This is a genomic window from Gimesia chilikensis (assembly GCF_007744075.1).
GTDB classification, from domain to species: Bacteria; Planctomycetota; Planctomycetia; order Planctomycetales; family Planctomycetaceae; genus Gimesia; species Gimesia chilikensis_A.
In genome coordinates, this window is record NZ_CP036266.1 from 1,993,084 (window position 1) to 2,108,426 (window position 115,343).

Here is a 115,343-nt window from a genome sequence, read left to right on the forward strand (position 1 = left end):
GAACAGGGTGAAGTCGTTGTTGATGTCAAGTTTATCGAAGAATCAGTCTATTCTCCTGCAGATGGTCGATCTGCTATTGAACCGATCATCGGCAAACATACTGAAAAACAAGTACTTCTGGAATTCAGTGTGTCGGATACCGGCATCGGTATTGCACCGGAAGATCAAGAGCGGATCTTTGCTCCATTTGCTCAAGCGGATGCTTCTACAACCAGGCATTATTCAGGAACTGGCTTGGGACTGGCAATTTGTCACGAACTAATCAGCCTCATGAAAGGCCAGATGAAACTGAAAAGTGATCTGGGAAAAGGTAGCCGGTTTTCATTTCAGGTCGTATTCCCGGTTGCTGATCCGGAAGAAATAGAATTCCCAGGAGAGAAGTCGCGCGTATCTGAGTTAAAAGATCTTCCCGTACTGGTGGTAGACGACAACCAGACGAATCGTCTTATTTTAGAGGAAATGCTGTCTAACTGGTCAATGTCTCCCACCCCTGTAGAATCCGCGAAAGAAGCATTACAACATCTCAACTCAATCCAGGAAACTGAGACAGAATATCCTCTGGTAATCGTTGATGCGCTGATGCCCGAAACCGATGGTTTTATGCTGCTTGAGAAAGCTCGGGAAGAGGGGTTGCTTGATACGGCCACTATTTTGATGCTTTCATCAGCAGATCATCAGATATTCGGAGAGCGGTGTCAGGGGCTCGATATCTCGGCATTTCTGGAAAAGCCAATTTCCCAGTCTGATTTACTAGATGCCATTATGACCGCATTAAAAGGACCACAACTCGAGAGAAATGGTGTTGTGCAGATTAGCGAGACCAAACAGTCACTGCGTATCCTGGTAGCGGAAGATACACCAGCTAACCAGAAAGTAATTACAGCAATTCTGAAGAAGAGGGGGCACCAGTGTGTCATCGCCAATAACGGGCGCGAGGCTGTGGAATGGGTGCGCAATGATACCTTCGACGTCGTATTAATGGATGTGCAGATGCCAACCATGGATGGTCTGCAGGCGACAAGAATGATTCGCGAATATGAAGAGGATGCCGATGAGCATATCCCCATTATCGCGATGACTGCTTATGCCATGCGGGGGGATCGTGATAAGTGTATCTCTGCGGGGATGGATAATTATATCTCGAAGCCGATTGATGCCCCCAAGCTCATCAGGCTGCTGGAGCGACTGGCATCAAAATACCCGCGCCAGTCTAATCTAAACTCGGCGATTACCAGAGAAGAATCAGGCCCTCCCGCTGAGCCATCAGGCAGGAAATCGGAACAAACTCTAGCTGATTCCGCAGGTATCGTTTCAACTCAGCCTGTAATGGATATGAAGGCTGCGCTGGACCGTGTGGGGAATGATCCCGATCTACTCAACTCGATGGTCGGATATTTTTTTGAGGATGCACCTGGCTTGGTTCAAGTGATTTCTAAGCAGAATCAATCAGGAGATGCTGATGAAGTCGCGCGTGCAGCACATAGTCTCAAAGGGCTCTGCGCCAACTTCAACGCAGATGCGGCAGTAGGGGCTGCGAAGGTGATCGAAGAGATGGGACTGCAAGGAGATTTGCAGGGGGTTCCCGATGCAATTCCTGCCTTGGAATTGGAAATTGACCGTCTCACCAGCGAATTGACAAAATGGCGATCAGAACTCTGATCTCACTTGTCAGATTATCGGGTTAACTCTCATGCTCCCTCATTGATCGCTGAGCTGGCATTCTGTTCGCTGATCGTCCACGCTGAGCCCCACCATTTGTCGTAACTCCATGTTACGCCCCGGTTAGAGACCTCTTGATCTGTTTTGGTATGAGAAGTGCATATTAGATACTGAAAAAGATCACCTGATTTTCAGGCCCCATTCAGAAAGGATCAATTCAATGTCTACTAATGTCGAACACCAGGTTGCACCAAATCAATCAGTCGTCGCGGATGTTCTCCGGATTATTCTCGCAGTTCTTCTGCCACCGGTCGGTGTATTATTGCAAGTCGGGTTGGGAATGCATTTTTGGTTGAATATCGTTCTCACATTATGTGGTTACATCCCCGGGCTCGTGCATGCAATCTGGGTTATCGCCCGTAAATAAGTTCCCATACTCAATCAGCTGCTTCATTTTCGCTTATTAGATGAGGAATTATGTTTGCCATTGTTTCACTGATCGTAATCGTGGTGGTTTCAATCATCGTTGTCAGAGTGGCAACGGTTGCGTTATCACTGACCGGGCTCTCAAACCAGTTGGCGCGCTTCCAGGCCAGATCTGCATTTACCAGTACCGGATTTACGACCAGTGAAACTGAAAAAGTAATGCGACACCCGGTTCGCCGAAAAATCATTATGACGTTAATGATTTTGGGAAACGCGGGAATCGTTACAGCAATTTCTTCTTTGATTGTCTCCTTCGTCGGTGCTGAATCCAGCGGTGGACTATGGCTTCGAATCGCCTTGCTCGCTGTCGGTCTCTCGGCACTTTGGGTACTGTCTTATAGCGACTGGGTTGACCACCGTATGTCTGAATTTATTCAACGCGCGCTACAGCGATGGACTGATCTGGAAATTCGAGACTACGCCGGTCTGTTACACCTGACCGGGGAATACATCGTCGTGGAACTGAATGTGAACGCGAGCGACTGGCTGGCCGAGTCGAGTTTAAACGAGTTGAAGCTTAATGATGAAGGTGTTCTTGTTCTCGGGATTGAAAAAGAGGATGCGTCATATATAGGTGCACCGCGCGGCGATACGCAACTGGAAGTAAACGATCAGGTGTTGTTGTATGGCAAGGCAAGCGTCTTGAAAAACCTGGATGAGCGTCGGCGCGGTGCTGCCGGGAACTGGGAACACCATAAAGCCGTGGATGACCAGAAACGTTCTGAGGAACAGGAAGCTGTTGTCTCATAATCCTTCAATTATTGTTTAGCAGTAATGCTATGGTTTATTGATCAGCCTGGTAAATAGAAAGCAGGCCTGATTGATGTAGAAGTGCAAACTCCTGATTGTGATTTCCTGGGATAACGGCAATGGGATCTGTATTTTTGAGAGTTAGATCGTTAATGAGTTGCAATTGTCTTTGCTGAGTCTGATAGATCTCCAGAGCATTACTGCCTGCAACGATCAGGTTTCCATTTCGTTGAAAAGCAGTACAGGGATTATCCAGTCCTTCTCCGAAGTTGAATGTCGTATCTGAGCCAAATCCGTCCCAGATTACGGTTCCTCCCTGGTCAAATACCAGCGCGATTCGAATTTGAGTATTCGGATAAGACGCGGTCATCGAGCGAATTCGTCGATGAAAATTATCAAATTCTGCCCCCTGAGGATCAACAATTCCCAGATATGGGCCTACCCCGATAAACAGCTTGTTTCGTCTTTCAAGACAGGGGATCGGAAACTGAATCGCTCCTTCCTCAAGCTCGAGATCCCGGGGAAGCGGAATTGAATGACTGGAGATCAGATGATTTTCCCTATTATAGGTACTCGTCAGCAGGAGATCTCTTTGAATGGCCAGGTTCCAGGAGATTCCATCTAGTGAACCTGCAGTTGCCCCCAGAATAATATGCGGCAATCCGTTGAAATCACCCGCAGTCAATCTGCAGGGAAAGTGGTCCGACTCAGACAAAACCTGGGATTGAAACTGATCGCGGGCTGTGAGGACTCTTACATAAAGTTGATGTTCCGGTGAAGTGGTTTTAGGAATCAAGAGGATGGGGAAATCGTGAGTTTCACCTGGATTCAGTGACCAACTCAGGCGGGAGGGGACGTGAGAACCGTCCCACAAGCAGCGTTCCAGAACCAGTTGAGAGGTCTGAGGATTTACTCCTGCAGCGTAGATTGTTTCACCAATGGTAATTGCAGTCTGCCATTCAACGTCACTGGAAAGTTCAATCGTTCTAATCAGCTGGACTGATTTCCCAGGGCTTTTACGTTTAACAGGTTTACGCGCGGTATTTTTCTGTTGAAGATACCGTCCGGTATCTCGCTGCAAGAGTTTGTCTGAGGGAACCAGTTTACCGAGTTCCGTAACCAGAGCCTTTCGTTGAGTCAGGTCCGCATGATTCAGGCTTCGTGAGATCAGGATTCTCGCTTTTTCTTCAGCATGTCCAGTCACAACTCGATCAGGATACGTGGAACGCGTTTGCGCCAGAAATTCAATCAGAGGGAGTCGACCACTGAGGGGCAGATTGGTTTCCGATAGTTCATTGATTTTCTCTTGAGCCTCCTGATGTAAGCCATGTCTGGAATAAATTTCAAATAAATGATCGAGGCAGAGTCTGGCCTGCGATGAATGGGGCCAGCCCGATTCCAGTTCTGCGATTGCCTCATCAGTGGCTTTGATTTTATCTTCTAAAATACGAGCAGCCTGAGTCGGGAGTTGCTGCTGATGCAGTTGATTTGCTGCCCGGCGGTATGCTTCGATCGCTTTCTCTTCCTGGTCTAATTTTCGATGCAAATCGCCTACGGTTTCAAATTCTTTAAGTTCTTCATACTCGGTGATTGCTTCAGCCCAGAGACCACCTTCAACGAGGCATTCGGCAGCAGAGCGAGGTTGGTTAAGCTTGTCTTTGTAAAGAACGGCAGCCTCGCGCCACTGGCGACCAGATTTGAGTGTTTGTGCGGCAGCACTATAATCCCCCAGCAAGTGGGCATAGATGTAAGCTGCCCGTCTATAACGTCCAAGTTGGACTTCCCGGGTTGCTAATTCCCGATAGCGGTTCATTAATTCCAGTTGAGTTTCATAAGGAATATCCCAGAAATCAGCGGCTCCTCCCGATCCCATACTGGTGAAATCAACATTCATGTCACGCCTGGAGAGGGTGTCTCCGGGCGGGGCAACACCCCGGTGACCGGGATCGCCGCCCATAGGTAGTGCATATTTAAGACCTTCATCCGGATTGTTACCCAGCAGATTGAGCAGGCGTTTAATTTCTCTATTGCGTTTAGACTGATCCGGCCTGAACGCAGAAAACAGCTGTTTTCCAGCCCAGTTTTCCAGATGATTAATCCAGTTAGGGGCACCATGATTGCGGGTAGGTACCTTGCTCGTAAATGAAAGGATCGCCTTGGCAAACAGAGCATGCGGAAGCTTGAGTGGATTCGGAAGATTGTTGAATACAGATTCATCTGGATTTTTAGGGAGCTTCTTCAGGGAATCCTGGTCCGAACCAATCTCTTTTTCTTCCTCTTCAAATAACGTATCCAGACTAGGAAACTGAATCAGGGAGATCGTATGCAGCTGTGATGAGATTGCTATTCCAGGAACTGCATAATCCCAGTTGGAATCCCGTGAAATAGAGGGCTGAAAAAAATCCGCAACCGATAATTCATCCTGCTGCTCACAAGCGACGAGACCCGCTGCCGGATGCCAGATCCAGGTATAAGGGGAGCGCAGCAGGGTTTCCAGTTCCTGTAGCGAAACTGCTGGTCGAAGCGAAGCTTCAACCGGTAGATAAAGACGTGAAGCGATCTGCCCATAGGGTACTCCCTGTCGCGACCGAACCTGCTGATCCGAAACGGCCAGTAGACCACATGGCCTCCGGCTCTGATTTGACTCAGGAATCAAATACAGCTTGAGCGACATCTGGGCGACTTCCCATTGGCTGATCTCATCGATCCATACTTCGGGACGGTTACCCGGCAGAAACCAGGCTGTCGTGTCTCTAACAGGTTTTGGATGATATTGTAACTGGACGGTAGCCGTGTTCATGTCAGGTGCTCCCCGAATTTCTTGATCGCTGCATCAAAGATCGGTTGGGGACTGCTACATTCGTTTTCACTACAGAAATATGCATCGCCCCAGAAACGTCCATCATTGCACCAGCCTGATGTTCTACCCTCTACCAGGCAGAGAGAAACTTCAGGAATATTGATGTCTGCACTTTTAAGATGCAGCATGCCTCGAGAATCCAGGAAAGCCTGTGAACCATCATCCCAGGTAGCGACAGATAAATGACATCCCAGATCCCGGTTATGTTTGACCTGTTTAAAAGTTTTCAGTCGTCGTTGATCACTGGATGAGATTCGGGAACCCTGCAGCATGATATACTTTAAGTCCGGTTGATACGAAATCCGTAATGTTGACTGTTTTGTCGTTTTCAAAACCAGCTCACCTGATTCTGTCACCAGGATTCCCATAAACTTTTTGCGGATGTTTCGGCCGGAATTTTTCCAGTGCGCCGGCTGATCTATCCATTTCTGAATGTCTGGCCGCGCAGGTTTCAATTCGGCCTGCATGCTATATAGATTAAGGACACATCTGTCCCAGCTGAAAGTATTGTCCAGTTTGATCGCAACAATCTGCCCATCGGTGGAAATATCCTCGCTTGAGATTGATTCGACTTTGACAGAATCCATGACCGGAATGGTTTTCAGTTCTTCACGGGCGGGAAAATAGATTTTACCTCCCTTCCACAGGATACAGACTGGTCCAATATCAGGGTCACGTTCAAAAATGGTGACCACATCGCTGGGATTGACTGTTCCGAGGTTGAATTCGGTCATCACGGGCTGTCCCCGAGATATATCAAAGGAGAGCGCGAGCCACTGGCTCCGATCAATTGTGCGGAAAAAACGATCGCAGGCCAGAATCAAATCTGAAGAATAATGCGAGGAACCGACGCGTTCGCCTGTAGCAGGATCAATGGCGATAATGGTATTGAACGTTTCATTGACCAGAAACAGGAAGCCGTGATGGGCGCAGATCGCGGTGAATTCCATCTGCTTCAGTTCAATGGGAGTATGTGTGACGCTTTTCTGTTCCAAGTCTATGTGTACCAGTTGAAGTTCTGAATTCTGAAGATCACCTGTGAGCAGCGAAATTCTTCCCTGATCAGGAATCCCTGTTTTCCAGCAGATATTCCTGCCATTTAACTGGGGGATTCCAAATGCCAGCAACTGGGCTCCCGTATGTGATTTGGGCCAGTACAACAGAAGACCGGAATCTGTAACACCAATTTGTCCATAGCCGGGAACCCACCAGGTGACCTGTTTGTTCTGCTGGAATGAGTACGCGAGATTCAATGGAAAAGGATGAGTGGCAAAGATGGCCGGTAAACCTTCAAAACCCTCCTGTCTTACGAGGGGGGCAATCGATGTAGAAGCCGTGTCAAACAGGCTTTCAAGATCGAGTTCCAGATCACATATGATTTTATTACCCCGTAAGCTTTTCTCGATCAACTGGAAGTGACCATCCCGTTTAACAGTGGCGATGTGCAGAATATCGAGTTCTACAGTTCGTAGCGCAGTCTGAAATTCCGGGTCATGCCAGACGTCCTCAGTGATTAATAGCACCGGTTCCGGATCGGATTCTAGTTCTTCGAGTTGCTTAAGAAAATCAGGTAAAGCGAACGCCGGATGCAGATGACTATCCAGGGCTTGCAGGAGCTCTTCAAGACCTTCGCGAGATGCCAGATCTACAGTTTCGAGTCGTTTCTGAAATGCCCGGAACGCTCTGAATTCAGTCTGTTGATCGGTAGAAGCAGCCAGGGCCATCGCGACTGCAGCCAGATAGACACGCGGAATGCCCCAGGTACGAATTCCGCAGTCGATGAGTAAAGTCCTGCACCGTTGCGGTGGATGTGGCGATGCTTCCCTGCGCAGATAGAGGGCTTCATTCACTGCGATCCGCACAGTTAAAGTTAAGTCATCATTGGCGAGTTCGCTGAGCAGTAAGCGATCAAGGGGCCCACGATTGCAGATATCAGAAACACCACCATGTGCCAGGTCTTCCGGCTCTGCAACTGGCCGAGGAATGGAGACTGCCGCTAATAGGTTCTGAGCCAGCCTGGCCAGGCCACTGTGTTCCCGATCTTCTTTCAATTCAGCGATGAGTTGTCGGACCTGATCCGCAAAGGGGATGTCCAGTGCATCCGGGAGAGGCAATTCATCCAGCCCGGTTGTCTCGCGCAGCCTTAATTTTTCCGTATCAAGCTGTGCCAGTCCGTTGAGGAAATGACTGACTTCCTTGAGCGTCAATCGCTGGGAGAGTTTGCCTTGAATACTCTCCAATATCGGGTCAAAGATGACCTCTTCCAGTCCTGAGGAGACTTCGTCGACGATGGCTCGTGCCAGTTCGGGAGACGTCCTTTGGCTTGAGAAATCAAAAACGCATTCAGCAATCAGTGCTTTACCCTGTGGCCGGGAACGCAGTTCACCAGGCAATTCCTGAACTTTTTTCAGACCTGATTCCAGGATTCCCTGTGTGGATGAGAGCGCTTCTGTTCTGGAAACGACAGGGGAAAGCGAGGCGAAATCTTTGACCTGTGCTTCAAGCCGTTCCAGGTCATGAATCGGATCTCGCATCCCCGCCAACAGAATTAATAACAGGTCGAATGGAGGTAGCCCCTGCGGAGCAAGGTGCGAAAGAATTTCCTCCAGTTCCTGTCGAAACAGGATTGTACTTCCATCCTGCCAGGCAATCACTTCTCCTGCATCAGTCCACTTCCAGAATGCGTCCCGGGAAGGGATCAGGTATTTGCGAATATCTTTACTGAAGTCACTCATGAAGATAAGTATTCCCACTCACACTGGATCAGAGGACGAAGTGTTATCGAACCGCTGAAGTGTCAATCTGACAGAGGAGCGTGTTATTGGAGTGAACTGGTCCGCGCGAATTAACTCGCGTGACTGATCCGCGTGAAGTAAAACAACATCACCCGGATTAAGCTTGAACAGTGACTGCAGAACATCTGCATCCACCTGCGGAGACCATACCCAGCCCGCTGCAACAGCGATCCCCTTTTGTTCACAGAAAAAAGATCCTTCAATTGAGGGCAGGGGAGAACCCCGAATAATGGTTCTTTGCTGACTGTCGACTGCGTATTGCAATGGTTTCAAACGGATCTGCGAATCGCAATCGATCAGTTTTTTTAAATTGACAAGCGTTGTCAGCAATACGTTCGCCTTCAGATTCTGTTGACTGCGCACCAGCTCAAACGAGAGACGGTCATCTGTCTTTCCAGCCAGGGCGGGAGCCTGCAGTTGTACGGTTAACCATTCCGGAAGTGGCAGCCATTCCGTTTCAGGCAGATAACCCAGGGGGACATGGCGACCGGCGGGAATGAGTTGCGCGTCTTTTTGCAGATCAAAAAGTTCACTGTCGGGAATTGATCGCAGTGTTCGTGTGAGATTCTCATCCAGCGTTGAACCACGGAGCCAGATTTCCTGGTCCAGGGCGCTAGCCTGAATCTGTTTCTCCAGCCGGAGTGAGCTCAGCGATTTCAATTGCTCTGCAGGGAGACGCAGTACCCAATGTGTTGTCATTGATCTGTCCGAAATGAACTGATTTTGATCGAATCGCCGACTTAATCTGAGAGCGAATGCAGTCGCTCACGCAGTTTATCGATTTTTTCAGTAAGAAACGTTTTTTGTTGATCCGATTCTACCCACTGACAACGCGAGGCAAGAAGAGTAACCTGATCCTGTAACTGAGCTCGTTCGATCTCTGTGAGACTTTCGTCATCACAGCGTTGTTCCAGTTGCTCGATATCGCGAACCAGTAATTCGGGGTCGGGGACGTCTGCGGAACGTGAACGGGGATGTCCTGACTGTTTTTCCGTTTCATCTGCCTGGTCAATGGCATCATTCACCAACGAGGCCAGGATTTCAATCTGCTCTTCCGTGTGCCAGATGGAACGCAGAATCCAGAAATCGGTACGGTTAACTTTCAATCTACCGGATAGAATCGCACTGGCAGCCAGCAGACGCTGCAGTTTCACAGCGCGACGGTCCGAGACATCAATTCCTGCTTTCCGCATACGATGAATCAACGCGACATAATCAGACTGGACCTGACTGAAGTTTGCCTGCGCGAGGCTGTTTTGCAAGCTGCGAATCTCATCAATGGACATGGTCCCCTGTGTCTGTTCACGCTTGACGTCCATTTTCCAGCCAGCCGTCAATACCTGTGACAACTGATCGGGTTCGACATTATCACAACGCACGCGGACCAGAAAGCGGTCAAACAACGCGCTCAGTGCACTATCCTCGGGCAGGTGATTACTGGCTCCGACTACCATCAGGGTCGGCAGTGCCCTCGTTTCACGTCCCCTTCGGAAGATACGTTCATTGAGTACCATCAACAGGCTGTTCAGAATCGCGCTATTGGCATTGAGCAGTTCATCCAGGAATACAAAAGTGGCCTCCGGCAACATCCCCTCAGTATTCGTGATCAGTTCACCTTCACGGAGTTTGCGAATATCAAAAGGTCCGAAAATCTCGTTGGGTTCGGTAAATCGAGTGAGGAGATAGTCAAAGATATTGCCTTCAATCCGTCGAGACAAATCCTGCACTAGCGCACTTTTAGCAGTTCCGGGGGGGCCCAGCAAAAAGAGGTTCTCACGTGCTACCAGGCAGATGCCGAGCAGATCAATGATTTCATCTTTACCCACAAATGTCTGTTTCATGGGTGATAGAATCGTATCTTTCAGCTTTTGGCTGAGTGCCAACTCTTCAGACTGCGGCTCAGTTGTCTGGTCCATCTTGCTGTTTTATTTCATGTTGGATGTGTTTGTGGATATTGGGCGCAAGTTCAGGATACATTCCCCAGGATGCCTCGACAAGTGTTCTGACGCGTGGGGCAGCCAGGCGTGAGCCATCGTTTCTTGCCAGGATGCGGTCGCAATAAAGTCGGAGCAGTCCGGGACAATTAACGAAACCCTCAATCGGGAACGGTACAGCAATCTCTTTTATTCCGACAGACGATAAAGGCCAGCGGTTCGCCCAGTCATTCAGATGTTTCAGTAGCGGGTCATTTTCCATCATTGATTTTGAAAGGCGAAACAGATCAGGCAGAAATCGAAATACCAGATCGACTGCATAATGTGACTCAGGCGTATCAGGGAAATTTTGTATCTCGTTTAATTCTTCATCGAGTTGCTGAGGGGGCGCATTGCGCAGAACGACAAATTGACAGGCACGATAAAACAAAACTGCGGCTCGTTCAGCCAGGGTGATATCGAGGGAGGGAATCTCTCGAGGCAATTCCAGTCGATATAGCTTCTCAAAATTTCTGATGACTTCCCTTGCATCCAGGAGTTCGTCTTCCTGAAGTGATTCGATTTCTGGAACCAGAACATGTCCATCATCAAACAGTGATTCGAGAAATATCGGAAAGGAAGACATAGGAGAAGATCTGCCTGTCGTCAGGATGCGATATCAGTATACCGGATTGAAAATGTAAGACTCATCTTAAAATAGACAATGCAGAGATGGATGTATAGTGAGAAGTTCGAGGAATCATTTACGAGCCGAATCAGACACGTTACTTGCTCTGAATTGTGATATTTGAACTTTGCTGATACAGATTCCACTCTGGTTTTCTATAATAACTGGACACCAGATAAACCAATCAGGATCAGACTTATCTTGACAGAACAACAAGGTTTAACGAAGATCCACCTCAATGAAATACTATTAAAATAGTAGTATTTTGATATTCATGAAGACTCACACGGAACCGCGATTGTAAGCGCGTCAGAAATTCAGAGGGATTATGAATTTACAGATTCGGCAACGCGAGCCGGAATTGATGGATCAGCCGGGACTTAGTGATGCTGAGCATGGTAGTGCACTTACTGGCTTAAGTCGCGTGAACTGGTTCAGCCGCAGTAGTTCCATCTTCTGGGGGCCTCTGTCAAAGCTGGCTCAGACAATTGATCAGAGACCCGTGAAGATCCTGGATATTGCCAGCGGAGGGGGCGATGTCAGTATCGATCTGGCGATGCGCGCTCGACAGACGGGACTGGACATCGAAATCTCCGGGTGTGACATCAGTGAATATGCCGTCAAACATGCGACCGAAAGGGCTCAACAGAAAGGGTTGGAGAAGATTCATTTTTTCCAGAGTGATATTTTCCAGGAACCTGCAGAACGTAAATACGATCTTGTGATGTGTTCGCTATTTCTGCATCATCTCGATGAACCCCAGGCGGTACAACTGATGCAATGGATGTCAGAATCAACCAGGCATTTATTGCTGATAAATGATCTGCGCAGGACCCGACTGGGGTACTGGCTGGCCTGGTGTGGCTGCCGTTTATTAACGCGTTCGCCAATTGTACACACTGATGGTCCTGTTTCCGTCGCGGCGGCATTTTCAATTGACGAGACAGAACAGTTGGCCCGACAGGCAGGCTTAAACCAGATTCAAGTATCCCGACACTGGCCTCAAAGATTTCTGCTGGAGTGGAGTCGGGTATGACTGCGCTTAAGTCAATCAGTATCGCGGATGCGAGCAGGCAAGAGTGGGATATACTTGTCATTGGTGCCGGACCTGCGGGCACTGTAGCGGCTCATCAGGCAGCCAGGTCAGGACTCAAAACACTTCTCGTCGAAAAAAAAGTGTTTCCACGTTACAAAGTCTGTGGCGGTTGTCTCAATCAGAGAGCTGTGAATGCGTTACAGGAAGCAGGGTTGGCAGCAGCCCTCGATGAACTCGATGCCGTTCACTTGGATCAGTTTGAAATGCGTTACCAGGGACGGGCATTAAAGATTCCCCTGCCCGGAGGAATGGCAGTCTCCCGTTCTGCATTGGACCTTCAGCTGGTTCGAATGGCTCAGCAGTCAGGAGTCAGTTTTCTTGCTGAGACGAAGGCACTGGTATGTAACGAAGCAATTTCTGGTTTCACTCGCAAAATTGATTTATATCAGCAGGGAGCATTATGTGGAGTGGCCCGGGCGCGAGCTGTATTAGCAGCAGATGGTCTTGGTCATCCCAGCCTGAAACAATGTGGGGAGTTCGAAAGTAAGATTTCTCACGATTCTCGAATTGGTGCAGGAGTCATCTTGCCCGGTGATCAAATCTCAGATTATCCTGCGGGCACGATTCATATGGCAATTCACAGGCACGGCTATGTGGGGCTGGCACGTGTCGAAGCGAATCAACTGAACGTGGCTTCTGCCATCGATCGTGAATTTATTAAACATCAGCAGAGTCCAAATGCCGCAGTGATCAGCATCATGGAAGAATCAGGGTTTTCTGTTCCTCCGGTGATGAGAAGTATGAATCTCAAAGGGACGATTCCCTTGACCAGGAAAACGGTGAGGCCTGCCTCCCATCGGCTGTTACTGGTGGGGGATGCTGCCGGATATCTGGAGCCATTTACGGGTGAAGGGATGTCAAATGCGATATCGGAAGGGGTTGCTGCTGTGCGTATCGCGTCGAACGGATTGCAAGACTGGGATCAATCTCTTGAACAGCAGTGGTTGCACACGCATCAGACTTTGACAGAGGGACGCTCACACTGGTGCCGCTATCTGTCTCAGCTTTTACGCTCTCCAACAGCAATCAACGTTGGACTGCGGTTGTTTCGCTGGTTTCCCAATATGGCCCGGCCCATCGTTGCCAGCTTAAATCATTAAATCGCAATTGTAGCGAGATCGAGTATTACAGATGAGTTTTGAAATTCTTGGAATCGGAACAGTCAATCCAGTGCATTCAATCGAGCAGATTGAAGCCGCCACACATGCGGAGGCACTCAGCTGTTCGGCGGAATCAACAGAACAGCAGCGACGGTTACTGCCAGTTCTGTATCGAAGAGCCGGTGTTAAAACACGACACAGTGTCGTGCTGGAGAGCAGCACCAATGGTGAGATGGCACGACAGAGTTTCTATCCTCCCGCAGAATCAGAGTCTGATCAGGGGCCAACGACATCACAGCGGATGCAGGCATATGAATCGAATGCAGCTTCCTTGGCCGTTTCAGCAGTGGAAGCAGCGTTGCAGGATAGTCAGGTAGCCCCTGGTGAGATTACCCAGCTGATCACAGTTTCGTGCAGTGGATTCAGCGCTCCCGGTTTTGATATTGCGCTGGTTAGAGAATTGGGCTTGCCAGCAGATGTGGCCCGTACACACGTCGGATTTATGGGCTGTCATGGTGCCTTAAACGGGTTGCGGATTGCCAAGGCTTTTACTGACAATGACCCCCAGGCAAGAGTTCTGGTCTGTGCGGTTGAATTGTGCAGCCTGCATCAGCAGTACGGCTGGTGTCCGGATAAAATTGTAGCGAATGCGTTGTTTGCGGATGGTGCTGCGGCCGTTGTGGGAAAACAGGCTTCTGGAGAGGTTGTTGATCATTGGCAGCTGATCGCATCCGGATCAACGATCGTACCGGACTCCGAAGAGATGATGAGCTGGCGCATTGGCGACAATGGTTTTGAGATGACACTCTCCCCTCGCATCCCGGATCTGATCCATCAAAATTTGCGACCCTGGCTCAAGCAATGGTTACTGCAGCAGGGAATGAGCATTGAAGATGTGGGGAGTTGGGCGATCCATCCCGGGGGCCCTCGCATTCTGAGTGCGGTCGCGGAAACAGTTGGTTTTGAGGAATCTCTGCTAAGTCCTTCCCGAGAAGTTCTGGCACGTTATGGAAACATGTCTTCTCCTACCGTGCTGTTTATTCTCAAAAAACTCCAGGCAGAACAGGCACGCTTACCCTGTGTCATGCTGGGCTTTGGTCCTGGGCTGACCATTGAAGCCGCTTTGATTAATGATTGTGATCTGTCTCAGGCTTAAGCTCAAAGCATCGTCCCAGAGGGCTTAAAAGTAGAGCCGGCAGGACGATCAGATCGCCCAGCAGGGCCATCATTAACAGTCCCGCCATCATCCAGGCAAATCGGGATGTAGGTACAAAACTACTCAGTGCGAACACAAGCAGTCCGAGGCCGCAGATCAGTGATGTCTGAATCATCGCCTTTCCGCAATGTCGATAAGCATAGAGCACTGATTCCCGGGACGAATGTCCCTCATCCAAATGGCGGCGGAAGAAGGTCAGATAGTGCAGGGTATCATCGACGGCGATACCGAGTGCCACACTGGCTGTCATTACAGATCCGATATCGACAGCGACGGACAACCAGCCCAGTAGTCCGAAGATCATCAACGGTGGAAACACGTTGGAGACCATGGATACTAAGCCCGCAGCAAGTCCGCCTTGTACGATCGTCATGACAACCGCAATGATCAAAAATGCAAACAGAAAGCTTTTAAACAGATCCTGCATTAACTGCCGTTGAATTTCGTGAACCAGAGGCATGATACCGGTCTGTTGTGTTGTTACGCCTGCAGGAATCGTTTCAAACTTATTCATCAGAGCTGATTCTACGTGTGTCCCGATCTGCTCCAGGCACGCATTATAGTCCACATCGTTGAGTGCGCTGACATACGCGGTAATTCGGAACAGATGCTTGCCGTCGATTTCTTTCAGATATCCTGCGTTCATAAACTGAGGTTTGAAACGTGTCAGTGCTTCATTGAGCTGGTATTGAAATAATTCGTCCGAAAGATTCTCTGGGCGATGAAATCGGGGGGCAAATGACATGGTCGAAATCGTGCGATTGACCATGCTGGTCTTACGCAGGCTGCGTTCGATATCCCAGACCATCAGTAACTGTTCACGAAACGTCAGGTCCACGTCAGGAGAGCAGGTCAAAACCACTTCGATCGGGACGAGTGAGCCAACATGATCTTCCAGCCAGCCATAGTCATTCAGTATTTTGCTGTTCTCAGAAAATAGTGTTTCGATACGCACGGAAGCAGAGATTCGGGAAATTCCCAGACTGGCTGCCAGCATCGCGAGCAGAGCCAGACAGACAATCACGGTATGGTTTCTTTTTAAAATTGTTGTCAGAAAGTACCAGATGTCGTGTCGATCTTCCTGGATGACTTCAGTTTCATTTGTCGATTTCGCAGGCCGTTTGAGAGGCCAGACAGTGAAGACTCCCGGAATCAGGCTTAACAGCAGTCCTGTAGTAATCAGCACACCACAGGCGGCGTAACCGCCGAACAGTCGAATCGGTGTCAGTCCGCTGACGAGCAGAGAAGCCAGTCCAATTGCAGTCGTCCCTGCAGAGAGCAGACAGGGCAGCCAGCCAACCTGAAAAGCATACGCAGCAGGATTGGTAATCTGCGGGTCTTTGACTGCATCAAAGTAATAGTTGACCAGATGAATTCCACCCGCGACTGCGAGTACCTGAATTAACGGTGGTAGCACGATCAACAGGGCCGTGATACTTTCTCCACTGTAATGAATCAATGCCAGTGTAATACCCTGGGCCAGAAGCGAAAGACCAAAGACGAGCAGTGCCGCGCGGATCGAACGCAGGCAGATCCAGCAGATTAACAGAACCATCAAGGTTGAGGGGAGGACGAACCTGTCCATGGAATCTTTGCTGGCCAGGTCAATTTCCAATCCATCTATGATGGGACCTGCCAGATAACATTCTTCTGCTGAAACCTGACAATGAGTTTTCAGGGCAGATTGGATTTCGCTCACCAGCTCTTTTCGTTTGAGTAGACCGGCTGGCGTGAAATTTACAACAATACAGGTTGTTTTATGGTCATTTCCAATGAAAGTTCCATCGAGTCGATGGTGGACTTCCCGGTCATTCAAACGCATGGCAGGAGTGCTTAAAGAGAGATAAATCTCTCTGCCGGAGATCACGCGTTCAAAATACCATTGTCCGGAATTATCCTTAAAAACAGCATTTGTGCGCAGCGCGGAAACAAACTGATCCAGATCCGGATTGTCCAGCTTACAATCTTTCCAGCTGACGATTACGGTATCTGCATTGCCGAACTGTTCCCGGAAACGATCATAGTCTGCCCGGGCAGGGAAAGTTCCATCGACCCAGTCCAGTGGGGAATTGACTTTGGTCTGAAGTGCCTGAAAAGCCCCGTAGCCGACGAATGGCAGTAGAATCAGCAGGTAGATCACCAGTAACCAGAATCGTTTACGATGAATCAACATGACGCTGATGCTTTAAGAATGGGAGAATGTGAAGCAGAGGAGTCGAAGAAGAATCGATTGCTCAGGTTGTCTGGAGGGGAGTTTTTTCAAGTGATTTTACAGGTGTAACTTTCGTCTTTCGCTTTCCCAGGGGACCAAAAAAGATGAAGGGATAGCCGGGAACTCTGGATTGATAGTCCCGATAGGGTTTTCCAATATAGAAACTGAGACGTTCATCTTTCAGATAACTTCCGATGAATATATAAGCCGTCCAGATTCCTGTCAGAACCGCGCGATCCAGTGTCATTAAAGGTGTGAACCAGAGTAAGCCCATGAAGCTCAGGTAAACCGGATGCCGCAGGCAGCAGTAGAGACTCCGTGGTTGAAAATCCCTTCTGGGGAGTGGCTGTTTTCTCAGCCAGTACCACCATTGAGTGAGACCGGTCTGATAGCCCAGACCAGTCAGGTTGAGACTGTAGAGCAGCGTAAGCCACGATCCATAAAAGCCGGCTGTCATCAGCCAGCCTCCCCAACCTGACAGATTCCAGATTTCTACGGGGCTGCTGCGCCAACAGAATGCTGTTAACAGAATTCCCACACAGGTTTGCACGCAGAACAGACTACCATAGAACTGCGAAGGAAGCCTGCGCGTGATAGCAGTGCGTATGCCGGGGTAAAGCAACAGACTGTGTCCGACCGCGAACTGGATTGCCAGCAGTGCATCAATTGCCAGAGACCCAATTGCGTGGTGACTGAAGTCTTCTTTCAGAAACCAGAACAGGTACCAGACTGTGATCAGGAACAGCAACTGTGTTGCGATCCCGAATACAATACCTACGAAACGTCGCATCCTTGCTTCCTCGAGGTCGTTATTTGATTATTTCATTTCTGGTTTGCTGGCAATGAAGCATCCATACTGCATTGCACCGGTCTCGTATGCCTTGAGAATGGTTTCGAACCGATCCAGAAACATAACTGTATTTTGATCGATGAGTTTCGCCAGCCAGCGAACTTTTGTTTTTTTGACCCGTTGATGACAGATTTCCCAGGTCTGGCTGACGCGATTGGTCCAGTTGTGGAAATTATGAAATTCCAGACCAGACTGCTCAATCCAGGTTTGATAATCAGCGGCGGTCCCCAGTGAAGGGCAGAAGAAACCTTCACAGACATCGTAGACGTTTTGTTTTGCATCATCGGTATCAAGTTGATCGCCAGCCAGCCAGGCACAGATAATCATGCGTCCTCCAGGCCTAAGCCAGGAGGCTGCTTTCTGGAAAAAGGCTGGTTTATCAAACAAGTGTTCTGTGCACTCGATGCTCCAGATGACATCAAAAGATTCCGCAGGAAATTCTGCTGTCTCAGCATCCTGGCAGAGGAAGCGGGTGCGACTGGACTGTCCGCGAAAAAACGCTTCCAGGCTGGCCCAGCGTCTTTGAACAGGACTGAGTGTGATCCCCGTGACGTTACACTTGAATGCCTGAGACAGAAACATGGATGAGCCTCCCATGCCACAGCCGACATCAAGCAGGTCCTGACCATCCTGAATCTGTATCAGTTCAGCCATCGTTTCCGTCAACTGTTGTTGCGCCTTGGCAGGTGCGCGATATCTGTCCTGAAGATTCTCCGAATTCGCAAGTTCTTCATCCCATAGTCCGTGATGAATATGGCGTCCCCAGAGCAGACGATAGAACAATGTTGACAAGTTGTAGTGACTGCGAATCACTTCCTTCTCTACTGTGGGGCAACTAATCATTCTGTCTTACCGTATTAACTGTGTTGTCGCGAAAGAAAATTAAGGATTAATGTTATCTGGCCACGTCAATTTCACCATATATTTTTAATTGATCTGTAACGCCGACTGCCCCAAAAGCCTTACTGAAGGGAGTGATTCCATAGTGCGACTGTAAAATGGAGAAGTTGCCTCGCAGGTGATAGGAGTCTTTTTTCTCTGTCACTTCTGCGACAATGTTCATTTTTCGTGCCACTCCGTGCAATGTGAACTTACCGCTTAGCTGGTAGAGCGGTTTGCCGGAACTTGATTTCTGTTGCAGCGGAAGTGCCGAATTGACTTCGAATGTGGCTGTCGGATATTTCTGCACATTAAGCACTGCACTCCCTAGCATATTGGCATTCACATCTTTCTGGGTCGATGCAGATGTGGTACCGCTTAAGCCGATATATTGCCTTGCTTGAGCAGTATCTGCCCGCCAGGTTGTCATATCGAAAATAATTTCACCCGCATTGCTGCGGACTCCGAGGTTCAAGGAACCCGATTTAATTTTACCTTCCACGGCATGCTCATGTCCAAAACCGGTTTTTCCCACATATGTGTAAACGCGGCTGGAAGATGTATCGATACTACCTGTTGGAACCGGGGACTGTGAGACTGAGTTTCGTGACAGGTGCTGGATTACCCCTGTCAGGACTTCTCCCTGAGAACTGCGAGCGGAAATGATCCAGATCAGGCAACAGCTCAAGCTAATGGAAATCAACCACTTCTGTTTTTTATCGAGAATTGTCATCAGTCAATCCTTGTCTGTGTACTTATGTCAGTAGTGCAGAGAGGCGGATGTCTTACCAAAGCCTCCAATTTGCGGCGAAAAGTAACAACTATTGATATAGTAGTAAAGGCCGGTTTGGAAAATTCATAAAGACCCTCGCTGAAATTCTCTGATTGATGTTTGGGTGGGGAGCCGGAAGACTGGTTTTAACTGAGCTTTAGAGTCGTTAAACTCTGTTCAGAAAATAAACTGACTTTCTTCTGTAATGGGTTAATCTGTGAAAGACTATCGGCTGACGCCTTATGAACTGGAACTGATGGATGTGATCTGGGATCTCGGAGAGGCCAGCGTCCAGGATGTTTGTGATGCATTACCACGGGATCTGGCCTATACAACCGTGATGACGACCCTCAGTCTTCTGGTACAAAAAAAGAAAGTCTTGAAAAGAGTCAAAAACGGCCGTGCTTATATCTATCAACCCGTGGTCTCGCGAGAAGAAGTCTCACGCTCGATGCTCGGCCAGATCAAGCAGGTGTTGCTGAAAAACTCGCTGCCGAGCCTCATGTTAAATCTTCTGGAAGAAGAGAATATTTCAGCAGACGATATCAGCGCTCTCAAAGAGGCAATCAGGAAACTGGAAAATCAGTAGCCTGCCCCTTGCTGATGATATCTCATCAACAGGTTGATCAAGCTTACTCGCTGCCTTAATGAGAGTGGGGCTGCACAAAGTGAGAAAAGTAATTCATCTGTGTGCCTTATCCAGGTCGAGAGTACTGTCTACGGATTTTCTCTCGCTATCTCATTCATAACCCAATTTACTTTTGAATGGTTAACAGACAACCTGGATATCGCATGACCAGGCATGATGGCGATTCTTGAAAATATATGCACGATATTGCGTCTGAACTGCAAAGAGTTGCATGGAATCGTTGTCTCATACTGCTCACCTCCGAACTCTATAGCTGGAAGAATCGCAGTCAGCTAAATGAATTTGTATGTTTTTATTACTGATATTTCAGGCTCTCACTGAATCTTTCCATCTTCAGTGAAAGAATTTTTGCTGCGCCGGTATGCCTCTTGCAAGTAGAGGCAGTTAATGTCAGATCGGGAAGACTGACATGCTTTCGAATTTCAATTATCGGTATCAAATACTAATAGATAGATCTGAATCGGGTAGTCTCTCGATGGTGTGCCCTGACCATCTGAGAGCGTTTTTAAACAGGGTATGTGTAAGGCGAAGCAGCTACCCGTTTTCAGGAGACAAATAAAATGGATTCCACATCATTGTCAAATACCTGTCAGTGCGTGAAAGAATCACTGAACCATGGAAATATGGAATTTGTGGAAACACTGCGCTGCGAGCAACAGTTACTGGAGGAAGCTTTAGGCAGGGGCGACACTTCTGCCATTACAAGCCCTGAAGAATACAAACAGAGTTATATCGAGCAGTTAGGGGCTCTGGGAGAAATTCCACCACAAACTCCTCGTGCCGCTGTTTTAGCCTGCTCTGATGCTCGTGTCCCTGTTCTGGATATTTTTAATCAACGTCCCAATGAGGTTTATGAAATCCAGTTAGCAGGAAATGTGGCTTCTGCGGAATGTCTGGGGAGTCTGGCGCACGCAGTTGAAAATCTACCGACACTTGAGGGAGTTGTTGTGCTGGGGCATACAGGTTGCGATGCTGTAACTGTAGCCGTAGATCAGTTTCTTTCTCCACGACCGGAAATCACAGCAGCAGACAGCTCAATCCGATCCCTTGTCAATTCCATCATGCCGTCCATCGAAATTGCTGCATCAGCACTGGGGAAGAAGACGCGGTTTCTTTCTGGAAGTGTGCCCCGTTTCACGCTTGACCGAAATAAGCTGATCAAAACCGTCGTATTTGTGAATGCGGCGGCGATGGCCTGGAAAATTCAGGAATTTGTCAACAGGCTGCAACGTGTTGTCCCGGTCTGGTATGGCATCTACGATCTGGCATCCTGTCGAATTCTGCATGTGGACCTGGAACGTCGCGATGGCTCCCTGCTGTTCGGTTTGGGAAATGCTCCCGGTGTGATTGACCTCGACGATGTCGCCAGCAGTATGGCTCAGTATCTCTCAAAAATGGATAACTTCGATGCTGCCAGGTTCTCAACAAAATCACTCGGGCCGCAGGAAAAATCTACCTGGGATACCCTTTCGATGAGGGAGCGAACTGCAAAAACATAAAACGATGTGATGTTAGAATACGGCTGAAAAACTTCACCAATGAATGAGTGGACTGTAAGCCGGACGACTCTCCATTTCGTTCATTTTATGCCTCAGCCACTCATTCATTTAAAACCATGTTGTTGTAAAGACCATTGAGTAAATAAGAAGAATCAGAGAATGATTCTGGTTCAATTATGTTTCTACTTGCGGAGTAAAACAGTTGGAAGATTATGGTCGTCGAAAAACTGTTTTGTTTCGCAAGATAAGAGGAGTCGTGTTCCGTCGTGCTGGTTCCTGAGTTAATCAGTTGCGCATTACCAATGCCCACGCAAGTGGGGGGTTCAGTCTTGTTCCTCGACTGGATATTTCGTAGTTTGCCGGTCACCTTCATGTGCTTACTTTGGCGGGTAGCTAGCATGATGGGTGGCTGGCGACTACGTGCTTAATCCGGGAGTCTGAACTTCGCGGCGGACACGTTCCTGTTATCTCAAGAAAAGCAGCCCTGTAGATTACTTACAGGGCTGCTTTTTCTATTTCTGCAGATGTTTTTAAACTCTGCCCTGAGACCAGATAATAATACCCAGACGTTGTCCACTCTTTTTAAATCAGACCGAGAGGACGGGACTTCCGCAGTATCGAGAATTCAATACGACGACTAGAAATACGTTTACATTTACTAGTGGATGGTAATCGGGATGCAGTGTTAGTCCAGAGGAGTAGCTTGTGAGCAAGCTAAATCAATGCGTTCGAAGAAATGAATCGCTAATGAGCCTAAGACATCAGAGGTAACATTTTATTCAAGCGATATGAATCAGAAAAAGAGCTGGTTCAAGATAAACCAGCTCGAGAAGAAATACTCTGTGTGAGTGAAGCAGCTCTCAGTGATTCAGGCTGTGGTTGTGATACTCTGGAGAAGCAGGAATATTCAGAAATCAACCTGTGCACGAAGGGCAAAGATATCTGCATTCGAATTATCCACGACAGGTCCGTAAACGGCTGGACTGCTGTGAAGGAATGAATGAATATAGTTGAATTGAAATTTTGTGAACTGGTTCAGATACCAGTTCAGGCCCAATGTTAAATCGGTCATTCGACCACCCTGGATTGATTTGTCATTCAAGTCAATATACGACCAGCGTCCTGCAATTTCCCACGCGCCACAGCCTCCATCGCGATTGAACGGATTGAGTGGTTTGACACGTCCAAAAACACCCCCCTTGCGGTTATAAGCCCGAGATTCTCCCGTCAGGAAATAGCCGAAATGAGCGTACGCTCCAGAAAAGGTGTCGACCTCGCCATTTCTCTGTTGCACGATGGAATACAAGACTTCTGATTGTGCATAAAATGACCCGATTGCATATGCGAGTTCAGCATCGAACAGGTGATAGTCCTGGGCAGAAATCAAACCTGTGTCGACAAAGGGAGGCACGGCGCTCGGAACTCCAACCGGAACATTGGATCCGCCAGCCTCTGTCACGAAGACTTCGGGCTGGTTACGGTATTGAATCAGATTATTGGCTGGGTTGGCATAACTGTAGTCTGCCCCGATATGGACCAGCCCGTTTCCATCCCCATTGTCAACGAGGAGATGGGTCAGCCGAGTGGCGAGTCCATAACCGCCGCTGTCACCGATATTCCCACCATAAGGGCCCGTGGGATATCGGAATCCTGAAATGGCGTAGGTTGACCGTTCGTCTTCTGTATTTCCGAAGTACATGGCACCAATCTGTCGGAATGGTAGAAAGGCGAAAGGGAGTGCGCGTTCCAGGAATGTCAGCTCTTTTACACTGGTTAATGCATCCATACCTATCGGTTGACGGTATTGACCGACGCGTACTGTATTTCCCCCCAGGACGTCTCGCACTTCCAGCCAGACATCCATGAATGAAGGGCGACCGGGAAAGGCGAAGTCCATTTCAAGCATGTAGCCTATATTTTCCCAGGCATCCCCAGTCGCAGCCAGACGGGCACGACGAAAATCAGCTCCGTTTTGAACATCTCCCACAGCCTGTATGTTTTTACTGTCCTGGCTGAACCAGACAGCATCTGCCTGGAAGAAGCCAGTGAGTCTGACTGTTGGGAAATCCTGCGGAGCATTTGAGTCTCCGAACAGGTAGGGAGGCAGATCAGAATCGTATTCATCCGGAGTTTCCATCATGGGATCCGTTGCGGGCGGCGCGAGATTCTGAACTGTCATGATCTGCTGCGACTTTAACTCATCGATCTGTCGCTGAAGATCTTGAAGCTGAGATGTGAGGTTTTCATTTGTCCCCTGTATCTCAGGCAACTCAGCTTGAGTGGAGGAGACAAAAAAAACAAGCAGGCCAGCTATCGCGACGATCCATTTTGAGAGGCAACGGGAGATTTGTGTAGGTTGTTTGTCCGCGATTTTTTGCATTGCAGAAGAGGATTTTGTCCCTGAATTGTGATTCCTGATCATGGCTGAGATTCCAATAGGGGCCATTCGATGTTGTGGATAATTTACCGCCTGGCATCAATCAAGACGGTTCACTATCTGATTTGGATTGCGATTTGCATTCCATTGATTTTAAAGACGGCAGGATATGTAAACTTTTCCTTTTTTATCGGTTTGGCCCTGAGCGAGGCTGAATTTTTCCTGCAAAATTTCGATTCTGCAGTTTTTGATTAAAGATATGCTGCAATGTCCTGCAGGGTGTCTGCAATAAGCTGCACATGAAAGGGTGGGTTAAGACGAGGGATGAATTTAATTGAGAAATATCATAAACTGAATATAATGCCTTGTGAGCAAAATGATTGCGTTAAATCCATCGAGCAGCAAATGCTTCTGCCTTCCCTCCTCGGTGCACCTATGAGTATGACCTGTCTTGTTTCAGTCCATTCCGGATGCTTTAGTCTGGATATTTAGCCGGGGGCCGGAGTTCAACGGATGTTTCATGTTTACGAAACGCGGGTCAGCCGCGGTTTTCAACTGGCAATCGGGGGGCTCGCTTTACTGAGCCTTACCGGTCTGGTGGTGACGCTCTGGATTCTGGTCGATTTCCATCACGAGCAGGAAATCGTTGCTAAAATCATTCGTCATCTGCCCGACAGCGATCTGGCTGTTGCCCGGGAACTGGCGGGGGAACTGCGATTTCAGTCGCAATTATCGATTCTGTTGTTTCTCAACATTATTGTGACCGCCATTGCTCTAGTTCTGTTGGTGCGAGCTTATCTCAACAGTGAGCGATCTCTCCGTGAAGTCAAAGTGATGGCCAGTGATGTTCTGGCTAGTATGGATCAGGGAGTACTGACGACGGACCGAGATGAGATCATCACAAGTATTAATCCCCGCGGACGCGAATTATTGAGCCTGGAAGAACCTGTCATTGGTCGCCCACTCTCGGATGTGGGGGTCGAACATACGCTGTTATGCGTGATCTGCAGTCACGTGAATGCCCATCATTCGCCAGTTCGTGACTGTGATTACACGATTAATCGTGATGGTCATGAACAGACTCTCAGGGCGGGCTGTAGTTTGTTGCGGAATGAACGCCAGGAAGAACTAGGGACCGTGCTCCATGTTCGTGACGTGACGGAACGCGCTTTAATGGAACAACGCTTACGTCGCATGGAGCGCTATGCAGGTCTGGGCTCTCTTGCAACCGGGCTGCAGCATGAAATCAAAAATCCACTGAGTGCGCTATCACTCCATGTTCAACTTCTTGAAGAGGCATTAGAGAGTCAGAATCGATCTGACGAAATCGATGAAATGCTGGAAGTCATTCAAACCGAAGTCAAGCGACTGACTTCAGTACTCGAAGGGTTTCGTGATTATGCTTCGATGTCAGAACCAGGACGATCCCGTGTTGATTTGACCGCATTAATCAATAAACTGGTCCGCTTCATCAGACCACAGGCTGAGCAGCAGAAAGTGAAAGTAGAGGTGAAGCTGCCGCAGGAAAAGCCTCCAGAGATCATGGCTGATTCCGTTCACATCGATCAGGTACTTTTGAATCTGGCACTCAATGCTATACAGGCGATGCCGGGAGGCGGGGTACTGACCATCGGTCTGAATCAGGAGGGGGACTGGTTGCGAATCAGCATTACCGATACCGGGAAAGGAATCCCTGCCGAACTACGTGAGCGAATATTTGATCCTTATTTCACGACGCGGCACGAAGGGACCGGCATGGGACTTGCACTATGTGAGAAGATTGTACGACAACACGATGGAACAATCGATTTCAACACGGGGCCGAGTGGTACCTCGTTCTCAGTTTTATTGCCAGCAAGTGGGACAGCATGAATACAGACGGTTTCGGAATTTTAATCATTGATGATGAGCCCAACATTCGCTCCGGGCTTGCAAAGGGGCTGGCGAAAGAGGCAGATGTTCTGGAGACAGCCCAGGATGCTGAGGAAGGCCTCGCTAAATTTCGAGAGGGGACTTATCAACTGGTCATCGCCGATGTGCGTTTACCGGGTGAAATGGATGGGCTGGAACTGATTGAACAGATCCTCCGCAGCAGTCCCCAGACAACAACCATCGTGATCACCGCCCATGGTACCGTGGAGACGGCAGTCAAATCGATGCGGCTGGGGGCATTTGATTTTATCACCAAACCGCTGGATCTCGATTTGATTCGACATCAGGTCCGTAAGGCCCGCGAACATTACCGACTGCAGATTGAAAACCGCGAATTGCGTAATCGTCTGGTTAACGCTGGAGAAGTTTCCAACATCATTGGTAACTGTGCAGCCATGCATGATGTGTTCCAGCAGATTCGCCAAGTGGCCGCCACTGATGCTACAATTCTAATTCAGGGAGAAAGTGGTACTGGAAAAGAGTTGATTGCCAGGGCCGTCCATGATTTGAGCAATCGGAGTAGTGGCCCATTCGTGGCTGTCAATCTGGGAGCAATGCCGGAAACGCTACTAGAGAGTGAACTCTTCGGTCATGAAAAAGGATCTTTCAGTGGAGCGACGCGACAGAAGCCCGGATGTTTTGAACAGGCACAGGGCGGTTCCCTGTTCCTGGATGAAGTGACAGAAATGCCTGCCAAAAGTCAGGTCGATCTGCTCCGCGTGCTGGAAACTCAACAATATATGAGAGTAGGTGGTGAAGAGGTTCTCACCAGTGATGCCCGCATTATTTCAGCCACGAACAAAGCTGTCGAGCCTTTGATCGAAGATGGAACCTTCCGTGAGGATCTGTTTTATCGCCTGAATGTTATTCCCATTCATATCCCCGCACTGCGTGAGCGTCGCGATGATATTCCTTTGTTGATTGAGCATTTTCTGACACATTTCTGCCAGCGGCATAATCGACCGTTGAAGACTGTTTCACCAGAGGCCATGCGCATATTCGTGACTGCCCGCTGGCCCGGTAATGTGCGCCAGTTACGAAACGTTATCGAACGGCTGGTAGTTACACTACCGGCAGATTTGATTGAAGCTCCTGATCTGCCTGTGGAGTTGAGTCCTACTACTGCCTCTGACTCCGCGCATGTGAAGACACTGGCAGAGGTAACTGAGGACGCTGAAAAAGAAGCGATCACGACGGCACTCGCAGCCTGCGATTATCATCGTGAAAAGACGGCCAAGCTGCTGGGGGTCAGTGTGCGTACGCTGCACTACAAAATGAGTCGTTACGGTCTGCATTAAAAACGCGTTTATCAACGATCTTGATTGAGCTGAATCCCCGTTGGCGGGAGCCAGCCTCTGTCAGGTTTCAGGCCAGAATCTCTGTGATAACTCGGGGTTCGTTACCGACACCAGTCAGGCGTTCTTTCAGTCCATTGCGTTCGATGAAAAGCTCTTCATGATTCAGACCAAGCAGGTGCAGCATCGTGGCGTGCCAGTCTGGAACACTGACCCGGTTTTCCACGGCGGCGAATCCCAGATCATCGGTTTCACCTAGAATCAGGCCCCGTTTCACACCACCCCCTGCCATCCAGGTGCAGAGCGCGTTTTTATTATGATCGCGGCCTGATTTGCGTGCATCTTTATCGGGGGACAATTGAGCTATGGGGAGCCGACCCATTTCTCCCCCCCACATCACCAGAGTCTCATCCAGGAGTCCGCGCTGCTTGAGATCCTGCAGAAGTGCTGCAACTGGTTTATCTGTTCTCCGGCAGGCTGATTTCAAGCTGGAGGCGATCGCATTATGTGAGTCCCAGATCTGGCTATTAATAAACAGCTGAATAAAACGAACGCCACGTTCGGTAAGCCGCCGTGCAATCAGGCAGCGACGCCCGTAAGATTCCGTAACCGGTTGATCAATCCCGTACATTCTCTGTGTCTCAGCCGTTTCCTGGGAAAGATCAAGTGCATCGGAGGCGGCAATCTGCATGCGGGCAGCCAGGGCATAGGTTGAAAGTCGTGCTTCGAGTTGATGCTGGTGCTGGTGTCGGCGCTGGTGAATCTGGTCCAGGCGCGAAATCAGATTGCGTTCCAATTCTGAAACTGCCGGTGGGCGCTCAAATTCCGGTTTCAGATTCAAGACAGGTGAACCGGTTGCACGAAAACGGGTTCCCTGGTGTTGTGCAGGCAGGAAGCCTGCCTGCCAGTTTTCGATACCGTTGACGGGCAGTCCCAGTGGATCATCCAGTACAACATAAGCGGGCAGGTTATGGTTCTCACTTCCCAGTCCATAGGAGACCCAGGCACCCAGGGCAGGGTGACCAGTGAATTCGCTGCCTGACTGAATTTTGTAAAGTGCCGGCTCATGAGTCAGATTGGTCGTATACATCGAACGAATCATCGTGATTTCATCGACCTGTTTCGCCAGGTGAGGCATAACATCAGAGACCCACATTCCCGATTCACCGTGCTGGGCGAATTGGAACGGACTTTTCATTAATGCTCCCGCACGTTCCGGAAATTCGACCTCGCCTGCGATCTGTTTGAAGTGTTCTTTGCCGTGCAGTTTGTCGAGCATCGGTTTGGGGTCAAACAGGTCCATCTGGCTGGGACCGCCATTCATAAACAGATGAATGACAGATTTGGCCCGAGGTCTGTGGTGAGGGCCGGATAATATTGGATGTTTTTTTGTTTCTGAAGCTGTAGACTCAGCATACAGGTCCTGCTGCAGGAGCCAGGTTAACGCAGCGCCCTGGAGTCCCGTTGCGACTTGCTCAAAAAAACTGCGTCTGTTTACATGATTTTCGCTCAGGTGTTCCTGTTTCATGTCTGACATTCGTTCTCTGAAATATTCAGTTTGAGGCTTTCTGATTCAATCGATGTATTGGAATTCAGCCAGATTGAATATCGCGTGACAGTAACTGCTCAATGCTTTTTGAACGCTGTTTGAGGAGCTCTGCTTATTATTCAGTTGTGTATTCCACTTTTCTTCCAGCAACTGAAGCGTTTCCAGGCCGATCCTGGTTTCCTCAGGATCTGGTTCTCGGCCCAGTGCTCTCAGGTAGATTTGCTGGATCTGTTGCTCCCTGTCGTCACCAACAGTGTTTTGAATATTTCCAGCTAAGTAGACCGCAAGCTGGTGGATCATCTCGTTATTCATGAGATGCAATGCCTGAGGAGCCACCAGCGATTCCCCACGCTGAATACAGTTAGGTCCCATTTGAGGGAAATCAAAGTTTTCCAGTAAGGTGGGGATTTTGGTGCGACGCTGTAAAACGTAGATACTTCTGCGCCATCCAGCTTTACCCCGCCGGGATGTCACCAGACCATCGGCGCGTGCCTCAACCGGATCAGCTGGTCCGAACGGGGTTTCGTCCAACTGGCCGCAGATTGCCAGAAGGGAATCACGGAGAACCTCCGCTTCCATTCGTTTGAGTGGCATTCGGGACAGAAGGCTTCCCGTAGGGTCGAGTCGGGCTGCTTCGTCGGAAATGTCAGAAGACTGCCGATAAGTACTGGAGGTGACCATCAGCTTGTGAATGGCCTTCATACTCCAGTTCTGGCGAACGAATTCGGTTGCCAGCCAGTCAAGGAGTTCCGGGTGAGACGGGCGCTCTCCTGCACGGCCAAAGTTTCCAGGTGTATTGACAATACCCCGTCCAAAATGATGTAGCCAGATTCGATTGACAATCACCCGTGCTGTCAGGGGGTGATCGGGTTGAGTCAGCCAGCGGGCGAAGAGCAGTCGACGACCGATGGGCTTTCCATCAGGAGATACTTGATCAAATTTAATTGATTCATCCGCACTGGTTAAGACAGCAGGGACACCTGGTTCGACCGGTCGACCCGGCGTGAGATAGTTTCCTCGTTTATAGATATAGGTGGGCGATGGGGACTCTCGGGACCAGAGGGCGCGAATCCGAGGGGCTGGCCAGTGTTGGTCCTTCAGGTCGGCGATCTGTTTTTTAACTTCTGTACTTTTCTGTTGATAGTCTGGTTTAGTCGGATCCAACTGGGTAAGTTTTTTTTGTAGTAGCCCCTGTTGTCGAGACAGCTTGCGTTCGTGTTCCTGATATTTCTGATGTTCTTCCTGGCTGACATGAGACAGGGTACGAGGGCCCTGTGATTTTAACCAGTCATGTTCGTCATAGGCCGCCTTGAAAATAGCTGTCAGGCGGTAATAGTCGCTTTGCGGAATCGGGTCAAACTTATGCGAGTGGCAGCGGGCGCATTTGATGGTCAACCCCATGACGGCTGAACCCAGGATCTGAATTTCATCTGAGATGACTTCAAGTCGATCCGGTACGAAATTGGTGATGTTGGCGAAGGTTCTGTCGGGAGCTGTTCGCAAAAAACCGGTGGCTACCAGGCAGTCATAAACTTCGGGGGTGATATTTCCGGACTGGTAATCGACAAGTTCGTCGCCGGCAATCTGTTCCTGCAGGAATCGTGAATAGGGTTTATCCTCATTCAATGCGCGGATCACGTAGTCACGATAGCGATACATGTGAGGACGCAGCTTGTCTTCATTTTGCGCACCTTCCGAATCTGCATATCCGACGACATCCAGCCAGTGTCTGGCCCAGCGCTCACCATAACGGGGGGATGCCAGCAGGCGGTCAACCAGGTTTTCATAGGACTGGGGATCTTCATCGTTTAAAAACTGGTCGATTTCTTCCGGAGTGGGTGGCAGCCCAGTTAAATCAATCGACAGACGACGGATCAGCGTGCGTTTGTCTGCTGGAGGAGCTAATGTAAGCCCCTTGTCCTCGAGCTTTTTTATAATGAATGCATCAATGGGATTCTGCACTCGGTGCTGCTGTTTGACATGAGGGGGCTCAACTCGAATCGGAGGCTGAAAAGACCAGAATTGGCGATCATCTTCGCTGACGAGAGTCTCTGATTCCGTCATCTCAGAATCATTAACCTCGGGGAGCCCCAGCTGAATCCACTGGGAGAGTCGTTCCAGCTCATTCGCCTCCATCGGTTTGACACTGACGGAGACCAGTTTCCGCCTGGGAGGCATCTCGGCAGCTTTAATGCGTTGAATCAGCAGGCTCGCTTCTGGATTCCCCGAAACGACTACCGGGCCAGATTTGCCTCCCTTCATAATGGACTGCCTGGTCCTCAGGTCCAGGCCCGCCTCCTGGCGGCGGCCTCCGTGGCAGGCAACACAGCGGAGATGGAGCAGAGGGATGATATCATGTTGTGTTACCGCTGGTATGGCTTTGACGGACTCCCTGAAATGGGCTCCTGTCTGAATCCATGCGCGAATTGTCTCGCGTTCTGTTGCGCTGAGACGGTCTTTTTCTTCCGGAGGCATTTCATCAGCCTCGATCATCTGGAATAACAGGCTTTCATCAACAGCGCCTCCTTGCAGGATACGTCCAGATTCGCTGCCTTTAAGAATTCCCCGGGGAGTGCTGAGATCCAGTCCCGCTTTTTTTTCGCTGGGACCATGACAGCGCACGCATTTATTATTCAGAATGGTGCGAACACGGTTTTCGTAGAGGATCGGGGAATCAGGTTCTGCTGCATGAGAGAGAATGGGAGTGCTGACCAGAAACAGCAACATCAATCCCGTTGAGATGGCTGTTGGTCGAGAAGGCATGCAGGATATTTTGATCAGCGGCAGAGAGGGCATGTCGAGATGCTCCAAAAATCTATGAACGCTGCAGTAAGACTATAGTGTATTTTTGCTCATTTAAGAGACAAATACAAGTCCCAGATGAACGCAGCAGACAGACTGCCATAGCAGATGGCACAGACAATCAGGGCACCACGCCGCCAGATGGGGGGCCTAAGTTGTTGTGGCAGGAGTTTTGTGTTGATAATCAGGATCTGAATCGCCGCAACAGCCAGGACAGGACCTGCTACAGCGCCCAGGATTTTAAACAGGGAAATAGCGTGTCCCCAGTGTACGGCAAACAAACCCCAGACTGTGGCAATCATCAGAAACAGATAATAGAGCCGACTGACATTCATCTTACGACGTTCCCGCAACTGGGGGCTGGCTACCCAGACGATATCCGTTACCGTTCGAATGAGCACATCGGTGTTACTAAGGTGAGTTGACATCAGCACCCAGAATCCGTTCAACAGGGCCAACCACCAGAAACCCGTCCAGAGTTGTTCTGCCATGAAACGTGCCTGAAATGCTCCCGCAGCCAGATGCTCCATATTAGTGTTTTCCGGAATGACTGCGGTTGCGAGATTCACATTCAGTAACATGCCGACCAGGCAACCCAGCCCCCAGAGCCAGACCTGGTCTGCGGAGACGTATTTCCACCAGGAGCGCCAGTGATTCAGGTTTTCCTCAGTGAGGGGAAATACTTTTCCGACTGGCGAGAGCTGCATTTCACTGTGGCTGAAAGCACTTGTAATCGATCCAACTTTGGCGCCCATGCCGAAGCCTTTATCGCGATACCAGTTGGTTATTACCAGATTACCGATGCCCCCGGAGCCAGCTGTTGCTGCAAACGTGGCTAAAAGAAGCGGATCCAGGTTGGCAGGGAGTGAGCCAAACTGGACAAATCCAGAGAGTGTTTTTAACCAGTGTGACAAGGGAACAAACAGCAGGTTGACGGTAATCAGAAAGGAAAAGATGAAGGTAATCATCACCCAGGAAAAGTACTCCAGCATCCGCTCAATTGTTTTTCCTGAGAGTAGAATAGCTACCGTAATCGCAATTACCAGGTAAGTCAGCAGATGAAGTGACGTCGCATCTCCGTCACCCGCTATCCGACCCGCAAATGTCGCGAAGAGGACTGAGGCGCATCCGGCTGCCAGAGCCGGCACTCCCAGTTGCGCTACGGTAGCAAAGATGTAGCCACTCGCCCAGAACTTAGATCCGGGACGTAAACGCATAATACCTACCAGAATGGGTTCTCCGGTATAGAGTGTGTAACGAATTGCCTCCAGATTAAATAAAAGCTGAAGAGCAATCGCGACTGTTGCAATCCAGAGAATACTCATACCGTATTTGACAGTAATCGTAGGACCAATCAGCCACTCGCCACCACCAATGGAACCAGCGAGCAGGATGGCCCCCGGGCCGATCGTACGAAACAGATTGCGAATCGAAAAAGGAGGTGGGGCTGGTAGATCCTCTTCGCTCCAAGGAGCGAGATCGCCAGTGATCCTTGCAGATTGAGGACTAATGTTGTTGCTCATTTCAGTCTCGCTGATACCCTCAGTGCTTTGTTTCCGTGTTTTCAATATGGCATGACTCTAACATATTGTTAAACATCAGCAAGATTTTATTTGATTCCTGTGTGGCGCGGAGTCTCAATTTGAAGTTCGCGCCTGGTTGTCGGTCTTGTGATTTGCCATAATGATCACAGGCAAAGAATTGTCTTTTGAGTCAGTTAATAAAACAGGGCATCAGTTTTATGAAACATTCGATTATTGTTGCAGGTGTTTGTGGGCTCTTGTTCGGTGCGGGACTCTTTGCAGCCGAACCCCAAACGAAGTCGATAAATCAAATCGAGCGTATGGAAAAGATTGCCGATCTGGCGCTGATTCCTCCTGCTTTGAATACGTCTCCACTACCTGAATATGGCTACGATAAGCTCGATTACGGCATGACGATTGGGATTGAACGTACCCCGGGAGGGCGTCTCTGGGCCTGCTGGGTAGCTGGTGGGGATAGCCCCAAGGCGTTTTTTGTGCTGGCCACAAGTGATGATGATGGAGAGACCTGGTCACAACCCCGTTTGGTCCTCGATTCACATTCAACTGATTTACCCATGGATCGCAGTATTCTAGTAGGAAATCTCTGGACCGATCCTGAAGGACGTTTGTGGCTGATATTTGATCAGTCAATGCATATGTATGACGGGAGAGCTGGGGTCTGGGCCACCGTTTGTGATAACCCTGATGCAGACGTACCGGTCTGGTCTGAGCCGCGTCGTATCTGGCATGGGGTCACACTGAATAAACCAACGGTACTCTCTAATGGAGAATGGATGCTGCCGATTTCCCTCGATCAGCGGGAAGGGTTCGGTCCTTTCAAGGGATGTTTTAAAGAACTGGATCCTGTGCGAGGTGCAAATGTGTTTGTATCCACTGATAAAGGGGTAACCTGGAAACGCAGGGGAGCCGCCCGGTTTCCCAATCCGGACTGGCACGAACACATGATCGTTGAACGTAAAGACGGTACTCTCTGGATGCTGGCCCGGACCAGTAAAGGTATTATGCAGACAACATCCCGGGATGGTGGACTAACCTGGGCGAAGCCTTCATTACCTCCCCAGATTAAACAGCCGAATGCCCGCTTTCACATCCGCCGGTTAACCTCGGGGCGACTACTGTTAATCAAGCATGGTGATAAAATTGATGCCCACAAAGGCCGGGTTCAATTAAGTGCCTGGTTATCAGAGGATGACGGCATGGCCTGGCAAGGGGGGCTGGTACTGGATGAGCGGAAGGGAATATCTTATCCCGATGGATTTCAGGCACCGAATGGAACAATTTATATTTCGTATGATCGGAACCGGTCCACTGATGGAGAAATATTGCTGGCCCGCTTTACTGAGCAGGATATCATGGCTCGCAAACTGATCGGGCCGAAATCCCGACTCAAGATGCTGATTAGCCGGGCGACTCCTTCCGGAAAGTCAAAAGCTGACTAACCCAGTTGGCTGGTGGTTGCAAACTCAAAATTCCTGAGCCGCTCCAGTCTAAATCTGAAAATCCGTTCGACATCGCCTTGCACAAACAGGCGATTGATGAGAGCACCTCCATAAACGGAGTATGTCACATGGTCCCTGGCCAGCGTACCATCGGTCTGTTCTTCAAATGTGTGTAGATGCCTCCACAGGCGATAGGGGCCCTTCAGTTGTGTATCGACAAACCGGACTCCGGGGACCCATTCAGTGATTTCTGTCCTCCAGCGAAGCGGGATTCCGTGCAGCTTGAGTTGATAGTCAATTAAGGCACCAGCCTGCATCTCAATCGGCCCCGGGGTGATGATTTTGAAATTCAGCCAGGGAGGGGTAATCGTCTCGAGATTCTCAGGTTGCGCAAAGAAGTCGAAAACATCCTTGATGGGGCAGGGGATGAAGATCTCAGTTTCCAGTTCATAATTCCCCGAGGGATTTCTTCTGATATTCAGCATGTCTGTAGTGATCCTGCCAGGCTTGTCGACGTGAAGACAAAAAATGATGTTTCAGGGATTGAAATACGCCGTCAGCCGACTATCAAACTGACAGTAAAATACCTAAGCATACATAGTGATTATTGTCCTGAGTGGTAAAAAGAGTAGGGTTCTATTATCAGATTTGTTGAATCCCCCTTCTGGAAATGCTGAACTCACATAATATTCCTGGCACACTGTGATTTAAAAATTGGAAGAAGTTATGTCTGTTACTGTTGGCGATGCACAAAACTATGTGATACTGGGGGCCACTGGATCCGTGGGATCTGAACTCAGCCGACGTCTGGTTAAAGCAGGGCATAAAGTGATGCTGGGAGGGCGTGATCAGGAGAAACTGAACCGATTATCCACGGAACTGGATTCTCCTGCATACAAAATCGATGCCGCTCAGCCGCAGACTATTGATGAATGCCTGAAACAGGCAGAAGCGAATCATGGAAGTGTCGACGGCGTTGTGAACTGTATTGGTTCTGTGTTGTTGAAACCCGCTCACTTGACCTCAGATGAAGAATGGGCTCAAACGCTTTCCGTGAATCTGACATCCGCTTTCATAACCGTTCGGAGTGCTGCTCAGGTCATGCGTAAGAATGGTGGCTCGGTTGTTTTGATCTCATCTGCTGCAGCCAGAGCTGGAATCGCAAACCATGAAGCCATTGCTGCTGCCAAAGCTGGGGTTGCCGGTTTAACCCTGTCAGCAGCCGCCACCTATGCCAGTCGAGGGATACGAGTCAATGCTGTGGCTCCCGGTCTGGTCAAATCGAATATGACTCGTCATTTGTGGGAATCAGAAGCTGCGGAAGCGACTTCGATTTCGATGCATGCCCTGGATCGACTGGGGGAGCCAGCTGATGTCGCTTCACTGATAGAATGGCTGGTGAATCCGGAGAACAGTTGGATGACGGGTCAGATTCTGGGAATCGATGGTGGGTTGGCTTCTGTGATTCCACGACCGCGACAGAAGAGTGGTTGAAAAAAATGCCTGACAAGAATTTCGGTTTCTGTCAGGCATTTTATATTTTTAGAGTTTGTCAATAGACTTAAGGAGCCAGCTGATGTTCGCCATCTGCAAAGTCCTGGTGGCAGGCGTTGCAGTTTTTCAGCATGGCTTCGTAATGCTTGCGGGCAACTTTGAAGTCTCTGGCTTTCGCTGCTTTGTAAAGCAGTCCGCCTTCCTTACGAACATTCACGCTGTGAGTATTCCAACTGGTGCCGTTATCTTTCGGCTCATGCAGAAGCAATAAATTCCCACCTTCAGCCAGGATGAGGGCATCTGATTTGATGGATTTCCAGGCCTTGCGGTTTTCAGGTTCTGTCGCGATGGAGTGCTTCAGCCGTTTGTAGGTCGGCTGGAAGACATATTCCATGAATTCGTGCATATCGGGTTCAACGGGCACACCCGCTTGCGATTTCTTTGAATCTGGTCCCGCGAGAGACTGTGTTGACTGTGACCATACCAGGGCTGTTCCCAACCCCAATAGAACGATAGATCCGAACAACGATTTTCGATTAATTCTATGCATTTGATTCTCTCTAAATTTAAATGAAACGATATATCAGATTGGATATTACATTTCCTGCAGGCTTAACCTGTCAGGATGAAAAAATTACAGCTGACTCTGAGTAAGGCGATGTTAGATCAATTGAACATTCAGTTGCAGAAAGAGGGGACAGCCGATTTCTGAAAGGTGATGAATCGGGATTGATGTAGTCTGACTTACTGCATGGTCATCTACGTTACAAAGGATTCGCCTTAGAGAGTACGATTCGAGTTGATTTTCTTGATTGAGTGGTTTCTTACAAGCAGCTTCATTTTCTTCCACTACTGGAAATGCATTAATTAAACCTGAAATGGGCAGTGGCAGGGATGAATGGGAGTGCCAACTTCTGAGAAGAGGGGGAGAGTGGTCGCATGCATGGTAAAGTCGTAGATGGGTGGCGAGCTCAATTTCAGCCATCCCCTGGTGTGAATGCCCACCCGGGAGGGGAAAACAAATGGAAAGCAGAATCAATGCAATTATCAAAATTCTGCTGGGGACGTAGGTCATACAAATCGCCTGATGGGTCTCGGTAAATCGTTCGAGTTTATTTCTCAGATGACATTTTCGTCAGCTTAAATTCTAATTATCCCTGTCGCTGATCACAACTGATTCCCGTCTGCACTTCGTGAGATTCAATTAGTCAAGACGGGGCTGACAGGTTCCTTCCGCCGTTCTTTGCTCAGCAAAGACTGGTGTACTGTATTGACGGCATGGTATAATCAGGATGATTTGGTAGGATTAATGTAGTGTTTAATTCGACCTTTGGAGAATATTGATTTTCTTAAGAACAGCATCAGGAGGCAGATCAATGGCAATCAACGAAAGTCAACTCACAGACTGGATTTCTCAGCTCGATAGCTCTGATGGAGAGATCAGACAGTCAGCGCGTCATCAACTGGTTCAAGCAGGATCAGATGCGGTCCCGGCTTTGATCAATGCATTGGATCATTCTTCCGAGACTATGCGCTGGGAAGCAGCCAAAGCACTGGGAGAAATCAGAGACCCTGCTGCTGTCGAACCATTGATCGAGATTCTGGCAGACGACGACAGTGTGCGGTTTGTTGCTGCTTCTGCTCTAATTGGAATGAGTAACGATTCTGTGCCTGCCCTCTTACGTGCCCTGATTAATGAACCAGCCCGGTTCCGGGATGGTGGTTGTTTCGTGTTACATCATCTGGCATCAGATGACGAAAAACTACGTGAGCCGTTGACCCCTGTGGTTGAAGCGCTGATGTCGCTTGATTCGTCTCTGCTGGTTCCAGTTGAATCCGAAAAGGCTCTTTCAAAGCTTAAATAGCTTGTTCGATTTATCAATTCCCGCACCTTCATTTCAGAAGGTCTGCCTGTGAAATGTTCTTTCTGCAGAAAGAAACGGTCAGAACAGGATCTGCTAACCCCCAGGATGCAGATCCTGGCGACGGTTTGCTTTCTGTTTTTCTTAACTGCAAAACCCGGGCAGGCGAACGATCCAAATCCTTTTTTACCAGCCGGTGTGGAAGATCGTGGTTGGCCTGATGTTCGGGGCGCTGATTTTGATGCGCATTCTCCGGAAATAAATCTGGCGGACAGCTGGCCTGAAGAGGGACCTCCAGTTCTGTGGGTTAAAGAACTGGGACAGGGATATTCTGCTTTCGTCGCCCAGGGGAATCACGTTTATACCCAGGCCCAGACTTTACAGGGACAATACGTGTATTGTCTGGAAGCTAAAACGGGAATAACGATCTGGCAGTACCGTTATGACTGGCCCTATGAACTGGCTGGCGTTTATCCCGGACCAAGGGCGACCCCCACGCTGGCCGCTGGAAAGGTCCTCTTTGCGGCCCCCAGTGGACTTATCGGCTGTCTGGATGCTGATGATGGGAAACTGATCTGGTCCAGAAATGTACTGGAAGAGTTTCACGGTTCAGGGGGCGACGGATTTGGTTATGCCTGTTCGCCGACAGTCGTGGATCAATTGGTCATCTTACCAGTGGGCGGGCCAGACGCCAGCCTGGTAGCTCTGAATCTCAACGATGGGAAGACCGTCTGGCAGGCAGGCAATCGACCTGCCAGTTACTGTCCAGCATTTCCGATTGAACACAAGGGGCAAAAACTGGTGGTGGGTTATCTGGAGAACGCCCTGGTTATCCATGATCTGCAGACAGGAGAGCTGCTGCTCGAGCATGAGTTATCCGAAGGATATGACGAGCACTCAGCCTGGCCCCTTTATCGAGAACCGTATCTCTGGCTCGCTGCTCCTTTTCGTTCTGGCTCTCAATTATTGGAACTGCCGGATCAGTTTCCACACTCAGAACCGTTGAAAATAGTCTGGCGTTCTCGTGTGATGTCCAATGATGTGTTATCGAGTGTGCTGGTGGATGGAAGGATTTACGGTTTTGATATATTTGATCAACAGTCAAAAACACAGCGTCCTTCTCGAGGTAAGTTTCGTTGTATTGATTTTTTGACAGGTAAAGAATTATGGGAGCAGGGATCTGGACGCCCCGAACGATCGAATAATGACATCTCTGACGAGCTGGGACAATCCGGCATCATTGTCGCTGATGGAAAACTGATTCTCCTTAATGAACGCGGCAAGTTGATCCTGCTTCGTCAGAATCCCGAGCAATGTGAAATTCTGGCTCGATGTTCGGTTCTTTCAGGAGAATTAACCTGGACGCCCCCGGTGCTGCACTGTGGTTGCGTATTTATTCGAAATCAATCCCGGGCCGCCTGTGTTTATATCGGGGATCCTGATCTGTTACCGACTGATCAGGCCACATTCAATCTGGCTGATATTCCGCAGGAAGCTTACTACGACTGGGCGGGACAGATCCTGTCCGTGGAACCAGAGTACGCTTTCGATTTGCCTTCGACAGAATGGCTTATTAGCTGGTACTGCTGGTCTCTCGGTTTACTGATCGTCAGCCTGGTGCTGGCTGCAGTTCCACTCTGGTGGATACCGGCTCAATATCGAAGGCGGGTGTGGATCCGCTCATACCGTATCATGGCATTTCTAGCCGGGGCACTCGGAACCACCTGGATCAGTCTCTGGTATCAGGATTTTATTTTCACGTGGCCGTTGTGTCTCTATATCGCGACCGAACCTGTGCTGGAGTCTGTCCAGTTTCGCAGGGAAGGTCAACGGGCTGCCTTCTGGCGAGATTATGGGCCACTTATCGGTTTACTTGGGGTATTTACTTTCTACTTTTTAATCTGCCGTCGGCTGAGCCTCGTCTTCGAATGGGCGTTTCTGGCGGGACCTATCGGGGCGTTACCTGCAGGTTGCTCGGAATGGTATTTAAAAGCTCAGACACCGCTGCAGGTGTGCTTCGTTTTGCTATTGAAACTGATTACATTTACCTGTTTTTATGCTAGTGGAGTTGTCGTCCTCTGGCTGCGTTATTGATCTCTAAAAGGAGATTCATATTACTACACTCCATTTAGATTAGCGCTTTAATCAGCAGACAGGCGAACGGCTTATTTGCAAAACAGAAACCTGATGAATTCCTGTAAGTCTTGATTTCTAAGATGCTTACGTCCAGGGAGGATGTGATGCGATTGGTTAGTCGCTATTTCACCCGGGGAGAATTGTTGTGACAGAATCCATTGTAGATGAGCGGGGTAATATTCCGTCAGACAGCCTGTTTTCAAAACAAAGGTTGTTGCCTACAATATACTTAGGCCGATACAGTAAGCAATCAGCTTAGGCATTGCATCAGGCAAGAGCCTCTGTTTTCAGGTTGGGGCAGCGGTTAAAACTTTCTCAGCCTGGCAGAGCTGTATCGGGGGAGAGGAAGGGCAGTTTCATGTACGCTTCCGAACAACAGATTCCCGTCACACCGCCAGACGATCAGCGTTCGTTCACAGCTGAGCCACCTTCTTTCTGGCGATCATTGCTCTTAAAGAACACCCTGTTTGTGGCCATCGTAGTGGTGCTCACTGCCGGTATTCTGGGGCATCTTGCTTATATTTTTGCCCGCGATATTCTGCACGATAATATCCGCGTCCGGCTTCAACTGGTCGTCAGTGATCGGGCTGCGTTATTTGAAGGTTATGTACGACAGCAGTTGGATCGGGCTGCGTTGATTACCAGTCGGACTCACCTGAGGGAGCTGATACAAGACTTCGAACAGGGAACTCTCGATGAAGATGCTTTCCAGTCTGAATCAAAGCGGATACTCGAAGACACTATTTCGGGGAGTACCTCCGAATTTCGAGATCTCTGGATTGTGAATCCGGAAGGGACTGTGATCACTGCGACGAGTGACAATTATCTCAATCAGACCTTTGCCGATGATCCTGGATTTCTGAAAGCGAAAGAACATCCCCAGCTGGATTATCCACAGAAAGTGGATGGTAAGTATGTGACTTACCTCATGGCTCCCATGAAGAGTGAAGCGGGGGATCTGATCGGCGTTTTAATGGTCTGGCTCGATGTTACTCCTCTGGAGCGGATTCTGACGAATCGGACGGGGTTGCAGGACACGGGGGCACTTCTGGTCGCGACCAGAGAGGGAGATCAGGTACGATATTTATTGACTCCGGAAGACAGTACGCAACGATCAGTACAGCTCAAAGAAGTACCTGCAATGGAGAAAGCGCTGAATGGGGAAAGCGGATCCGAGGTTATGCATTACAGTGGCGATGAGGTGCTTGTTTCTTACCGTCCTGTAGATTATCAGCCTAATAGTGATGATGCTCCCTGGGGAATGGTAGCCAAAATAGATTTGACAGAAGCTTACGCTCCCGTAACACATTTACGTCAACTGTTACTGGGACTGCAGTTTGGGCTCGTTTTTTTCGGAATGGTGGTCTCTTTTCTGGTTGCCCGGAGAGTGACCCGGCCGGTATTGGGACTGGCCGATACTGCATCGAAAATTGCTCGTGGAAATCTGGATGTCCGGGTGCCGATCACTTCGACAGATGAAGTGGGGATGCTGGGGGCTGCGTTTAATCATATGACTGCAGAGCTGGCAGCCTCACGGGATCAACTGGAGGAACGGATCGAACAGCGAACTGCTGAGTTGAACGCGTCACAAAAGAAATTGCGTCGCCAGACTCAAATCCTGCAGTCAATTCTGGACAGTATGGGGGACGGTGTGATCGTTGCGGATCAGGATGGGAATTCCGTCTTCTGGAACCCGGCTGCAGAGCAGATTGTTGGCATCGGACCGCAGAATGTAGATCCTTCCAAGTGGTCACAGATTTATGGGTGTTACCTTGCAGACGGAGTTTCGATGTGTCCTTCCGAGGATCTGCCTCTGGCGCGGGCCATGCGGGGAGAGTCACTCGATGATTCGATTCTCTTTCTTAAGAATCCCGATATTCCTGACGGAACCTGGATCAGTGTGACTGCACGTCCTTTGAAAAATGATCGTGGTGATCTGCGTGGTGGCGTGATCGTGATGCACGATATTACGGAAGCGAAAGCCACACAGGAAGAACTGGAATCACGCGATAAGAAAAACCGGGCCATACTGGCGACGACGCACGAAGCGTTCGTCGGTATCGATGAGAACAGTCGCATTTGTGACTGGAATGAACAGGCGGAAGCGACTTTTGGATGGACTCAACAGGAGGTGATTGGACAGTCGCTGGTGGAGACCATCATTCCAGAACGCTATCGATTGCAACATATGCAGGGGATCGAAAAATTTCTTGCATCAGGTGAAGGCCCTGTTCTTAACAAGCGTCTGGAGCTCTCGGCTCTGCACCAGGATGGCCATGAATTTCCTGTGGAACTGACGATCACTCCCGTGCGGCAGGGGGACAATTTTCTGTTTGCGGCCTTTGTGCATGATATCACGGAAGTCAAGCGGGCCGAGGAAGAACTCAAAGGAGCTAAAGAAGCTGCCGAGGCTGCCAGCCAGGCAAAAAGTGCTTTTCTGGCAACGATGAGTCACGAAATCCGAACTCCCATGAATGCCGTAATTGGCATGACCGAATTACTGCTCGATACCGATCTGAACCCCACCCAGCGGGAATACATGACCATGGTGCAGGAATCGGGGGAATCTCTACTGGCAGTCATCAATGATATTCTGGATTTCTCCAAAATTGAAGCAGGCCGATTCGACCTGGAGCAGGCCGCATTCCACCTGAGGGAAAATCTGGGAGATACCATGAAATCGCTGGCTGTTCGCGCGCATCACAAACGCCTGGAACTGGCATTTCATCTGGCGCCGGAAGTTCCTGATACCATCGTTGGTGACCGTTACCGCTTACGACAGATCATTGTCAATCTCGTCGGAAATGCCATCAAATTTACGGATGAGGGAGAAGTAGTCGTAGATGTAAATGTCGAATCTCAATCAGAGAGAGACGTTCTGTTGCACTTCGTCGTGCGTGATACGGGGATCGGAATTCCCAAAAGCAAACAGAAACAAATCTTTCAGGCCTTCGAGCAGGTTGATGAATCGATGGCCCGTCGGTTCAGCGGTACTGGACTCGGCCTGGCGATTGCTTCCCGCCTGATCAATTTAATGGGGGGAAGAATCTGGGTCATCAGTGAAGTCGATCAGGGGAGTGCATTTCATTTTACGGCTCATTTTGAACTGACGCAGGAAGAAGTCCCCGCCAGTGAGCCATTGGTCAAAGCCGACCTGGATGGCCTGCGCGTGCTGGTTGTTGATGATAACCTCACCAACTGTCAGATTCTGGAAGAAATGCTCTCTAACTGGAAGATGCAACCCCAGACCGTCACGCGTGGGAAAGATGCACTGGAAGCGATGCATGCCCGTGTGAGGGGGGGTGAACCTTTCGATCTTGTACTGGTGGACGCGAATATGCCAACGATGGATGGGTTCTCGCTGGCGAAAGCGATCAAACAGGATAAGGAACTGGGAAGTGCAGTCATTATGATGATTACTTCCAGTGACCGAAGAGGGGAGATCTCCCGCTGCAAGAAACTCGGAATTGCAGCGCACCTGATTAAGCCTCTCAAGCAGTCGGAACTGTTTAACTCGATTGCAGAGACATTGGGAATTAACGGGGTAGATCATCATTCGACGCGATTGAAAACGGCTGAACTGGGTAAGCGTATTCCGCCTTTAAAAATACTGCTGGCAGAAGACAGTATCGTGAATCAGAAACTGGCGCTGGCCCTGCTGCAACCGCATGGCCACGAAATTACTGTCGTGACCAACGGGAAAGAGGCGGTCGAACAGAGAAAAACAGCCCATTTTGATCTCATTCTAATGGATGTCCAGATGCCTGAGATGGACGGTCTGGAAGCGACACGCGAAATTCGAGACTACGAACAGACAAGAGAGGAACATATACCAATCATTGCGATGACTGCACATGCGATGAAGGGGGACCGGGAACGCTGCCTTGAGGCCGGTATGGACGGCTACGTTTCTAAACCGGTGCGTGTGCGGGAACTGTACCAGATGATTGAAGAAACACTGCAAATGAATGCCCAACTCGCAACTGTAAAAAATGAGTCCACACCTGAAGTGTCAGAACAGCAGGCTGATTCGATTCAGATGGAACACGAGACAACCCAGGGGGAAGAATCGAGAGAGGAGTTAATCATGAACCCGTCTGAAGAACAGGATTCCCATGACGATGTATTGAACTGGGAGCAGGCAATGGAGAAAGCAGAAATACCTGCTGAGGCCTTGAGCGAACTGGGACAACTGTTTCTGCAGGAAGCCCCTAAACTACTGAACGAGATCCGGGATGCCATACAACAGGGGGATGCTACGTCACTAAGACGAGCCGCTCATACACTTAAAAGTTCAGCGGCCGTATTTGAAGCACACCATGCAGCCGATGCCGCTTTAAAGCTGGAGTTACTTGGAAAAGATGAAAAGCTGATGGAAGCACGCGAAGCTCTACCTGCCCTGGAACAGGAAGTCGACCGATTACTGCCAGCTGTTTCTGCTCACATTGATTCTACCGCTCTGGAAGGAAATAAATAATGAATGTCGCATCAGGAAGTGGCGTCAAAGTATTGTTCATTGAAGATAACCCGATTCATGTGGGACTGGTGAAAACCCTGCTGGGGGAATCCCGGGCACCCATATTTCAGTTACAGCATGCAGGATCTCTCCAGGATGGTTTGAAACTGCTCGAAGCAGTTCCGGTCGACATTATTCTGCTGGACTTGACCCTGCCCGACAGCGAGGACCTGGATACGTTCATCCGGGTCCGTTCGTTTGCCCCCGCGATCCCGATCGTAATTGTTACGAGCCTGGATGATGTGAAACTGGCTGCGAAAGCCGTTGAGGCTGGAGCCCAGGATTATCTGGTTAAGACACAGCTGAGCCGAACTTCGCTAACTCGTTCTTTGCGTTATGCGATCGAGCGGACACGTGTGCGGGATGCCGAATGGGATTCGCCGATGTTCAGGCTGGCACAGCGACAGTTCCTCAAGGCGGCCCAGTATATGGGGCTGGACGATAATATTCGTCAGCGGTTGTTGTTTCCGCAACGAACGCTGGTCGTGACTCTTCCATTTCGTCGAGATCATTATACCGAAGTCGAAACCGTATTCGGCTATCGAGTTCAGCACATTCTGACTATGGGACCTACCAAGGGGGGGATTCGATATCATCAGGATGTCAGCCTCGGAGAAGTTTCAGCATTGGCGATGTGGATGAGCTGGAAGTGTGCCCTGGTGCACCTGCCCTTTGGTGGAGCCAAAGGGGGCGTACGCATCGATCCCACGGGGCTAACCGGTCATGAACTGCAACGTCTCACCAGACGATTTGCAACCGAAATCAGCCCGATTATTGGACCTGAGAAAGACATTCCGGCTCCTGATATGGGAACCAACGAACGGGTGATGGCCTGGATTATGGATACTTACAGCCAACAGGTAGGTTACTCTGTACCTGCAGTCGTGACAGGTAAGCCGGTCGTCCTCGGGGGGGCTCGGGGACGTAATGAAGCGACAGGGAGAGGCGTCGTCTATCTGATTGAAGAAGCGGCCCGGCATCTGAAGATGAATCTCAGTGAGTCTACGGCTGTGATTCAGGGGTTTGGAAATGTGGGCAGTCATGCTGCCCTGTTTTTAAGTGATCTGGGCGTGAAAATCATCGGTGTCAGCGATGCAACCACGGGCATCTATAACCGTAATGGGCTTTCGATGTCCTCACTGCTTGAGTATGTGGGGCAGAACCGTTTTCTGGAAGGTTATTCTGAAGGGGATGAAATCACGAACCAGGAACTGCTGGAACTGGAGTGTGATATTCTGGTACCTGCTGCATTGCAAAATCAGATCACAGCAGAAAATGCAGATCGCATTAAATGCCGTCTACTGGCGGAAGGTGCTAACGGGCCAACTACACTGGAAGCTGATGAGGTACTCAATGAAAAAGGGGTTTTCATACTCCCTGATATTCTGGCAAACGCGGGTGGGGTGACTGTTTCTTACTTCGAATGGGTGCAGGATACGCAGAACTATATGTGGAGCCTGGATGAAGTCAATCAACGATTGAAACGCATTCTGCAAGATGCGTTTCAGCGTACTTTGAATCGTGCGGAGAAGAACAACGTCGACATGCGGACGGCGGCACTCATGGAAGGGATTGAACGCGTCGCGCAGGCTAAGCTGGCGCGCGGTCTGTTCCCATAAGTAAAAGTGCAATTTCAGCGGGAAATGAAGAGTGGGATAAAAGACAATCTATTTCTTCTTCGCGGGTTCGACGACATTGACCGTGATCAGTTTCGACCAGGCTGCGAATTTCGTATTGGCGGGAGCTGACTTTGCTTCTGCGGATTTGGCTGTTCGGGCCGCCTGTTCTACGAGTTTCTCAGCGCGAGCCAGTTTGTCAGAGGCTGCTTTGGTTTTGGCTGCATCCGCTTTGCTGGACTCAACATCGGCCTTGAGCTGCGCGACCAGTTTTTCGAGTCGCTCCAATTCGGCTTTCGCAGCCTGACTGGCTGGCAGATTCTGGCGATACTGTGTTACGCCCACACCCAGCAGTGCAAACTGATATCGTCCCGGTTCTGCTTTGAAATTCCCGTTGGGCCTGAAATCGATGACCAGCTTGCCTTCCGTGTCTTTCTCTCCGATATTTACGGTAGGAGGATTGCGCTGGATACCAAACAGTTCGTGCGGCTCAATCGTCAGGTTACCCGTTCTATTCCCGCTACCGGTCAGCTTGATGGGAATCTCCAGTTTCTGATTCAATTCAACAGTCAACTCTTTATCCTCTGCTGGGGAAATGATGACGGGGGCCGTCTCATGTTGATTCACTGCCAGAGGCATGCTTGTGGTGAGCCGGGAACGAACGCGGATCGCATCGGCAAAGATGTGGCCCCAGATCAGGGACGCAAAATGTGCTTCTTTCATCACAGGTTGACCATTGATCTGGGCAGTTCCTTTAATCTGGATTTCACCAGCCCATGTCTTGGCTGATTCATCTGCAGAGAGGATCAGAATTCCATGGTCGGTCTTTCCACTGAGCGTCAGAGGCTGGGCAGTGACGCCGTTGGGAAGGTTCTCTGCCGTTACAACGATATCTCCTGTAAAGCCATCCTGACGAGGAGCGACAATCCGCACACCCCAGTTGGCCCCTCGTCGGAGCAGGGGGGTGACAGAGTAACCCGTACGATTGGTAGGCAGCGGGCGTTCTGTGGTTGCGATCAGATGAAAGTCAGGCTTGGGTTCTCGAATCGCCAGACGATAAAGATCTTTTGCGCTGCCTCCTCCAAACTGATTGACGATCGTCACCAGGTACTCCCCATCCTGTTCTGCGACGAACGAGACCGCTGCGTCATTTGTGTCGAGGTTAATTGCATTTTTATTGTGGGGGCTGAAATAGGAAGCCAGGTCATCATTTTCGGTCACTGTCTTCACGCTGACTTCACCAGCAGGGGAGCGGGTCAATTGCTGCACAATCAGTAACGGATCCACCTGACAAGCCATCCGGTCTGCGATGGCTTCGATCCAATAGGTTTTTCCTTTCTTTGCACGAAAGACAAACTGATCTTCGTCATTCGGCTGATCGAATCGTCCGGCAATTTCCGTCGGGATCGAAACGTTTTGCCGGTCCAGATGGGCCTGCTCCTGAGTTACAGGGGCTGTCGCATAACCGATCTTGATTCTGTTAGAATTCCCCAGCTGAAAATCAAAACCATCCAACAGACCCTGGCGTGGTTTACCCGGTTGAAAACTACCTGTAGGGCCTGCTACATCAGGGAGTGTGATTTCCACCTCTACCGATTGCAGCTTGTGGCCATTGAGCTCCGCAGATTTTCCGTAACTGCCTCCGGGAAGGTTGCGACCATAAATGGTGTAAGTCTGTGTGGAACCCGGTTTGCCAGCAGGGGGGTAAATGAAATCAATATGAGGGCGATTAGAAATCTCTAGACGATAAAAATGTTCTGAGCCCCCTCGGTAGAGAATGTCAGAAATCGCCAGATAATATGTGGCATCCTGTTGGGACAGGATTTCGACAAACGAATCCCGGCCGAACCAGTCGCGGTTGCGGGTGATTTCGCGACCTTCGGAATCGTAAACAATAATCTGGCCATCCAGGCGTGAGTCGATACGCTGTGCCAGCAGTTCTACGAGAATCCGCTCTCCCGCTTTTACCTTCAGCTGATACCAGTCGATTCCGCGGGAGGGAACATCACCTGAGATTACGGAATTGACTTCCACAGGCATGGCCGATTCGCGGGTAGCATGATTGCCGGTTTCCGCAATTTCCCGGCTATCAGCTTCAGCCACCACAAATGGGCGTGCCGTCGAAAGACCAAAGTAAGAAACGACGCGTGCCTCGTAGATACCCGGAGGAACGTCTGCGGAGACCGAAACTTCAAAGCGGGATCCCTGTGGCCTCGGAGCCGGATGAAATTCATCAGCAGGCAGCATTACTGGTTTCGCTGTGATACCTGGATGGGAGAATCTTAATTCGGATGCATCATCCAGGTTGGAACCAATGATGCTGACATCAACAGTCTTCCCTGCCGGGGCAGCAAAGGGGCGCAACTGCCTCAAATCTGCCGTGGGGAGCTGGGCTTCCACGTATTGCGAGTGCAGACTGCTTAACAGCAGGAAGAGCAACGGACAAAGTGCAGGGATGAACCTGGTGCTGGTTTTCATATTTGCTTCACAGTAACTGTTAATGGTTGAACAGGAACTCTTTTGTATTGATGATCACCCAGATAATATCTTCATAGGCCTGTTTCTCAGCCTGTTCGAGAGATAATATCCTGGGATCTGCCTTCGACTGATTCCGTTTCTTCTGCAGATGAGCCAGCCCTGTCTCAAGTTCATTTTCATTGGGAGATCGAGAAAGAGCATGCAGATACAGCTCTTTGATGCGTGTCTGATCGTCCCTGTTTTTGTCACGGGCCAACTGGACTGCCTGGCCGTCAGAGGCGGAAAGAATCTGTTGGATCGTATCGGAGTTGATCAGATGCAGGCTTTGTGCCAGGTCCGCATTAGCGGTGCGCTCACATTCACAGGCCGTGTCCATCTGCGGCCGACCGAAGACCCGCAGGAAAAATGACTCGACGTTGGCTGAATCATCGGGTAAGGCGACTGCCCGAACACCCACCGGCTGGTGATTGAAATTGTTCTTAGAACCTGCAACATCATTCATCGCATCCAGCATCATCTCGGCTGGCAGCCGTCGAGGATAGTAGCGCGCGTAATTCTGCTCATCACTTTGATTGTACTGGTTCGGAAAAGAGCTGAGTTGATAGGTTCTGCTGTTACAGATGGTGCGGCAGATTGCTTTCAGGTCATAATTCGATTTGACGAATGAGTCTGCCAGCTGATTCAACAGTTCAGGGTGCGTCGCTGGATTTGTGATCCGAATGTCATCTTCCGGTTCAACCAGACCTCTGCCGAAAAAATGTTTCCAGTAACGATTCACCAGCATTTTGGCAAAGAAGGGGTTCTTGGGATCTGTGACCCAGTTAGCCAGATCGATTCGCGGATCCCGTTCAGCAGGGATGTCCAGGGCTGCCCCATCCAGCGGCGTTGGTTTCAGTTCGCGATTTGTATTCGGGTTTTTGGCAACCGCGATGATTCGTTTATGGTAAACGATGTCGTCTTCCGGCAGCTTATAAACTTCTTTGCGTCCCAGTGTGTTGAAGAATGCCTGAAATCCGTAGAAATCGTCCTGGCTCCATTTTTCATAGGGGTGATGGTGGCACTGCGCGCATTGAATGCGGACCCCCAGGAAAACCTGGGCGATGTCTGACATCTGATCTTTGGGATCTTTAACGGCTCGGTACCATGAGACGGCAGGATTGGTCCCCGGCTTGCCTCGGGCTGTAATCAGCTCTGTTACGAATTCGTTATAAGGCTTATTCGTGGCCAGACTGGTTCGGATCCAGGCATGAAAGCCGAAAGTCTCCCGGGCAACCTGTTCCAGATTTCCGCCGGCCTTGTTACGTAATACGCCGGCCCATTTAGACGCGAACAGATCTGCATAGCCGGAACTGTCCAATAGTTCGTTAATCTTACGCGCCCGTTTATCGGGACCCTGATCAGCCAGAAAAGATTGTGTCTGCTCCAAAGTGGGGATCCGACCGGTGATATCCAGAGTCACCCTGCGGAGAAAGGTGGAATCATCACATCGTTCTGAAGGGGGAAGTCCGAGCACTTTCAGCTTCGCAAAAACATGCTGGTCGATAAAGTTCTCAGGAGTCGGCAAGTCAGGCGTGGGCTGGCCGAGAGGAATGGTCGTCATGAAAACGGCGACCTGTTCCTGGAAACGTATCATGACCGATGTTGTGCCAGTCTGGTCTTTTAATGTCACCAGTCCAAGTTCGTCGACTGCTGCCATCTTAGGCTGGTTTGGTTTGAATTCCGCCAGGCGCGTAATGTCCCGTTTCGTTCCATCAGAGAAATAAGCAGTGACGACCAGTTGCTGGGTAGCCTGTTTGGGCAGGACGCGGACTTGAGGAAATATTTCGATGTGCGTCACCGTCGCTTCTTTTTCCGGATCATACCGCATCCCTTCGCGAATCCAGCGGGCGATCAGTCTGATTTCTGCTCCATCCGCCTTGAACCGACTTCCTCCACCGTGGGGTACTATTCCAGCTGCTTTTTGTAACAAGAGACTGGTTTCTGGTGCTGCCGGGTTAATCCGGCGTCCGAGAGATTCTTTAGTGATGTACTCGAAGTCATTGCCCGGTTCAAAACCCAATAATGACAAATGAAAGTTGTTTTTCCCGGAAGGCGTGCCATGGCAGGCGCCACTGTTACAACCACCCCGCGTGAGTTGCGGGATGACGTCATTGTAGAAGCTGACCGGACGACGCTGTTCGAACGAAGAAACGCGTACCGGGATTTTGAGGGAACGTTTCGAATCCAGAGAGGCGGTAATGGTAGCAGACCCGTTGGACAGGGGGCTGATATATCCGGTGGGGCTGACCACAGCGATACCCTCTGGTTCAACCTGATATTTCACACTCCGCGTGACATCGCTTATGGAACCCGACTGGTCTTTGTGTGTGATTAATAATTGCTGACGGGCATCGGGATCTGATAATTCAATCCCCTGGTCCTGATTCGGCAGATAGACTTCCAACTCAGCCGCATGGGAAGATTTCTCCAGCCTCCCAAAGAGGATGCCGGCGAATAAAACAATCAGCAGAAAATAATGCTTCAATTTCATCGATCTTCCCAAGATATCTGGAATCTGGAGGTTCACCCGGACTGACTCTGTAAATAGCTCCTTAACTGGTCTGCCAATCAGTATTTAGGGGATGGCAGTCAGTTTTGGAATGAATTCCGGGAGAAACTGAAATTAAATTGAACTTGAATTTCTATTCTAAACGATGCAATATACATTACAATACGTTGATGCGTACTTGTTAAGAAAATGCTCAGACGGCAATATTTGAATCGGGATGATGAATTCATGAGTGCCAAATCCAGAAATCAGCGTTGTGCAGGACCGATGAAACGTCGCACCTTCCTGGAAATCGGTGGGGCAAGTATGCTTGGTCTGGGTATGACTGATTTGCTCCGTCAGCAGGCGCTTGCCAGTTCTACAGGAAACGCAACTGATGATACGGCTGTGATTTTCGTCTGGTTACCGGGCGGACCCCCTCATATGGAAACATATGATATGAAGCCGGGGGCACCAGTTGAGTACCGTGGGGAATATTCACCAATTCATACTAATGTTCCCGGTCTCGACGTCTGCCAGATGCTGCCACAGCATGCGAAAATTGCAGACAAGTTTACGTTGATTCGCTCGATTCATCATGAGTTTGCCGATCATGGTGGCGGACATAAGCGGCTCATGACCGGCCGTGTTCCTGCAACTCCAGTGGGTACAATCAATGACGCCCCAGCTGTAAATACAATTGTGAAGAAAATGCTGGAGCAACCGGGGAATGAAATGCCGGTCTGTGTGACTGAGGTTGACTCTTCCCGTGCGTCCATTGATACCTTTGCCATGGGGCCCGCTTATCTGGGACCATCATCAACTCCATTTATGGTAGCCGGCAATCCCAGTGATCCCGATTTCAAAGTACAGAATATCGGCGTGAAATCAGCGATGGAAACGCGTCTCGACGACCGAATTGCCATGCTGAAAGGGATCGACAATTTCCGTCGTGACGTTGACAAAAGTGGTTCGATGGAAGCCATGGACAGTTTTAACCGCCAGGCCATCGACATGTTGACCAGTGAAAAAGTCCGTCGGGCTTTTGACCTTTCTCAGGAACCCAAAGAGGTCCGTGATCGATATGGCTGGAATGCGTACGGTCAACGGGCTGTGTTAGGTCGGCGTCTGGTCGAGTCAGGCGTCAGGTTTGTCACGATGGTCTGGGAACATCCTTTCCCGGGGAGTAAGACTCCTAAGACGGCAGCGTATAACTGGGACTCCCACGCTGTGAATGCGCATCTCTTCAAGGACTGCGAATGGCGACTGCCTCCTTATGACCAGGCCGTTTCTGCTCTGATCGAAGACCTCTATCTACGGGGACTCGACCGACGAGTTCTGCTGGTGGTGACGGGCGAGTTTGGTCGGACTCCGAAGCTTTCAGTTCAGCGGGGAACTCAGACTGGTGTCATGCAGCCCGGTCGAGACCACTGGCCAAAAGCGATGTCAGTACTGGTTTCCGGAGGTGGGATGCAGACCGGTCAGGTGATCGGCGCAACTAACCCGAAAGGGGAATATCCAGTGGAACGTCGACTGACTCCGAACGATCTCTGGGCCACCGTTTATCGGCACCTGGGTATCGATCATGAGCATATCCTGCACGATCTGCAGGGTCGTCCGGTTCCCATTCTGCCCTTCGGAAAGCCGATACGCGAACTGCAGCCAGTCTCTGCCTGAGCTGCTAGTGAGCGTTCTGTTGCACTTCTATATTTAAATCATAGGGATGGTGCGCCCTTCCACTTATCCTGTTGCTAGATTGCGACCCTGAGAGTTCACTGCTATCGTAGTTATTCAAAAACTCTCGAAGGGATAGTACGTGATGTCGCAGTCGTCTGATTCAATTACGCAAACATGGGAGATTCCGCTCCGCGAGACAGTCGATGTGGCTGTGATCGGTGGTGGCTCGGCTGGTGTGGCTGCAGCGACAGCTGCTGCCCGTAACGGGGCGTCCACCGTGCTGGTCGAACGCTATGGTTTTCTGGGAGGCACTTCGACGGCAGGGATGGTCGGGCCCTTCATGACCTCCTACACGCCTGACGGGAAGCGGCAACTGGTGGCTGGTGTCTTTCAGGAAGTCATCGATAAAATGGTCCAGATGGGCGGAGCCGTCGATCCCTCTACGACAGAAGCCGGATCTGCCTGGGCTTCTTTTATTGATCTCGGACATGCCAATGTGACCCCCTTTAGTGTCGAAGCATTGAAAATGGCGGCCCTGGAAATGGTTTGCGAGGCGGGGGCACGGATCCGGTTTCATACCTCGTTTGTCGATGTGGTGATGCAGGATCAGCAGATTGATGGAATCGTAATTCTGGACAAGGCCGGCCTGGGACTGCTCCGGGCGCGAACTGTTATTGATACTTCTGGCGATGGCGATATCGCTGCCAAGGCCGGAGCTCCCTTTGAAGTGGGGCGAAAGGCGGACGGCAAAATGATGCCGGTGACGCTGTTTCTGACGATTGGCAATGTCGATGATGAACGCGTGATTGCCTGGATGAAGGAGCATGAAGTTCTGCATCCGGGAGAGCGACTGTTTGAATGTATTGTCAAACAGGCCCGGGAAAGCGGTGACTGGACACTGGAACGCGAGTTCCTGAATATTTATCGTGAGCCGACTCCGGGGCAGTGGCGGGTCAACACAACCCGCGTCCAGAACGTGGACGGTACGAATCCCGATGACCTGTCCCGGGCGGAAATCGAGAGTCGTCGCCAGGCGTGGGAACTGATTCGATTCTTCCGATCCCATTGTCCCGGCCTGGAAAATGCACAATTGCTGGCCACGGGAACTCAAGTGGGGGTGAGGGAAACACGTCATATTCTGGGGGACTATGTGCTGAATGGGGCAGATGTGCTCGAAGGGCGGAAGTTCGAGGATTCCATAGCGCAGTGTTCCTATCCGATCGACATTCACGATCCCCAGGGACCCCGGGGAAGGCTGGAGGGGATTCATGCCGATCATTATGAAATTCCCTATCGCTGCCTGGTGCCGCGCGATGTGGAGAACCTGCTGGTGGCTGGCCGTCCGATATCTGCGGATCACGAAGGGGCCGCATCTGCGAGAGTGATTCCTCCCTGTTATGCCACCGGTCAGGCTGCGGGAACCGCTGCGAGCCTGGCAATCAAGCAGGGAGTAGCCCCGCGCGACGTGGATATCGATCAGTTAAGAACGACATTAAGCGAGCAGGGAGCCATCGTCTGAGTTCGGCCACAGGACAACCGAATGCCAGTGAGTGTGACTTTTATATCAACAGCGTAACCAGGAAGCGAGGTAACCCGTGAGTCAGGCAAAGGCGGTTCGATGGGGCGTAATAGGACTGGGATGGTTTGGTGAAGTTCATGCCGATAATCTGGCAGAGATGCCGGATATTGAATTGGCTGCACTCTGCACTCGCAGGCCGGATCGTTTGAACGAAGTAGCTGACCGTCTGAATGTTTCGAAGCGCTACACGGACTATCAAGAATTACTGGTCGACCCTGATATCGATGTGGTGAGTATTACCACCCACATTTATGATCATCGTGAAATCGCCATTGATGCCTTACGGAGTGGTAAGCATGTTTTGCTGGAAAAACCGATGGCGCCAACTCTGGCGGACTGCGAGCAGATTCTGGAAGCAGTCGCTCAGTCAGACGGCTTATTCATGGTGGGGCACATCTGCCGGTTTGATCCCCGAGTGACCCTCGCGAAGCAGGCAATTGAAGAGGGACGGATTGGAAATATTATTTCGATGCATGCCCGTCGGAATCTGTCGAAGTCTATTGGTGAAACGGTGCTCGATGATATTTCGGCACTGATGGGAGACGGAATCCATGACGCGGATCTGATGCTCTGGTTCAGTCAGGCAAACGTCTCCACGGTCTATGCTCAGGAAGTCCATCCCGGCAAGAACAAATTTCCGGATGCCGGCTGGTCGATTGCCCGGCTGGACAGTGGTGCGGTCGCTGTGGTTGAGTCGGTCTGGCATTTGCCGGAATCCACTCCGTTTACGATTGACGCCCGCATGGAAATTATCGGTACGGAGGGAGCGCTCTACATCAACTGTGGTGAAGCAGGCCTGGCGATACACGATGCGCAGGGGGTGAAACTGCCTGATACCATGTATTGGCCCCGTCCCCTGGGGAATTATTTTGGAGTGTTAAAGGAAGAGTTACGATATTTTGCCAACTGCGTCCGCAAGGGGGAACCACCTCAACGGATCACACCCGCTGAATCTGCTGCCGCTGTCGCCTGGATGGAAGCGGCAACGGAGTCGGCACGGACAGGGGCGGTCATTACATTTTGATCTGCCACGATCCTGACGGACAGGTATTGGGGTCATACCGTTTATGCACTTTACGTAACCTGATCGGGTTCAGATCGAAACAAACATCCAGATATGAGCCCCAAAAAGCGGGGCAGGTCGTCTCTCTGGCAAGATTCTACTGGATTTTTCACAAATATCTTAGTATTATATATTAAAAGCTCGTTGATCTGACTTTGATTTTATCTCACTGAGTGAGATACGAGTTTTCTCGCCTGAATTCTCTCCTGATGTGTAAGTTTTAAATACTTGCAACCTCAAATTTAACACACACATTTTCACTGTGATTTTTCTGGTTCTTTCCAGTTAGAACACCGATGGTAATTGTATGATTGATATGAATAGACGAATTCTCAGTTTGCTAGTTCTCATATCAGCTGTCACGCTGGCGGCACCGGCCCAGGCCAACCCGGCTAATCGGCAGGCATTTGTTCGCTACTTTGGCAAGTACCTGGCACAGGGGCTGAATTCCTGTGGTACCTGTCATGTGCGCGATCATGCAGAAGGTGCTGAATCTCTGGACGATTTTCCGCACAATCCCTTCGGGAATCAGTTGCGTGAAACCGCAGACAAACTGCTGGAGCAAAAGCAGGATGCGGATCTGGCACTGCGACTGAAACTGATCGCCGATCAGGATGCCGACGGTGATGGCTTCACAAACCTGCAGGAAGTACTCAGCGGGACCGCACCTGGTGATAAAACAAAATTCCCGGCTGCTGACTCGAAGAAAAAACTGGAACAGTTGACGGCCGAGTTTAACGAATTCCAGAATCGCTATGCCTGGAAACCCTTTAAACCCGTTCATCGTCCAGAAGTTCCGGTGGTGGCCGACCTCAACTGGCCGCGGAATCCCATCGATCAATTCATTGCTGCCGGCCACGAGCAGAAAGGTTTGAAACGCGCTGCGGAAGCCAGTCCAGAAGTTCTGCTGCGTCGGGTTTATCTCGACCTGATTGGCCTGAATCCGACACCTGAAGAAATCCGCGCATTTCTGGAAGATGCCAAGACGAACGACAAGGCTTATGAAGCGGTCGTTGATCGCCTGTTAAATCATCCCGCTTACGGCGAGCGTTGGGGTCGGCACTGGATGGATGTCTGGCGTTACAGTGACTGGGCCGGTTACAAAGATGCCCTGCGTGTGAGCCAGCGACATATCTGGCACTGGCGGGACTGGATTATTGAATCGCTCAATGCCGACAAATCTTACGATCAGATGCTGACCGAGATGCTGGCAGCAGACGAACTGAAGCCGGATGACTGGGATACACTCCGGGCAACCGGTTTCCTGGCACGCAATTACCACGCGGAACGTGACCAGTGGATGGATGACGTCGTGAAACATACTTCGCAGACATTCCTGGGAATCACCGTCGGTTGTGCGAAATGCCACGATCACATGTATGATCCGATCAAACAGACTGAATACTATCAGATGCGGGCTATTTTCGAACCGTATCACGTTCGTACAGACCGGGTGGAAGGCGTACTGGATGTCTCTAAGAATGGGATTCCTCGTGCCTACGATCGTTCCTTGACGTCGAAGACCTGGTTTCTGGAAGCCGGCGACGAGCGACGTCCTGTGAAAGACAAAAGTATTCCGCCGGGAGTCCCTGAATTCCTGGGAGGGAAATATGAAGTCGAGCCGGTCTCACTGCCGTTGGTGGCCAGTCAGCCTGCCCGGCGCGAGTTCGTCAAGCAAGATCTGCTCGATCAGGCCAAAGAGACTATGGAGCAGGCCAAAGCACCGGAACAGCGGGCTGCTGCGGAAAGTGCACTGGCAGTCCTGGAAGCCCAGTTTGCCATCGAAGCGATGGAAGTGGCTGGTGATAAAAAATCAGATGCCTGGAAAACGGCAGCACAGAATCTGGTGAAGCTACAGCGTGAAGCAGCTATTGAAGCGGCTCAATGGGAATTAACCTCTGCCATCAAGCAGGAGGAGCAGGCCACTACAGCGCTCAAGAAAGCTGAGAAAGGAAAGAAAAAATCGAGTATCAGCAAAGCGAAGCAGCAGTTGAAAAAAGCGGAGCAGGCTCACAAGGCAGCAGAAACTCAACTCAAAAAAGCAGAGGATGCAGCCAAAGAAAAGCTGACAACGAAATATTCTCCACGTAAACAGTCCAAGTATCCGGAAAGCAGCACCGGGCGACGTCTGGCATTTGCTCGCTGGCTAACCAACCGTCAAAATCCGTTGACGGCCCGTGTGGCGATGAATCATATCTGGTTGCGACACTTTGGTCAGCCGATTGTGCCAACCGTCAATGAGTATGGCGGAAACGGACGTGAACCGACTCATCCTGCATTACTGGACTGGCTGGCCGCGGAATTCATGGACCGGGACTGGAGTATGAAGGAGATGCACCGGTTGATCGTTACCAGTGCAACTTATCGGATGGCAGGAACTGGTGCCCCCGAAAACCATGCAATCGACCCCGATAATCTTTTCCTCTGGAAAAAATCGGCGCGCCGGATGGAAGGGGAAATCGTGCGGGATAACCTGCTTTACATTCCCGGTCGACTCGACGCTGCTATGGGAGGCCCGGACATTGATAACCACCAGGCCCAGGATTCACGTCGTAAGAGTATCTATCTCCGGCACGCACATGAAAAACTGGTTGAGTTCGTACAGATCTTTGATGGTCCCAGTGTTTCTGAGTGTTATATGCGGGAGACGAGTGTGCAACCGCATCAGGCACTGGCGCTGGCCAACAGCAAACTGACCTTTCTGGCGAGCGAAGCCCTGGCCTCTCAAATTGAAGAAAAGACCACCGGGGATATGGATGCATTTATCGAAGAGGCTTACCTGCGAATTCTCTCGCGTCGGCCGGATGAAGTTGAGCATCAGCTCTGTCGAGAATATCTGCTGGCGTCTGTCAAGGCAGAGGGCAGTCAACCGACCAGGGATCAGTATGAAAAACTGATTACCGTATTATTCAACCATAATGATTTTGTCACGATTCGCTGATGAATCCTGACCCGAATGGGATTGGAAAGTAATAGAATGTTTAATTCACCCCAGATGAACCGTCGCACGTTTTTAAACGACACCGGCATGGGAATGACGGGTATGGCGCTCTCTTCGCTCCTGTTTCAGGAAGGCAAACTGCAGGCTGCGGAAGCGGGACTGGTTCCGCACATGGTGCCGCGCGCCAAGTCGGTGATCTGGATCTTTCTGATTGGTGGTCTCAGTCACCTGGAAAGTTTCGATCCGAAGCCGGCACTCAATAAATATGCCGGGAAGTCGATTGATGAAACTCCCTACGCAGAATCAGTGTTGAATAAGGACAAGATCAACAAGATCCTGCTCGACCCGTCCAAGCAGAAACGTGAAGTTTTCAAAGCCATTATGCCTTTGCAGACAGGCTATAAAAAATATGGCGAAAGTGGTCTGGAAATCAGCGACTGGTTCCCGAATCTGGGGACCTGTGCGGATGACCTGACGCTGGTTCGCTCCATGTGGACGATCGACAACAACCATGGTGCCCAACTGACCTATCATACCGGCCGCAAAATTACGGAAGGTGCTTTTCCGACCGTGGGCTCCTGGGTCAGTTACGGCCTGGGAACGGCCAACCAGAATCTGCCGCACTATGTCGTGCTGGGGAACCCGAGCGCTGACTGTTGTGGCGCCGCCTGGACACACGGTTCTTCTTATTTGGGGCCGGAACATGCGGGTGTCCGGATGGAAGTGGATCCGAAAGATCCGCTCTCGTTTGTGCGCTCTGCTGATGATTCAATGACTCCTTCGGAACAACAGGAAATGTTCGGCCTGTTGGGGAAACTGAACCGACACGCCGGAATTCAATACCCGGATGACAAAAACCTGAAAGCACGGATCAAATCATACGAACTGGCATTCCAGATGCAGTCAGCCGTTCCCGAAGTCATGGCTTTTGAAGAAGAATCACAGCATGTGCAGGAACTGTATGGTCTGAACGAGTCAACTACCAAAAGCTTCGGTGAGAAATGTCTGGCGGCCCGGCGTCTGACTGAACGTGGCGTGCGGTTTATTCAACTGTTCCATGGCTACCGTGGTAATGCTGGTGCCTGGGATTCTCATCGTGATATTAAACGCCTGCATTCACAGCTTTCGGCCCAGGTCGATCAGCCAATTGCCGGCCTGATTAAAGACCTCAAGCAGCGTGGCCTGCTGGATGAGACCATGATTGTGATCGGCTCTGAATTCGGACGAACCCCTGGTGCAGAACATCGTAATGGGAACAGCACTGTCCAGGGAACAGGCCGCGATCATCACCCTCATGGATTCAGCGTGGCGATGGCCGGTGGTGGAATTAAAGGGGGCCATATTCATGGTGCGACCGATGAACTCGGGTTCCACGCTGTCGAAGACAGGCACTATGTGACCGACCTGCATGCCACGGTATTACACCAGATGGGCCTGGATACGACCCGGCTCAACTATCCCGGCAGACAGCGTCTGGAACGGGATTATGGCGAAGTGATCCACGACATTATCAGTTAAATCGAGCCCCATTCCTGGTTACGTTTGATTCCCGGGAGAGCATACGTCGGCAGATTGACGAGATCTGCTTGCAGGTGGTCTGAGCACAGCCTACACTATAGGTTTAATGCTGTTTCGTTTGTTTTACTAATGTCCAGACCAGCATCCCTGCCTGAATTCCTATAGTCAGCTGTAACTTCTGCAGACTCACGCCGCACTGATTTCAGCCGGAAAGAATGAGCTCAGATTCTTCAAACACGAGTTACAGCTGAGAGAGCAGCCCAGGGTGTCTGTCCTGTGAGGGAGAGGTAATCAATGAGACTCGGGCTCGCGTCTGTTTTCTGTTTCTGCCTGATCATCAGGCCCGTCTGGGGGGAGACCCCGATCCAGTTCAATCGGGATATCAGACCGATACTTTCGGACAAATGCTTCGCCTGTCACGGCCCGGATGAGAAAACACGGGAAGCCGATCTGCGTCTGGATGATCGTGATTCTGCACTGCGTGACCTGGGAGAAACGCGGGCGATAGTCGCCGGTAAGGCCGATGAGAGCGAACTGATCCACCGTATCACTGCAACTGATGAAAGTCTGTTGATGCCCCCGGCTGAGCATGGCAAGCCACTGAGTAAGGCTGAAATCGAACTGCTGCGGAACTGGATCAATCAGGGAGCAGCCTACCAGCGGCACTGGTCTCTGACACCCCTTGTGAAGCCTGCAGTCCCTGAACAGAAAGAGAAGCAGACTCTGCATCCGATTGACGCTTTTATCCAGCAACAGCTCAAGGACAATGGATTTGCTCCCTCACCGGAGGCGGAGCCGAGAACGCTGGTCCGCCGCCTGTCTTTTGATCTGACCGGACTGCCCCCCGATCCGTCATTGGTGGCAGCCTATACTGCGCATCCAGGAGACGCAGCTTACGAAAAACTGGTGAATGACTATCTGGATTCTCCCCATTATGGTGAGCGACTGGCACTCTACTGGCTGGATCTGGTGCGTTATGCAGATACGCTGGGATACCACGGCGATCAGGTTAGAAGCGTGTCCCCGTATCGGGATTATGTCATCAACGCTTTTAACAGCAATAAACCCTTCGATCAGTTTACGATTGAGCAACTGGCAGGCGATCTGCTGCCTGAAGCTGATCTCTGGCAGAAGGTGGCTTCGACATACAACCGGTTGAATCGTGCTTCTGGAGAAGGGGGAGTGCAACCCAAGGAATACCTGGCGAAATATTCTGCTGATCGAGTCCGTACCACGGGCTCCGTCTGGCTTGGTTCCACGGTCGGGTGTGCGGAATGCCATGATCACAAATTTGACCCTTTTACGACCAAAGACTTTTATCGCTTCGGTGCATTTTTTGCGGACATTAAAGAACAGGGGATTGTGAGTGGAGCCCGGCACATCGAACAATTGCCGGTTCCAACTGAGGAACAGGCTCGCCTCTCAAAAGAGTTAGAGGTTGCAATCAAACAGACAGAACAGAATTATAATCGGGAAACCCCCGAATTAACCGCCGCCCGACAGGAGTGGGAACAACAGGTCCAGGCCGATTTTGATCGCTGGACACTGCTCAAGCCTCAGGAAGTAAGCTCAACAGGTGGGGCGAAACTAAAAGTGCTCGAAGATGGCTCGATTCTGGCCAGTGGCAAGAATCCGGATAAGGATGAATATGTGCTGGAAATCAAAGACAGCCTGATTCCTGTCACAGGTCCCGTGGCACTGAAACTGGAGCTGTTGCCTGATCCCTCTCTTCCTCGCAAGGGGCCGGGACGTGCCGGGAATGGGAACCTGGTGGTCAACGCAGTGCAGTTGATGGTAGGCAAGCAGAAAGTCAAATGGGAGCAAGCCGTCGCTGCTCATTCACAAAATGGGCACACGCCTCAGAATGTCGCTGAGGAGTCTGGTACAGGCTGGGCCATACTACCGCAAATTGGAAAACGCAATCACCTGCTGCTGTCAGGGACGGTTGCCGATTCCAGTAAGAAACAATCGGGAGAAGGGACTCCTTCCTGTCAGATTCGCATTATTCAGCGGCATGGGAACGGCCATAACCTGGGGCGGTTTCGCTTGTTTATTTCCTCTGATCCGAGTGTGATTCAATCAGGATTCACATTGTCTGATGAGATCCAGAAAGTACTGAAAGTCAAACCTGAAGCGCGTTCCGCCGAACAGCAAAAACAACTGGATACTGCGTTTCGAGAATCAACGCCGCTGTTAAAAGAGAGCCGTGAACAACTGGCTCGATTAAGACAGCAGCAGGAGCAGTTGAAGAATCAGATCGTCACGACGCTGGCGACATCAGCCACAACGCCGCGTACTATGCGGGTTCTGCCACGCGGGAACTGGATGGATGATTCCGGCGAAATTGTGGATCCCGGTGTGCCGCACTTTTTAGCGCAGCTTGATTTGCCGGAGAATCAGCGGGCGACCCGCCTGGATCTGGCACGTTGGATGACATCGCGAGAGAATCCGCTGGTAGCGCGCACCTTTGTGAATCGACTGTGGATGCTCCTGTTCGGACAGGGACTGGCACGTACGGTCGATGATCTGGGTTCTCAGGGAGAGATGCCGACCCATCCTGAACTGCTCGACTGGCTTGCCTGTGAATTTATTGACAGTGGCTGGGACGTCAAGCACATGGTGCGATTGATGGTGACCTCGCATACCTATCGTCAGTCTTCTGCCTGGACAGCCGCATTACGAGAGCGTGATCCGTATAATCGCATGTATGCACGTCAGTCGCGCTGGCGGCTGGAAGCGGAAATGATTCGCGATAATGCCCTGCAGGTCAGTGGACTGCTGAATCAGCAAATCGGAGGTGAAAGTGTCAAACCTTATCAGCCAGCCGGCTACTGGGCACAATTGAATTTTCCCAAGCGGACCTATCAGGCGGACAAGGGAGATCAGCAATATCGCCGGGGATTATATACGCACTGGCAACGCACGTTTCTGCATCCCAGTCTGCTCGCTTTCGATGCGCCGGCACGTGAAGAATGTACGGCACAGCGTTCCCGATCCAATACGCCACTGCAGTCACTGGTCTTGTTAAATGACCCGACTTTTGTGGAAGCGGCCCGGGTACTGGCGACGCGCGTGATTCAGGAACACCCGGAAAAACAGTTCGACGCACAGTTGAAGTGGCTGATGCAACAGGCGTTGACGCGGGAACCACGGCAGGACGAAATCAAGCTGCTGAAGACACTCTATGAAGAAGATCTGCAGGCATATCGTCAGTCCCCGAAAGCGGCAGCAGAGATTCTGTCTGTCGGTTTGAATCCGCCTCCTGAGAAAATCGATCAGGCGGAACTGGCTGCCTGGACGAGTGTGTCGCGCGCTGTTTTGAACCTGCATGAAATGATCACACGTTATTAAACTGAGGAATTCTCCATGTCAAATCTGAATGTTACGCGACGGAGTTTTCTGCGTCAGTCTGCGCTCGGAATCGGGCCGGCGGCTTTACTGTCGTTGTTATCACGGGATGCCCAGGCTAGTGATCTGGGGGAGGGGGTGATCGGGAAACCGCATTTCCCACCGCGGATTAAACGGGTTATTCATCTCTGTATGGCCGGAGGACCGTCTCATCTCGAAACATTTGACGACAAGCCGACGTTGCGGGAGATGCACGGCAAACCGATGCCGGAATCTCTGACGAAGGGGCAACAGGTTGCACAGTTGCAGGGACGCGAACTCAAATGCTTTGCTCCACAATTCGAATTTAAAAGTTTTGGCGAAAGTGGCCAGCGGGTTTGTAGTCAGTTCCCCCAGATTGGATCAGTGGCGGACGACCTGTGTATTATCCGGTCGATGTATACAGACCAGATTAACCATGATCCCGCCCATACGCTGTTCAACACCGGTTCCTCGCAAGCAGGACGCCCCAGTATGGGGTCGTGGCTCCTGTATGGCCTGGGACAGGAATGTGACGACCTGCCCGGTTATGTTGTGCTGACCAGCGTCGGGAAGGGGGGACAGGCACAACCGATTGCTGCCCGCCAATGGCACAGCGGGTTTCTACCCTCACGCTTCCAAGGCGTTCAGTTTCAGTCGACGGGGGCACCGGTACTTTACCTGAACCGACCTGATGGTGTGTCGATGCAGCAGCAGAAGCGACTTGTGCAGACGGTCAACCAGTTGAATCACAGCTTTGATGATCTGGTGCATGATTCTGAAATCGCCACCCGGATCGGGCAATACGAAATGGCATTTCGGATGCAGACCAGTGTGCCGGGGTTGATGGATCTGGGGAGTGAAACCAAAGAGACCTTAACCGCCTACGGGACTGAAGGGGGCGATGGAACCTATGCTTCCAACTGTCTGCTCGCGCGACGACTGCTTGAACGTGGTGTGCGTTTCGTGCAGTTATATCACCGTGCGTGGGATCACCATGGCGGGATCAAACGTTCGATTGAGATTACCGCGAAAGAAGTCGACCAGGCGACCGCGGCTCTGATTCGCGATTTGAAACAACGAGGACTTTATGATGACACGCTGATTGTCTGGGGTGGTGAATTCGGCAGAACCCCGATGGCCCAGGGATCCGGGCGAGATCACCACATCAAAGGATTTTCTCTGGTACTGGGCGGGGGAGCCATTCAGGGGGGTAAGAGCTATGGCACGACGGATGAATTCGGATACGCGGCGGCTGAAAATCCCGTGCATGTCCGGGATTTTCATGCGACCTTACTCCACCTGTTCGGCATCGACCACCGGCGGTTCAGTTACCGGTTTCAGGGACTCGATTTCCGTCTGACCGGTGTGGAAGAGGCGCATGTGATCAAAGACATCATTGCCTGAGTCAGTAATCTTTCCACAACAGTCTCAGGAAGGGGTCAGGGTAGCATGCAGCGTCCGCCGCTGATGACCACGGTCTGGCCGGTGGTAAAGCTGCTTTCTTCAGAGAGCAGAAAAGAGACCATGGAGGCGACCTCCGAGGCCTTACCCATGCGTGGGATAGGCGTGGCCTGAATGATTTTGTCGAGATCGTCCTGATTGACGCCTGAGAGGATTTCAGTGTCAATCAGTCCTGGGGCGATGGCATTGACGCGAATGTTATCGCCTGCCCAGGCGACGGCGGTGCTCTGGGTGAAAGAGACGACGCCTGCTTTACTGACTGCATACGCGATCGACATGGGGCGCGGCATCAGTCCGGAGAGGGAACTCATGTTGACGATCCGTCCAAAATTTCGCTGCAGCATGCCCTCCCTGACACGCCAGGTGACCAGGAAAGTCCCTGTCAGGTTCACTTCCAGCATCTGCCGCCATGCCTCTTCGGTTAACTCGGTATGTGGTTCATAACTGAAGATGCCCGAGTTATTGACCAGCAGTTCCACCTGCCCCCATTCGGCTTCGATCTCGGTGACCATCCTGTCGACCTGTTCGCTCGAAGAGACGTCGGCCTGAACGAGCATGCCGGTTCCACCAACGGTCCGAATCTGCTGCAGCGTCTCTTCTGCGTCCTCCTTTCCCTGGCGATAGTTAATGGCGACGCGGGCTCCTTCTTCCGCCAGACGCAGGCAACAGGCCCGCCCGATTCCCCGGGAGCCGCCTGTGACCAGGGCGATACGATTCTCAAATCTTTGCGGGTGGGTGGTGGATGCTGACATGGATACCTCTGGACTGATTGAATGTTATTTGAGAATAGAAGGAGCCCTGGATGATTGAGCGGGGAACTCAATCGTCCAGCAGGGCCGGCATCAATGGCTTTCCTTGAGCCGTAGGTAGTTCAACTCCCAACAGGCGAGCCATTGTGGGGGCGACATCCAGACTCTGAATTTTGCCCAGGTTGATTCCGGGTTTAATGCCATAACCTGAGATCACCAGTGTAGCCAGCATGTCTGGCTGGTCCGGGAGGTACCCGTGTGTTCCGCCGGGTGTTTTCCGCGGAACGACAGTTTCATCGCCGGAATCACTATTTGTGAATGAGTAACCGGATTTTGCCGCCAGCCACAAATCGGGGGCGTGCGGGTCTTCAGCGGGAGTCGGCTGACCAAGTTTTGTGTACTCCTCTTTACCCAGCACAGCCTGGATCCCTTCCAGCTTAGCCAGTTTCTTGCGCAGTTTTTCGATTGTCTGTTCGCGATGATTGTCATCCAGAACATAGACCATACAGCCGCCACCCTGAGACAGACAATAAGCCTGCTTTTTATCTTTAGTAATCAGGCCTTCCTGTTTGAGGAGCACATTCGGGCGGATGTCTTTCGAGATCGGGAAGAATCCGTGATCACTGGCCACAACGAGTGTGGTTTTATCTGCGTGTGGGGAAAGTTTGATGGCTTCGACAATATCACGCAGGCGATCATCGGCGTAGCTCACGGACCAGTAGGCTTCGGTGCTGCGGGGGCCATGCTTGTGTTCCACGTGGTCGACTTCAACCAGGTGAATGACCAGCAGGTTGGGCGGATGTTTCTGGAACAGATGGCGAGCCATCCGGGTATAGAGCCAGTCGCGTTTGACACCTCCGCCGCTTTCACCAGTCCAGGCACCATGTTCGTCAACGGGGAGACCGTCCTGACGCAGTTCTTCCAGCCAGATCTGGGTGCCGTACTTAGGCCAGGCTTCTTTGCCAAACATGTCGGGTACGGTCCAGTCCAGTGTCCGGGCGTTGCGGGACGCTGGCCAGATGATGCCGGCGGTGACCAGACCAGCCCGATGGGCTACGTCGTAGATGGTCGGAACTTTGACAATCTGATCTTTGTCGAACAATGGATCTGGAATGAAGGGGACGGGAGTGGCACTTTTCCGATCGAGGTAATTGTTGCCGATGACACCGTGTTTCGCCGGTGTTGTTCCAGTGACCAGGGTCGTATGGTTGGGCCAGGTGACAGTGGGAAAGGAGCAGACCATACCCTGAGCACGAGCTCCATCTCGGGCGAGCTTGCGTAAAGTTGGCATGTCTGCTTTGGGATCGTCCAGATAGAAATTTGCCAGGCCATCCACACTCACCAGGACCACGCAGCGATCCGAATGTGGTTCTGCCGCGGCGCAGGTTTGTAGCAGATAAGACAGTATCGTGCCAGTCAGAATGAAAGCGAAAAGCATCACGCGCATGATGAGGACTCCAGTTCGAATAATGAAAATGCCCGGCTTTTCAGGATGGAAAGAAAACAGTCAGGCGGAGGCAGGTTTCTATTTATTGTGCTCTCCCCATCACAGCAATGCAACCGTGTTGGTGTTAAACGGAGTAGTGATCTAGATGGGGCTCTACATCACGTTGAGTCTGCCATCTCAGATTGAACATTTGAAACGGCATTGTTCGATAATGACCCGCTTGAACTGGATCACCACCTTGACTAAGCATGGTACTGTCGCATAAACTGACGTTTATGGAAAGTTTGTTCCAGAGATAGAAATACTCGCGCCAGTTAGGCTGAAACCAATTCTTTCATATCTCAGCGGCGGATATGTGAAGATGCTTCAGAAATCTAAGGGAAGAGCGTACCGTGAAACGACCGGGTCGAGTCAGTCTGTTTGCGCTCATATTCCTGATTCAGGTGCTGGTATCGTCTGTATTGACCGCGGCCACTCCACCCATTCTGGATTCCGTCTTTCCTTGCGGAGGGCAACAGGGGAGCAGCCTGGAACTCAAGGTCGCTGGCACCGGGCTGGATGAGGTAACCCGTCTGATTTGCAGTCACTCTGAAATCGCTGCTGAGAAAATCGGTAAGGATCAGTTTCGAGTTTCGATCCCTGCCAGTGTTCCTGTTGGCACATATGATCTGCGAGTTCTCTGTCGCAACGGTTTGAGTTCCCCCCGGTCATTTATTGTGGGGAATCGGTCTGAAGTACTCGAAACGGAGCCGAATGAAAAGCTGAAATCAGCACAGGCTGTTTCACTGGATGTGTCGATCAATGGCTGTATCAGCCAAAAAGGGGATGTGGATGTTTATCGATTTCAGGCCAGCCAGGGGCAACGGGTCGTCCTTGAGTGTCTGGCGGAACGCATCGATTCGAGCCTGCGTCCCATTCTGGAAGTCTTTGATTCCCGGGGGCGGCGTCTGGCGGTCAATCGTGGGTTCTTTAACAATGATCCTCTGATTTCGTTTCGAGTCCCTGCGGACGGCAGTTATGAAGTCAAAGTCTTCGATCTGATTTATTCCGGCAGTCCGAATCATTTTTATCGACTGGATATTGATACCGGGCCCCGCATGCTGTTTACCGTACCCGCAGTCGTGCAATATGGGGAGACCACTCAGGTATCAATCTATGGCTGGAACCTGAACCGGCTGAAAAACGGGCCCGAACAGCAACTCGCACAGGACGCAGCTGCAGAAGCAGCACGGCGGTCGCTTGAGCTGGGAGAGGACAGCAGCAATCGTCAGCCACTGTTAAATCAGAGTAGCACCACCGTGAGAAATGCTTTCGAGTGGCTGGATATGAAGATCAAAGCTCCTGCAGACAGCGATTCCATTCGTGTTCCTTTGCGCAGAGGGAGCGAGCAGACCGATCTGGAAAGTTTTGCGTTTCAGTTAGAAGAAGGTCACGCACCACTGTCAATCAGTCTGACTGATTTACCCGTTGTGTTGGAGCAGGAATCGCATCAGACATCGCAAACGGCTCAACAGATTGCCTATCCCACAGAAGTCAGCGGTCAGCTGATATCTGGTGACGAACAGGACTGGTATGCCTTTCAGGCCCGGCGGGGTGAGGTGCTCTGGTTCGAGGCCTGGGGACAACGGATCAATTCCCCTGTGGATCTTGATATTAGCCTGCTGGATGGAGCGGGGCAGAAGGTTCTGGCACGATTTACGGATCACATCAGCAACAGCGGGAGCAGGCAGTTTTCTCTGAGTCATCTCGACCCTGTTGGTAAATGGGTGGTGCCGGAAGATGGACGCTATCTGATTATGATCCGCAATCTACGCGGTGGTCTGGATGATGACCCGCGTCGTGTGTACCGGTTCAGCCTCAGACGACAGGAACCGGAGTTCCATCTGGCGGTCGTCCCACACCATCAAAAGCAGGCTTCTCTCAATATTGAGCGTGGAGGTCGCGCGTTACTGGATGTGTATGCCATCAGAAAACGAGGGATGGATGATTCCATTCGTATAAGTGCCGTGAATCTTCCGCAGGGAATTGAGTGTCCCGATGTCTGGCTGGGCCCCCATACAGAGCGGGCACTGCTGACCGTCAGTGCTTCCGAGTCTGCACCTGCTTTTGTTGAAAATCTGCAGCTGAAAGTCAGTTCTGCACAGGGCGCGGGCGGGAGAATCAGCGGTGGAACTCTGGTCAGAACGGATTTACCGAACGCCACTAGTCGGCTGACAACAGGCATTCCCCTGGCTGTTACCGACACAGCGCCGGTAAAGATTACCGCCACCCCCCAGTTGACCCGTAAGCATGATTTGTTTGGTGAGCTGAAGCTGCGACATGCACCCGGCTCGGTACTGGATGTGGCGGTTCAGGTTGATCGGCGGGATCTGAGTGATCAGGCGGAGGTGAAGCTGCAGGGAGTGGGGCTCCCGCAAATGATTCAAAATCAGAGTGCCGTGATTCCTGCGGGAGTGAATAAGGGTTATCTCAGTTTTTACCTGCCACCTTATTTTCCAGAAGGGCATCACACGCTGACGATTCAGGCAGAGACGGAGGTGACGAACCCCGAATCCAAAAAGAAGACGTCGGTCACGCTGTTCAGCAATCCTGTCAGTTTCGAGGTAAAACCGGCTGCGTTTGTGGTTGCCGTAGATACAGACTCTCCCAGGAAGATCCGCCGCGGTGAAACGATTCAGGTGAAATATTCGGCCCGGCGGATAAATGGTTTCATCAGTAAAATTCATACCGAAGTGGAAGCCCCTGCGGTCAAGGTAGACGGGCTGCGCGTGCGGGGAGTGACGTTCGTCGGACAGACAGAAGAGGGGACCCTGCAGATCATTGCCAATGAGGATGCCCCTTTAGGAAAACAGCCTTTCATACGTCTGTCTGCGGTCGGTGTTGTGGAAGATCAAGCAGTCTATCATGGAAGCTGTTTCCTGAATCTGGAAATCACCAATTCAACTGAGTAAGAGCGAAGTGAGATTTCATGTTCCGTCTCCTATATGAGCAGAATTCAATAACACGAAATTATCAGCTGATCTGGATGATCGTCTGCCTGTTGGTTTCAGGACAGGGGATGCTGGACGCTGCTGATAAGACGCCAGCTCTGGCTGCGGATTCAGCGAAACGGAAGGTGTATTTCACTACGGATGTGGTACCTCTGTTGACCAGGTTGAACTGCAATAGTGGGGGCTGTCACGGAAAATCGACGGGGCAGAATGGGTTTAAAATCTCCCTGCTCGGTTTTGATCCTGCCATGGATTATTCTGCGATCGCGAGGGAATCACGGGGGAGACGAATCTTTCCCGGTGATCCCGATCGAAGTCTGCTGCTGCTCAAGGCAACAGGTCTGGTGCCCCATGGTGGAGGGCGGTTACTGGAAGCAGATTCCGCGGACTATGCGTTGTTATATGACTGGATCGAACAGGGAACTGCTGGCCCACATCCTGATGATCCTGAAATTAACAAAATTGAACTGTCGCCCGGTAACCGTGTATTTCAGCAGCGCTCCAGCCTGAAGCTGCAGGTGACAGCTCACTTTTCAGATGGGACTCAGCGAGACGTCACGCATCAGTCCATTTACGAATCAAACTATCCGGAAATTGGTAAGGTTGATCAGGAAGGCCTGATTACCACGCAATCGCGTGGCGGAGTCTTTGCCGTGATGGCCCGCTTTGGAGAGAAGATTACTGTTTTCCAGGGAGTGGTTCCGTATCATTCTAAAGGTCAGCAAAAACTCACAGGGTATCCTTCGGAAGAGCAACTCTCGAAGATCGATCAGCGCCTGGTAGCCCAATGGAAAAAACTGGGTATTCAGCCCTCGAAACCAGTGGATGATGCGACCTTCATCCGCCGGGTCACTCTGGATATTTGTGGTACCTTGCCTACGGTTGACGAAGTCAGGCTGTATCTGGCGGATTCCCGACCTGACAAACGGGAGCGATTGATCGATCGACTGTTGGAGCGTCCCGAGTATGCCAGTTACTTCGCTTTAAAATGGGCTGATATTTTACAGAACCGGGGGAGCGGCTACGGCACTCGCAATCAACGGGCGGGGACGATGCTGTTCTCTGCCTGGATTCGTGATTCCATCGCAGCCAACAAGCCCTATGATCGCTTTGTGACTGAGCTACTGACTGCCACTGGCAGGCAGGCTCAGAATCCGCCTGCGATCTGGTACCGTTCGGTCCGTTCGACGCCTGATTACGTTGAGTCGGTGGCACAGGCGTTTTTAGGTGTCAGGGTTCAATGTGCCCAGTGTCATCATCATCCCGCAGAACGCTGGAGCGAGGACGATTACTATTCTTTCGCCGCCATCTTCAGTCGCGTGGGACGCAAGGGGGGCTTTGCTGATGCCGAGGTGCCGACCAATGAAGTGATTTATCTCAAAGATGAAGGCGAAGTGCATAACCCACGGAGCGGGAAACTGATGCAGCCCCGTCCGCTGGGAGGTCCCGATTTTAAGGTGTCACGTTTTGACGATCCCCGCCGGAAACTGGCAAAATGGATGACCAGTCCGGAGAATCCCTTTTTCGCCAGGACGATGGTGAATCGGATGTGGGGACATTTTTTCGGTCGGGGAATTATTCACCCGATCGATGATGCCCGCAGTACGAATCCGCCAACGAATTCGGTTCTACTCGATGAACTGGCCTATGATTTTGCTGCGAATGGGTATGATGTGAAGCAGCTGATTCGAGAGATTACGAATTCCTATGCATATCGGCTCAGTGCGAATCCGAATAAGACCAATGCCGAAGACAGTCAGTGTTTTGCCCGGTATTACCCCAAGCGACTTTCTGCGGAAGTACTGCTGGATGGGATCAGTCAGGTTCTAGATGTTCCCACTGTTTTTCCCGGGGGGCCAGGGGTATTCCCTGAAGGAATGCGGGCGGTAAATCTACCCGACGAAAATGTGCGTTTCAATTTCCTGGATGTCTTTGGGCGACCTGCCCGCACATCGGCCTGTGAGTGTGAGCGGACCGTGGATCCCGCATTGTCGCAGGCGCTCGAACTGGTGAATTCGAAGGAGATCCAGCGAAAACTGACCGATAAAAATGGTTACATCGAACTGCTGGCATCCAATCAGAAAACGCATTCAGATAATGTTCGTGAGATCTTTGTACGGACCTTATCGCGGCCCCCGAGAACATCCGAAGTCGAAACGGCTGTGAAATATCTCAATAGCGAAAAGAACCGACATGAGGCGTATCGTTCACTGGTCTGGGCGCTCCTGGCCACGAATGAGTTTATGATGAATCATTGACAGATAGTTGTTCCAGGCAGAATCTGACTTGGACAGTTCTGGGAGACGCGTTTGATGTTATCCTTGTCAGGAAATCAATATTCCAATTGTGACGGCGTGAGTCGTCGTAATTTCCTGCAGTTGGGCGCACCCCTGTTAGGTCTGGGACTGGCTGACCTGTTTCAGGTCCGTGCTACTGCAGCAGAAACGGTGCGGCCGAAATCCAATAAATCGTTGATCGTCTTCTGGACTCATGGGGGCATGAGCCAACAGGATACGTACGATATGAAACCGTATGCTCCGGCTGAATATCGTGGGATGTATCGACCCGTTTCCACGTCCGTACCGGATATTCATGTGACGGAACGTTTTCCCCTGCAGGCGAAGGTGATGCATCACATTTCGCAGGTCAGATCGGTGCATCATGAAAACGGAATCCATGCGCCCTCTGCGCACTGGATGCAGACCGGTTACTTCGGTCCCACGCTGGCCCGAAATGCGCCTCAGAAACCGTCTTTTGGTTCTGTGATCGCGCGAACCATCGGTGCTCATTCCGAGCACATGCCTCCCTATGTTACTATCCCCAAATCGGAAGCCTTTGGCTATCAGGGGGCCGTGTACCTGGGGAAATCGTATAACCCGTTTGAAGTGGGGACGGATCCAAATTCCAAAAACTTCAAAATTCCCAACCTGGCTCTGCCCGACGGTCTGACTTTAAAAAGTGTCGAATCACGGCGGGAACTCTTGAAGCAGTTTGACACTCTGAATCGCGAGGTTGATCAATCGGGAGTCATAGAGGGGTTGGATACCTTTAAACAGCAGGCTCTGGAAATGGTAACGGGCGAACGGGTTCGTAAAGCCTTTGATTTGAGCAGCGAAGACAACCGGTTGCGAGATCAATATGGTCGGCATCAATATGGTCAAAGCGCATTACTGGCAAGAAGGCTTGTCGAGGCAGGCAGCAGTTGCGTGACCATCAATACCGGCTACTGGGATCATCACAACGACATCGAAAAAGGGCTGGAGACACATCTTCCGCCCCTGGACCAGGCAATGGCAACCCTGATCGAAGATCTGGAACACCGGGGCATGCTGGATGATGTGATGATTTTCTGTGCGGGTGAGTTTGGCCGGACGCCTATTATCAATGGCCACGCAGGGCGGGATCACTGGTCAAACTGTTTCACCGTGATGTTCGCTGGCGGCGGCATCAAAGGGGGACGCGTGGTGGGTGCCAGTGAAAAATTTGGTGGTGCCGTGGTCGAACGCAAAACGACTCCCCTGGATCTGCTGGCAACAATTTATCAGAAGATGGGGATCTCTCTGGAAACTCACTTCGATGATGCCTCAGGCCGACCGACAAGCATTGTCGGGACAGGAAAGCCGGTTCACGAACTTTTCTAAGTAGATGAGACTCAGAAAGTCTGTCTGTCCCTGCTTCACACAAGCTTCATAAGCACACCAGTCTGTCCATCATTTTGAAAAAAGCTTTTCAAATTTCATCTGGACACAGGGGAGGGGTACCTGTTTAAATCGAATTGTTCTGAGCCTGGATTGGTTCCAGGTTAAAAGCATTTCTAAAAATCGGACATTGCTGTTTGTTCTGGGCCGAAACAGCTTCCGCGCCAAGAGATTCGCGGGAACCTATAGAGCATGTGGCCGACTGATTCCCTTCAGGTCTGCTGCTCACGCCCGACGATAAGCAGTGTTACGATGAGTTTTGCACGTTTCAGTTTCATCTGAATCCTGAAGCCGTGCCAACATCATTGTTTTCTCATGCGGGCCTGCTGCATGAGAAGCACTGTCCTGGCACAGACTGAAAGGGCTCTGTATTCACAGAGCAGATGAAATGAGACGACTTTATGCGACCCTGCTGCATTGGTTCTCTACACAGCACTCCACCCCCCGGCGGTCTCGCGCCACAATATCTCAACAGACCGAATCGCTTGAAGTACGAACGCTTCTGGCTGCGCATCCGCTGGCCGATGCGCCCGATATTCAGTTCGAAGTTGATAATGACTGGGGCTCCGGTCGAACCGCGATTCTGACTTTGAACAATGATGAATCTACTGCTTTCACGGACTGGAAACTGGAATTCAAATACAGTGGCACGATTGAGTCACTCTGGAACGCCGAGGTACAAAACCTGGGTGGAGGCCAGTACCGGATCACACCTCCCAGTTGGGATGATACTTTAGATCCTGGAGAATCACTGGCGATCGGATTTGTCGCCAGAGGAACTCACAGTGAACCCACTGATTTTGTGTTTATGGGAAATGGTGATCCAACGGATCCGAACGACCCAGGTGATCCTGATCCGGTCATCAATACACCCAATAAACCGAGTGTCAGTGTGCTGGCGGACGCCGGTTCCGGCGGATTTCGAGTGACGATGAATCTCTGGGCCGGGGATGCGGCAGATCACTGGAAGCTGTATGAGAACGGGACGCTGATCTACGAGGCAGACTTGCCCGGCAGTTCCACGCCTCAGACCGACAGCTTGTTGCTTACGGATCGGGATTATGGCGTATTCAATTATCAGGTCGAAGTCAGTAATACAGCCGGAACTGCGCTGAGTGATGAAGTCGTCTATGTAGCCGGGGATGCCAGTGAAATCGGAATTCAGGGCGTGGATCTGGCAGGGCAGGCCCTGCAGGTAACGATAGATCAGGTGGCCTATGATTATACTTTGACCTCACCCAATCAGGCGGCGCAATTCAGCGTGGTGACAAATAATTCACGCGTGATCCAGGCCGAGATGGTGAACGGGGACACGTTACGGATCACCGGTCTGGAAGCAGGCAGAGCTTCGCTGCGCATCATGGATCTTGATTCCGGCGAAGAACGTTTTATTGGTATTCGTGTGCGGACTGTCGATGGTCAGCTTCCGGGGCTGCCGGATTATGTAACTATTGGTTCGGTGAGTGAAGATACCACTGGTGACCTCTCATTCTGGCAGGATTTTGGTGACAGTGATGCAACCAACAAGTATGTAGACTCGCGTTATATCTATCTCAACGGGGGCCCGATTACGGGATGGCGCAGTTGGGATCCGGACCGGGTCAGCAGTTATGTGCGTGAAAGTATGAAGTTGGGCATGATCCCCCAGTTCGTGTACTACAACATTCCGGATGGCGGAGAAAGTTATACGACTGATTTGGCGCATATCCAGAGCCTGTCGTATATGGAAAGCTATTTCCAGGATCTGAAATTCGCATTGGATACCATTCGCACCGAAGCGGGGGACGAACTGGTACAGATGATTCTGGAACCTGATTTTATTGGGTACCTGATGCAAAACGCAGGTACCTCTGCGAGTAATATCTCCGCGATGACGAGTGCCGTTTACAGTAGTGGTGTTCTGCAATCAGGTGTGGATCCGCAATTCGATAATACGGTAACCGGGTTGATCGAAGCGATCAATTACAGCATCAGCAAGTATGCACCGAATGTGGAATTCGGCTGGCAGTTTAACCTCTGGGCGTCACCGGGAATTGAAACACCGATTCCGGGTACAGGTATTGTGCACCTGTCTGATACGCTAGGTATCGAAGCCGGTCGAGCTGCGATCGCCCGCGAAGCGGAACTGATTGCCCAGTATTATATGGATGCCGGTATTCTCAGTTATGGAGCCGGTTTTATCTCACTGGACAAGTATGGGCTGGACGCCGGGGCGCAGAATGGTGCAGCTGACGATCCGGCGGGTAGTACCTGGTTCTGGAACAGTGACCACTGGCAGAATTATCTGTTGATCGTCCAGACGCTCACGCAGACAACAGAGCGTGAAATGGTACTCTGGCAACTTCCGGTCGGGCACATCAACGACAGCCTGGCCGATAACCCGTATGATGAGAATGGTGTCTTCGATCCACTTACCAACACGACTCGTCAGTATGAAGATTCTGCCCCAACCTTTTTCCTGGGGGATACGTTTACGGCAAGTGGAGATCGTCTGGCTTACTTTTCCACCAATGCACTGAATGACAGCAAACTGACGGTTAACGGTAATACGATTACCTGGGGTTCGCATGTGGAAGAGGCGCGAGCGGCAGGAGTCCGGCAGATTCTCTTCGGGGCGGGGGTCGGGATCAGTACTGATTCCATTGGTAGCGAGCCCACCGATGATTACTGGTGGATAACCAAAGTGCAGGAGTATTACCAGGATCCCGTCGCCTGGGATGGACTCGTAGAGCCTCCTGAAGAGGTAACGCCTGTGGTGAGTATCGCTGGCGCTACGGTTGTGGAGGGCGAAAGTGGTTCTGTGCTGGCGACTCTGGTCATCTCATTGTCTGAGGCGGCGACACAACCTGTCACGGTTAATTATCAAACCTCCAATGGAACTGCGACTGCTGGAGAAGACTATGAAGCTTCCAGCGGACAGATCTCATTTGCTGTGGGGGAGACTTCGAAAACGATCTCGATTCGCATCTATGGTGATACACAGGTGGAAGCGGACGAGCAGTTTTATGTGACCCTGAGCAGTCCCGTCGGTGCGGTACTGGATGGGGGGACTGCAACCGCAGCTAATACGATTACCAATGATGATGTAGTGACCAATGAAAATGAAATATCAGTGACAACTCCCTTTGAAACATCTGTCACGATTTCGATTGGAACTTCGACTGGTGATCCAGATTTTGGCAGTCACGTTCAGCAATATGTGGATGGAACGCTGCTCCCCAGCCAGTATAGCCAGGAACAACTGGATCAGATTGTGGCCAACTACTACGACCAGTGGAAGTCGGACTGGCTGCGAGTCGATCCAGGCGGGAATGGCTATCGGGTAGTGATGGATTCACAGGGACGCACTACTTCTGAAGCGCAGGGCTATGGAATGCTGGTTCTGTCGCATATGGATGGTTACGACCCGAACGCCCATACCATTTTTGATGGTCTGTTCCGTTATTCCCGCGCCAACCCCAGCGAGGGGAATCCGGACCTGATGGACTGGGCACAGCCGGATGCGTATGGAAACAGCAGTGCCTTCGACGGCGATGCCGATATTGCCTATGCTTTGCTGGTGGCTGACGCACAATGGGGCAGTGATGGTGAGATTAATTATCTGCAGGAAGCGATCACCATTATTAATGCAATGTACGAATCGACGATCGGTCCGCAAAGTCATCTGCCGATGCTGGGAGACTGGGTTGATCCCAACGGCGGTCAGCGGAATCAATGGTCAGTGCGTACCAGCGACTTCATGTATGGTCATTTTCGAGCTTTTGAAGCCGCGACTCAGACCGGCGCCTGGGACGCAGTTATTTCAGCGACACAGGACGTAATGACGAAGCTGCAGGAGCAATCAGGGACGGGGCTGGTTCCGGATTTTGTGATCGTTGATCCTCAGACTGGTGCAGTGTCACCGGCTCCTTCTGGATTTCTTGAGGTCAACGATCAACACTACTGGTATAACGCGGGACGTGTGCCCTGGCGCTTAGGTGCGGATGCCGTTTTCAGTGGTGACTCTGTCTCTTTGGCTCAGGCACAGATGCTTTCTGAGTTCTTTCAGCAGTCATCGGGAGGGAATCCCTCTCAGATTCTGGGGGGATACCAGCTGGATGGAACACCATTGAATAACTGGAGCGATCCCTTCTTCAGAGCAGCGGTGGGCGTTTCAGCCATGACTGGTTCTGATACGGCAGACCAAACCTGGCTGAACTCTGTGTTTGACAGTGTGGCTACGACGCACTCGAATTACTATGCAGATTCAGTTTCAATGTTGAGTATGCTGGTTATGTCCGGGAACTACATCAATCCCGTCAACGGGATGGGTAGTAGCGGGTTGACGCTGCAGTCGTTTACTCAACCAGCGCATGGTGCAGTTGTCGACAATCAGGATGGCACGTTGACCTATTCTCCGGATGCTGGCTACTCGGGGGCAGACAGTTTTGTATATACGACAGTTTCAGAGACGGGGAGTGTTACTACGACGACTGTTTCAGTGACCGTCGAAGAGTATGTTGCTGTCGTTCCCGAGATGTTCATCAATAATGTGACAGTCACGGAAGGGGATGCCGGCACCGTTCAAGCAGTATTTACAGTTGCGTTGAGTGAGCCTGCGACAGAGACTGTGATGGTACAGTTCAACACTCAGAATGGAACTGCGATTGCGGGCATGGACTATCAGGCTGCCAGTGGTCAGCTGATCTTTCAGCCTGGAGAAACTCAGAAAACGATCACGGTTCCGATTCTGGGGGACGTGGTGATTGAATCCGGAGAAGAATTCCAGGTGGTGCTTGATCAGGTTGTGGGAGCGACTCTGGTTACTGATACGGGGATTGGATCCATACTGGATAATGATGCTCCCGCCCCCTCTGCGGAAGTGGACTTTACCAACGTCAATGACTGGGGGAGTGGGTTCCAGGGGGCGATTGAGATTCGGAATGAGAGTGATGTCATCCTGGAAGAGTGGACGCTGGAGTTCACTTTTGCAGGGGACATTACTGATATCTGGAATGCTGAAATTGTCTCGCATGTGGGGGATACCTACGTTATTCGTGGGGCCTCGTGGAATGAAGATATTTCAGTCGGCGGGATGATCTCCTTTGGCTTTATTGCTTCACCAGGGGGACTGAATGAGCCTTTGTCGGATTTCATTCTGAATGGATCTCCGATTTGATCGAACGAATTATCTCTCTTTGGTGAGACATATTCTCCTCTGACTTTCTGAATTGAATCCCGTTTGAAACTCTGTTCCAAGCGGGATTCAGTTACGTTAACAGACAGCGGGTTGAAAAGTTTAAGACAATCATCGCCGGCGCTCAGGGCCACGCTGGCTCCCGTGGAATGCACCTTCACGCCGACGCTGATCGTCAAGTCGTCTCTTGTTTCTGTCAACGCACCGATTGACAGATTAGTTGCTTTAAGTTCGTTTCGATCAGGGCATAATCTCTCAACATCGTTGAGGTTGCCTCTGAAATTCGTGCTTTTGGAACTCAGGATGACGCAAAAAGTCCCGTAGCGGGAATGAACCATCCTGTTCTGTTGCGTATGGAGTGATGAAACCCTCAATGGAGGGGCATCATCAGCACATCCCGTTGGGTAGATGTAGGTTCTGCCAGAGAACATCAGCGTGGAAACAGTCGCGCTGAGGGTGAGACGCATCTGCTGCATGCAGAATGTGCGCGTGATGCGCCTCTGGTTGGGAATACGTCTTCTAAGACGCGAAAGCGGTGCGCTCAGAAGGTTCGTCGGCAACATCCGGTTATCTCCTTAATGCATGATAAATCAAACAATAAGTTGAGTGAGACATCGCGATCGAACTGTTATTGAACTTAAGGAATACGTCCTTAAGTTCACTCCTGATTCGAAAGCATCCGGACTGCAACAAACCCAAAGGCCATGCAAGCAAGAGCAGTCGTGTGTCATGTTTGCTGAGACCAGTAAACAAAGAAAATGATCATTGTCAAACAGAAAAAATGTAGTTTCCCGAAATGATTCTTCCGTTCGTGCTGAATTAAGTCCGGGTGTGCTTCGCGGGTCTGCATTTATAGTACGGGGTGAATGGATGATAAAATCTATGTTACCAATTGCTTAGGAATGCAGGCGTCTGTTTTTGCAAACTGCGAATTGTTGAAGCAGAGAACGACTCTTATTTTCTTTGAAGAGTCGAAGAAAATTTGTGAGGAAATCTTCATTCGGTAGGCTCTATCGAAGGGACGCGTGTTTTTGTGGATGGGAATCGTTCGCACGAGAGACCTATGGAATCTGCTAATAATGTCGCGCAGCATCATGTAGGTTAAACCGGGTCTCAGGAGCAGAACCACTTCCATTTCAACAGCAGAAAACAGGGACAAATTCGAGGCAGTCGCGCTGACAACTTCACCGTTTACCCGGAGAGTAATAAGCTGCTTGTGTGACATATTGTCTCGAAATCAAAGCGCGGTTGTGCTCACAGGACTCGATTTGGAGTTTCTTCTTTGATTCGATCATGTCCCCGTTTATCGACGACGATAGAGAGTGCTACAACAGTCAATAGACTGGTCAGTGAAAAGATTATGCGTCTGGATGCATGATACATCGGGACTGAAAGCGGATAGAAAATAGATGGTTTTCAGATCGAGATGGATCTGATTCCTGAAGTGATCCGGATGAGTCTAGCGGAAGCAAGGGAAACGTGTTATGGCATTCTCCGTTCTCAGGAGTCAGGAAAGCAGATTGCCCGTTTTCCGTTTCCTGGGAACGGGGGAAGCTGTTGGCGTATGCATGATTGATTTTGATTAGCGGCCGAGAGTTGATTGTGTTGGGGAAGACAGGATGGGACGCATCAGGAGAGAGACTGTAGAATTCAGTTCAGGCAGAATCGTTGAGAGGGGTTATGGTGTTAGAGATGAAAAGCTCTATCTGTGACCGGTTAATCAGGTCGACGGGAGATCTTGTGTGGGGGCTTGTGTTTGCAAGCCTGTTAACGATCACAGCGATCAGTGTCTCTACCGTCGGGATGATAAAAACGAATGAGCAAACCAGTATCGTACCGGTCGAATCCTTCCACGAAACAAAACCTGATAAATGGAGAGAGGCCGGAATTGAGGCGAGTGCCGGAGATGCAGTCGTCAAGGTGATGCAGGTCGAAGTCGGTCCCATTCAGTACAGGACATTGGAGGATATTCAATTTCAATCTGCTGAAGAGTTTCTGAAGGTTAAAATATCAATTCATAATCGAAGTAAGGTGAAAAAATACAGCTACTTATCTGTGGGGCTTTACGATGGGACAGAGGATCTTCTGCATGACGAATATGGGAATGAGTACCCCATTTATTCAACGGGAACTGTCAGCATCGTTGGTCAGTTGAATTATGCCGACCTCTATCCCGGGCAATCAGTTGAGGATTTAATCGTCTTTTCCAGACCGGTCACGAGTGCTTCTCGGCTCAAACTACGGTTGCCGGGAAGCGGGATCACTGGCGGAGAGCCTCTATACTTCCAGTTTCCCACACCTTGTGAAAGAAATTGAATTTTCAGATTTTTAGCTACAAATACCCAGATTCAGGTTAACCCTGCAAAAAATTCACGTTAACAACTACGTTGTGACTACCGGGAGGGGAATCAACGTAGTTTCAGGGACGTCGGCTGGCTGCCGCCATGCACACAGCCGACGCTCCCGTTTTAAAACTCGTTGTTTTCACTGCCCACGCAGGTTCTCCATCTTCCCGCCTGTTGTGAGCAGTTTTGTAGATGTCTTCTAGAGTTCGTCTGAGATGCGCTCGATTTTTCCATTACGCAAAGCCGGTGCGTGGTATCTGGTGTTTGATCAATGAGTCAGTGAAATGCTTCTGGCTGCTGCTGGAAGTTCGTTGATGATTCGATCTGATTCCAGTGCATGTTTACTCTTTGCTGGAAAAACGACAGGCAGTAACTGAAACGCTGTCGTTCTAATCGACAATCGATTGAGTCACAGTAATCTGAGATTTCAAAGTTTGGTTATTGTCTTCAGAATTGTAAGGGGAGATTTGCTCAATATGAGGTTTTGTGTGTCTGCGGTCGGTACGTTTGGGTTTGAAAGATACGACTTCTGCTACAAACATTCGGATCAGTGATCTAAATTCTGTTGTTGTAAGCTGATTCAGAAATTCGAATTGGTTTCCTGTTCGACAGAGACATAACCTCATCTGCTGTAGATTTCCCTCGTCGCAAACTTATATTTGCAGGAGGGCCTGTCCATGCAATGTCCAGAAACGATTCTGGTGCTTGAGGATGATCTGCTTATCAGTAGACTGCTTACTAAATTTATTGCTCCGGAAACCAGGCGCGTGCTGGTGGCTTCCAACGTAACTGAGGGGCTTGAAATACTCCGGAGTAATCATGTGGATGTCATCTTTGCTGACATCCATCTGCCTGATGGAAACGGGATCAGTGTAATTCGGGAAGCACTCCGCATTCACCCTGGGATAGTCTCCGTGGTCGTTACCGGTGATCCCTCACTCGAGTCTGCAATTGAGGCGATGCATCTGGGCGTTAGTGATTATGTCAAGAAGCCGTTTAACCGGGAAAAAATTATTACCTCCCTGCGACGTGCCATCAGCCGGTCAGAAGTAAAAAAACTGATGGCCAACCGAGAAACTGACCCGTCAGTTAAGCCTGAAAATGACCTCTTTCAACAAGCTGATGCCCGGTTTATTGCTGTCAGTGATTCTATGCAGGAAATCCTGTCGCTGATAAATAAGGTCTCGCATCTGGATATCCCCTTTCTGCTGCAGGGAGAGATTGGGGTCGGAAAGAAGGCCCTGGCCAGGCACATCCACCAATGTAACGGCACTCCGCAGACACCTTTTACTTACATCAATTGTGCGACGCAGAACAGTGGTCGACAGTTTTACGAATCCGTCTCCAGTGTGATGGAGCAGACTGCGGAACAGGTCTCAGTTGGTACAACCGGGAAGGGGACCGTTTTTCTGGAAGATATCGAACAGTTATCCTTGAGCGACCAGAAACAATTACTGGAGTTTTTAGGAGAACATGCAACCGGCGGCCATTCGTGTTCGGTGATGTACGAGTACCCGTTTCGATTAATTGCAGCAACGACGAAAGACGATCTGGAAGCTGAAGTCAAGCAGGGCCATTTTCATCGTGGCTTATTTGATTATTTGAGTCTGATGCCAGTAAAAGTTCCCCCATTGCGCGAACGCAGGGAGGCGATAAAACCTTTGGGGCTGCATTTTCTGAGACAGTTGGGAAGTGTGTGGGATTTCAAGAACAAGCACAGTCATGATCGGATCAACGAGACAGAATGGCAGGCACTGATTAATTATGACTGGCCTGGAAACGTGCATGAACTGGCTGCGGTTATCTTTCGGATCATTCTGCTCAATGACTGCCTGGGGGTTACTAACCAGCTGAAGCAGGCTCAGGAAAGTTCGGGAGCCGACAAGGCGGAAACGATTTCCATTCCAGTGACAGGAGACTTTAAATCCATGGAACGCCACATGATCAAAGAAGTGGTCAAACTATGTGGCGGCAATAAGACGACCGCCGCGAAAACACTCAGGATGCATCGCCGGACTCTGTATCGGATCCTGAATCAGGGAAAGCAGGATCAGGATATGCATCAGGCATCAATTACCTGATCTCTGTCGATCACACAGCGTTCCTTCTTCATCAAATCAGCCTTTGGATTGATTGTGGTTTCAGGTTGGGCTCGGATTATCGTCTGAAAAACGTAACTCTTTGATCTCATCAGTAAATGGTGTTCTTTAAGTATCAGTTAATATCACGCTATATCCACTGTAAGGCGGTATGAATATCAAATCATACACGCCTGTGTTAAAATGCAGGGAGTAGTACCTGCGAGTCTGAGCTTGCAGGTCTTTGATTATTGTACTGCGACTGATGAAAATGAACTGATGTCAGTCAGAGAGGGCATCAGGTGGAAGAGTGATGAAGATATTTGATCTAAAACAGATTGTTTTTCTGCTGGCTTTAACGACCCTGATGAGTTCTGCAGCCCGGGCGGAAACGGTGATTGAGGTTTCTCCTGACGGGCCGATTCGATCTCTTGCCGCAGCCCGTGACGAAATCCGAAAGCTTCAGCCTCAAGAACCGGTTAAGGTAATCGTGCAGGACGGTGTTTATCCTGTTTCAGAACCTGTTCTATTTACTCATGAAGATTCCGGTACCGAGAAAGCCCCCATCATCTATCAGGCGGCTCCGGGATCTCATCCTGTCATTTCGGGGGGAAAGCAGATTTCCGGATTCAAAGTAGATCCGGATGGGGTCTGGTCTACGACCGTCGATTCCGGTTGGAAATTCGAGCAGCTCTGGGTCAATGGACAGCGGGCTGTGCGGGCTCGGGAACCGGATGAGTTTTTCTTTTATCTCCGGAACAGCCGGGAAAAAATGGGAAAAACAGCTGGCCCTCGACCTCAGAAAATCGCCCGGCAAACACTCTACGCCGATCCTGCAGATCTGGCTTCCCTGAAACAGGTTCCTGAAGAGGAACGAAGTGGGATTCAGGCACTCTTCTTTCATAAATGGGACAATACCCGCAAATACCTGGACGAGTATGATGCTCCATCGGGTAAACTGCATACCTCCGGTCGGCAGATGAAGCACTGGAATCCGCTCACCCGGAATACAGCCTATTACCTCGAAAATTATCGGGCTGCACTCGATACGCCGGGCGAATGGTATCTCGCTCCTGAAGGTAAGCTGTATTACTGGCCCCGCAAAGGCGAGACTCCTGACAAGGCTGAAGCATTTGCACCTGTGGCTGAAAAACTGCTGGTTTTGCAGGGAGACCCTGCCGCCGGTCAGAATGTGGAACACCTGACTTTTCGCGGCCTCGCGTTTCGATTTACCGACTGGAAGACACCTCCTCAGGGGTTCGAACCTTCCCAGGCTGCTTCGCCGATTGAGGCTGCTGTCATGGTCGATGGCGGGCGTTCCATCGCATTTGAGGATTGTGAAATTGGACATGTCGCCACTTATGGACTTTGGTTTCGCAAGGGGTGTAGTGAGAGCAGTGTGACACATTGTGATCTGCACGATCTGGGAGCTGGGGGGATCCGGATTGGCGAAACCCGGATTGCCTCGAAGGCAGAGGAACGCACTCAAAAGATCAATGTCGACAATAATCTCATTCGGCACGGAGGTCGATTATTCCCCTGTGCGGTTGGAGTCTGGATTGGTCAGTCCGGCGATAACTCGGTCACTCATAATGAAATTGCGGATTTCTTCTATACAGGAGTTTCAGTCGGTTGGCGGTGGGGCTACACGGACAGTCTCGCTGTTCGCAATAAAATTGAATTTAACCACATTCACCATCTAGGCTGGGGCTGGTTGAGTGACATGGGGGGCGTTTACACTCTCGGTCCTTCACCTGGAACCACTGTGAGTAACAACGTGATTCACGATATTCTCTCCTGGAGTTATGGTGGTTGGGGACTTTACAACGATGAGGGCAGTACTGATATTCTGATGGAAAACAACCTGGTGTATCGTACCCGGTCCGGTGGCTATCATCAGCATTATGGTCGAGAGAATCTGATTCGGAATAATATCTTCGCCTTCTCACGTGAATACCAGGTGAAACGCAGTCGAGTCGAAGAGCATCTTTCCTTTACCTTCGAACGCAATCTCGTCATCTTTGATTCAGGAGAACTCTTTCATGGCAACTGGTCTGACAAGAATGTTAAGTTGAATCATAATCTCTACTGGCGCACCGATGGGAAACCGATTGATTTTCAGGGAAAGACTTTTGCGGAATGGCAGGCTACCGGAAAAGATCAGGATTCCATCCTTGCCAATCCTCGTTTCATTGATCCCGCAGAGGGCAACTATCACCTGGCACAGAATTCACCGGCTTTCAAGATCGGATTTAAACCGTTTGATTACGGGCAGGCAGGGCTTTATGGAGATTCAGAGTGGGTGAATCAGGCGCGGTCACTGAAATTTCCCGAAATGAAAGATCCCCCGCCCACACCAGCGCTGGCTTTTGTGGAAGACTTTGAAGAGGGGGGGCTGCCTCCCGGAACTTCTGTCGGACAGGATGAAAAACGGGGTGGCGTCGATATCGTGGAAATCGCTGACGCACCATCTGGTCAACACGCTCTGAGGCTTAAAGACACTCCCGGACAACAGCGTCGTTATTACCCCATGATTACGGTTGCCCCCAAATATGCTGAGGGCAGAGGCCGCTGCGCTTTTGCGCTCAAGTTGGGACCAGGGGCTGTTTTTCAGCACGAGTGGCGCGATCATGCGAATCCCTATCGAATTGGTCCTACACTCTGGATCGAGCAGGGGAAACTCAGCGCGGCAAACCGTCAGACTTTGATGGAACTGCCTGTGGGGCAGTGGGTCAACGTGGAAATCGTCGCGCCGCTGGGAGATAGGGCTGGCAAGTGGGATCTGGTCGTCACGCTTCCCGGGCAGAAACCTCGTCACTTCAGGAATTTACCCTGTATTCATCCTGAATGGCGAACTCTCGACTGGATTGGCTTCATCAGCCAGGCTGACGCTGATGCGGAGGTCTGGATTGATGACCTCCAGCTCTCGCAATGATCTTCCTTTGCTGGGTTCTGTGATTCATGGAACTGGAGTGATCAGACTTGCTATGAAAAAAAGCTCTCGTGTTTCCAATGGGACTCACGAGAGCTTTCGCAGTTTTTATGGTCGTTCCGAATCCGCCAGCAGCTTCTTGAGTCCGGCATTTTCTTTTCAAGCTCTTTCAGATGTTTCGCCTGGTACATCCGCTAACCACCTTATTTCCGACGCCACTCGTAGTACGCCTGCTGGTGGATTCCCGGTTTTTCACATCAGGGGAATCGTCACCCCTTTGCGGTTGAATATCGGTCGCAAGCCTCTGAAGTTCTTTGCGAGCAGAGTCTAAGGAGTCGACCAAAGCCGCACCACCATGTTCGTCATTTTCGGCGGCGACAATCTCTAAATCGTTCACGCCGATGAAGCGAAACACAGTCCGTAAATGTGGATCAAGATGGTTGTTTTTCTCGTTTCGACCGCCGGGTCCATACCCACCATCACCACGGGAGATCACCGCTATCATCCGTTTACCGTGAACGAGCGGTGTATACGGTGATTCTGTGTTATCGGGATTAAATAAGAACGTTCGACCTATACGCACAATCTGATCTATGTAAGCTTTGAATCCGCTTGGCATTCCGAAATTGTAAAATGGAATCCCGGCAACAATCACATCCGCCAGTAATAGCTCGTCTATCAGTTCGTTGCTCAATCGCAAGGCATCCTGCATTGCTTGACTGCGTTCATTCGGTGGCGTGAATGCAGCTGCGATCCACTCTTCCGTCACGTGTGGCAATGGGCTTTGTCCAATGTCACGATACGTCACGGTGCTGTTGGGGTGCTTGACCTGCCATCTTTGCACAAAGTCGGCTGTGAGACCACGTGTGTGAGAACGGTCGCTGCGGGGGCTTGAATCAATGTGGAGCAGGTGAGGCATTTCAGTTATCCTTTTCAACAAAAAGTTTTGGCATCTGAATTACAGCAACTATGCTGGTATAATTGCCATTCACGAGGCAGGTTCAACCGGGCACAAATTTGTGGGGTACTTTCTTTTAAGTAGGGTGCGGGAAAGATGAGTGAGATTGATGTAACCGAAGTCTTCGAAAAATGCCTGGGTTGTCGCTACATGGTGACACTGCTCCAACGCATTGAGCAGGGAATCCAACGACCGGGGCAATTGGAGAGGTCAGTCGATGGGATGACTGCGAAAGTTCTTTCGGAACGCCTAAAGCGACTCGTCGAATACGGCGTCGTAGAAAAAACGAGTTACCCCGAAATTCCTCCACGAGTCGAATACAATTTGACTGCATTTGGTCTACGTTTGCTGGAGATCATCGACGAGGTTGACATACTTCACCAGGAAGCTCGGTTGAAGAAATGACAAACCGCACGTCGGTTCCCGCCTTCCAACTCCAGCATCAGATGGTCGTATAAAAAGAAAAAGACAATATCAGCTTGAAGTGGAGAGCGCGGGAAAGTTAGAGTGATGAAATAAATAGCCCTGAAGCAATTTCAGACTCAATTCCAAAAGTCAATGTAATCTCGAAGTAGAGAGACACGCATGAAAGTTTTCCAGAATCTGATCTCATCATCCATCATCATGTTTCTGCTGATGCAAACCGCCAGCGCAGCAGGTCCGGGAACGCTTTCGCTAAAGCAGAAGCAAATGCTTAAAGCAACGTCACCGTTATTTAAAGCCATCTATCAGAATCATTCTGGTCAGGCAATGATTAAACTGAATGGCGTTTCACCTGATAACGGTATCACATGGGAGCCTGTGAAGCCCACTCCCGATTTTGACAAAGACCTTCCCTACGGCTACCGACGCAGCCATTACGGCCTCTGGCGAGATCCGGTCAACGGCAACATCCTGTCGCTTTTTAACTGTATGGACACACCAGATAAAGACCCCAAGGCACATGAGCCGCGCTGGCAATGGCACTGGTATTACCTTCGTTACCGGGTCTCGACTGATGGGGGACGCAGCTACCTGTACGACAAACCCATCGTCCAAAAAGGAAAAGAGTATTCCCCCGAGCACCCGGTCGACGGCGTACATATCAGTAAAAATTGCTTCTTTCTCGGCGATCTCGGCTGTGATCCAATTCGCACCCGCGAGGGGACGATCCTGGTGCCGATGCAAATGCCCCCTCTGGCAGATGACGGTCAGAGTCTTCACAATCCCGGCGGTGGCTGGTACTGGCTTCAAACCAGAATTCTCATCGGACGCTGGACGGAAAACAATGACATCGAATGGGAGTCGTCAGAACCGATCGAGGGTAATGGACAACGCACCGTCCGCGGGTTGTATGAACCGACCCTGGCTCAAATGCCGGATGGTAATCTCATCTGCATTATGCGTGGCAGTAACGGCGGCAAGAGTGATCCCTCGAACAAACTTCCCAGCCGGAAGTGGATCAGCGTCTCTAAAGACGGTGGCCACAAGTGGAGCAAGCCAGAACCCTGGACCTATTCTGATGGAGAACTTTTCTTTTCTCCCTCTTCGATGTCAGAACTGATCACTCACTCCAACGGTCGTACCTACTGGATTGGAAACATCAGTGAGAAAAACTGCCAGGCCAACCATCCCCGCTGGCCCCTGGTCATTGGAGAGGTCGATCCGAAAACTTATGGAATTATACGCGATAATCTGGTTGTGATTGACACGAAACAACCTGATGAAGAGGACGTGAACCTGTCGCACTGGCACTCTATTGAAGACCGCCAGACTGGCAACATCGTTATCACGACGTCCCGGGCGAGTAAGGGTTACAAGAGCCGCACTCCGGTCATTTATACGATTGGTGTGGAAGGGGCCCGTCTGCAGGAATAACCACCATTACAGTTCTAATCCGTCTTGCTGCTGCTCTCGTTGGTGATATACGGTGGTCCGTAACCCCATTTTGAGACAATCTGCTTTACATTTCCTTCAGACAGAGAGAACCCCCCGGAGGTTGTACTCTTCTTCAAATGCTCCTTGATGGTGTCGTTAGTTTTACGGACATAGGCAATACTACTCCTATCAATGCTATAAACACCGCTCATGTCATCGAGATCGTCTGCACCGGTCAGCCTGAAAGAGGATTTGGCCGAATAATCTTTGTTTTCTGTAGATAAGATTGAGTAGTAGAAATCAGAATGCGGAACAGCAGGAAGCGGTTCAGTTAAACAGAAATGATATCTTTTATCGTTCATGATGTTATTTACATCTGACAAAGATTGAACAGACAGCGCTCCCGTTACATAGTTACGATCTTCTTTGAGCAAAAACGTTCCGTTATCCCAGACTGCCAAGGTAATTTCGGGCCGAAACAGATCGTCAGGATATGGTGCAAATCGAGTTTGAAAAACGGCGATCATGGGCTTATTGAATAAATAAGCTGGAAGATCAGACTCATCTGATAACTGTGGTAGTTCCTCAGACGGAGGGGAAACGCTGTTCGAAATTCCGCGGTGACAACTGGAAAGACAAGTACACAATAATAAGATTGAGACAGGTATTAAGATGTTACGGGCATCCATTCCGCACCTCCTCAAAAGAGCCAGAATCCTGACTAGTATATCATCAAGTTCTGGTTCCGGTTAAGAGGGCAAAGTCAGGTGCGATTGCCTCAACGTATTGCCGGCAAACGACTGAAGAAGATTCCGAAAGCGATGATGACCTGTTGAGCGGCCTGTGACAACGATTTCTGTATTCCCGGGAAAAGCCTCAATACAGGAAATACGGGTTTAAGTGGGATCCTGAGGGATCAAGCGGTACTGAAAAGTACACCCGAAGGGTGTCTCAACCGCTCGATGAAAATAGGGGTGAAATCCCAGTCGGCACACTGGGGGACCTGGTCGGGATCCCGTTGACAGATGAACTGGTTGAATTGCTTCTGCTTTGGAAAAAACTGAGTGATAAGCAAAGAGAATCACTACTGACTGGACTTAGAGAGGAGATTCGAGATGTCCTTCGGTAGAGGGGGCATCGTCACGCATGGATGTGCAATCACTGCAGGAAAAGCAGGATTATGAGTATCAACGTAGTGATAACAGCGAAGACTGTCCGGATCGCATTCCAATACTTCCATCGAGCTTCAAACTCATCGCGAGCAACCCTAAAGGCATCTGCATCCATCTTCTCGATACTCAGAGATTGCAGTTTATTGTTAAGCGGAATATTGATCCTCAGTGTTGGCAACTGCACAGACAGAAGATACAGAGACGTGGCGATGAACAGCAATACCTGTTGGACACGAGGTAATTCTAAAATGGCCAGAATCGTAGATATAATCAACATAATGATCGAACCAATCCAGACCAACATAAAGATCGGTTGATTTTTCTGGATCACACGATCCATCGCACGGAAGGCACGTATGAAATCCTGGTCACTCAGACTGCTGATGCCCGGCATGATGACAACGGCAAATGCGAACAGAAAGCCAGCAACTAATGAGCACAGTAATGTAGTTGTGATCAAAGCCAGATGAAAGATTTCCATTTTTATTTCAGGCGAATTGTAAGTTAATAGACTAATTGTAATGTTTGACGGATTTAGTATCTTTCGATTCGATGCAGTATGAATCTGACTCTCAAAATGGATGAACTATTATCATCTTCCATACTCACTCTGGAAAGTGGCGGTCCTGATGGTTCAGTGCAGCATGGATCGTCTCAAATAGAACTTGTGCGGGATAAGGTTTTTCAAGAATCGCAAATGCACCTGACTTTTTCGCAGTCATCTGGGCACTGTGGTTCATAGAGCCGGAGGCGACAATGAAGGGGACTCTGTAACCCAGAGCCTGTGTTTTTCTCAGTAAATCAATTCCGTTCCAGTTGCCTTTCAGCTCATAATCAGAGACCACACAACCTGATATGCCAGGGGCTGTTTCTGTCAGAAAGGCCTCTGCTGAGTTGAATAACGCGGTTTTCAATCCCTGCGTCTCCAGTAGAGTAACCGTGGATTGGGCTACGTCCGTATCATCATCAATGATGTAGACTTTATTCTCTCGCGTCAAATTCATAAGTCATCAATTGATTCCAGCCAAGGATTGTCTCTTTATTTCCTGCTGAATGTTATTATAGAGTGGATGGGATACCACCGAGCGTGTAGTGGCACAGCCAAGTTAGGGAAGAGTCAAAACAGAATTGTGTATTTCATAAGAAAATAGGATCATCTTAAAGATCACTTTAAGCTGGTTTTGTCTGGTAAAGCTCAATCATTCCTTCAAAAGTATTTACTGCAGCATGCTTAATGTTTTCAAACTGCTGAGGTAGCCCGACAATATGATTCATGCTTTCCTTGAAGCGATACCAGTCTTTGTACCATGGCTCCGGGGTGCAAAGAAAATAACTGGCCCCTGTTGCGTCCTGGAGGGACAGTGCATTCATCAGGGGCTCGGTTAAATATACTGAGCCCAGACGCGATCCTTCCAGAACATACAATACGCCAATCAGCGTAAAGTTATTTTGCTGATACATGGTTGAAGTATTCTGAAGTAGCTTTTGGGTTGTTTCATGGATAGCAGGCATGTCACCATTCACGAGCAGCTCAAGATCAGCCTTGATCGTTTGCAGGCGAGAATATTTTTTAAGGTCGAAGAATCCAGCGAGATTACTGTCTGTCTGCCAAGTCGGCTCCAGAAAATTATGAAGATAGTAGAGCTGTGTCAGAATCCAGGAATACTCCGGCTTCGAAATGATTCCATGCATCATACGAAATGCAAGATAAGTCGACTCGATCTGTTGGTGCAATTCATGAACCGCTTCCCGTATCTCTGTTGCGAAATCTTGCATTACGAAGAACTTCTATAGAGCTTAGACAGCTTGCGTGGATGAAACACTGAAACACCACAAATCACAGACAGGCATACTGAAGGGATTTGATAATTTAATTTCTTGGGTGATTTCATTCCCGTCGGAATTACTCTCAATGGTAGTTGTAGGCAACCAACTATTATTTACTAATTGAAGTTCAAGTATTTCACAGATTTCTCATAAGAATAGACCCGTGTATTTTTGTGAATCATCTGAAACTATGTTCGACGATGAGATGTCTAAACTGATCAATCAATCGAATGGTCGTATCTACTATTAGTCTAGAATTCTGAATAGTAAAACAATCTCTGGTTACGGTTAACGGGGCAGATCAATCTGCACTGATGACGAGAAAGAAAATCGTCGATTTGAACCAGTCAAGTATAGTAGTGGAGTCAGATTAAAAGCGGATTCTTGGACTATTGCTCTTAAAATGACTAGATAATATCTCGCTCGAACCCACCTTTGCATAAAACTATTTGCTATTATACCTTCGCTGGAAGCGGGCACTGATTACAGAAAGGGATTTTGTGGCAGAGGAAAAATCAAAGCGGCTGATCGCGATTGGTGATATTCACGGGCATAGTTTAGCATTGCAGGCATTGCTGAGTCAGATTTCCCCTAAGAAAGGCGATGTCATTGTCACCTTAGGAGATTATATCAATCGTGGTCCTGACAGTTGTGGAGTTCTGGATACGCTCCTGGGACTTCAGGAACAGTGTCAATTGATTCCGATCCTGGGAAACCACGAAGAGATGATGCTGGACAGCCGCGATGATCATCATGCAGAACAACGGTGGCGGTTCCACGGAGGAGAGGCCACCATACGATCCTACGGCGACAATGCTGGAGTGAACCAGATCCCCCAGTCGCATTGGGACTTTCTTTCCCAGTGCTGTTCGTATTATGAGACGGGGAAGTTCATCTTCACCCATGCGAATTATTGCTGGTACTCTGCACTCAATGATCAACCTTCTTCGCTACTTCGTTGGCTCTCCCTCGAAGAAACGGCCCCACGACCACATGTCAGCGGCAAAACCGTAATCTTGGGACACACGCCTGGTTCGGTTCGGGATGAGGGGTTTTACCGATGCATTGACACAGGGTGTGGCTTTGAAGGCCTCCTTACTGCAATGGATGTTGAATCAAAAAGAGTCTGGCAGGTTACAGAGACAGGTGAAATCCTGGAAGCTTGATTTCTCGATCATTGGTGATTTTTGGGATGTGACCCACCTTTGTCAGAAGTGTGTAATAAGATGGAAATCATGACCGGTCCTATATTTTCTCAGAACATGCCAATTTAATGAATTCAAAAAAGAAAAAATTACCACCAGATTCCAGTGTCCCGCGTCGTCTGGATCGTGATCGGAGAGTTCGGCAAAATGCACGCATCGCACGCGTGCTGGGGGTCCTGAATTTAATTCAGTCTCGAGGTAGATGGAATCTGAAGGCGATTGCCAGCGAACTGGAATGCTCTACCCGAACGATCCAGCGGGATCTGGAAGTACTGGAATTTGCTGGAGTGCCCTGGTATGTCGATCCTGCTGATAAATGTTACCGGGTCCGGGCAGACTATCAATTTCCCACATTGATGCTCACTCAGGATGAAACGATCGGACAGGTGGTCGCCACAGCACTGTCCAAGGCTTCGGGACTGGATATCAGTTCTGGTGCCAGTCCCACAACACGAAAGCTGGCTGCAACCGGCAATGGCGAGATTCAGCAACTGATTGCCGATGCTGCTCGTATGATTGAAGTATTTGATCTCAAGCTGGTCGATCACAGCCAGCATCAGGTAGTTGTAAAAACGCTGCAAAACGCTTTGCTTCAGGGAAATAAAGTTTCTGGAAGATATGATTCCCCTTACGAAGACGAGACAGTACGGCTGACAATTCATCCCTATCGTCTCTGTCTAGTCAAGCAGGCCTGGTATGTGATCGGCCATATAGAGGGCGAAACAGAGGCGAAAACGTTCCGCGTGGCTCGTTTTAAAAGCCTGCGGATGTTGGAAGGGGCGGCATCGGTACCTGACCAGTTTGATCTTGGTGAGTATTTCGGAAATGCCTGGTCTGTTTATCGGGGAGAGAAGTCTTATCAAGTCAAATTACGGTTTGAGCCGCAGGCAGCCAGAATTGTTACGGAAACCATCTGGCACCATACTCAAGAGGTCAAACAACATCAAGATGGCTCTGTGACGCTCAATTTTACCGTGGATGGCCTCGATGAAATCCTGCACTGGGTCTTAGCCTGGTCCGGAAAAGTGAAGGTGGAGGCTCCCGAAACGCTCAGAACGATGCTGCTTCAGGAACTGAATGCTGCAATCAGTCTTAACTCGACCAATCATAAGCACTGAATGTGATGACATCTGGCCATTACGGTCTCATTCAGTTTCATGTCCCGTAATAGGACAGAAGGGCAACTTATGCCGACAGTCGATGAGTATCTGAGTGAGTTACGGATTAACCAGCCAGAATGGGTTTGTCATCAACCAGAGTTCACTGCGGAAACGATCAGGCGGTTTTTCTCATCCAGGGTGGTCTACTATCCCGGGGCTGGCACTGACGGGAGAGCGATCGCGATCTTTAATGCCACAAAAAGTGCTTATTGCTTCGTCCATATCGACTTAACCACAACAGCTCAGCAGGTAAGTGACGATTTAAAAGCCGGTCCGCCCCAAGGTTGTAATGGTTATACTCCCGTAGTTGCTTCAGGAATACCCACAGCGACATTCCGTCGACATATGAAGCTTGATATGGCACACCCGGTTCGGGATCAAGTGCCTGCTTTAAAATCCGTATTTTGGACCATTCTCGAGCGAGACCAGGATCGTGCCGACGAACACGGATTTGAGTATCTGGCTTTCTTGCATATTCAGGCTGAAGCTGTCTGGGCATGTCAGAATCTGTGGTCGCAAGCAGAAGTGAACCCGTTCGCTGTGGTTCTCCAGGATCATGCGTGGGGTGGAAATTATGCTTCTTTCGGTGGTGAAGAGTCGCCCTTGTATCAAGCGGCACAACGCACAAAGCATCCGGATCTGTTATTAGTTGCCAATAACACCAAGGTATGGTCAGATTATCAAGCGGTCTCTGAAAGAACACATCGAGTGAGAGCTCAGAATCGGCTTTTTTTATCGAATCAAACAAGCAGTCAAAAGTAGGACCCACCTTTGTCATTACCTTCGGGTACTAAAGAAAAGACTTACTCAATCTTTTCCAGTGTTCGAAGGAAGCCAAAATGAAATCACGAAAATCCTTTTCTTTACTGTTCGCAGCCATCATACTCATTCAAGGGTGTGGAGTGGGACCAGAAGGGTCAGAGCAGGCGGCCAGAGCCTATCTGGCGGGGGAATTTGATAAATGGATGTCAGGCCAGGACAATGAGGCGGCCACCTTCAAAGCCCGCTTGCAGTCGCAGGTAAACCCCATCAGCTACGAAATTCGAAGTGTGGTTCCGGATAAACCGGATCCTTTAGCGATTGCTAAACCAGCGAATTTGACGAAAGACTGGAAAGAATGGCCAGCCTATCGCTTAAACGTAGTCTATGGGTCGATTTCGCGAGCAGGAACACCCTTGGAGCAGGTCGCGACATATACGCTCACCTGGAATGCTTTTGAAAAGAAATGGTATATAAAAGACAGAAGCTGATAGAAGCTTCTTCGTTCAATTGGGGAGATGGAAATGACTGTGGAAGAGCGGCAGATGATTATAGATGCCATTCTCGAGATATTACTCCAAGAGGATCATCAATATCTTGGCTCAGTATATGAGAATCCTAGTCCATCAGAACCAGGGATCTGGGGCGAAATCAACCGCTCCAGAGCCTTTTTCGGGATGACTGTTCAAGCGGCCGTATTCACTGCCGAGCAGATGGACTGGTGGTACCCCCTCCGGGATGGGAAACTCCTGAAAGACGATTATGAATGGTTTGATCTGCGAGCGACATTGGGGGACAACTGGAAAGCATCAGAGCCCAGGCTGATGAAAACGGAGAGTCGGACTCGAGTGGCACTCAATATCCAAATGACAACAGGCATACCGGAACATGAGCCGGATTATTTGGCATTACAAGTTTCCCATCCACAGAATTCAGAACGAGATATAGATTACTGGGAGGATGATCCTCTGACGCAAATTGAATTTCTTCGTGTAAAGGGCTGGGAGGGGCTTTGGATTCTTGATAAAAACAAGACAACATTCATCAAAATTCGTCTCTCGGGGACGCGTGAAGGCTACAGAGTGCATATGGGAGAATTTCGCGAGCATAAGCCAGGTCGAGAATATATGACTATTGCCCGACTGACTTGTGATGAGGAAGACCATATCGTGAAATTGGAGTTCCTGGGGCGGAACCCAGACTTTCCAGAAGTGGTCCTGGAACAGACTGACGACGGTCAAATTCAGGTAAAGAATATTGAATTAGGATAAAAATTTTGAGGATCACAGTACATCGGGGAACTCAGGAGGTGGGGGGGAGCTGTATTGAGGTCAGTACAGACAACTCACGGATTATTCTGGATATCGGTCTGCCGCTATTTGATCGCAATCGACAGGCTCTGGACAGCTTTAAGATCAGAAAGATGACAAAAGAGCAGCTTCGAAATGAGGGGCTATTGCCAGAGGTTCCGGGCTTATATGAAGGGGCAGGGGAACCTGATGCCATTCTGCTGTCCCATGCACACATGGATCACACGGGACTGCTTGAGCATTGTCAGTCTCAGATTCCGGTTTATGCCAGTTCAGGTACGAGCAAAATGATGCTGGCAGGAAGCCTGTTTGCAGCTCAGGTGGGGCTGCCGCGTGAGCTATTCCGTGAAGTCAAACCAGAATCACCCGTCACCATCGGGGATTTCACAATCACGGGGTTTCCTGTAGATCATTCCATCTATGGATGTCTGGCTTTTTTAATTGAAGCTGAGGGACAGTCGATTTTGTATTCCGGTGATCTCAGGTCCCATGGCAGAAAGCCGGGAATGAACCGTCGGTTGATCGAAGTGCTCCAGAAGAAGACCATTGATGTGATGTTGATGGAAGGCACTCACTTCGGTTTTCCGGATGGAAATACGAAGAACGAATACGAACTCGAAGAGGAGATCACAGAGCTCGTTCGGGAAAGTAAAAGTCTGGTTCTCGCATCCTTTTCGCCGCAGCATGTTGACCGGCTGGTGGCCTTCATCCGTGCGGCCATAAAAACGGAGCGAACGTTTGTGGCCGATGTGTATACAGCTTTCATCATGCATCTGCTTAAAAATGAGATCAAACTACCACAGCCCGACCCCAACGGAGTAGTCCGAGTCTATGTCCCAGATAGTCTCAGGCAGCCGAGTACACCCAGGTGGAGAGCGAAGCAGGTGGAGCGATTCGAACATGCGGAAATCAAACTGGATGAAATAATTAAGAGTCCTGAACGGTATTTGATGGTCTTTCGCTCTTCAATGTTGGATGACTTTAAGGAAGGGCTTCCCCCGGAAACCTGTTGTCTGTATTCACGCTGGCATGGTTATCTGGAGCAGTCAGGCTGGGACTCGACTCGCGATGCAATTGGGCAGGTCGATGGAACGATCCGTGAGGTTCATACCAGCGGGCATATGCTTTCAACAGACATTGTCCAACTCGTGCAGAACATCAATCCTCAGACGATTATTCCAGTGCACACGTTTGAACCAGGCCGATTTCGGGAACACTTTAAGAATGTGCAGCTTCTTCAGGATGGTGAACCATTCCTTGTTGAACCATGATCTACTGAACCATCTTAATGTTGAGCGGTGTTGTACATGGACGTGTCAAAAATCAGAGATTGGCTGCATTTTTCTAATGCTAACGGGCAACCTGTCATTCCGCAGAGAATCAATCCGGCAGTCTCTTTCTCTATTGCATCACGGAAGTCAGACCATTCACCCTCTCCGTTAAGCACAGATTCAATATCCTGTTGATTGCATCCACCGATGACCAGGAGTACTTTTTTCATCAGTCGGGAAGGCTCTGAAGGTGGTATGGGTTTGACCCGTTCTGACAGGCCGATTTGACGTTTGATTGCTACTGTCCTCTGAGAGGTTTCGATCATTGCATGGTGATGCTTTTCTATTTGTTCGCGAAATCGTTTTGATTGCTGGATGATTTCAGGGACCTGGTCGGCATCCGCTTTGAGCCTGGGGTCATGAATCATGCTGATTTTTACGAAGACCGCGGATTGGTGTTGTGTGTCATAATGACAAAGATTGAGTTTTTCAGAGGTAGGGCTACCAGTAGTCTGAAGTGGGATTTCCTGATCAATAATCACGTTAGCAGGATGGGAGGCAATGTGATGGAGAACCTGTGATTCGCCGGAATGTACTACGGATCTCATCTTTCGTTTGTACTCATTTAACACATCTTGACCACAGTCTCCTAAGTGTTGTGTTTCCAGATTGTTTTCGAACCGCAATCCTTGAGCATTACCAGAAAAGCGGAGGTATTCTGAACCATCGGTGGTATGTACTGGCACGTATTTGAAGTGGACATCTCCGATGAAAGTATCGCCTGACGGGGAGAGATTTCGAATCAGGGCAGCCCCGCGATAATACACAGTGACTGTATTGTCTCGTATTTCAGGGTGAAGTTCTGGATCGTTGATAATTGAAGACCAATATTCTGAGGGAGATTCTCCCCAGGTGATCCATTCATCAGGTAAGTTACGTCTTAGCATAACAGCACTTTTCAAAGTTGAAATCTCTGGAAACTGAAAATGTAGCAACTCATTGTCGCAAGGGTGTGACGATCAAACTCACTTGAGGCAAGAACTGTACCTCCTACAAAATCACTCTAGCTATAATGGTTTTGAAGCTAGCTTGACCCGTCGGAAATGATCTACGGCGTTTTTCAGAATTATGTATTGCTCACATGCTTTGGGCGTCATCACTTCAAAAGCAAATTCTATGCTTTTCATTGTTGGTATATCTTGAATGGCCTGAATGAGACCACTCGTCAGAGATTTTTCAAGCCATTTAAAATTAAATGTCTGGCTAGTTCCATTCTTCTTATAAATGTACCACGATGACGGAGCCAGGACGACCAAGCGGATCTGGGTAGCTTTCATTATGTGGTATCGGGATGCTGTCATTTTTCTATTGAGGGGTTGGAGTTTGCGGAATAGGAGATAGACCAGGCCGTATCTTAGGATTTCCATCGCCGCATAAAGCGGTTGATCACTTCCGCCATGGGCTTTATTAGAATACTTAAGTTCGATCAGATCATATGAGGTATCATTTCGATGAACGAGGTCGACGCGACATGCATTGGCTCCGGCATTGCTGTGGAGCCCATTGCAAACAGACATTTGATTCATCCAATTCTCATCCAACAGAAACGCGACAAGTTTTTCGAGTGTCTTTTCTTGACTGGTGCTATGACTCGCAAGATGGAGCGACTTTTCCCATTCCCAATTTGAAGATGGAATATTATCTAAATCGAAACCCTTCAGATTTTCCTCCATTTTAGTGACGCAAGCTGAGACTACCTCGGCCACAGAATCGTTATCGGCGTGACCGTTCAATGGACTCCCTTTTTCAGACAAAGCGATTGCTGCTTTTTTTGACTTATACTTGGGGACACCCTTTTGACTGCCAAACTTATTTCCATGTCCGATCAAGCCCAGCCAATTATCCAAAATCTCGTCGATACCATTAAAGATTGACACTAGGTGCTTCCTTTTTCTCAAAGGTTCAAAATCTATTGTTTGCTAGTGGATATATTGTAGATAGTAATACATCACGATGTCGACGGTGGGTCATCTTTATTATGGCTGCTTGCCATTTACGGCGATCAATGCTTCATTCTGGTGTTCATCATCAGCACTAGGTGGCGGTGTACGGCATAACAAGCAGTGGAGAAAACAATCGAGCACCGGACTGTCATGACCCGGAACTAAATTCAACTCGAATCGGTGTCAGTATTATATAGAAGGGAAACTTAGCTCTTCCAGCCCCTTCATTTCACAGTTATCGCCTCGTCTTTCGGTCATCTCACCACGAGATACTCGGAGGGCGGGGCTTTTTTCGTATCCACACACCTAATTCATAAGGAGATTCCATGACTTTCGCCCTTATTGCGGCCAGCAGCGTGCTGGTCGTGTTGCTGACCCTTGTCTGGGCCAGAGAGTTTCGACTGCGGCGTGCTCTGCAGTCGCTCCTGGCCCGCATCTTTACCCAGTGGAGAAATACCCATGAAGCAACTGAACCGGATTCGAAGCATCACGATGCTCATGACCATTCTTATTCCGGCGACGATCGCCGGATGTAGCCCGGCACCGGATGAGCGACTGGCTGAATTCGCTCAACAGACGATGACGGAGCAGACCCGTCAGAATCAACGAATGGCTGACCAGTCGGAAGCGATCGTCGATGAAAGCCACCAACTCGCGGAAGCCGCGAAGGAACTGGTCGAACGGGACGCAGAAGCCCGTCGCGAGCTGATAGCAGCCCAGCAGGAACTGGCATCGCAGCTCAATGAACAGCAGTCAGTCATTTACACAGGCCATGAACAGCTGGAACAGGATCGTCGCGAAATTGCTGAGCAACGGCATCGTGATCCCATCATTGCCGCGGTCATTCAGAACATCGGCCTGGTCATTGCCTGCCTGCTGCCACTGCTCGTTGCCGTACAGGTGATCTGGCAGATGCAGTCGCAGGAACCGGATCATGCCGCTGTTGCTGAGCTGCTGACGCTGGATTTGACCAGTGATGAACCACTTCTGCTTCCCGGCCCGCGTCTGCGTCAAAGTATGTTAACCCGGGAAGACGATGATGCTATGTCATCGTGACCGCGAATGATTCGCCCAATAGGGGCGATCTACCTTTCAAATCAGTCATTCAACATAAGGAGAACTAATCCATGAGTCATATTGTGGAAATCAAAACCGAAGTCCGGGACGAGACAGCCATCAGTGCTGCCTGTCAGCGTCTCAAGCTGGATGCACCAACGCAGGGGACGGTAAAGCTCTTTAGTGACTCTGCCACCGGTGTGATAGTCAAGCTGCCCGGATGGCGATATCCGGCTGTGTTCGACACTCAGTCCGGCCAGGCCCGCTTCGACAACTTCGAAGGTCGCTGGGGCGAGCAGGGGCAACTTGATCGCTTCCTGCAGGGGTATGCCGTCGAAAGGACGAAAATCGAAGCCCGCAAGAAGGGGCACACCGTAACGGAGCAGTCACAGGCCGACGGCTCCATCAAGTTAACTGTTTCCGTGGGAGGTGCTGCATGAGTACACGCACCATCGAAATCATCGTTGAAACCAACGGTTCCACGCGTGTCCAAACCCGGGGCTTCACAGGTTCGGCCTGCACCGACGCCAGCCGGTTCATTGAAGAAGCCCTGGGAAAACGAACCAGTGAACGGACCACGCCGGAGTTCTTTCAGACCACGGAGCAGCAGCAACGTCTCCGGGAAGGAGGTGGTTGATGGCCAAGGTCCGTCGACAGATCCAACGGCAGCAGCGTGAGGATCCGGCTGTCGAAGCACGCCGTATTGCCCGTATTCGTAAGAAGCATGCAGACCTGATCAAAGAGCAGGAGGCTCTCAGTCGCTGGATGACACGCTTGAAACGTGCATTTCACAAGGTGGAGAAGCTCCAGGAGCGGATCGCCCGCATGGAACGCCAGTTGGCCGACCTAGAGGATCGTACCTGATAGGCAGGCTCTGCACGTCCCACATCGAATTATTTTAATAGTGCCTCGGCTTTAACCGGGGCTTTTTCATTTACTCACTCAAGAAGGAGTCGCTATGCCGACCACCACTTCATTAACACAGAAACTGGCCGAACACATCGCGGCCTGTTTTCCGGGGCTGTGGATTCTGTCCCATGAGCACCAGGATGCTCTGACGGAGATTGCTCAGCTCTGCCATGATTCTGAGTGGCAGCTGGCCACTTGGGATATCGACACGGGACTCAGCGTCCCCGGTCAGACAGAGCAGGGGGGAAGCAGCAATGATCCGCTGACTGCCATCAAGGCCATCAATGCACTGGCCACACCTGAAGGAACGGCCATTCTCGTGCTACAAAACTTTCACCGGTTCCTGCAGTCCGCAGAGGTTGTCCAGGCGTTGTCTCAGCAGATCAACACCGGCAAGCAGAACCGGGCGATTGTGATCATTCTGTCGCCCGTTGTGCAAATCCCTACTGAGCTGGAACGCATGTTTGTCGTGATGGAGCACGATCTGCCCAACCGGCAGGAGCTGGAGGAAATCGCTCGTGGGATTGCCACGGAAGACGGGGAACTGCCTGCAGAAGCTGAGTTACAGGTGATTCTCGATGCGGCAGCTGGACTTACCCGGATGGAAGCAGAGAATGCGTTCAGCCTGTCACTGGTTCGGGACGGGAGAATCACAGGAGACGCTGTCTGGGAGCTGAAGACCCAAACGCTAAAAAAAAGCGGTCTGCTTTCTCTGTACCGCAGCGACGATGACTTCAGCAGCCTGGGAGGCCTGGCGGCCCTCAAGGCGTTCTGTAAACGGGCCATGTTGCATCCGCAGCGTGGTAATCCGTTGAAACGCCCGCGTGGTGTTTTACTGCTTTCCCCACCTGGCTGTGGCAAATCCCAGTTCTGTAAGGCACTCGGCAGGGAGGTCGGTCGTCCTGTGCTCAATCTCGACATTGGCAGCCTGATGGGTTCACTTGTAGGGCAGTCGGAAGAACGTACTCGGGAGGCCCTGAAAGTCATTGATGCGATGGCTCCCTGTATTGCCATGATCGACGAAGTCGAGAAGGCCTTTGCCGGTATGAACGGCAGTGGAGATTCTGGAGTCGCATCGAGAATGTTTGGAACGTTTTTGTCGTGGTTGAACGATCACCAGTCTGATGTGTTTGTGGTCTGCACCGCGAATGACGTTTCTAAGTTGCCCCCGGAGTTCAGTCGGAGTGAACGCTTTGATGGAGTGTTTTTCCTGGATCTCCCCGATCGTGAGGAGAAAGACGCGATCTGGGCACTCTACCGGGATCTATTCGAGATCGACGCAGAGCAGTCTGCTCCCGATGACACCGACTGGACCGGTGCAGAGATTAAGTCCTGTTGCCGCCTGGCAGCCTTACTTGATCTGCCTCTGCATCAGGCCGCTCAGAACGTGGTTCCCGTCGCAGTCACCGCTGCGGAGTCTGTGGGGCGATTGCGGACCTGGGCCAGTGGTCGGTGTTTGTCGGCCAGTCAGTCCGGCATCTACCGTCAGAAGGGGAGGGGGGCCCGGTCTCGTCGCAGTGTGAAGCGTGAGGCCTCGAACAACTGATTTGCTGATAGTTTAAATTCCGGATTTTAAATCAGGCTGGATGGCCTCCCGCGGGGAAGTCATCCGGCCAGTTTCATTTCACAGGAGTAACCAATATGTCCAGTGTTTTAGATGAACCTCGCACGGAGGCTTCGACGTCTGCCAGCGGTCGACTTCGCTCAACCATGGCCGCAGCCCGATTGAGCTTTAATTGGCTGGGGGTCCGCAAGTCCCTGAGTTCGTCTCAGAAAGACCAGGCCGCCCATTCGTTTGGTGCTGAAGGGAAATTCCTCTCAGCAGGTAAAAAACTGCTGGATACACGTCATGCGGCGTTCAAAGCGGTCACAGCCATTCGTGGCCGCACGGTCGCGTACTGGAAAGGGGTTTCTCTACCCTTTCCGGAGCCGGGCATTCGCCTGATCCGTCAGGATGCCATCTCTGATTTCGATCGACAGATCGCCGCGTTCCGAGAAGAGCTGGATGCAGCCGTGTTTGAACTGGATCGCCACTACGATGAGCTGCGGAGTGCTGCCCGGAATCGGCTGGGAGATTTGTTTAATCCAGATGATTACCCACCGTCGCTGATCGGCATGTTTGCGATCGAACATGACTACCCGTCAGTGGAACCGCCAAATTACCTGCAACAGCTCAATCCCGAACTGTATGAGCAGGAATGCCAGCGGGTGCAGTCCCGGTTTGACGAGGCGGTACAGCTGGCAGAGCAGGCGTTTTTAAGCGAGCTGACGCAGATGGTGGAGCATCTGACAGAACGCCTCAGTGGACGGCAGGATGGAAAGCCGAAGGTCTTTCGCGATTCGGCAGTGACCAACCTGACGGAGTTCTTTGAGCGGTTTCGCAGTCTCAATATCCGGTCGAATGAACAGCTGGATGAACTGGTGGAGAACGCCCAGCGTGTGATTACCGGTGTTGACCCACAACAGCTGCGGAACAGCCAGGCGTTAAGGGAGCAGGTGGCATCACAGATGACTGTGGTTCAATCCGGCCTGGATCAGTTACTGGTGGACCGTCCCCGCCGAAACATCCAGAGACGTCCACGTTAAAGGGGAGAGCTGATGCAATTATTGATCAAACCGGACGGCGGTGTTCGCTGTCTGTATGACGAAATGCTCGATCTGCAGGGACTGGGCCAACTACAGATCGAACGCGGTTCGCATGTCGAGCCCGATGCAGACGGGCAATGGATGGCCGATTTATCGCCCGTCGAAGGACCACTGCTGGGGCCGTTCCCTAATCGCAGTGCTGCTTTGAACGCGGAACGTGACTGGCTGGAAGCACACTGGCTACCAGCTGTCCGTCAATGAAGTGAACTTATTTTAGTGCCCTCAGGGGCGGTGTGTTTTCACGCTGCTCCGAGGGGGCAGCGTTTTCTCAAGCTTAACAGGAGTAAACGCAAATGACACAAACTCAACTCGACCAGCAGGTCGCTGATGCTACGGGAGAAGATTTACGGGAAGTTCGGTTTCGTGGTTTCAGTCTGGCGGATCCTATGACCATCAGATTCGATCCCGAACCCTGTGACCTGCCGCCGCAGATCCTGGACTGGGACCAGGCAGATCTGGAGCGGAATGTTGCTTTCTTTCCTCAACCTGGCATTATCAACGCTTTTGTATAGCAGCTGTTTCCTTCCGATCCGGTGGCAGTCATCGGATCGGCATTTTTCTAGTCACACAGGAGATACAATGATTACAATATCCCGTTCTTTAATACGTGAGTTGAAAACCGTTTTCAGTCGCGGACTGGGAATTACCAGTCGTCAAACAGGTCCGCCAGTCGAGTTTCTGGTCGATCAGGATGGTCTGCGGATTCGGACCCAAAATCAGCAGATCGCATTGGAATATCGTCTTCCACTTGAAGGACTGGAGAGCCAGCACATTGTCACGCCCTTCGGTCTATTACGATGTTGCCATAGCGTTAAGTCAGATCCGGTTCAGCTGCAGGTTGAAAACGAAAAGATCTGTGCGGAGTGGCAGGATGCCGGTATTCCACAGTCGATTGAGTATCCAACAGTGAAATGCGAGGAGTTTCCGGAACTTCCAGAGCGGCTCGCATCAAATGAATCCCGTCTGATGAGAGCTTTGGGGGATGCTTGCGAAACGGCAACGACTGATTCGGCACGGTATGCACTGGATCATCTGCAGCTGCGTGGCTCTGCAGGGCAGGTGATCAGCACAGATGGCAGGCAGCTGTTGATTCAGGATGAGTTCCAGTTTCCCTGGGAAGGTGAGCTACTGGTCCCTGCCAACCGTCTGTTTTGCAGTCGGGAATTGCGACGTGGTAAGTCGGTGGATGTCGGCAGTACTGCAGAGTGGGTAACTCTGAGATCGGGACCGTGGACCATCTGGCTGAAGATTAACGATAAGGCACGTTTTCCGAATGTGCTAGAGCTGGTTAATAAAGGGCCAGAAACGGTAGCCACTCTACAAGTACCGGATGCGGATGCAAAGTTTATCTGCTCAGCCCTGAAACCAAAACCATTTCATCAGGAAGATGCTGGAAAAGTGACACTGGACCTGAATGGAGAGGTCACGGTTCGTGTCCGGGAAGGGGGGCAGGAGCAGCAGCGGGATTATGTTCTGTGTCGCTCAGAGCGTTCCGGTGAAAGCCTGCGGATCAATACGAGTCGGGAGTATTTCAGGCGTGCTTTGCAGTTGGGGTTTCGGGAGATCAATCTGAGCGGGCCGGATACGCCAGCTTCCTGCAGGGAAGGGGACCGGACTTATGTCTGGGCTCTCCTGACTCAGGCGGAAGCTGTGCAACCACAGTCTGATGCCGTACGCATTGAGTCCACATCGGTGTCTCAGCAGCCCGCCCAGACTCGATCGAGTCCACGGCATGTCACTGAACAGGGACGTTCTGGTCAGAAGCCGGACATCGCTCCAGATCAAGTTTTGACTCAAATGAAGACGCTCTGTGGCGGTTTAACGGAAACGGTCTCACACATACGTGATTTGATGTCCCAGCTTCGTGAACAGAGCCAGGATTGGAGACGTAGCCTGAATTCTGATCAGAGTGTCAGTACCTGAGTGTCAGCAGCTAATATTTCCCGTGCTGTGCCCTGGATACGAATACTGCATTCAGGACACAGGGGACAACATCAAAGGCCTGCGATCCCGTTGGGGACCGCAGGCCTTTTTTTTAGGTGTTCCAGAATAGGCATCCATATGGTGCCAAGTGCCCAGACAGCATGACACACAAAAAGGGTACGTAACCCTTTGAGGTCAGGGCCTTATGGGGCCGGTAAGTATTCCGTGTTTTCTTTCGTTCCCATAGATTCTGTATGATTCGGATATTGCTCACACTCGGACAGATTCTGTTCAATCTTATTGATTTCTCTTTCTCGTTGAAGTAGCTCCGTTTCAGCGTTTTCAAGCTCGATAGATTCCTCGCGGTGGCGTGCTTTCCGGCATTCCAGCATCTTCCGGCTTGACTCTAGCCGTGCACGTTTGGAATCAAGTTCCTGTCGTAAAATTGCATTCTGTTCGCCTGTAGAGGGCTCCTCTCCTTTCTCCAAAGAAAATTGAACCCCGTAGCTCGACAACTTTTCAAACACTTCCTCTGAAGCACGGCTTCTCGCAATGTTGCTGGGAAATTGCACATAAACATGTCCTTCACCATCAAAGTCTTCGGATTCCTGAAGACTCAGGCATGCATTGGATGCCAGGATGAGATCGCGTTCGATCATTGTTACAAATCCATTATGCTTGGCGATAATGCCAAACAAGGATTTTTCGAGGCGATCTATTTCATCACGCCTTTCTGCTGCTCCCGGAAGGTTCTCTTCTGAGTACTTGAGCATGAAGTCGTAAGAGAATTGACGAGAAAACTGCCCCATACCAAATGGGATCACATGAGTGTTGTAGACATGGTTTGTCTTACGATCCGTGTACCGAAACTTGATACCTTTCTCTGACAGGTCTTTGATTTCCTTAAGCCGCTCTTCATGGGAGAGTTCGGCAAAATATTTTCGGTACTCCTTCCTGTCAAAATCGAGGTTCCAGAGAGAAGTTCGCCGAGTGTGCATATCCCTTTCTGTTCCAACGGGCTCTGTTCTGACTCCAAATTGACCCCACTCTTCTACAACCTCATTGATTGCCTGAGTTTGACCGCCTTCTGAGAAGAACATGCCGATCAGGTAATCATCACTCCCAAATCCTTCTTGAAATCCGTGGAAGCAGCTAACTGTTTCTTTTGAATCAGCGTATCCAGGTTCAGCCCCTTCCTCTTTTACGATTCCTTTAAAACGTCGGATTGAAGATTCGATGGAACTTTTCACAATTTGTACTGCGGCAGCAATTTCTTCCTGAGTTTCCAGCTTTTCTCCTTTGAACTGGAGATAGCCTTGGACTAATTGCTCGTGGCAGATCGTGAATACTCTCATCAGAGGAGAACTGCTGTAAAGCAGGCCCGTTTTTTTGTCCAACTCCGTAACTTCGAAGCCCTTTTCCCAGAACTTCTGAAATTCATCAATTCTCTGGGCTTCGGACATATCGTTGAAACGGGATTTAACGTCATTCCAATGATGATGGAGTTCTTCCTCACTGAGTACCATCTCAGCCATTCGTCCACTAACCTCTGACGGCGTTGGACTTGAATCTAAAAGCTTTGTGTTCATCGTGTTCCTCTCTTAAAAGGAGTTCTTCAGGGATACGGCGTCGCTCCAGCAGCGTGACTGGCGGGTAATTTCAAACCGCCGTTGCCGTTCACACCTATATCTATCGAAAGGCCGTAACACGGGAGACGAAAACCGGGCAGAGAATAAAAAGCCCTGCGATCCTATAGGGTCCGCAGGACTTTTATTTAGATATTGATTAAGTTTATTCGCTCTTTTCCTGTAACCGCTTCATTTTCAGAGAATCACCTGTTTCATGATCCAACAGCTCAATCTCATTGTCATTTAGAAATGTGACACTTCCGAAACTTCTTTCTTCTGCCTGCTCAAATCCTCTCTTGATTTCGGAAAATGCCTGTGGATCATTCTGGGCCAGTTGACGTGTGGTGGGATCTGCTGGACTAACACGTATGCTATTGGTAAATTCACAAAGAGTTGTACCATCAAATGACCAAATTCCCTCCACTTCCAGTCTTAATAGCATTGTGGCTCTCTCTCCAGTGGGGGCGACAAAAACAATTTTTAAATTTCCTTGGTGATCGAATGTCGTGTCGGCAGAATATGTAGTTGTACCATCAAGATCACCTTGTAATTCAATACCGGTCTCGTCATCTACTTCAAAGATTTGCATTTTAACTGCCCACTGCCCGGCAAGTTTCTCGACTTCTTGCTCCGACATCCGGCTCATCTCAAGAGCACCTGAGAATAGAACTAGCCCAAAAACTACGAGGCCAGCTATCGACAGTGGCGTCCCCCATTTTTTCTTTTGATAATCAGGGTGATTTTCTTTTACATATTTGTACTGCTCATTTCCTGATCTCATCCACCAGGCAACCAGCAACGCACCGAAGACAAGATTTGATATCAAGTCAGGAAGGATCAAAGTCAGTGCTACCATTCCGATGCTACCGTAAACCCATTTAAAAGATTTTTTCGATCTTTCCGTTTCATTCAAGTTGGCCCAGTTCTTTGCATGCAACCAGGCACCGAAGATGGGGGTTAGTAATAGCGACCAAAAGCCAGCTGCATTTGGATTCCACAGTTCTGGTTCACTGGACACATTTGGGGTAGCCTCACTTGTTTCTGTGGTTGTCTGAGTAACAGTGTTTGCCTGGGGCGAATGGTCAATGTCTTCCACAACACGATTCTTCATACTGGCAGCCACCGCGGCTATTTCTGCAGTGCTGAAGCCCCGCCTCCAGAGTTTCCTGGCTTGATCCGGAACCAGTTGTGACACATTCGAGCAGCGAATTAGCCAGGCAAATATGACTAAGCTGATTACATCCCATGTCAGCATCCAAAGGGGATCATTCGATAGGTTATGACTTGTATGCAGAACATCGGATACTCCAACTGTCGCTGCAATCAGCAAACATCCTCCAACTGGTCCCCATCCATGAGCTGCGGTCGTAAAAGCGGAGCGAATCCATCCGCCTGTGACGTGTGCCAGGATCCAGCCTGAGATTCCGGCCCAGACGGCGTGGATGGTTACCAGGCTGAGGAAGCGTAAAGCGTAAAGGCCCCAGCCTACCTGCATCGGAGCGTACATTGTGAAGTGATAGTACACCGCTTCCCCAAGCCCAAATGCAAGTCCCCCGATCATGGCAAGGTAGACTAATCGCGAGTTAAATTCCTGGCTTCGGGAACGCCAACTACCTGTGTATGCAGCAAAGGCAATTAAAGCTGGAGACAACTTGATAAGTTCTTCGCAAAGACCAATGCTCAACATGTGATTTCGGAAATAAACCGAAAATGATTCCGGGACGCCTGTTCCTTGCATTATAGAGAACGTGTCTTGATAGGCTGTCCCCACAGCCACGAGAAATATCCGAGGTAAATCGAAGAGTATCAGACGTCCCCTGGCCCATTCCTGCCGATCAGACCAATTATTGAGTGCATATTCTGCCAACTCCTGAAATAGCAGTATGCAGATGACACTGATGATTGAATATGAAAAAAGCAGAAGGAGAGATTTGTAGCGACGCTCACCAGCTACTAAATCAGGTTTGTAATATGCGAGCAGTCCCAGTCCACCAAGGGCAGTAGCCAGGTAGAGAACCAAAACTCCAAAGTGACTCAAGTTCAAAGGTTTGCTGCCAAAACTCGCAAACAGATGTCCTGTGATGACAACAGCTGCGAGGGGCCACACGGATATTTTACGGGGAGTCGACTCTTTTTTCAGTTGAGTGAGTCGTCCCAGTATCTCTTTGAGAGCAGGATTGTCGCGAAGCCATTCGTATTCAAGAGCTTTCTCAGCGACTTCATCCTGAAGATCTTCGATTCTTATTTCGATGGAGCGAAGTTCAGATTCTTTCTGTTTGAGTTCGGCTTGTAGCGAGATGGCGGTAGAAACAGAGTCCACTCCGAGTTGTTCGGCAGCTCGCTTCTGAGCATTTGTGAGATTTAACTCGGACTTCTGATGTTTGTCTTTGGCTTTTGTAATACGCTCTCGCAGTCGATTTATTATTTCTAAAACCTTTTCAGTCTCACTACAACGGACTGTCTCCTCCGCTTTCGCGGAGAGAAGAGCCTTACCAAGTTCCTGATTGACCGTCTTAATTCTGAACTCTTCCGCCTTTATCTGACCAGCCAGCTTTAACTGCTTGGCTTTGAGTGCGGTTTGCTCAAGAACCCCAGCTGGATTTTCCGAAGTCACTGAATCTTTCTGTCTCCGCAGTGCTTCAATTCGTGATTCAAGTTCCTTTCGGGGATTGAATCGGAGGTCATCGGCGATATCGCCTGATTGCAGGCCCTTAAAAGCCGTTTTACCCAGTGTTGTGGCTAGTTCAAGCAGTTGCTTCCGTTTAACCTGTAATTGAGATTCAGCTTCTTTGGCTGCGTTCTCAGCTTCACTAACATTTTTAGTCTCTGACTTAAGTAGCGTTATCTGTTCCTGGGTTTTCTTACGCTGTTCAAGTAAATCAAAGTAGCTTTCCCGGTCTCGCTTAAATGCTGTTTCGTTAGCCACCGGGGAGTCTGGGACCAGCAGCATGTCCGAAAACTGTTGTTTCAGGTTTGTATAATCAACTTGCGAAAACTGAGAGGAATTATGTTCTTGGCTCATTATTTTTAGTCCGACTATTTTGAAGTCTGTTTCTATGGGGAGTTGTCATGACCAGTGAGAACGGTGGGGGAGACTATGTGTGGTCTAGAATTCAGTAGCTTTTCGCGGCGATGCATTTACCGTCCCTGATATCACAAGTCAGGCTCATCTTCGTACCAGATGCCTTATGATTAACTTTGCCGAAGTAGACCCAGGTTTCGTCGGGCTTAGTTTCCGAAGTGACTGATGTCTGTGGTACCGGGTAGTTCCTGGCTGAAAATTTGACATTATCGGGTTTGCCAAGTCTTTGGCGGAGTTCTGATGTAGAAAGTCCGATGAGGAAATCTGTTTCTGCATCGGAGATTGTGTCAAATCCTGCAATAAAATCTTTTACGACAGTCGGTTTGTCGGTCTTATAATACGATTGGTAAAGCAAGCCGATGAGGCCCATGATGAAAGCGGCACCGATTGTTGACGAGAACTTGGAGTCAGTTATTTTTTCTTGATCTTCTGCCATGGTTTGCTCCTGACGAGTAATGGAAATACTGGCGTAAATCGCTTTTCCATACCTATCGCGAGAGCGTAACACTGGGATCGTAAAATATTCTGTATATATAGAGTTGACCTACACACCCGACACAACTGGCACAGTGGGAGCCATGCAGACGGTCTGATTTGGTCTGTAACCTGATTTAGAGTAAGAGGATAGGGAAATGCCGGTGATGGATTGGAGTGAAGTTTGGATGCAGTCTGGTTGACAGGGAAGTGATATGCTTAAATATCCCAGTCGACTACAAATACTGGGTACCGCTCTTTGTCAATCTAAAGTTAGAAAAACAAGTAGGGTAGCCCCATCCCCAAGCGAGAAAACAGATGAGTCAGGTGAAATCAATCTCAAAGTTTCTTCTCGCGATCTTCATGGTCGTGGCTGGCACGATGCACTTTGCGAATCCAGCATTCTTTCTGAAAATCATGCCACCCTATCTTCCGTTTCATAAAGAACTGGTGCTGGTCAGTGGCATTTTTGAGATCATCCTTGGGGCTCTGCTGCTGATACCGAAATATTCATATCTGGCAGCCTGGGGAATCATAGCCCTTTTGATTGCTGTATTTCCTGCCAACATCTATCTCTACCAGAACCAGGAGATCCTGCCAGCTTCGCCCACCATTCACCTGCTGCGACTGCCGTTGCAGGGTGTATTTGTACTGTGGGCGTTGTGGCATACACGGTCACGAACTTATGCCAGTAAAGACACTGATCTGACCGATTCGTGAATTGAATGGCACAAGGATCATAAGGACGCATGAATAATCCGATCAATGACATGGGCGACCACTATGAATTCATGACGAAGCAACTCCGTTCGCTTCGTCATTTTGAAAGATGCTTGTTTGCTGTATGGTGTGCCGACCGCCTGTTAATATCACACGCCGATCACCTCATTAAGAAGTTTTCACAATCTGATCTGCAAACATTGCAGGGGGTACTGGACGATATCTGGGATTCATTGTTTAATGGTATGATCCCTGAAAAAGATCAACTGAATGCCCTCGACATGGACTTCATGGAAGTCGATGACGGATGGACTGATCCCATGCGAGAGATAGATCCCATTAGATCCATAGTGCAACAGAGCATTGGGATGTGTATTCTATGCTGTCGCAGAAACGATGTGGGGGTGTCCCAGAATGTTGCTCAGTCAGTGATTGATGGTCTTGACTGCAAGCTTGAAAAAAATGATCCCGGTTATACACCGGAAACTCTATTCGAGCATCCTCAGATTCAGCAGGAACTTGAAACTCAGTTGGCCATGATAAAGAACCTGAAGGGAGAGTATGAACTGGTTCCGAATCTGAGAACGATGTTTCGGTAATGATTTGATATCTACCGGCCCTGTCGCTGATCATCATTTAAGAGTCGTCAAAACGGAAATTATTCTTTCAGAGCTTGTACGTACCGTTCTGCTGATCTCTGGACAGCCACTTTTCCCTCTGTGGCAACAATCTTTCCCCAGAAGGCACCATAAATACGAGAGAAACTGAATGGTTCGACGGTGTCAGCAATTCGCCGAACTGCCGATGCTGGTAGTGGGATCAGATTGGGGTAAGAGTACATAAAGCTTACCCAGCGTCGATCCTGAACAACTTGCAGAATATCACCGGTAAGAAGCACTCCTTCTCCAGCCGCCCCCTCAGACCAGTGCAGGACCGTGCCACCTTCAAAGTGTCCACCGCACCGAATCAAAGTCAGACCATCACTGATCTCCTTCGTTTCACCATCCCAGAACTGGATGGCTGGATCGGGCCGCATCACCCACTCTTGGTCGTCCTTATGCAGATAAATAGGACAATCAAATGCCCGGCTCCATTCCACCATACTCGTGTAGTAGTGCGGATGTGAAATTGCGATGGCAGAAATACCACCAATACCTTTGATCATTTGGATGAGGCCATCGTCAATGAGGGGGATGCAGTCCCAGAGGATATTTCCTTCCGGACGAACTATGAGTAGTGCTCGTTGACCAATGGCAAAGGCTGGTTCCATCCCGATCCCATAGAGACCATTTTCTTTGAGCCGAATGACGTTTCGATGCGATTCTTGAAGGTCAGAGAAAGTCGTCCATTGTTGCCCATTCCAGCCAACATACTGCCGCTCATCAGTACAAATCTTGCATTCGGCAGGTGGTTGGTCCGTTTTATTGAATTGCGTTCCGCAGGTTGTGCAGATGAAGTAGGGCATGTTGCTTACTTTCCATTGATTTACTGACAGGTCGCATAAGTCCCTATATTGTCAGTGGAGCTTGATCCTCAGCGTTGTTACAGATCGCTCTGGATGGTGCGATTTACTCTTCGTTTTTCTTCACCTTGATCCACTCAACTTCCAGCTTGAAAGGGCCAGCTTTCTTATCCCCCAGCAGAAATCCCATGCCAGCTACATTATTGAGATCAAGCTTCTGGTTGGGGAAAACCCGGCCTCTCCAGGTCGCCACGAAGTTCCTGACCGGCAACTCGACTTCAATCCATTCATTCTTTTTAGTTTTAAAAGACTGCCGATAGGAAAAGCCGTTGAGGTTTGGTTGGTCATAGACATTGAATTTATACTCCCGGCCATCGCCTTTAACTCTGACCACGATCACGTCGTCTTTCTGCAATGTAAGGTTGCCGCCCCTGGCTCTCACTGAGGCAAAGCCACCATTATTCTCCAGCGACAATGTGCCGAAGAACTCCATGTTTTTGTCGTCGTTGATTTTGAAGCGACCATCGGACCGTCCACCCATCACACCGTCATTGACCGTTTGCCATGGTTGAGCAGACGCAGGCTTGTCAAAGCTGAAGAGAATACGTTCGTCAGCCATGGATACAGTGGCTATCAAGAAGAACATGGATGCGAAAATGATTGTTGGTTTCATCTGTATTCCTTTATTGCTACCGTAGATTGACAAGCTTACAATTCTGTGCAGGTGTCAGTGCCGAAGCAGGCACGTTTAAATAGGGATTGCACTAAGTACTTAATCGAAATACCCGAAACTCCCAAAGTAATTCAAAATGGTCTGAAAAAGAAGTCCAACTAATCATTGCTGATTATAGATCACTGGGCAGCCTTTTCCGTTTGATTCAGCATTATGTTAGACCACCACACAAGAAAGAACAGTATGCGTTACATCACTGCCTTCCTGACTCTGCTCATCTTGGGAATTGTGTTCGCTGCCCCACCAAAGGTTATTAGTACTCTTACTGGAAAAGTGATTGGAGTTACTGATGGGGACACCGTCAAGGTGCTGGTCAACCGCCAGACAGTCAAAGTTCGATTGGAGGGCATCGACGCACCAGAGTCGAGCCAGAGCTTTGGGACCAAATCCAAGCAGGCATTGTCCAAGATGGTGTTCGGAAAAACTGTGACGGTCAAAAAGACAGGGGAGGATCGCTACGGTCGCACTCTCGGAATCATCATGGTGGGGAAGGTAGACGCTAATGCGAAAATGATTCAGGATGGCTGGGCGTGGCATTACAAAAAATATAACGATGAAGTACGCCTGGCAAAATTAGAACGATCAGCCCGACAGGCGAAGCGTGGCCTCTGGGCTGATGCCAATCCGCTTCCTCCCTGGGAGTATCGAGCCAGGAAGAGAAGGCCAAGTAATCCCCCCGGCACAAAGTTCTGGTTGAATACATCATCCAATGTGCGGCACAACGAAAACTGCGAATATTTCAAAAATACGAAACGTGGTCGAATTTGTGGACCGAATGATGGGAAAGCATGTGGCAGATGCGGTGGGTAAATGTCTCACTTTAGAGACTTGATGAGCGATTCTTTTGCTCTTCGTGGCATCGCCTTGATTTCCAGTTCACGCTTGAGAGCCATACTTCGATTCTCTTGAGTTTCATGATACACCATCGTGACTGGAAGACGACTACGGGTATAGCGTGAAGCAGTACCCGCATTGTGCTGCTCACATCTCCGTCTTAAATCTGTCGTGATTCCCGTGTCTAAGGAGTCGTCAGCACATCTGAGAATATAAACAAACCATCTTGTTATCTTTTCCAGTGTTTCGTCTTCTCTCAGATCTGATTCTACTTCTTCCTGATTCTTCGAATCCACCATTCTCCGAAATGCGTCATTCGGTGTGCCATACCCGTCAGACT

General features: G+C 50.1%; 83 protein-coding genes (2 of these 83 only partly in view). 51 read left to right on the forward strand and 32 right to left on the reverse strand.

Features of this window, described 5'->3' with window-relative positions:
* The 3 genes from HG66A1_RS07595 to HG66A1_RS07605 all read left to right on the forward strand — a co-directional run.
* On the forward strand, window positions 1-1,659 hold the 3' end of the coding sequence (locus tag HG66A1_RS07595) for a PAS domain S-box protein (RefSeq protein WP_145181647.1). Its footprint begins 1,761 nt before the window's first position; 1,659 of the gene's 3,420 nt are visible here — the last part of the coding sequence; its start codon lies beyond the left edge, outside the window; it ends in the stop codon at window positions 1,657-1,659.
* A 220-nt stretch (window positions 1,660-1,879) separates the two neighbouring features.
* A complete protein-coding gene (locus tag HG66A1_RS07600) occupies window positions 1,880-2,086 on the forward strand; it encodes a YqaE/Pmp3 family membrane protein (protein ID WP_145181649.1) in 207 nt (68 codons plus the stop codon).
* Between the two features lie 50 nt (window positions 2,087-2,136).
* Complete coding sequence (locus tag HG66A1_RS07605) at window positions 2,137-2,895, forward strand: TrkA C-terminal domain-containing protein (RefSeq protein WP_145181652.1); 759 nt, start codon at window positions 2,137-2,139, stop codon at window positions 2,893-2,895.
* Window positions 2,896-2,929: 34 nt separating this feature from the next.
* Here HG66A1_RS07605 and HG66A1_RS07610 read toward each other — a convergent pair whose 3' ends face one another.
* Genes HG66A1_RS07610 through HG66A1_RS07630 form a run of 5 tightly spaced genes read right to left on the reverse strand, consistent with a single transcriptional unit; the run spans window position 2,930 to window position 11,109 of the window.
* The gene (locus tag HG66A1_RS07610) at window positions 2,930-5,695 is read right to left on the reverse strand and encodes a hypothetical protein (protein WP_145181655.1); all 2,766 of its coding nucleotides are present in this window, start codon (window positions 5,693-5,695) and stop codon (window positions 2,930-2,932) included.
* Complete coding sequence (locus HG66A1_RS07615) at window positions 5,692-8,490, reverse strand: hypothetical protein (protein ID WP_145181658.1); 2,799 nt, start codon at window positions 8,488-8,490, stop codon at window positions 5,692-5,694. The genes HG66A1_RS07610 and HG66A1_RS07615 overlap by 4 nt, the downstream gene beginning before the upstream one ends.
* Before the next feature lie 18 nt (window positions 8,491-8,508).
* Complete coding sequence (locus HG66A1_RS07620) at window positions 8,509-9,249, reverse strand: hypothetical protein (protein WP_145181661.1); 741 nt, start codon at window positions 9,247-9,249, stop codon at window positions 8,509-8,511.
* 41 nt (window positions 9,250-9,290) lie between these two features.
* The gene (locus tag HG66A1_RS07625; RefSeq protein WP_145181664.1) at window positions 9,291-10,466 is read right to left on the reverse strand and encodes an AAA family ATPase; all 1,176 of its coding nucleotides are present in this window, start codon (window positions 10,464-10,466) and stop codon (window positions 9,291-9,293) included.
* Window positions 10,450-11,109 carry a hypothetical protein gene (locus HG66A1_RS07630; protein ID WP_232106771.1) on the reverse strand — a complete coding sequence of 220 codons (660 nt, stop codon included), beginning with the start codon at window positions 11,107-11,109 and terminating at the stop codon, window positions 10,450-10,452. The genes HG66A1_RS07625 and HG66A1_RS07630 overlap by 17 nt, the downstream gene beginning before the upstream one ends.
* A gap of 370 nt (window positions 11,110-11,479) precedes the next feature.
* Between HG66A1_RS07630 and HG66A1_RS07635 the strand changes: the two genes are divergently transcribed.
* From HG66A1_RS07635 to HG66A1_RS07645, 3 genes are read left to right on the forward strand one after another with little or no spacing between them, the layout of a single operon-like run.
* The gene (locus HG66A1_RS07635; RefSeq protein WP_145181670.1) at window positions 11,480-12,187 is read left to right on the forward strand and encodes a methyltransferase domain-containing protein; all 708 of its coding nucleotides are present in this window, start codon (window positions 11,480-11,482) and stop codon (window positions 12,185-12,187) included.
* Window positions 12,184-13,347 carry an NAD(P)/FAD-dependent oxidoreductase gene (locus HG66A1_RS07640; RefSeq protein ID WP_145181673.1) on the forward strand — a complete coding sequence of 388 codons (1,164 nt, stop codon included), beginning with the start codon at window positions 12,184-12,186 and terminating at the stop codon, window positions 13,345-13,347. Before HG66A1_RS07635 ends, HG66A1_RS07640 begins: the two co-directional genes overlap by 4 nt.
* 31 nt (window positions 13,348-13,378) lie before the next feature.
* The gene (locus tag HG66A1_RS07645) at window positions 13,379-14,503 is read left to right on the forward strand and encodes a type III polyketide synthase (protein WP_145181676.1); all 1,125 of its coding nucleotides are present in this window, start codon (window positions 13,379-13,381) and stop codon (window positions 14,501-14,503) included.
* On the opposite strand, the gene HG66A1_RS07650 is transcribed toward HG66A1_RS07645, so the two are convergent.
* The 4 genes from HG66A1_RS07650 to HG66A1_RS07665 all read right to left on the reverse strand — a co-directional run bounded on the left by HG66A1_RS07650 (window position 14,475) and on the right by HG66A1_RS07665 (window position 19,237).
* A complete protein-coding gene (locus HG66A1_RS07650) occupies window positions 14,475-16,736 on the reverse strand; it encodes an efflux RND transporter permease subunit (protein WP_145181680.1) in 2,262 nt (753 codons plus the stop codon). The two genes, HG66A1_RS07645 and HG66A1_RS07650, sit on opposite strands and share 29 nt — an antisense overlap.
* A 61-nt stretch (window positions 16,737-16,797) precedes the next feature.
* The gene (locus HG66A1_RS07655) at window positions 16,798-17,565 is read right to left on the reverse strand and encodes an NnrU family protein (protein WP_145181683.1); all 768 of its coding nucleotides are present in this window, start codon (window positions 17,563-17,565) and stop codon (window positions 16,798-16,800) included.
* A gap of 27 nt (window positions 17,566-17,592) precedes the next feature.
* Window positions 17,593-18,468, reverse strand: coding sequence for a class I SAM-dependent methyltransferase (locus HG66A1_RS07660; RefSeq protein ID WP_145181686.1), 876 nt, complete (start codon window positions 18,466-18,468; stop codon window positions 17,593-17,595).
* 52 nt (window positions 18,469-18,520) lie between these two features.
* Entirely contained in the window at window positions 18,521-19,237 is a 717-nt protein-coding gene (locus tag HG66A1_RS07665; protein WP_145181689.1) for a YceI family protein, read from the reverse strand.
* 256 nt (window positions 19,238-19,493) lie between these two features.
* Between HG66A1_RS07665 and HG66A1_RS07670 the strand changes: the two genes are divergently transcribed.
* Both HG66A1_RS07670 and HG66A1_RS07675 read left to right on the forward strand, forming a co-directional pair.
* Complete coding sequence (locus HG66A1_RS07670; protein WP_232106772.1) at window positions 19,494-19,865, forward strand: BlaI/MecI/CopY family transcriptional regulator; 372 nt, start codon at window positions 19,494-19,496, stop codon at window positions 19,863-19,865.
* 620 nt (window positions 19,866-20,485) lie between these two features.
* Window positions 20,486-21,424, forward strand: a complete 939-nt coding sequence (locus HG66A1_RS07675) for a carbonic anhydrase (protein WP_145181692.1) — start codon at window positions 20,486-20,488, stop codon at window positions 21,422-21,424.
* Window positions 21,425-22,331: 907 nt separating this feature from the next.
* Here HG66A1_RS07675 and HG66A1_RS07680 read toward each other — a convergent pair.
* A complete protein-coding gene (locus HG66A1_RS07680) occupies window positions 22,332-23,603 on the reverse strand; it encodes an OprO/OprP family phosphate-selective porin (protein ID WP_197997029.1) in 1,272 nt (423 codons plus the stop codon).
* 711 nt (window positions 23,604-24,314) lie between these two features.
* Between HG66A1_RS07680 and HG66A1_RS07685 the strand changes: the two genes are divergently transcribed.
* Together HG66A1_RS07685 and HG66A1_RS07690 are read left to right on the forward strand one after the other, a co-directional pair.
* Window positions 24,315-25,673 carry a two-component system sensor histidine kinase NtrB gene (locus HG66A1_RS07685; protein ID WP_145038236.1) on the forward strand — a complete coding sequence of 453 codons (1,359 nt, stop codon included), beginning with the start codon at window positions 24,315-24,317 and terminating at the stop codon, window positions 25,671-25,673.
* A complete protein-coding gene (locus HG66A1_RS07690) occupies window positions 25,670-27,031 on the forward strand; it encodes a sigma-54-dependent transcriptional regulator (RefSeq protein WP_145181699.1) in 1,362 nt (453 codons plus the stop codon). The genes HG66A1_RS07685 and HG66A1_RS07690 overlap by 4 nt, the downstream gene beginning before the upstream one ends.
* Before the next feature lie 67 nt (window positions 27,032-27,098).
* Here the strand turns inward: HG66A1_RS07690 and HG66A1_RS07695 are convergent, their stop codons facing one another.
* The 3 genes from HG66A1_RS07695 to HG66A1_RS07705 all read right to left on the reverse strand — a co-directional run bounded on the left by HG66A1_RS07695 (window position 27,099) and on the right by HG66A1_RS07705 (window position 32,902).
* Window positions 27,099-28,565: a DUF1501 domain-containing protein gene (locus HG66A1_RS07695; protein ID WP_315851634.1), complete on the reverse strand. Its 1,467-nt coding sequence runs from the start codon at window positions 28,563-28,565 to the stop codon at window positions 27,099-27,101.
* A gap of 36 nt (window positions 28,566-28,601) precedes the next feature.
* Window positions 28,602-31,340 carry a PSD1 and planctomycete cytochrome C domain-containing protein gene (locus HG66A1_RS07700; RefSeq protein WP_232106774.1) on the reverse strand — a complete coding sequence of 913 codons (2,739 nt, stop codon included), beginning with the start codon at window positions 31,338-31,340 and terminating at the stop codon, window positions 28,602-28,604.
* Window positions 31,341-31,429: 89 nt separating this feature from the next.
* Window positions 31,430-32,902, reverse strand: coding sequence for an Nramp family divalent metal transporter (locus HG66A1_RS07705; protein WP_145181705.1), 1,473 nt, complete (start codon window positions 32,900-32,902; stop codon window positions 31,430-31,432).
* Between the two features lie 218 nt (window positions 32,903-33,120).
* On the opposite strand from HG66A1_RS07705, the gene HG66A1_RS07710 reads away from it, so the two are divergent.
* Window positions 33,121-34,362, forward strand: a complete 1,242-nt coding sequence (locus HG66A1_RS07710) for a sialidase family protein (RefSeq protein WP_145181708.1) — start codon at window positions 33,121-33,123, stop codon at window positions 34,360-34,362.
* On the opposite strand, the gene HG66A1_RS07715 is transcribed toward HG66A1_RS07710, so the two are convergent.
* The gene (locus HG66A1_RS07715; RefSeq protein WP_145181711.1) at window positions 34,359-34,847 is read right to left on the reverse strand and encodes an SRPBCC family protein; all 489 of its coding nucleotides are present in this window, start codon (window positions 34,845-34,847) and stop codon (window positions 34,359-34,361) included. The genes HG66A1_RS07710 and HG66A1_RS07715 overlap by 4 nt on opposite strands.
* 241 nt (window positions 34,848-35,088) lie before the next feature.
* On the opposite strand from HG66A1_RS07715, the gene HG66A1_RS07720 reads away from it, so the two are divergent.
* Window positions 35,089-35,856: an SDR family NAD(P)-dependent oxidoreductase gene (locus HG66A1_RS07720; protein ID WP_145181714.1), complete on the forward strand. Its 768-nt coding sequence runs from the start codon at window positions 35,089-35,091 to the stop codon at window positions 35,854-35,856.
* A 67-nt stretch (window positions 35,857-35,923) separates the two neighbouring features.
* On the opposite strand, the gene HG66A1_RS07725 is transcribed toward HG66A1_RS07720, so the two are convergent.
* Window positions 35,924-36,280, reverse strand: coding sequence for a cytochrome c (locus HG66A1_RS07725; protein ID WP_197997030.1), 357 nt, complete (start codon window positions 36,278-36,280; stop codon window positions 35,924-35,926).
* Window positions 36,281-37,232: 952 nt separating this feature from the next.
* On the opposite strand from HG66A1_RS07725, the gene HG66A1_RS07730 reads away from it, so the two are divergent.
* From HG66A1_RS07730 to HG66A1_RS07745, 4 genes are all read left to right on the forward strand, one after another.
* Window positions 37,233-37,721 carry a HEAT repeat domain-containing protein gene (locus HG66A1_RS07730; RefSeq protein WP_145181717.1) on the forward strand — a complete coding sequence of 163 codons (489 nt, stop codon included), beginning with the start codon at window positions 37,233-37,235 and terminating at the stop codon, window positions 37,719-37,721.
* A 48-nt stretch (window positions 37,722-37,769) separates the two neighbouring features.
* Window positions 37,770-39,812 (forward strand): PQQ-binding-like beta-propeller repeat protein, encoded by a 2,043-nt coding sequence (locus HG66A1_RS07735; protein ID WP_145181720.1) that lies wholly within the window; start codon window positions 37,770-37,772, stop codon window positions 39,810-39,812.
* A 400-nt stretch (window positions 39,813-40,212) separates the two neighbouring features.
* Window positions 40,213-44,331 carry a response regulator gene (locus HG66A1_RS07740; protein WP_145181723.1) on the forward strand — a complete coding sequence of 1,373 codons (4,119 nt, stop codon included), beginning with the start codon at window positions 40,213-40,215 and terminating at the stop codon, window positions 44,329-44,331.
* Window positions 44,331-45,989 (forward strand): Glu/Leu/Phe/Val dehydrogenase dimerization domain-containing protein, encoded by a 1,659-nt coding sequence (locus HG66A1_RS07745; protein ID WP_145181726.1) that lies wholly within the window; start codon window positions 44,331-44,333, stop codon window positions 45,987-45,989. Before HG66A1_RS07740 ends, HG66A1_RS07745 begins: the two co-directional genes overlap by 1 nt.
* A gap of 48 nt (window positions 45,990-46,037) precedes the next feature.
* Here HG66A1_RS07745 and HG66A1_RS07750 read toward each other — a convergent pair whose 3' ends face one another.
* On the reverse strand, window positions 46,038-48,464 hold the full coding sequence (locus tag HG66A1_RS07750) for a hypothetical protein (protein WP_145181729.1): 2,427 nt from the start codon (window positions 48,462-48,464) through the stop codon (window positions 46,038-46,040).
* Between the two features lie 19 nt (window positions 48,465-48,483).
* Window positions 48,484-50,994: a DUF1549 and DUF1553 domain-containing protein gene (locus HG66A1_RS07755; protein WP_145181732.1), complete on the reverse strand. Its 2,511-nt coding sequence runs from the start codon at window positions 50,992-50,994 to the stop codon at window positions 48,484-48,486.
* 246 nt (window positions 50,995-51,240) lie between these two features.
* On the opposite strand from HG66A1_RS07755, the gene HG66A1_RS07760 reads away from it, so the two are divergent.
* The 7 genes from HG66A1_RS07760 (at window position 51,241) to HG66A1_RS07790 (ending at window position 64,542) form a co-directional block, all read left to right on the forward strand.
* Window positions 51,241-52,668: a DUF1501 domain-containing protein gene (locus tag HG66A1_RS07760; RefSeq protein ID WP_145181735.1), complete on the forward strand. Its 1,428-nt coding sequence runs from the start codon at window positions 51,241-51,243 to the stop codon at window positions 52,666-52,668.
* A gap of 142 nt (window positions 52,669-52,810) precedes the next feature.
* Window positions 52,811-54,187, forward strand: a complete 1,377-nt coding sequence (locus tag HG66A1_RS07765; protein ID WP_145181738.1) for an FAD-dependent oxidoreductase — start codon at window positions 52,811-52,813, stop codon at window positions 54,185-54,187.
* A gap of 76 nt (window positions 54,188-54,263) precedes the next feature.
* Complete coding sequence (locus tag HG66A1_RS07770; RefSeq protein ID WP_145181741.1) at window positions 54,264-55,271, forward strand: Gfo/Idh/MocA family protein; 1,008 nt, start codon at window positions 54,264-54,266, stop codon at window positions 55,269-55,271.
* 376 nt (window positions 55,272-55,647) lie between these two features.
* Complete coding sequence (locus HG66A1_RS07775) at window positions 55,648-58,251, forward strand: DUF1549 domain-containing protein (protein WP_197997031.1); 2,604 nt, start codon at window positions 55,648-55,650, stop codon at window positions 58,249-58,251.
* Between the two features lie 36 nt (window positions 58,252-58,287).
* Window positions 58,288-59,769 (forward strand): DUF1501 domain-containing protein, encoded by a 1,482-nt coding sequence (locus HG66A1_RS07780; RefSeq protein ID WP_197997032.1) that lies wholly within the window; start codon window positions 58,288-58,290, stop codon window positions 59,767-59,769.
* Between the two features lie 294 nt (window positions 59,770-60,063).
* Complete coding sequence (locus tag HG66A1_RS07785; protein ID WP_145181750.1) at window positions 60,064-63,120, forward strand: PSD1 and planctomycete cytochrome C domain-containing protein; 3,057 nt, start codon at window positions 60,064-60,066, stop codon at window positions 63,118-63,120.
* A 15-nt stretch (window positions 63,121-63,135) separates the two neighbouring features.
* On the forward strand, window positions 63,136-64,542 hold the full coding sequence (locus HG66A1_RS07790; protein ID WP_145181753.1) for a DUF1501 domain-containing protein: 1,407 nt from the start codon (window positions 63,136-63,138) through the stop codon (window positions 64,540-64,542).
* Between the two features lie 35 nt (window positions 64,543-64,577).
* On the opposite strand, the gene HG66A1_RS07795 is transcribed toward HG66A1_RS07790, so the two are convergent.
* Entirely contained in the window at window positions 64,578-65,351 is a 774-nt protein-coding gene (locus HG66A1_RS07795; RefSeq protein WP_145181756.1) for an SDR family NAD(P)-dependent oxidoreductase, read from the reverse strand.
* A gap of 67 nt (window positions 65,352-65,418) precedes the next feature.
* The gene (locus HG66A1_RS07800; protein ID WP_145181760.1) at window positions 65,419-66,795 is read right to left on the reverse strand and encodes an alkaline phosphatase family protein; all 1,377 of its coding nucleotides are present in this window, start codon (window positions 66,793-66,795) and stop codon (window positions 65,419-65,421) included.
* A gap of 392 nt (window positions 66,796-67,187) precedes the next feature.
* Between HG66A1_RS07800 and HG66A1_RS07805 the strand changes: the two genes are divergently transcribed.
* From HG66A1_RS07805 to HG66A1_RS07835, 7 genes are all read left to right on the forward strand, one after another.
* Complete coding sequence (locus HG66A1_RS07805; RefSeq protein WP_145181763.1) at window positions 67,188-69,746, forward strand: PPC domain-containing protein; 2,559 nt, start codon at window positions 67,188-67,190, stop codon at window positions 69,744-69,746.
* A gap of 17 nt (window positions 69,747-69,763) precedes the next feature.
* Entirely contained in the window at window positions 69,764-72,043 is a 2,280-nt protein-coding gene (locus tag HG66A1_RS07810) for a DUF1549 and DUF1553 domain-containing protein (RefSeq protein WP_145181766.1), read from the forward strand.
* Window positions 72,044-72,097: 54 nt separating this feature from the next.
* On the forward strand, window positions 72,098-73,426 hold the full coding sequence (locus HG66A1_RS07815; protein WP_145181768.1) for a DUF1501 domain-containing protein: 1,329 nt from the start codon (window positions 72,098-72,100) through the stop codon (window positions 73,424-73,426).
* Between the two features lie 445 nt (window positions 73,427-73,871).
* Window positions 73,872-78,641: a glycosyl hydrolase family 8 gene (locus tag HG66A1_RS07820; RefSeq protein WP_145181771.1), complete on the forward strand. Its 4,770-nt coding sequence runs from the start codon at window positions 73,872-73,874 to the stop codon at window positions 78,639-78,641.
* A gap of 1,710 nt (window positions 78,642-80,351) precedes the next feature.
* Window positions 80,352-80,975, forward strand: coding sequence for a DUF4352 domain-containing protein (locus HG66A1_RS07825; RefSeq protein WP_145181774.1), 624 nt, complete (start codon window positions 80,352-80,354; stop codon window positions 80,973-80,975).
* A 706-nt stretch (window positions 80,976-81,681) separates the two neighbouring features.
* Complete coding sequence (locus tag HG66A1_RS07830) at window positions 81,682-83,085, forward strand: sigma-54-dependent transcriptional regulator (protein ID WP_145181777.1); 1,404 nt, start codon at window positions 81,682-81,684, stop codon at window positions 83,083-83,085.
* A gap of 310 nt (window positions 83,086-83,395) precedes the next feature.
* The gene (locus HG66A1_RS07835; protein ID WP_197997033.1) at window positions 83,396-86,017 is read left to right on the forward strand and encodes a right-handed parallel beta-helix repeat-containing protein; all 2,622 of its coding nucleotides are present in this window, start codon (window positions 83,396-83,398) and stop codon (window positions 86,015-86,017) included.
* A 166-nt stretch (window positions 86,018-86,183) separates the two neighbouring features.
* On the opposite strand, the gene HG66A1_RS07840 is transcribed toward HG66A1_RS07835, so the two are convergent.
* Entirely contained in the window at window positions 86,184-86,933 is a 750-nt protein-coding gene (locus HG66A1_RS07840; RefSeq protein WP_145181779.1) for an FMN-dependent NADH-azoreductase, read from the reverse strand.
* 135 nt (window positions 86,934-87,068) lie between these two features.
* On the opposite strand from HG66A1_RS07840, the gene HG66A1_RS07845 reads away from it, so the two are divergent.
* Window positions 87,069-87,377 (forward strand): winged helix-turn-helix transcriptional regulator, encoded by a 309-nt coding sequence (locus HG66A1_RS07845; RefSeq protein WP_145181782.1) that lies wholly within the window; start codon window positions 87,069-87,071, stop codon window positions 87,375-87,377.
* Between the two features lie 180 nt (window positions 87,378-87,557).
* Entirely contained in the window at window positions 87,558-88,829 is a 1,272-nt protein-coding gene (locus HG66A1_RS07850) for a sialidase family protein (RefSeq protein ID WP_145181785.1), read from the forward strand.
* A gap of 14 nt (window positions 88,830-88,843) precedes the next feature.
* Here the strand turns inward: HG66A1_RS07850 and HG66A1_RS07855 are convergent, their stop codons facing one another.
* The 4 genes from HG66A1_RS07855 to HG66A1_RS07870 all read right to left on the reverse strand — a co-directional run bounded on the left by HG66A1_RS07855 (window position 88,844) and on the right by HG66A1_RS07870 (window position 91,777).
* The gene (locus HG66A1_RS07855) at window positions 88,844-89,518 is read right to left on the reverse strand and encodes a hypothetical protein (protein ID WP_145181787.1); all 675 of its coding nucleotides are present in this window, start codon (window positions 89,516-89,518) and stop codon (window positions 88,844-88,846) included.
* A gap of 469 nt (window positions 89,519-89,987) precedes the next feature.
* The gene (locus tag HG66A1_RS07860; protein WP_145181790.1) at window positions 89,988-90,482 is read right to left on the reverse strand and encodes a DUF1772 domain-containing protein; all 495 of its coding nucleotides are present in this window, start codon (window positions 90,480-90,482) and stop codon (window positions 89,988-89,990) included.
* 124 nt (window positions 90,483-90,606) lie between these two features.
* Window positions 90,607-91,005 (reverse strand): response regulator transcription factor, encoded by a 399-nt coding sequence (locus tag HG66A1_RS07865; protein WP_145181793.1) that lies wholly within the window; start codon window positions 91,003-91,005, stop codon window positions 90,607-90,609.
* A gap of 166 nt (window positions 91,006-91,171) precedes the next feature.
* Window positions 91,172-91,777 (reverse strand): biliverdin-producing heme oxygenase, encoded by a 606-nt coding sequence (locus HG66A1_RS07870; protein ID WP_145181796.1) that lies wholly within the window; start codon window positions 91,775-91,777, stop codon window positions 91,172-91,174.
* A gap of 551 nt (window positions 91,778-92,328) precedes the next feature.
* On the opposite strand from HG66A1_RS07870, the gene HG66A1_RS07875 reads away from it, so the two are divergent.
* The 6 genes from HG66A1_RS07875 to HG66A1_RS07900 all read left to right on the forward strand — a co-directional run bounded on the left by HG66A1_RS07875 (window position 92,329) and on the right by HG66A1_RS07900 (window position 97,533).
* Complete coding sequence (locus HG66A1_RS07875; RefSeq protein WP_145181799.1) at window positions 92,329-92,994, forward strand: metallophosphoesterase family protein; 666 nt, start codon at window positions 92,329-92,331, stop codon at window positions 92,992-92,994.
* Between the two features lie 107 nt (window positions 92,995-93,101).
* Window positions 93,102-94,151, forward strand: a complete 1,050-nt coding sequence (locus HG66A1_RS07880; protein WP_145181802.1) for a helix-turn-helix transcriptional regulator — start codon at window positions 93,102-93,104, stop codon at window positions 94,149-94,151.
* 69 nt (window positions 94,152-94,220) lie between these two features.
* Window positions 94,221-94,955 carry a hypothetical protein gene (locus HG66A1_RS07885; protein ID WP_145181804.1) on the forward strand — a complete coding sequence of 245 codons (735 nt, stop codon included), beginning with the start codon at window positions 94,221-94,223 and terminating at the stop codon, window positions 94,953-94,955.
* 77 nt (window positions 94,956-95,032) lie between these two features.
* Window positions 95,033-95,443 carry a hypothetical protein gene (locus HG66A1_RS07890; protein WP_145181807.1) on the forward strand — a complete coding sequence of 137 codons (411 nt, stop codon included), beginning with the start codon at window positions 95,033-95,035 and terminating at the stop codon, window positions 95,441-95,443.
* A gap of 33 nt (window positions 95,444-95,476) precedes the next feature.
* Window positions 95,477-96,223 (forward strand): hypothetical protein, encoded by a 747-nt coding sequence (locus HG66A1_RS07895; RefSeq protein WP_145181810.1) that lies wholly within the window; start codon window positions 95,477-95,479, stop codon window positions 96,221-96,223.
* A 5-nt stretch (window positions 96,224-96,228) separates the two neighbouring features.
* Entirely contained in the window at window positions 96,229-97,533 is a 1,305-nt protein-coding gene (locus HG66A1_RS07900) for an MBL fold metallo-hydrolase (protein ID WP_197997034.1), read from the forward strand.
* Between the two features lie 14 nt (window positions 97,534-97,547).
* Here the strand turns inward: HG66A1_RS07900 and HG66A1_RS07905 are convergent, their stop codons facing one another.
* Window positions 97,548-98,480: a hypothetical protein gene (locus tag HG66A1_RS07905; protein ID WP_145181817.1), complete on the reverse strand. Its 933-nt coding sequence runs from the start codon at window positions 98,478-98,480 to the stop codon at window positions 97,548-97,550.
* 120 nt (window positions 98,481-98,600) lie between these two features.
* Window positions 98,601-99,470 (reverse strand): hypothetical protein, encoded by an 870-nt coding sequence (locus tag HG66A1_RS07910; RefSeq protein ID WP_145181820.1) that lies wholly within the window; start codon window positions 99,468-99,470, stop codon window positions 98,601-98,603.
* 392 nt (window positions 99,471-99,862) lie between these two features.
* On the opposite strand from HG66A1_RS07910, the gene HG66A1_RS07915 reads away from it, so the two are divergent.
* The 10 genes from HG66A1_RS07915 (at window position 99,863) to HG66A1_RS07960 (ending at window position 106,070) form a co-directional block, all read left to right on the forward strand.
* Window positions 99,863-100,072, forward strand: coding sequence for a hypothetical protein (locus HG66A1_RS07915; protein WP_145181822.1), 210 nt, complete (start codon window positions 99,863-99,865; stop codon window positions 100,070-100,072).
* Window positions 100,035-100,592: a hypothetical protein gene (locus HG66A1_RS07920; protein WP_145181825.1), complete on the forward strand. Its 558-nt coding sequence runs from the start codon at window positions 100,035-100,037 to the stop codon at window positions 100,590-100,592. Before HG66A1_RS07915 ends, HG66A1_RS07920 begins: the two co-directional genes overlap by 38 nt.
* A gap of 71 nt (window positions 100,593-100,663) precedes the next feature.
* Window positions 100,664-101,032 (forward strand): DUF1257 domain-containing protein, encoded by a 369-nt coding sequence (locus tag HG66A1_RS07925; protein WP_145181828.1) that lies wholly within the window; start codon window positions 100,664-100,666, stop codon window positions 101,030-101,032.
* On the forward strand, window positions 101,029-101,229 hold the full coding sequence (locus tag HG66A1_RS07930) for a DUF2997 domain-containing protein (protein ID WP_145181831.1): 201 nt from the start codon (window positions 101,029-101,031) through the stop codon (window positions 101,227-101,229). The genes HG66A1_RS07925 and HG66A1_RS07930 overlap by 4 nt, the downstream gene beginning before the upstream one ends.
* On the forward strand, window positions 101,229-101,456 hold the full coding sequence (locus tag HG66A1_RS07935) for a hypothetical protein (RefSeq protein ID WP_145181834.1): 228 nt from the start codon (window positions 101,229-101,231) through the stop codon (window positions 101,454-101,456). Before HG66A1_RS07930 ends, HG66A1_RS07935 begins: the two co-directional genes overlap by 1 nt.
* 94 nt (window positions 101,457-101,550) lie before the next feature.
* The gene (locus HG66A1_RS07940) at window positions 101,551-103,047 is read left to right on the forward strand and encodes an AAA family ATPase (RefSeq protein ID WP_145181837.1); all 1,497 of its coding nucleotides are present in this window, start codon (window positions 101,551-101,553) and stop codon (window positions 103,045-103,047) included.
* 95 nt (window positions 103,048-103,142) lie between these two features.
* The gene (locus tag HG66A1_RS07945; RefSeq protein ID WP_145181841.1) at window positions 103,143-104,087 is read left to right on the forward strand and encodes a hypothetical protein; all 945 of its coding nucleotides are present in this window, start codon (window positions 103,143-103,145) and stop codon (window positions 104,085-104,087) included.
* A 12-nt stretch (window positions 104,088-104,099) separates the two neighbouring features.
* The gene (locus HG66A1_RS07950; RefSeq protein WP_145181843.1) at window positions 104,100-104,348 is read left to right on the forward strand and encodes a hypothetical protein; all 249 of its coding nucleotides are present in this window, start codon (window positions 104,100-104,102) and stop codon (window positions 104,346-104,348) included.
* Between the two features lie 92 nt (window positions 104,349-104,440).
* Window positions 104,441-104,659 (forward strand): hypothetical protein, encoded by a 219-nt coding sequence (locus HG66A1_RS07955; protein WP_145181845.1) that lies wholly within the window; start codon window positions 104,441-104,443, stop codon window positions 104,657-104,659.
* A gap of 67 nt (window positions 104,660-104,726) precedes the next feature.
* Window positions 104,727-106,070 carry a hypothetical protein gene (locus HG66A1_RS07960; protein WP_145181847.1) on the forward strand — a complete coding sequence of 448 codons (1,344 nt, stop codon included), beginning with the start codon at window positions 104,727-104,729 and terminating at the stop codon, window positions 106,068-106,070.
* 203 nt (window positions 106,071-106,273) lie between these two features.
* Here HG66A1_RS07960 and HG66A1_RS07965 read toward each other — a convergent pair whose 3' ends face one another.
* The 3 genes from HG66A1_RS07965 to HG66A1_RS07975 all read right to left on the reverse strand — a co-directional run bounded on the left by HG66A1_RS07965 (window position 106,274) and on the right by HG66A1_RS07975 (window position 111,216).
* Window positions 106,274-107,659, reverse strand: coding sequence for a hypothetical protein (locus HG66A1_RS07965; RefSeq protein ID WP_197997035.1), 1,386 nt, complete (start codon window positions 107,657-107,659; stop codon window positions 106,274-106,276).
* A gap of 202 nt (window positions 107,660-107,861) precedes the next feature.
* The gene (locus HG66A1_RS07970) at window positions 107,862-110,720 is read right to left on the reverse strand and encodes a PrsW family intramembrane metalloprotease (protein ID WP_145181851.1); all 2,859 of its coding nucleotides are present in this window, start codon (window positions 110,718-110,720) and stop codon (window positions 107,862-107,864) included.
* Window positions 110,721-110,811: 91 nt separating this feature from the next.
* The gene (locus HG66A1_RS07975; RefSeq protein WP_145181854.1) at window positions 110,812-111,216 is read right to left on the reverse strand and encodes a hypothetical protein; all 405 of its coding nucleotides are present in this window, start codon (window positions 111,214-111,216) and stop codon (window positions 110,812-110,814) included.
* 356 nt (window positions 111,217-111,572) lie between these two features.
* Here HG66A1_RS07975 and HG66A1_RS07980 point away from each other — a divergent pair, with 356 nt between their 5' ends.
* Together HG66A1_RS07980 and HG66A1_RS07985 are read left to right on the forward strand one after the other, a co-directional pair.
* Complete coding sequence (locus HG66A1_RS07980) at window positions 111,573-111,974, forward strand: DoxX family protein (RefSeq protein ID WP_145181855.1); 402 nt, start codon at window positions 111,573-111,575, stop codon at window positions 111,972-111,974.
* Between the two features lie 29 nt (window positions 111,975-112,003).
* Window positions 112,004-112,573 carry a DUF416 family protein gene (locus HG66A1_RS07985; protein WP_145181856.1) on the forward strand — a complete coding sequence of 190 codons (570 nt, stop codon included), beginning with the start codon at window positions 112,004-112,006 and terminating at the stop codon, window positions 112,571-112,573.
* A 59-nt stretch (window positions 112,574-112,632) separates the two neighbouring features.
* Here the strand turns inward: HG66A1_RS07985 and HG66A1_RS07990 are convergent, their stop codons facing one another.
* Window positions 112,633-113,439: an MBL fold metallo-hydrolase gene (locus HG66A1_RS07990; RefSeq protein WP_145181857.1), complete on the reverse strand. Its 807-nt coding sequence runs from the start codon at window positions 113,437-113,439 to the stop codon at window positions 112,633-112,635.
* A gap of 103 nt (window positions 113,440-113,542) precedes the next feature.
* Window positions 113,543-114,109 carry a CIA30 family protein gene (locus tag HG66A1_RS07995; RefSeq protein WP_197997036.1) on the reverse strand — a complete coding sequence of 189 codons (567 nt, stop codon included), beginning with the start codon at window positions 114,107-114,109 and terminating at the stop codon, window positions 113,543-113,545.
* A gap of 243 nt (window positions 114,110-114,352) precedes the next feature.
* On the opposite strand from HG66A1_RS07995, the gene HG66A1_RS08000 reads away from it, so the two are divergent.
* Window positions 114,353-114,979, forward strand: coding sequence for a thermonuclease family protein (locus HG66A1_RS08000; RefSeq protein WP_145181858.1), 627 nt, complete (start codon window positions 114,353-114,355; stop codon window positions 114,977-114,979).
* 5 nt (window positions 114,980-114,984) lie between these two features.
* Here the strand turns inward: HG66A1_RS08000 and HG66A1_RS32365 are convergent, their stop codons facing one another.
* On the reverse strand, window positions 114,985-115,343 hold the end of the coding sequence (locus tag HG66A1_RS32365) for a GIY-YIG nuclease family protein (RefSeq protein WP_232106775.1). The gene runs 451 nt beyond the window's last position; only the last 359 of its 810 coding nucleotides appear in the window; its start codon lies beyond the right edge, outside the window — the gene reads right to left on this strand; it ends in the stop codon at window positions 114,985-114,987.

Bases quoted from the DNA above. Each gene is read 5' to 3' on its own strand.
- HG66A1_RS07645 (WP_145181676.1), top strand. From the start codon at position 13,379: ATGAGTTTTGAAATTCTTGGAATCGGAACAGTCAATCCAGTGCATTCA.
- HG66A1_RS07970 (WP_145181851.1), bottom strand. From the start codon at position 110,720: ATGAGCCAAGAACATAATTCCTCTCAGTTTTCGCAAGTTGATTATACA.
- HG66A1_RS07955 (WP_145181845.1), top strand. From the start codon at position 104,441: ATGACACAAACTCAACTCGACCAGCAGGTCGCTGATGCTACGGGAGAA.
- HG66A1_RS07980 (WP_145181855.1), top strand. From the start codon at position 111,573: ATGAGTCAGGTGAAATCAATCTCAAAGTTTCTTCTCGCGATCTTCATG.
- HG66A1_RS07640 (WP_145181673.1), top strand. From the start codon at position 12,184: ATGACTGCGCTTAAGTCAATCAGTATCGCGGATGCGAGCAGGCAAGAG.
- HG66A1_RS07990 (WP_145181857.1), bottom strand. From the start codon at position 113,439: ATGCCCTACTTCATCTGCACAACCTGCGGAACGCAATTCAATAAAACG.
- HG66A1_RS07930 (WP_145181831.1), top strand. From the start codon at position 101,029: ATGAGTACACGCACCATCGAAATCATCGTTGAAACCAACGGTTCCACG.
- HG66A1_RS07825 (WP_145181774.1), top strand. From the start codon at position 80,352: ATGAAAAGCTCTATCTGTGACCGGTTAATCAGGTCGACGGGAGATCTT.
- HG66A1_RS07960 (WP_145181847.1), top strand. From the start codon at position 104,727: ATGATTACAATATCCCGTTCTTTAATACGTGAGTTGAAAACCGTTTTC.
- HG66A1_RS07760 (WP_145181735.1), top strand. From the start codon at position 51,241: ATGAGTGCCAAATCCAGAAATCAGCGTTGTGCAGGACCGATGAAACGT.
- HG66A1_RS07915 (WP_145181822.1), top strand. From the start codon at position 99,863: ATGACTTTCGCCCTTATTGCGGCCAGCAGCGTGCTGGTCGTGTTGCTG.
- HG66A1_RS07780 (WP_197997032.1), top strand. From the start codon at position 58,288: ATGTTTAATTCACCCCAGATGAACCGTCGCACGTTTTTAAACGACACC.
- HG66A1_RS07950 (WP_145181843.1), top strand. From the start codon at position 104,100: ATGCAATTATTGATCAAACCGGACGGCGGTGTTCGCTGTCTGTATGAC.
- HG66A1_RS07890 (WP_145181807.1), top strand. From the start codon at position 95,033: ATGAAATCACGAAAATCCTTTTCTTTACTGTTCGCAGCCATCATACTC.
- HG66A1_RS07920 (WP_145181825.1), top strand. From the start codon at position 100,035: ATGACCATTCTTATTCCGGCGACGATCGCCGGATGTAGCCCGGCACCG.
- HG66A1_RS08000 (WP_145181858.1), top strand. From the start codon at position 114,353: ATGCGTTACATCACTGCCTTCCTGACTCTGCTCATCTTGGGAATTGTG.
- HG66A1_RS07615 (WP_145181658.1), bottom strand. From the start codon at position 8,490: ATGAGTGACTTCAGTAAAGATATTCGCAAATACCTGATCCCTTCCCGG.
- HG66A1_RS07925 (WP_145181828.1), top strand. From the start codon at position 100,664: ATGAGTCATATTGTGGAAATCAAAACCGAAGTCCGGGACGAGACAGCC.
- HG66A1_RS07680 (WP_197997029.1), bottom strand. From the start codon at position 23,603: ATGACAGTTCAGAATCTCGCGCCGCCCGCAACGGATCCCATGATGGAA.
- HG66A1_RS07885 (WP_145181804.1), top strand. From the start codon at position 94,221: ATGCCGACAGTCGATGAGTATCTGAGTGAGTTACGGATTAACCAGCCA.
- HG66A1_RS07635 (WP_145181670.1), top strand. From the start codon at position 11,480: ATGAATTTACAGATTCGGCAACGCGAGCCGGAATTGATGGATCAGCCG.
- HG66A1_RS07700 (WP_232106774.1), bottom strand. From the start codon at position 31,340: ATGCCTTCTCGACCAACAGCCATCTCAACGGGATTGATGTTGCTGTTT.
- HG66A1_RS07790 (WP_145181753.1), top strand. From the start codon at position 63,136: ATGTCAAATCTGAATGTTACGCGACGGAGTTTTCTGCGTCAGTCTGCG.
- HG66A1_RS07625 (WP_145181664.1), bottom strand. From the start codon at position 10,466: ATGGACCAGACAACTGAGCCGCAGTCTGAAGAGTTGGCACTCAGCCAA.
- HG66A1_RS07605 (WP_145181652.1), top strand. From the start codon at position 2,137: ATGTTTGCCATTGTTTCACTGATCGTAATCGTGGTGGTTTCAATCATC.
- HG66A1_RS07965 (WP_197997035.1), bottom strand. From the start codon at position 107,659: ATGAACACAAAGCTTTTAGATTCAAGTCCAACGCCGTCAGAGGTTAGT.
- HG66A1_RS07935 (WP_145181834.1), top strand. From the start codon at position 101,229: ATGGCCAAGGTCCGTCGACAGATCCAACGGCAGCAGCGTGAGGATCCG.
- HG66A1_RS07995 (WP_197997036.1), bottom strand. From the start codon at position 114,109: ATGAAACCAACAATCATTTTCGCATCCATGTTCTTCTTGATAGCCACT.
- HG66A1_RS07870 (WP_145181796.1), bottom strand. From the start codon at position 91,777: ATGCAAGATTTCGCAACAGAGATACGGGAAGCGGTTCATGAATTGCAC.
- HG66A1_RS07985 (WP_145181856.1), top strand. From the start codon at position 112,004: ATGAATAATCCGATCAATGACATGGGCGACCACTATGAATTCATGACG.
- HG66A1_RS07650 (WP_145181680.1), bottom strand. From the start codon at position 16,736: ATGTTGATTCATCGTAAACGATTCTGGTTACTGGTGATCTACCTGCTG.
- HG66A1_RS07840 (WP_145181779.1), bottom strand. From the start codon at position 86,933: ATGCCTCACCTGCTCCACATTGATTCAAGCCCCCGCAGCGACCGTTCT.
- HG66A1_RS07835 (WP_197997033.1), top strand. From the start codon at position 83,396: ATGAAGATATTTGATCTAAAACAGATTGTTTTTCTGCTGGCTTTAACG.
- HG66A1_RS07690 (WP_145181699.1), top strand. From the start codon at position 25,670: ATGAATACAGACGGTTTCGGAATTTTAATCATTGATGATGAGCCCAAC.
- HG66A1_RS07630 (WP_232106771.1), bottom strand. From the start codon at position 11,109: ATGTCTTCCTTTCCGATATTTCTCGAATCACTGTTTGATGATGGACAT.
- HG66A1_RS07695 (WP_315851634.1), bottom strand. From the start codon at position 28,565: ATGTCAGACATGAAACAGGAACACCTGAGCGAAAATCATGTAAACAGA.
- HG66A1_RS07850 (WP_145181785.1), top strand. From the start codon at position 87,558: ATGAAAGTTTTCCAGAATCTGATCTCATCATCCATCATCATGTTTCTG.
- HG66A1_RS07800 (WP_145181760.1), bottom strand. From the start codon at position 66,795: ATGCGCGTGATGCTTTTCGCTTTCATTCTGACTGGCACGATACTGTCT.
- HG66A1_RS07905 (WP_145181817.1), bottom strand. From the start codon at position 98,480: ATGCTAAGACGTAACTTACCTGATGAATGGATCACCTGGGGAGAATCT.
- HG66A1_RS07815 (WP_145181768.1), top strand. From the start codon at position 72,098: ATGTTATCCTTGTCAGGAAATCAATATTCCAATTGTGACGGCGTGAGT.
- HG66A1_RS07705 (WP_145181705.1), bottom strand. From the start codon at position 32,902: ATGAGCAACAACATTAGTCCTCAATCTGCAAGGATCACTGGCGATCTC.
- HG66A1_RS07665 (WP_145181689.1), bottom strand. From the start codon at position 19,237: ATGACAATTCTCGATAAAAAACAGAAGTGGTTGATTTCCATTAGCTTG.
- HG66A1_RS07675 (WP_145181692.1), top strand. From the start codon at position 20,486: ATGGATTCCACATCATTGTCAAATACCTGTCAGTGCGTGAAAGAATCA.
- HG66A1_RS07880 (WP_145181802.1), top strand. From the start codon at position 93,102: ATGAATTCAAAAAAGAAAAAATTACCACCAGATTCCAGTGTCCCGCGT.
- HG66A1_RS07750 (WP_145181729.1), bottom strand. From the start codon at position 48,464: ATGAAAACCAGCACCAGGTTCATCCCTGCACTTTGTCCGTTGCTCTTC.
- HG66A1_RS07710 (WP_145181708.1), top strand. From the start codon at position 33,121: ATGAAACATTCGATTATTGTTGCAGGTGTTTGTGGGCTCTTGTTCGGT.
- HG66A1_RS07685 (WP_145038236.1), top strand. From the start codon at position 24,315: ATGTTTCATGTTTACGAAACGCGGGTCAGCCGCGGTTTTCAACTGGCA.
- HG66A1_RS07830 (WP_145181777.1), top strand. From the start codon at position 81,682: ATGCAATGTCCAGAAACGATTCTGGTGCTTGAGGATGATCTGCTTATC.
- HG66A1_RS07845 (WP_145181782.1), top strand. From the start codon at position 87,069: ATGAGTGAGATTGATGTAACCGAAGTCTTCGAAAAATGCCTGGGTTGT.
- HG66A1_RS07895 (WP_145181810.1), top strand. From the start codon at position 95,477: ATGACTGTGGAAGAGCGGCAGATGATTATAGATGCCATTCTCGAGATA.
- HG66A1_RS07945 (WP_145181841.1), top strand. From the start codon at position 103,143: ATGTCCAGTGTTTTAGATGAACCTCGCACGGAGGCTTCGACGTCTGCC.
- HG66A1_RS07865 (WP_145181793.1), bottom strand. From the start codon at position 91,005: ATGAATTTGACGCGAGAGAATAAAGTCTACATCATTGATGATGATACG.
- HG66A1_RS07610 (WP_145181655.1), bottom strand. From the start codon at position 5,695: ATGAACACGGCTACCGTCCAGTTACAATATCATCCAAAACCTGTTAGA.
- HG66A1_RS07810 (WP_145181766.1), top strand. From the start codon at position 69,764: ATGTTCCGTCTCCTATATGAGCAGAATTCAATAACACGAAATTATCAG.
- HG66A1_RS07600 (WP_145181649.1), top strand. From the start codon at position 1,880: ATGTCTACTAATGTCGAACACCAGGTTGCACCAAATCAATCAGTCGTC.
- HG66A1_RS07655 (WP_145181683.1), bottom strand. From the start codon at position 17,565: ATGCGACGTTTCGTAGGTATTGTATTCGGGATCGCAACACAGTTGCTG.
- HG66A1_RS07720 (WP_145181714.1), top strand. From the start codon at position 35,089: ATGTCTGTTACTGTTGGCGATGCACAAAACTATGTGATACTGGGGGCC.
- HG66A1_RS07855 (WP_145181787.1), bottom strand. From the start codon at position 89,518: ATGGATGCCCGTAACATCTTAATACCTGTCTCAATCTTATTATTGTGT.
- HG66A1_RS07940 (WP_145181837.1), top strand. From the start codon at position 101,551: ATGCCGACCACCACTTCATTAACACAGAAACTGGCCGAACACATCGCG.
- HG66A1_RS07620 (WP_145181661.1), bottom strand. From the start codon at position 9,249: ATGACAACACATTGGGTACTGCGTCTCCCTGCAGAGCAATTGAAATCG.
- HG66A1_RS07740 (WP_145181723.1), top strand. From the start codon at position 40,213: ATGTACGCTTCCGAACAACAGATTCCCGTCACACCGCCAGACGATCAG.
- HG66A1_RS07975 (WP_145181854.1), bottom strand. From the start codon at position 111,216: ATGGCAGAAGATCAAGAAAAAATAACTGACTCCAAGTTCTCGTCAACA.
- HG66A1_RS07795 (WP_145181756.1), bottom strand. From the start codon at position 65,351: ATGTCAGCATCCACCACCCACCCGCAAAGATTTGAGAATCGTATCGCC.
- HG66A1_RS07745 (WP_145181726.1), top strand. From the start codon at position 44,331: ATGAATGTCGCATCAGGAAGTGGCGTCAAAGTATTGTTCATTGAAGAT.
- HG66A1_RS07660 (WP_145181686.1), bottom strand. From the start codon at position 18,468: ATGATTAGTTGCCCCACAGTAGAGAAGGAAGTGATTCGCAGTCACTAC.
- HG66A1_RS07860 (WP_145181790.1), bottom strand. From the start codon at position 90,482: ATGGAAATCTTTCATCTGGCTTTGATCACAACTACATTACTGTGCTCA.
- HG66A1_RS07785 (WP_145181750.1), top strand. From the start codon at position 60,064: ATGAGACTCGGGCTCGCGTCTGTTTTCTGTTTCTGCCTGATCATCAGG.
- HG66A1_RS07755 (WP_145181732.1), bottom strand. From the start codon at position 50,994: ATGAAATTGAAGCATTATTTTCTGCTGATTGTTTTATTCGCCGGCATC.
- HG66A1_RS07765 (WP_145181738.1), top strand. From the start codon at position 52,811: ATGTCGCAGTCGTCTGATTCAATTACGCAAACATGGGAGATTCCGCTC.
- HG66A1_RS07715 (WP_145181711.1), bottom strand. From the start codon at position 34,847: ATGCTGAATATCAGAAGAAATCCCTCGGGGAATTATGAACTGGAAACT.
- HG66A1_RS07730 (WP_145181717.1), top strand. From the start codon at position 37,233: ATGGCAATCAACGAAAGTCAACTCACAGACTGGATTTCTCAGCTCGAT.
- HG66A1_RS07820 (WP_145181771.1), top strand. From the start codon at position 73,872: ATGAGACGACTTTATGCGACCCTGCTGCATTGGTTCTCTACACAGCAC.